At 40.3% G+C, this 100,812-nt stretch carries 109 protein-coding genes and 4 riboswitches (1 of these 113 running past the window's edge); of the genes, 29 read left to right on the plus strand and 80 right to left on the minus strand.

Translation table 11 applies throughout. From position 1 onward, the window contains the following. The 10 genes from radA to ACQKEV_RS15830 all read right to left on the minus strand — a co-directional run. A protein-coding gene (radA, locus tag ACQKEV_RS15785; RefSeq protein ID WP_427447490.1) for a DNA repair protein RadA crosses the window boundary here: on the minus strand, positions 1–1,335 show its 5' portion. The gene continues 42 nt to the left of window position 1, outside the view; 1,335 of the gene's 1,377 nt are visible here — the first part of the coding sequence; it begins with the start codon at positions 1,333–1,335; the stop codon falls past the left edge of the window. Positions 1,336–1,394: 59 nt separating this feature from the next. After that, the gene (gene clpC, locus ACQKEV_RS15790) at positions 1,395–3,833 is read right to left on the minus strand and encodes an ATP-dependent protease ATP-binding subunit ClpC (RefSeq protein ID WP_427447492.1); all 2,439 of its coding nucleotides are present in this window, start codon (positions 3,831–3,833) and stop codon (positions 1,395–1,397) included. Continuing rightward, on the minus strand, positions 3,823–4,923 hold the full coding sequence (locus tag ACQKEV_RS15795) for a protein arginine kinase (RefSeq protein WP_427447493.1): 1,101 nt from the start codon (positions 4,921–4,923) through the stop codon (positions 3,823–3,825). The genes clpC and ACQKEV_RS15795 overlap by 11 nt, the downstream gene beginning before the upstream one ends. Continuing rightward, the gene (locus tag ACQKEV_RS15800) at positions 4,913–5,458 is read right to left on the minus strand and encodes a UvrB/UvrC motif-containing protein (protein WP_427447495.1); all 546 of its coding nucleotides are present in this window, start codon (positions 5,456–5,458) and stop codon (positions 4,913–4,915) included. Before ACQKEV_RS15800 ends, ACQKEV_RS15795 begins: the two co-directional genes overlap by 11 nt. A 12-nt stretch (positions 5,459–5,470) precedes the next feature. Next, positions 5,471–5,941: a CtsR family transcriptional regulator gene (locus ACQKEV_RS15805; RefSeq protein WP_269926721.1), complete on the minus strand. Its 471-nt coding sequence runs from the start codon at positions 5,939–5,941 to the stop codon at positions 5,471–5,473. Positions 5,942–6,600: 659 nt separating this feature from the next. Further along, the gene (locus ACQKEV_RS15810; protein WP_427447496.1) at positions 6,601–7,563 is read right to left on the minus strand and encodes an agmatinase family protein; all 963 of its coding nucleotides are present in this window, start codon (positions 7,561–7,563) and stop codon (positions 6,601–6,603) included. Next, positions 7,564–8,817, minus strand: coding sequence for an imidazolonepropionase (gene hutI / locus ACQKEV_RS15815; RefSeq protein WP_427447498.1), 1,254 nt, complete (start codon positions 8,815–8,817; stop codon positions 7,564–7,566). Beyond that, the gene (gene hutU / locus ACQKEV_RS15820; RefSeq protein ID WP_427447500.1) at positions 8,814–10,487 is read right to left on the minus strand and encodes a urocanate hydratase; all 1,674 of its coding nucleotides are present in this window, start codon (positions 10,485–10,487) and stop codon (positions 8,814–8,816) included. Before hutU ends, hutI begins: the two co-directional genes overlap by 4 nt. A gap of 192 nt (positions 10,488–10,679) precedes the next feature. Continuing rightward, positions 10,680–10,874: a DUF378 domain-containing protein gene (locus tag ACQKEV_RS15825; protein ID WP_427447501.1), complete on the minus strand. Its 195-nt coding sequence runs from the start codon at positions 10,872–10,874 to the stop codon at positions 10,680–10,682. 127 nt (positions 10,875–11,001) lie between these two features. Continuing rightward, positions 11,002–12,447 carry a helix-turn-helix transcriptional regulator gene (locus ACQKEV_RS15830; protein ID WP_427447503.1) on the minus strand — a complete coding sequence of 482 codons (1,446 nt, stop codon included), beginning with the start codon at positions 12,445–12,447 and terminating at the stop codon, positions 11,002–11,004. A gap of 246 nt (positions 12,448–12,693) precedes the next feature. Between ACQKEV_RS15830 and ACQKEV_RS15835 the strand changes: the two genes are divergently transcribed. Continuing rightward, a complete protein-coding gene (locus ACQKEV_RS15835) occupies positions 12,694–13,035 on the plus strand; it encodes a PadR family transcriptional regulator (RefSeq protein WP_427447505.1) in 342 nt (113 codons plus the stop codon). After that, positions 13,010–14,056, plus strand: coding sequence for a DUF4097 family beta strand repeat-containing protein (locus tag ACQKEV_RS15840; RefSeq protein WP_427447506.1), 1,047 nt, complete (start codon positions 13,010–13,012; stop codon positions 14,054–14,056). The genes ACQKEV_RS15835 and ACQKEV_RS15840 overlap by 26 nt, the downstream gene beginning before the upstream one ends. Positions 14,057–14,165: 109 nt before the next feature. Here the strand turns inward: ACQKEV_RS15840 and ACQKEV_RS15845 are convergent, their stop codons facing one another. From ACQKEV_RS15845 to ACQKEV_RS15865, 5 genes are all read right to left on the minus strand, one after another. Next, the gene (locus ACQKEV_RS15845) at positions 14,166–14,717 is read right to left on the minus strand and encodes a cupin domain-containing protein (protein WP_427447508.1); all 552 of its coding nucleotides are present in this window, start codon (positions 14,715–14,717) and stop codon (positions 14,166–14,168) included. A 137-nt stretch (positions 14,718–14,854) separates the two neighbouring features. Beyond that, entirely contained in the window at positions 14,855–15,034 is a 180-nt protein-coding gene (locus ACQKEV_RS15850) for a hypothetical protein (protein ID WP_427447509.1), read from the minus strand. A gap of 126 nt (positions 15,035–15,160) precedes the next feature. Continuing rightward, entirely contained in the window at positions 15,161–15,496 is a 336-nt protein-coding gene (locus ACQKEV_RS15855; protein ID WP_427447511.1) for a L,D-transpeptidase, read from the minus strand. A 153-nt stretch (positions 15,497–15,649) separates the two neighbouring features. Further along, positions 15,650–16,150 carry a DinB family protein gene (locus ACQKEV_RS15860; protein WP_427447513.1) on the minus strand — a complete coding sequence of 167 codons (501 nt, stop codon included), beginning with the start codon at positions 16,148–16,150 and terminating at the stop codon, positions 15,650–15,652. 66 nt (positions 16,151–16,216) lie between these two features. Beyond that, positions 16,217–17,167 carry a hypothetical protein gene (locus tag ACQKEV_RS15865; RefSeq protein ID WP_427447515.1) on the minus strand — a complete coding sequence of 317 codons (951 nt, stop codon included), beginning with the start codon at positions 17,165–17,167 and terminating at the stop codon, positions 16,217–16,219. A 153-nt stretch (positions 17,168–17,320) separates the two neighbouring features. On the opposite strand from ACQKEV_RS15865, the gene ACQKEV_RS15870 reads away from it, so the two are divergent. Beyond that, a complete protein-coding gene (locus ACQKEV_RS15870) occupies positions 17,321–17,692 on the plus strand; it encodes a hypothetical protein (RefSeq protein ID WP_427457964.1) in 372 nt (123 codons plus the stop codon). Positions 17,693–17,750: 58 nt separating this feature from the next. On the opposite strand, the gene ACQKEV_RS15875 is transcribed toward ACQKEV_RS15870, so the two are convergent. The 4 genes from ACQKEV_RS15875 to ACQKEV_RS15890 form a co-directional block, all read right to left on the minus strand. Further along, positions 17,751–20,351 carry an MMPL family transporter gene (locus ACQKEV_RS15875; protein WP_427447518.1) on the minus strand — a complete coding sequence of 867 codons (2,601 nt, stop codon included), beginning with the start codon at positions 20,349–20,351 and terminating at the stop codon, positions 17,751–17,753. A 3-nt stretch (positions 20,352–20,354) separates the two neighbouring features. Further along, positions 20,355–20,798, minus strand: coding sequence for a MarR family winged helix-turn-helix transcriptional regulator (locus ACQKEV_RS15880; protein WP_427447520.1), 444 nt, complete (start codon positions 20,796–20,798; stop codon positions 20,355–20,357). Positions 20,799–20,955: 157 nt separating this feature from the next. Next, positions 20,956–22,200, minus strand: a complete 1,245-nt coding sequence (locus ACQKEV_RS15885) for a GGDEF domain-containing protein (protein WP_427447522.1) — start codon at positions 22,198–22,200, stop codon at positions 20,956–20,958. A gap of 247 nt (positions 22,201–22,447) precedes the next feature. Continuing rightward, positions 22,448–23,158 carry a TIGR02206 family membrane protein gene (locus ACQKEV_RS15890; RefSeq protein ID WP_427447524.1) on the minus strand — a complete coding sequence of 237 codons (711 nt, stop codon included), beginning with the start codon at positions 23,156–23,158 and terminating at the stop codon, positions 22,448–22,450. Positions 23,159–23,439: 281 nt separating this feature from the next. Between ACQKEV_RS15890 and ACQKEV_RS15895 the strand changes: the two genes are divergently transcribed. The 3 genes from ACQKEV_RS15895 (at position 23,440) to ACQKEV_RS15905 (ending at position 26,237) form a co-directional block, all read left to right on the plus strand. Beyond that, positions 23,440–23,676, plus strand: a complete 237-nt coding sequence (locus ACQKEV_RS15895; RefSeq protein WP_427447525.1) for a hypothetical protein — start codon at positions 23,440–23,442, stop codon at positions 23,674–23,676. Positions 23,677–24,000: 324 nt separating this feature from the next. Then, positions 24,001–25,032: a serine hydrolase domain-containing protein gene (locus tag ACQKEV_RS15900; protein ID WP_427447526.1), complete on the plus strand. Its 1,032-nt coding sequence runs from the start codon at positions 24,001–24,003 to the stop codon at positions 25,030–25,032. 131 nt (positions 25,033–25,163) lie between these two features. Next, positions 25,164–26,237, plus strand: a complete 1,074-nt coding sequence (locus ACQKEV_RS15905; protein WP_427447527.1) for a DUF3626 domain-containing protein — start codon at positions 25,164–25,166, stop codon at positions 26,235–26,237. A 117-nt stretch (positions 26,238–26,354) separates the two neighbouring features. Here ACQKEV_RS15905 and ACQKEV_RS15910 read toward each other — a convergent pair whose 3' ends face one another. From ACQKEV_RS15910 to ACQKEV_RS15965, 12 genes are all read right to left on the minus strand, one after another. After that, positions 26,355–26,918, minus strand: a complete 564-nt coding sequence (locus ACQKEV_RS15910) for a hypothetical protein (protein WP_427447529.1) — start codon at positions 26,916–26,918, stop codon at positions 26,355–26,357. A gap of 17 nt (positions 26,919–26,935) precedes the next feature. After that, complete coding sequence (locus tag ACQKEV_RS15915) at positions 26,936–27,838, minus strand: DUF4349 domain-containing protein (RefSeq protein WP_427447530.1); 903 nt, start codon at positions 27,836–27,838, stop codon at positions 26,936–26,938. A 210-nt stretch (positions 27,839–28,048) separates the two neighbouring features. Next, complete coding sequence (locus ACQKEV_RS15920) at positions 28,049–28,318, minus strand: hypothetical protein (RefSeq protein WP_427447532.1); 270 nt, start codon at positions 28,316–28,318, stop codon at positions 28,049–28,051. 12 nt (positions 28,319–28,330) lie between these two features. Continuing rightward, complete coding sequence (locus tag ACQKEV_RS15925) at positions 28,331–28,735, minus strand: GNAT family N-acetyltransferase (protein WP_427447533.1); 405 nt, start codon at positions 28,733–28,735, stop codon at positions 28,331–28,333. Between the two features lie 235 nt (positions 28,736–28,970). Next, complete coding sequence (locus ACQKEV_RS15930) at positions 28,971–31,286, minus strand: DUF2357 domain-containing protein (protein ID WP_427447535.1); 2,316 nt, start codon at positions 31,284–31,286, stop codon at positions 28,971–28,973. A 58-nt stretch (positions 31,287–31,344) separates the two neighbouring features. Continuing rightward, positions 31,345–32,856: an McrB family protein gene (locus ACQKEV_RS15935; protein WP_427447537.1), complete on the minus strand. Its 1,512-nt coding sequence runs from the start codon at positions 32,854–32,856 to the stop codon at positions 31,345–31,347. Between the two features lie 169 nt (positions 32,857–33,025). After that, positions 33,026–34,843: an AIPR family protein gene (locus ACQKEV_RS15940; protein WP_427447538.1), complete on the minus strand. Its 1,818-nt coding sequence runs from the start codon at positions 34,841–34,843 to the stop codon at positions 33,026–33,028. A gap of 16 nt (positions 34,844–34,859) precedes the next feature. Next, the gene (locus ACQKEV_RS15945; RefSeq protein WP_427447539.1) at positions 34,860–35,876 is read right to left on the minus strand and encodes a PD-(D/E)XK motif protein; all 1,017 of its coding nucleotides are present in this window, start codon (positions 35,874–35,876) and stop codon (positions 34,860–34,862) included. After that, positions 35,873–38,509, minus strand: a complete 2,637-nt coding sequence (locus tag ACQKEV_RS15950) for a Z1 domain-containing protein (protein WP_427447541.1) — start codon at positions 38,507–38,509, stop codon at positions 35,873–35,875. The genes ACQKEV_RS15945 and ACQKEV_RS15950 overlap by 4 nt, the downstream gene beginning before the upstream one ends. Continuing rightward, the gene (locus tag ACQKEV_RS15955; protein ID WP_427447543.1) at positions 38,499–39,977 is read right to left on the minus strand and encodes an ATP-binding protein; all 1,479 of its coding nucleotides are present in this window, start codon (positions 39,975–39,977) and stop codon (positions 38,499–38,501) included. Before ACQKEV_RS15955 ends, ACQKEV_RS15950 begins: the two co-directional genes overlap by 11 nt. Before the next feature lie 180 nt (positions 39,978–40,157). Then, positions 40,158–41,855 carry a DNA cytosine methyltransferase gene (locus ACQKEV_RS15960; RefSeq protein WP_427447544.1) on the minus strand — a complete coding sequence of 566 codons (1,698 nt, stop codon included), beginning with the start codon at positions 41,853–41,855 and terminating at the stop codon, positions 40,158–40,160. Positions 41,856–42,068: 213 nt separating this feature from the next. Then, complete coding sequence (locus ACQKEV_RS15965; RefSeq protein ID WP_427447546.1) at positions 42,069–42,293, minus strand: hypothetical protein; 225 nt, start codon at positions 42,291–42,293, stop codon at positions 42,069–42,071. A 115-nt stretch (positions 42,294–42,408) separates the two neighbouring features. Here ACQKEV_RS15965 and ACQKEV_RS15970 point away from each other — a divergent pair, with 115 nt between their 5' ends. After that, positions 42,409–42,870 carry a GNAT family N-acetyltransferase gene (locus tag ACQKEV_RS15970; RefSeq protein WP_427447548.1) on the plus strand — a complete coding sequence of 154 codons (462 nt, stop codon included), beginning with the start codon at positions 42,409–42,411 and terminating at the stop codon, positions 42,868–42,870. Between the two features lie 205 nt (positions 42,871–43,075). Next, positions 43,076–43,288: a hypothetical protein gene (locus tag ACQKEV_RS15975; RefSeq protein WP_427447550.1), complete on the plus strand. Its 213-nt coding sequence runs from the start codon at positions 43,076–43,078 to the stop codon at positions 43,286–43,288. A 43-nt stretch (positions 43,289–43,331) separates the two neighbouring features. Here the strand turns inward: ACQKEV_RS15975 and ACQKEV_RS15980 are convergent, their stop codons facing one another. The 3 genes from ACQKEV_RS15980 to ACQKEV_RS15990 form a co-directional block, all read right to left on the minus strand. Continuing rightward, on the minus strand, positions 43,332–43,688 hold the full coding sequence (locus tag ACQKEV_RS15980; protein ID WP_427447554.1) for a YolD-like family protein: 357 nt from the start codon (positions 43,686–43,688) through the stop codon (positions 43,332–43,334). Further along, entirely contained in the window at positions 43,688–43,912 is a 225-nt protein-coding gene (locus ACQKEV_RS15985; protein ID WP_427447556.1) for a transcriptional regulator, read from the minus strand. The genes ACQKEV_RS15980 and ACQKEV_RS15985 overlap by 1 nt, the downstream gene beginning before the upstream one ends. A gap of 170 nt (positions 43,913–44,082) precedes the next feature. Continuing rightward, the gene (locus ACQKEV_RS15990) at positions 44,083–44,820 is read right to left on the minus strand and encodes a metallophosphoesterase family protein (protein WP_427447558.1); all 738 of its coding nucleotides are present in this window, start codon (positions 44,818–44,820) and stop codon (positions 44,083–44,085) included. A 482-nt stretch (positions 44,821–45,302) separates the two neighbouring features. Between ACQKEV_RS15990 and ACQKEV_RS15995 the strand changes: the two genes are divergently transcribed. Continuing rightward, complete coding sequence (locus tag ACQKEV_RS15995; RefSeq protein WP_427447560.1) at positions 45,303–45,686, plus strand: Imm32 family immunity protein; 384 nt, start codon at positions 45,303–45,305, stop codon at positions 45,684–45,686. A 98-nt stretch (positions 45,687–45,784) separates the two neighbouring features. Here the strand turns inward: ACQKEV_RS15995 and ACQKEV_RS16000 are convergent, their stop codons facing one another. Together ACQKEV_RS16000 and ACQKEV_RS16005 are read right to left on the minus strand one after the other, a co-directional pair. Beyond that, positions 45,785–46,750 (minus strand): hypothetical protein, encoded by a 966-nt coding sequence (locus tag ACQKEV_RS16000; protein ID WP_427447562.1) that lies wholly within the window; start codon positions 46,748–46,750, stop codon positions 45,785–45,787. A 67-nt stretch (positions 46,751–46,817) separates the two neighbouring features. Continuing rightward, positions 46,818–47,381, minus strand: coding sequence for an excalibur calcium-binding domain-containing protein (locus ACQKEV_RS16005; RefSeq protein ID WP_427447564.1), 564 nt, complete (start codon positions 47,379–47,381; stop codon positions 46,818–46,820). A 256-nt stretch (positions 47,382–47,637) separates the two neighbouring features. Between ACQKEV_RS16005 and ACQKEV_RS16010 the strand changes: the two genes are divergently transcribed. The 6 genes from ACQKEV_RS16010 (at position 47,638) to ACQKEV_RS16035 (ending at position 51,529) form a co-directional block, all read left to right on the plus strand. Next, a complete protein-coding gene (locus ACQKEV_RS16010) occupies positions 47,638–48,612 on the plus strand; it encodes a F510_1955 family glycosylhydrolase (RefSeq protein WP_427447565.1) in 975 nt (324 codons plus the stop codon). A 115-nt stretch (positions 48,613–48,727) separates the two neighbouring features. Beyond that, positions 48,728–49,054: a four-helix bundle copper-binding protein gene (locus ACQKEV_RS16015; protein WP_427447567.1), complete on the plus strand. Its 327-nt coding sequence runs from the start codon at positions 48,728–48,730 to the stop codon at positions 49,052–49,054. A gap of 143 nt (positions 49,055–49,197) precedes the next feature. After that, on the plus strand, positions 49,198–49,497 hold the full coding sequence (locus tag ACQKEV_RS16020; protein ID WP_427447569.1) for a hypothetical protein: 300 nt from the start codon (positions 49,198–49,200) through the stop codon (positions 49,495–49,497). 198 nt (positions 49,498–49,695) lie between these two features. Beyond that, complete coding sequence (locus ACQKEV_RS16025) at positions 49,696–50,250, plus strand: TVP38/TMEM64 family protein (RefSeq protein ID WP_427447571.1); 555 nt, start codon at positions 49,696–49,698, stop codon at positions 50,248–50,250. A gap of 209 nt (positions 50,251–50,459) precedes the next feature. Continuing rightward, entirely contained in the window at positions 50,460–50,552 is a 93-nt protein-coding gene (locus ACQKEV_RS16030) for a YjcZ family sporulation protein (protein ID WP_269926683.1), read from the plus strand. Between the two features lie 197 nt (positions 50,553–50,749). Further along, positions 50,750–51,529, plus strand: coding sequence for an alpha/beta fold hydrolase (locus ACQKEV_RS16035; RefSeq protein WP_427447574.1), 780 nt, complete (start codon positions 50,750–50,752; stop codon positions 51,527–51,529). 34 nt (positions 51,530–51,563) lie between these two features. Here ACQKEV_RS16035 and ACQKEV_RS16040 read toward each other — a convergent pair whose 3' ends face one another. Further along, the gene (locus ACQKEV_RS16040; protein ID WP_427447576.1) at positions 51,564–52,232 is read right to left on the minus strand and encodes a TVP38/TMEM64 family protein; all 669 of its coding nucleotides are present in this window, start codon (positions 52,230–52,232) and stop codon (positions 51,564–51,566) included. A gap of 216 nt (positions 52,233–52,448) precedes the next feature. Here ACQKEV_RS16040 and ACQKEV_RS16045 point away from each other — a divergent pair, with 216 nt between their 5' ends. Both ACQKEV_RS16045 and ACQKEV_RS16050 read left to right on the plus strand, forming a co-directional pair. Beyond that, positions 52,449–53,090 carry a plasmid pRiA4b ORF-3 family protein gene (locus ACQKEV_RS16045; RefSeq protein ID WP_427447577.1) on the plus strand — a complete coding sequence of 214 codons (642 nt, stop codon included), beginning with the start codon at positions 52,449–52,451 and terminating at the stop codon, positions 53,088–53,090. Positions 53,091–53,208: 118 nt separating this feature from the next. Continuing rightward, a complete protein-coding gene (locus ACQKEV_RS16050; protein WP_427447578.1) occupies positions 53,209–53,307 on the plus strand; it encodes a YjcZ family sporulation protein in 99 nt (32 codons plus the stop codon). Between the two features lie 205 nt (positions 53,308–53,512). On the opposite strand, the gene ACQKEV_RS16055 is transcribed toward ACQKEV_RS16050, so the two are convergent. The 8 genes from ACQKEV_RS16055 to ACQKEV_RS16090 form a co-directional block, all read right to left on the minus strand. Further along, on the minus strand, positions 53,513–54,043 hold the full coding sequence (locus ACQKEV_RS16055) for a cupin domain-containing protein (RefSeq protein WP_427447580.1): 531 nt from the start codon (positions 54,041–54,043) through the stop codon (positions 53,513–53,515). A gap of 2 nt (positions 54,044–54,045) precedes the next feature. Further along, complete coding sequence (locus ACQKEV_RS16060; protein ID WP_427447581.1) at positions 54,046–54,675, minus strand: methylthioribulose 1-phosphate dehydratase; 630 nt, start codon at positions 54,673–54,675, stop codon at positions 54,046–54,048. After that, positions 54,672–55,331, minus strand: coding sequence for a 2-hydroxy-3-keto-5-methylthiopentenyl-1-phosphate phosphatase (locus tag ACQKEV_RS16065; RefSeq protein WP_427447583.1), 660 nt, complete (start codon positions 55,329–55,331; stop codon positions 54,672–54,674). The genes ACQKEV_RS16060 and ACQKEV_RS16065 overlap by 4 nt, the downstream gene beginning before the upstream one ends. Then, a complete protein-coding gene (locus ACQKEV_RS16070) occupies positions 55,328–56,539 on the minus strand; it encodes a 2,3-diketo-5-methylthiopentyl-1-phosphate enolase (RefSeq protein ID WP_427447585.1) in 1,212 nt (403 codons plus the stop codon). Before ACQKEV_RS16070 ends, ACQKEV_RS16065 begins: the two co-directional genes overlap by 4 nt. Before the next feature lie 72 nt (positions 56,540–56,611). Beyond that, a riboswitch (SAM riboswitch) is annotated at positions 56,612–56,716 on the minus strand. 152 nt (positions 56,717–56,868) lie between these two features. Further along, positions 56,869–57,183: a DMT family transporter gene (locus ACQKEV_RS16075; RefSeq protein WP_427447587.1), complete on the minus strand. Its 315-nt coding sequence runs from the start codon at positions 57,181–57,183 to the stop codon at positions 56,869–56,871. Further along, positions 57,183–57,518, minus strand: coding sequence for a DMT family transporter (locus ACQKEV_RS16080; protein WP_427447589.1), 336 nt, complete (start codon positions 57,516–57,518; stop codon positions 57,183–57,185). Before ACQKEV_RS16080 ends, ACQKEV_RS16075 begins: the two co-directional genes overlap by 1 nt. Positions 57,519–57,574: 56 nt before the next feature. Further along, a riboswitch (guanidine-I (ykkC/yxkD leader) is annotated at positions 57,575–57,678 on the minus strand. Between the two features lie 388 nt (positions 57,679–58,066). Then, on the minus strand, positions 58,067–58,510 hold the full coding sequence (locus ACQKEV_RS16085; protein WP_427447591.1) for an NUDIX hydrolase: 444 nt from the start codon (positions 58,508–58,510) through the stop codon (positions 58,067–58,069). Positions 58,511–58,633: 123 nt separating this feature from the next. Then, positions 58,634–58,768: a hypothetical protein gene (locus ACQKEV_RS16090; RefSeq protein ID WP_427447593.1), complete on the minus strand. Its 135-nt coding sequence runs from the start codon at positions 58,766–58,768 to the stop codon at positions 58,634–58,636. Positions 58,769–58,963: 195 nt separating this feature from the next. Between ACQKEV_RS16090 and corA the strand changes: the two genes are divergently transcribed. Further along, a complete protein-coding gene (gene corA / locus ACQKEV_RS16095) occupies positions 58,964–59,926 on the plus strand; it encodes a magnesium/cobalt transporter CorA (protein WP_427447595.1) in 963 nt (320 codons plus the stop codon). A 174-nt stretch (positions 59,927–60,100) separates the two neighbouring features. On the opposite strand, the gene ACQKEV_RS16100 is transcribed toward corA, so the two are convergent. The 4 genes from ACQKEV_RS16100 to ACQKEV_RS16115 form a co-directional block, all read right to left on the minus strand. Then, positions 60,101–60,274 carry a hypothetical protein gene (locus ACQKEV_RS16100; RefSeq protein WP_424470923.1) on the minus strand — a complete coding sequence of 58 codons (174 nt, stop codon included), beginning with the start codon at positions 60,272–60,274 and terminating at the stop codon, positions 60,101–60,103. A gap of 508 nt (positions 60,275–60,782) precedes the next feature. After that, a complete protein-coding gene (locus ACQKEV_RS16105; RefSeq protein WP_427447597.1) occupies positions 60,783–61,193 on the minus strand; it encodes a pyridoxamine 5'-phosphate oxidase family protein in 411 nt (136 codons plus the stop codon). A gap of 65 nt (positions 61,194–61,258) precedes the next feature. Beyond that, positions 61,259–62,275: a PQQ-dependent sugar dehydrogenase gene (locus ACQKEV_RS16110; protein WP_427447599.1), complete on the minus strand. Its 1,017-nt coding sequence runs from the start codon at positions 62,273–62,275 to the stop codon at positions 61,259–61,261. A gap of 57 nt (positions 62,276–62,332) precedes the next feature. Continuing rightward, positions 62,333–63,064 carry a sulfite exporter TauE/SafE family protein gene (locus ACQKEV_RS16115; RefSeq protein ID WP_427447601.1) on the minus strand — a complete coding sequence of 244 codons (732 nt, stop codon included), beginning with the start codon at positions 63,062–63,064 and terminating at the stop codon, positions 62,333–62,335. A gap of 99 nt (positions 63,065–63,163) precedes the next feature. Between ACQKEV_RS16115 and ACQKEV_RS16120 the strand changes: the two genes are divergently transcribed. After that, positions 63,164–63,358 (plus strand): CsbD family protein, encoded by a 195-nt coding sequence (locus ACQKEV_RS16120; RefSeq protein ID WP_427447603.1) that lies wholly within the window; start codon positions 63,164–63,166, stop codon positions 63,356–63,358. 62 nt (positions 63,359–63,420) lie between these two features. Here the strand turns inward: ACQKEV_RS16120 and ACQKEV_RS16125 are convergent, their stop codons facing one another. The 9 genes from ACQKEV_RS16125 to ACQKEV_RS16165 all read right to left on the minus strand — a co-directional run bounded on the left by ACQKEV_RS16125 (position 63,421) and on the right by ACQKEV_RS16165 (position 69,113). Continuing rightward, positions 63,421–64,161 carry an STAS domain-containing protein gene (locus ACQKEV_RS16125; protein ID WP_427447605.1) on the minus strand — a complete coding sequence of 247 codons (741 nt, stop codon included), beginning with the start codon at positions 64,159–64,161 and terminating at the stop codon, positions 63,421–63,423. Further along, the gene (locus tag ACQKEV_RS16130) at positions 64,148–64,798 is read right to left on the minus strand and encodes a cobalamin B12-binding domain-containing protein (protein WP_427447607.1); all 651 of its coding nucleotides are present in this window, start codon (positions 64,796–64,798) and stop codon (positions 64,148–64,150) included. The genes ACQKEV_RS16125 and ACQKEV_RS16130 overlap by 14 nt, the downstream gene beginning before the upstream one ends. A gap of 22 nt (positions 64,799–64,820) precedes the next feature. Then, the gene (locus ACQKEV_RS16135; protein ID WP_427447609.1) at positions 64,821–65,165 is read right to left on the minus strand and encodes a hypothetical protein; all 345 of its coding nucleotides are present in this window, start codon (positions 65,163–65,165) and stop codon (positions 64,821–64,823) included. Continuing rightward, on the minus strand, positions 65,162–65,467 hold the full coding sequence (locus ACQKEV_RS16140) for an antibiotic biosynthesis monooxygenase family protein (RefSeq protein ID WP_427447611.1): 306 nt from the start codon (positions 65,465–65,467) through the stop codon (positions 65,162–65,164). The genes ACQKEV_RS16135 and ACQKEV_RS16140 overlap by 4 nt, the downstream gene beginning before the upstream one ends. A gap of 81 nt (positions 65,468–65,548) precedes the next feature. Continuing rightward, positions 65,549–66,535: a GNAT family N-acetyltransferase gene (locus ACQKEV_RS16145; RefSeq protein ID WP_427447613.1), complete on the minus strand. Its 987-nt coding sequence runs from the start codon at positions 66,533–66,535 to the stop codon at positions 65,549–65,551. Between the two features lie 43 nt (positions 66,536–66,578). After that, positions 66,579–67,391, minus strand: coding sequence for a metallophosphoesterase (locus ACQKEV_RS16150; RefSeq protein WP_427447615.1), 813 nt, complete (start codon positions 67,389–67,391; stop codon positions 66,579–66,581). Positions 67,392–67,404: 13 nt separating this feature from the next. Continuing rightward, complete coding sequence (locus ACQKEV_RS16155) at positions 67,405–68,022, minus strand: NAD(P)-dependent oxidoreductase (protein ID WP_427447617.1); 618 nt, start codon at positions 68,020–68,022, stop codon at positions 67,405–67,407. Between the two features lie 225 nt (positions 68,023–68,247). Beyond that, the gene (locus ACQKEV_RS16160) at positions 68,248–68,694 is read right to left on the minus strand and encodes a DUF4385 domain-containing protein (protein WP_427447619.1); all 447 of its coding nucleotides are present in this window, start codon (positions 68,692–68,694) and stop codon (positions 68,248–68,250) included. A gap of 32 nt (positions 68,695–68,726) precedes the next feature. Then, positions 68,727–69,113, minus strand: coding sequence for a VOC family protein (locus tag ACQKEV_RS16165; RefSeq protein ID WP_427447621.1), 387 nt, complete (start codon positions 69,111–69,113; stop codon positions 68,727–68,729). A 237-nt stretch (positions 69,114–69,350) separates the two neighbouring features. Between ACQKEV_RS16165 and ACQKEV_RS16170 the strand changes: the two genes are divergently transcribed. Next, a complete protein-coding gene (locus ACQKEV_RS16170; protein ID WP_427447624.1) occupies positions 69,351–69,722 on the plus strand; it encodes a VOC family protein in 372 nt (123 codons plus the stop codon). 215 nt (positions 69,723–69,937) lie between these two features. Here ACQKEV_RS16170 and ACQKEV_RS16175 read toward each other — a convergent pair whose 3' ends face one another. Next, the gene (locus ACQKEV_RS16175; protein ID WP_427447625.1) at positions 69,938–70,654 is read right to left on the minus strand and encodes a CBS domain-containing protein; all 717 of its coding nucleotides are present in this window, start codon (positions 70,652–70,654) and stop codon (positions 69,938–69,940) included. Between the two features lie 85 nt (positions 70,655–70,739). On the opposite strand from ACQKEV_RS16175, the gene ACQKEV_RS16180 reads away from it, so the two are divergent. Both ACQKEV_RS16180 and ACQKEV_RS16185 read left to right on the plus strand, forming a co-directional pair. Beyond that, positions 70,740–71,150: an HIT family protein gene (locus ACQKEV_RS16180; RefSeq protein ID WP_427447626.1), complete on the plus strand. Its 411-nt coding sequence runs from the start codon at positions 70,740–70,742 to the stop codon at positions 71,148–71,150. Between the two features lie 144 nt (positions 71,151–71,294). Beyond that, positions 71,295–71,513 (plus strand): hypothetical protein, encoded by a 219-nt coding sequence (locus ACQKEV_RS16185; protein ID WP_427447628.1) that lies wholly within the window; start codon positions 71,295–71,297, stop codon positions 71,511–71,513. A 47-nt stretch (positions 71,514–71,560) separates the two neighbouring features. Here ACQKEV_RS16185 and ACQKEV_RS16190 read toward each other — a convergent pair whose 3' ends face one another. The 5 genes from ACQKEV_RS16190 to ACQKEV_RS16210 are packed head-to-tail and all read right to left on the minus strand — an operon-like array spanning position 71,561 to position 74,947. Beyond that, positions 71,561–72,343, minus strand: a complete 783-nt coding sequence (locus ACQKEV_RS16190; protein WP_427447629.1) for an ABC transporter permease — start codon at positions 72,341–72,343, stop codon at positions 71,561–71,563. Beyond that, positions 72,340–73,242 carry an ATP-binding cassette domain-containing protein gene (locus ACQKEV_RS16195; protein ID WP_427447630.1) on the minus strand — a complete coding sequence of 301 codons (903 nt, stop codon included), beginning with the start codon at positions 73,240–73,242 and terminating at the stop codon, positions 72,340–72,342. Before ACQKEV_RS16195 ends, ACQKEV_RS16190 begins: the two co-directional genes overlap by 4 nt. Then, entirely contained in the window at positions 73,239–73,439 is a 201-nt protein-coding gene (locus ACQKEV_RS16200; protein ID WP_427447632.1) for a PLD nuclease N-terminal domain-containing protein, read from the minus strand. The genes ACQKEV_RS16195 and ACQKEV_RS16200 overlap by 4 nt, the downstream gene beginning before the upstream one ends. Before the next feature lie 15 nt (positions 73,440–73,454). Beyond that, positions 73,455–74,561: a DUF1648 domain-containing protein gene (locus ACQKEV_RS16205; RefSeq protein WP_427447634.1), complete on the minus strand. Its 1,107-nt coding sequence runs from the start codon at positions 74,559–74,561 to the stop codon at positions 73,455–73,457. Then, positions 74,561–74,947, minus strand: coding sequence for a GntR family transcriptional regulator (locus ACQKEV_RS16210; RefSeq protein ID WP_427447635.1), 387 nt, complete (start codon positions 74,945–74,947; stop codon positions 74,561–74,563). The genes ACQKEV_RS16205 and ACQKEV_RS16210 overlap by 1 nt, the downstream gene beginning before the upstream one ends. A 158-nt stretch (positions 74,948–75,105) precedes the next feature. Then, positions 75,106–75,212, plus strand: a riboswitch (TPP riboswitch). A 114-nt stretch (positions 75,213–75,326) separates the two neighbouring features. Between ACQKEV_RS16210 and ACQKEV_RS16215 the strand changes: the two genes are divergently transcribed. From ACQKEV_RS16215 to ACQKEV_RS16230, 4 genes are read left to right on the plus strand one after another with little or no spacing between them, the layout of a single operon-like run. After that, complete coding sequence (locus ACQKEV_RS16215; protein ID WP_427447637.1) at positions 75,327–75,932, plus strand: YkoF family thiamine/hydroxymethylpyrimidine-binding protein; 606 nt, start codon at positions 75,327–75,329, stop codon at positions 75,930–75,932. Between the two features lies 1 nt (position 75,933). Continuing rightward, positions 75,934–76,533 (plus strand): ECF transporter S component, encoded by a 600-nt coding sequence (locus tag ACQKEV_RS16220; protein WP_427447638.1) that lies wholly within the window; start codon positions 75,934–75,936, stop codon positions 76,531–76,533. Then, positions 76,526–77,986, plus strand: a complete 1,461-nt coding sequence (locus ACQKEV_RS16225; protein ID WP_427447639.1) for an ABC transporter ATP-binding protein — start codon at positions 76,526–76,528, stop codon at positions 77,984–77,986. Before ACQKEV_RS16220 ends, ACQKEV_RS16225 begins: the two co-directional genes overlap by 8 nt. Then, the gene (locus ACQKEV_RS16230; RefSeq protein ID WP_427447640.1) at positions 77,979–78,740 is read left to right on the plus strand and encodes an energy-coupling factor transporter transmembrane component T family protein; all 762 of its coding nucleotides are present in this window, start codon (positions 77,979–77,981) and stop codon (positions 78,738–78,740) included. Before ACQKEV_RS16225 ends, ACQKEV_RS16230 begins: the two co-directional genes overlap by 8 nt. A gap of 47 nt (positions 78,741–78,787) precedes the next feature. Here ACQKEV_RS16230 and ACQKEV_RS16235 read toward each other — a convergent pair whose 3' ends face one another. Further along, on the minus strand, positions 78,788–79,726 hold the full coding sequence (locus ACQKEV_RS16235) for a carbohydrate kinase family protein (RefSeq protein WP_427447642.1): 939 nt from the start codon (positions 79,724–79,726) through the stop codon (positions 78,788–78,790). Between the two features lie 101 nt (positions 79,727–79,827). Between ACQKEV_RS16235 and ACQKEV_RS16240 the strand changes: the two genes are divergently transcribed. Then, positions 79,828–80,391, plus strand: coding sequence for a GNAT family N-acetyltransferase (locus tag ACQKEV_RS16240; protein ID WP_427447644.1), 564 nt, complete (start codon positions 79,828–79,830; stop codon positions 80,389–80,391). 56 nt (positions 80,392–80,447) lie between these two features. On the opposite strand, the gene ACQKEV_RS16245 is transcribed toward ACQKEV_RS16240, so the two are convergent. Further along, positions 80,448–82,058, minus strand: a complete 1,611-nt coding sequence (locus tag ACQKEV_RS16245; protein WP_427447645.1) for a diguanylate cyclase domain-containing protein — start codon at positions 82,056–82,058, stop codon at positions 80,448–80,450. Between the two features lie 221 nt (positions 82,059–82,279). On the opposite strand from ACQKEV_RS16245, the gene ACQKEV_RS16250 reads away from it, so the two are divergent. Continuing rightward, positions 82,280–83,050, plus strand: coding sequence for a FixH family protein (locus ACQKEV_RS16250; RefSeq protein WP_427447647.1), 771 nt, complete (start codon positions 82,280–82,282; stop codon positions 83,048–83,050). Positions 83,051–83,276: 226 nt separating this feature from the next. Here the strand turns inward: ACQKEV_RS16250 and ACQKEV_RS16255 are convergent, their stop codons facing one another. The 14 genes from ACQKEV_RS16255 to ACQKEV_RS16320 all read right to left on the minus strand — a co-directional run bounded on the left by ACQKEV_RS16255 (position 83,277) and on the right by ACQKEV_RS16320 (position 99,026). Next, on the minus strand, positions 83,277–85,265 hold the full coding sequence (locus ACQKEV_RS16255; RefSeq protein ID WP_427447649.1) for a catalase: 1,989 nt from the start codon (positions 85,263–85,265) through the stop codon (positions 83,277–83,279). A 98-nt stretch (positions 85,266–85,363) separates the two neighbouring features. Beyond that, positions 85,364–87,436, minus strand: coding sequence for an MMPL family transporter (locus ACQKEV_RS16260; protein WP_427447651.1), 2,073 nt, complete (start codon positions 87,434–87,436; stop codon positions 85,364–85,366). Continuing rightward, positions 87,436–87,846, minus strand: a complete 411-nt coding sequence (locus ACQKEV_RS16265; RefSeq protein WP_427447652.1) for a hypothetical protein — start codon at positions 87,844–87,846, stop codon at positions 87,436–87,438. Before ACQKEV_RS16265 ends, ACQKEV_RS16260 begins: the two co-directional genes overlap by 1 nt. Before the next feature lie 72 nt (positions 87,847–87,918). After that, positions 87,919–89,298 (minus strand): ATP-binding protein, encoded by a 1,380-nt coding sequence (locus tag ACQKEV_RS16270; protein ID WP_427447654.1) that lies wholly within the window; start codon positions 89,296–89,298, stop codon positions 87,919–87,921. Continuing rightward, positions 89,295–89,969, minus strand: coding sequence for a response regulator transcription factor (locus ACQKEV_RS16275; RefSeq protein ID WP_427447656.1), 675 nt, complete (start codon positions 89,967–89,969; stop codon positions 89,295–89,297). Before ACQKEV_RS16275 ends, ACQKEV_RS16270 begins: the two co-directional genes overlap by 4 nt. A gap of 21 nt (positions 89,970–89,990) precedes the next feature. Beyond that, positions 89,991–90,800, minus strand: coding sequence for a YihY/virulence factor BrkB family protein (locus ACQKEV_RS16280; protein ID WP_427447657.1), 810 nt, complete (start codon positions 90,798–90,800; stop codon positions 89,991–89,993). 139 nt (positions 90,801–90,939) lie between these two features. Next, positions 90,940–91,809 carry an RNA polymerase sigma-70 factor gene (locus ACQKEV_RS16285; RefSeq protein WP_427447659.1) on the minus strand — a complete coding sequence of 290 codons (870 nt, stop codon included), beginning with the start codon at positions 91,807–91,809 and terminating at the stop codon, positions 90,940–90,942. Between the two features lie 20 nt (positions 91,810–91,829). Then, on the minus strand, positions 91,830–93,104 hold the full coding sequence (locus ACQKEV_RS16290; protein ID WP_427447675.1) for a protoporphyrinogen/coproporphyrinogen oxidase: 1,275 nt from the start codon (positions 93,102–93,104) through the stop codon (positions 91,830–91,832). Between the two features lie 520 nt (positions 93,105–93,624). Then, complete coding sequence (locus tag ACQKEV_RS16295; RefSeq protein WP_427447661.1) at positions 93,625–94,020, minus strand: hypothetical protein; 396 nt, start codon at positions 94,018–94,020, stop codon at positions 93,625–93,627. 318 nt (positions 94,021–94,338) lie between these two features. Beyond that, positions 94,339–95,430: an iron-containing alcohol dehydrogenase family protein gene (locus tag ACQKEV_RS16300; RefSeq protein ID WP_427447663.1), complete on the minus strand. Its 1,092-nt coding sequence runs from the start codon at positions 95,428–95,430 to the stop codon at positions 94,339–94,341. Between the two features lie 15 nt (positions 95,431–95,445). Further along, positions 95,446–96,279 (minus strand): MetQ/NlpA family ABC transporter substrate-binding protein, encoded by an 834-nt coding sequence (locus ACQKEV_RS16305; RefSeq protein WP_427447665.1) that lies wholly within the window; start codon positions 96,277–96,279, stop codon positions 95,446–95,448. A gap of 18 nt (positions 96,280–96,297) precedes the next feature. After that, entirely contained in the window at positions 96,298–96,963 is a 666-nt protein-coding gene (locus tag ACQKEV_RS16310; RefSeq protein WP_427447677.1) for a methionine ABC transporter permease, read from the minus strand. Further along, positions 96,959–97,972, minus strand: a complete 1,014-nt coding sequence (locus tag ACQKEV_RS16315; RefSeq protein ID WP_427447666.1) for a methionine ABC transporter ATP-binding protein — start codon at positions 97,970–97,972, stop codon at positions 96,959–96,961. The genes ACQKEV_RS16310 and ACQKEV_RS16315 overlap by 5 nt, the downstream gene beginning before the upstream one ends. Positions 97,973–98,041: 69 nt before the next feature. Then, a riboswitch (SAM riboswitch) is annotated at positions 98,042–98,150 on the minus strand. A gap of 81 nt (positions 98,151–98,231) precedes the next feature. Further along, positions 98,232–99,026, minus strand: coding sequence for a carbon-nitrogen family hydrolase (locus ACQKEV_RS16320; protein ID WP_427447668.1), 795 nt, complete (start codon positions 99,024–99,026; stop codon positions 98,232–98,234). A gap of 85 nt (positions 99,027–99,111) precedes the next feature. Here ACQKEV_RS16320 and ACQKEV_RS16325 point away from each other — a divergent pair, with 85 nt between their 5' ends. Beyond that, positions 99,112–100,275 carry a pyridoxal phosphate-dependent aminotransferase gene (locus ACQKEV_RS16325; RefSeq protein WP_427447670.1) on the plus strand — a complete coding sequence of 388 codons (1,164 nt, stop codon included), beginning with the start codon at positions 99,112–99,114 and terminating at the stop codon, positions 100,273–100,275. The last annotated feature ends 537 nt before the right edge of the window (positions 100,276–100,812 follow it).

A 100,812-nucleotide genomic window follows, 5' to 3' on the forward strand; every position in this document is an offset into this window, starting at 1 on the left:
TTCAACACCGACTACTTGTATGCCTTTTGGATAATCCCAGCCACCAAGGTTTGACGCTGGAATGATTGCACGTTTGAATCCAAGCTTCGCTGCTTCCTGCACCCGTTGTTCTACACGAGACACTCGACGCACTTCACCTGTTAACCCCACTTCTCCAATAAAGCAGTCATGAGCACTCGCAGCGACATCGCGGAAACTGGACACAATGGTCGTCAGCACAGCCAAATCGATCGCAGGCTCGTCCAACTTCACACCACCTGCCACTTTAATGTAGGCATCTTGCGTTTGCAGCAACATTCCGACCCGCTTCTCTAAAACCGCCATCAAGAGAGAAATCCGGTTTTGATCAATCCCGCTTGCCATCCGTTTCGGATAGTTAAAACTCGTCGGCGTAATCAACGCCTGAATTTCAACCAAGATTGGGCGTGTACCTTCCATCGAAGCCACAACAGTTGAACCAGCCGCTCCTTGTGAACGTTCCTGCAAGAACAACTCAGATGGATTCGACACCTCTTTTAACCCACCTTGTAGCATTTCAAAAATAGCAATCTCATTAGTTGAGCCGAAACGGTTTTTTTGTGAGCGCAAAATACGATACGTATGGTGACGTTCCCCTTCGAAGTAAAGAACCGTGTCCACCATATGTTCTAGCAATCGTGGTCCTGCAATCTGACCTTCCTTCGTGACGTGCCCTACCAGGAAAATCGCAATATTTTTCGTTTTGGCAATTCGCATCAGTTCCGCTGTACACTCACGCACTTGTGAAACGCTACCTGGGGCAGACGTAACTTCCGGATGGTGAACCGTTTGAATCGAATCGATGACGACAAACTTTGGTTCGACTTGGTCAATTGCTTCATTGACCAGCTCCAAGTTGGTTTCTGAATAAATATAAAGCTCTGAGGATGCCACTCCAAGGCGCTCCGCACGAAGTTTCGTCTGTCTGATTGATTCTTCACCTGACATATACAACACGCGTTGCCCTTTGTTTGCAAGCAATGAAGAAACTTGCAGCAACAGGGTGGACTTTCCGATACCTGGGTCTCCACCAATCAAAATCAGCGAACCTGGCACAATCCCGCCCCCGAGAACACGGTTCAACTCTGAAAGATCCGTATCTACGCGTGGTTCATCAACCGTTTCAACCGCTGTGATCGGTGTCGCTTTTTGAGCAATTTTTTCAGAATGCTGGAATGTGCGGCGCGGACCTTTTACGACCACTTCCACTTCTTCCACCATCGTGTTCCATTCACCGCAACCTGGACAACGTCCCATCCATTTAGCAGATTCATAGCCACACGAGTTACACATAAATTTCGTTTTACGTTTAGCCATAGTGCCTCCTATGTAAAAAAGAGCATTCCGAACAGCCTCGCCGGAATGCTCCAATTGTTTTATTCAGTTACTGCTTCTTTTGTGCGGACGATAAATTCATCGTTTTCTACATCGAACACAATATTGTGGCCAGTCAAGACTGTACCTTTTAATAGTTCTTCAGACAAGCGATCTTCCACGTGTTTTTGAAGTGCACGACGGAGCGGACGTGCGCCGTACTCTGGGTCGTAGCCTTCTTTTGAAATTTTTTCTTGAGCCGCTTCCGTTAATTCCAACTCAATTTCTTGCTCTTTCAAGCGTTTCGTTAATTGAGCCGTCATTAAAGTAACGATTTCTTTTAAGTGTTCTTTTTCTAATGAATGGAACACAATCATTTCATCGACACGGTTTAAGAACTCCGGACGGAAGGCTTTTTTCAGCTCTTCAAGCATTTTGCCTTTCATATCCTTGTATTTCTGTTCGCCGTCTTGCAAGTTGAAGCCGACATATTTGTTTTTCTTCAACGCTTCTGCGCCGACGTTTGATGTCATGATGACTACCGTATTGCGGAAGTCGACCGTGCGTCCTTTCGAATCCGTTAAACGACCGTCTTCTAATACTTGTAGCAAGATATTGAAAACATCTGGATGTGCTTTCTCGATTTCGTCTAAAAGAATGACAGAATACGGTTTGCGACGAACTTTTTCCGTTAATTGACCACCATCTTCAAATCCTACGTAACCAGGAGGTGACCCGACAAGACGTGAAGTCGAATGTTTCTCCATGTACTCAGACATATCGACGCGAATCATGGCATCTTCGTCACCAAACATACTTTCAGCAAGTGCGCGGGCAAGTTCCGTTTTACCGACACCTGTTGGTCCCAAGAAAATGAATGAGCCAATTGGACGTTTTGGATCTTTCAATCCAGCACGCGCTCGACGTACTGCACGGGAAATCGCAGTAACAGCTTCCGCTTGACCTATGACACGTTGGTGCAATGTATCTTCTAGTTTCAGTAATTTCTCAGACTCGGTTTGAGCGAGTTTAGAAACCGGAATTCCCGTCCACATGGACACAACTGCCGCAATATCTTCAACAGTTACTTCAGATTCCGCTTTGCCTTGCTCTTCTTTCCAAGACTTCTTCGTGCTTTCGAGTTCTTCTTTCAGCTTCTGTTCCGTATCACGGAATGATGCCGCTTTTTCGAACTCCTGGCTTTGAACAGCCGCGTTTTTCTCTGAACGGATTGCCTCTAGACGAGATTCCAGTTCTTTTAAATTCGGCGGTGTTGTATATGAACGTAAACGGACCTTTGAACCCGCTTCATCAATTAAATCAATCGCTTTGTCCGGTAAGAAACGGTCCGAAATGTAACGGTCTGACATTTTAGCTGCTGCCGTAATCGCTTCATCCGTAATTTTCACACGGTGATGAGCTTCATAACGGTCACGAAGTCCTTTAATGATTAGAATGGACTCTTCAACTGAAGGTTCATCCACTTGAATCGGTTGGAAACGACGTTCCAATGCAGCATCTTTTTCAATATATTTACGGTATTCATCAAGCGTTGTTGCACCAATACATTGTAGTTCACCACGAGCAAGTGATGGTTTCAAGATATTGGATGCATCGATTGCGCCTTCAGCGCCACCAGCACCAATTAATGTGTGTAGCTCATCGATAAATAGAATGACGTTACCTGCTTGGCGAATTTCGTCCATCACTTTTTTCAGGCGATCTTCAAACTCACCACGGTATTTTGTACCCGCAACAACTGTACCCATATCCAAGGTCATGACGCGTTTGTCACGCAGAATTTCCGGCACTTCGTTTTGAACGATTTGTTGAGCCAAACCTTCAGCAATCGCTGTTTTACCAACACCTGGCTCCCCAATAAGAACTGGGTTGTTTTTCGTACGACGTGATAACACTTCGATGACACGCGTGATTTCTTTGCTACGTCCTATGACTGGATCCAAGCTTCCTTCACGGGCAATCTGTGTTAAATCACGAGCCAAACTATCAAGCGTCGGTGTGCTTGCAGCAGGGTTCGTTCCACTGTTTGCTTGAACATGATCGTTGCTTCCAAGCAATTGCAACACTTGTTGACGCGCTTTATTCAAGCTGACACCTGAATTATTAAGAACACGTGCCGCTACTCCTTCGCCTTCACGAATAAGCGCTAGCAATAAATGTTCTGTGCCGATGTAAGAATGACCCAGTTTACGCGATTCATCCACTGACAATTCAATGACTTTCTTCGCACGTGGTGTGTAATGAACGATCGGACCTACGTCACCAGTTCCCATTCCCACCAACTCTTCAATGCCTTCTTCAATCATTTGAGGGCTGACTTCGATTGCTTCCATCGCTTTCGCAGCAATGCCGCCGCCTTCACGAATTAATCCCAATAATATATGTTCAGTTCCAATTGACTCGTGCTTCATACGAATGGCTTCTTCTTGAGCTAATTGGAGTACTTTTTGAGCGCGTTGTGTAAATCGGTTAAACATCATGAGGTTCCTCTCCTTCATTGTCTAAATTATTGTCTACTTGCAACCGTTCCCTAAACAACTTTGCGCGAAACACATCGCGTTCCTCGGGTTGCAGGGACGTGCCTGCATACTTCTGTAAAAAACCTGGTTGCATGAAAACCATGCATTCATTCAAAATCGAAACATCGACACCTTTAATCAATCCGAGATCGATGCCAAGACGGACGTCTGATAGACAGCGTCCCGCTTCTTCTGTTGATAAAAGTCGGGCGTACGTTAAAACTCCAAGTGAACGGTACAGACGATCTTCCAATACATTCGGTCTCGTATGTAAGAGAGCCGCTCTTGCTTCACGTTCTTTTCGAATAATTTGTTCCGTGATGCTTTGCAAATCAGTTAAGATATCTTCTTCTGATTTCCCAAGAGTCGTTTGGTTCGATACTTGATACACATTGCCGAGTGCTTCACTGCCTTCCCCGTAGATGCCGCGAACGACCATCCCGAGACGTGTAATGGCTGTCACAATGCGATCCATTTGCTTCGTCATCGTAAGTGCCGGTAAATGCATCATCACCGATGCCCGCAGGCCAGTGCCCGTATTCGTTGGACAACTCGTTAAATAGCCAAACTGTTCATCAAATGCATAAGGCAGTTCTTTTTCAAGGACGTCATCGATATGGTTTGCCTGACGCCATGCTTCGTTCAACTGCATTCCCGGGAAAATACATTGTATGCGAATATGATCTTCTTCATTGACCATCACGCTGACCGCTTCATCATCTGATAATAAAACGGACCCAGCTACTTCCGAATGAGCCAGTTTCGGACTGATCAAATGCTTTTCAACCAAAACTTGCCGATTGAGCGCAGATAGCTCTTTTATATCTATATACGAAAAGGTCGACTCAAGTTCCGCTTCTGCGTCAAGTAATACTGCGGAAACCGCTGAATCTACTTGTAGCGCTTCATTTTCCGTAAAAGAAAGTGGAAATCTGTAGCCTGTTAAATTTCTTGCAAGCCTGATTCGTGTACTCATCACGATATCAGCATGCTGTCCTTCACCAGCCATCCAACTTGTCACGGAATTATTTAGAAAACGTTCAATGGACATCGCGGTTTTCACCTCCGCTTTGCAGCTGTTCTTCTAACAAGCGAGCTTCATCACGCAGTCTTGCCGCCTCTTCAAAATTCTCAATTTCAATCGCCGTGCGCATGGACGTGCGAATGGCTTCTATTTGTTTTTTTAATTGCAGAGTCTGACCAAACGTACCTGGCGCTTTCCCCACATGCTTAACATTTCCGTTGTGTAATTTCTTGAAAACATCAGGTAATTGTTTATGAAAACTTTCATAACAATGTGCACAGCCGAACTTCCCTTTGTTTAGAAACTGACGGAATGTCCAACCACACGAACTGCATGTTTTTGACTCCGGTTGCGGTTTTTGCTGCATTTGTTTGGTTTCTGGAACACCAAACCAGTTGGATAATAACTGATGTAGCGAAAGTGGATCTTGTTGAAAATCCAAATGAAACGGATGAAAATTTTTTGCGCAAACTTCACAATAATGACGTTGCACCTGGTCTCCATTTTGTACTTGCGTCACGGTAACTTTTGCCGGTCGCTGTTTACAATTCTCACAAATCATCTCGCACTCGCCTCACTTTAACTGTTCATACTTAAATGTCATGAGCATCGCTTGCAATATGCGCGAACGCAATTCGTCTCGATGCGGCAATGGGGTATTGAGGGTTGTGCGATCGAGTGCCGCGAGCATCATTTTTGCTTCACGCTTCGTCACGACATTCTCATCGATTAAACGAAAGATAATATCTTCAGTCATCGTTTGAGAAGCTCCACGCTCCAAACTCACTAGTATCGCTTCAATTAAATCGGCCTTCGTATGAGCGCGTACCCGGACTATCCGAATATAACCACCCCCACCCCGCTTACTTTCAACAAGGTAACCACGGTCGGCGGTGAAGCGCGTATTAATTACATAATTAATTTGTGAAGGCACACACTGAAATTGCTCAGCAATCTCACTGCGCTTTATCTCAACATGCCCTTTATCATCTAATTCGATAACTTTCTTTAAATACCCTTCAATAATATCCGATATATTCCGCATTCAATCACCTCCCGATCAATTAAATCTGAGTGCGAGTCAAGGTTAATTGTGATATTTTGTGAGCGCAATTTACTCAGACTCACCTGACTTTGACTAACTTTGACTTTATTATATAAGGGGAGGTAGGAAGTGTGCAATTCATATGCTTTCGATTGTTTTTTGGGGGCTTAGAATTCATTTTTATATTAGATGTAGCGTACTTGTTTAGTGAGACGCTTTTAGGTGACCTTAATAGATTGTGAAAAATATATCGTTCAAATTGGAGTGTTTAGAATTTATCTCTCAGATAGGACATTTATCGCTCAAATACATCGCACAACCACTTTAACTTGTAGAAACTATGTAGCACGCATCGCTTGCAGAAAAGAGCCTGGAGCGAATTAGCGGAATGGCTCCCATTCGGGTTTAGAAATTAATTGGCTCTTTTTTCGCTACGCTCCTATTTGAAAGAAGTGATATCTCATAACGAGTAGACTTGGCGAAACAGGTATTTGCTATCTTTTGAGTTTATGAAAAATTTATCGCTCATAGAGTCTCACGCCCTAGTTAACTTGTAGAACCAACCAACCTAATTGGCTCTGTTTCCGCTGCGCTACTGTTACTAAATGAAAGTACATAAAAAAATGCCATCCTTTTTCATGAAAGGATGGCACTTCTTTTTATAATATGGAATTTTTTAATAAAACTCTCCCCGTGATAAATTCCAACCACGCATACACGCCTGTTTTGACCGTTGCGCTTGTCGCTACGTCGCGTGATGGATCTAGACAGACAAAATCAATATGTCTGACCGCATCGTGTTGACCGATTCTCACTAAACTTTGGAACAACTCCTCCGCTGTCATGCCTCCTGGTGTGGAAGCGGGCACACCTGGTGCAACCGCAATATCCAAAACATCCATATCGACAGTTACATATACGCGGTCTACTCTTTTTACTAATTCCTTTAACTGTTCTTCGACGCACTGAGCCACCCCTAGCTCACGTGCTTTTCGCAAAGTAATCATACGAATGCCGTGTTTCTTCGCATACTCCACCAACGGAGCTGCATTGAAGTACCCGTGCAGGCCAATGTTGACAACATCTTCCCCGCGGACAATTTCACCGTCAATTAGTTGACGAATGGGCGTACCGTTTGCAGGTCCCAAATCAGCTGGATCGCGTACGTCCAAATGGGTATCCAGTTGTAAGATGCCGATTCGCTCGTCCGGGTAGGCTTTCTTAAGACCTCTAACCGCACATGCAGTAACGGAATGATCGCCGCCTATTAAGCACGTTGTGGACTGATTAAACACGCTGACTAATTCAGTCGTTGTTTCTTCAATGCGTTCATGCGACAACAAAATATCCGTTGTATGCATTAGGACATCTCCCGCATCACGAACGGTGTATCCTGACAAATCTAAGTCCTCGTCCAAGTTATAAGTTGAGAACCCTTTCCATAATTTACGAAATTCGAGTGGATATAAAGAAGCTCCAGAAACACTAATGGATGATCGGGAAATTGGTGCTCCATAGACCACCATGTCTGGAGACTGTTCATATAGCGGTTTTACCCACTGATGAACGAAGTCTCCAGAAGTATCGCGCCATGACCATTCAGGTGGTTGTAAGTATTTCATTTAACCCACCACCTGTATGCCTTTTTTCCACACTGAGCCAACGTGGTTCACACCGAAAAGATACTGTAACTCCTGGTAGTTGGACACATTCCACATCACGACATCTGCTTGTTTTCCTGCTTCCAATGAACCGACTTTCTCTTGCATGCCAATGGCACATGCTGCGTTCATCGTTGCCGCAACTAAAGCTTCTGCCGGTGTTAAGCGCATGGAGATGCAAGCCAAATTCATGACTAGCGGCATGGAGGTTGTAGGTGAAGACCCCGGGTTACAGTCTGTCGAGATTGCTACTGCAACACCCGCATCAATCATCGCTCGACCTTTCGCCGCTTCTTCACGTAAATACAATGCTGTCGCTGGCAACAGACAGGCAATGACCCCTGCTTCCGCCATTAAACGCACACCTTCAGTAGAGGCTTTCAATAGATGTTCCGCTGAAATTGCTCCGACTTTTGCAGCTAATTCCGCTCCACCATACGACTCAATTTCATCGGCATGAATTTTCGGAATCAAGCCGAGTTCTTTGCCCGCTTTCAAAATACGTTCAGACTGCTCAGGAGTGAATACCCCCACTTCACAAAAAACATCGTTAAAGACAGCCAGTTTTTCTTCCGCCACTTTCGGAATCATTTCATTTATCAAAACATTAATATACTCGTCTTCGCGGCCCTTATATTCCTGAGGAACCGCATGACCACCCATAAAAGTGGGAACTAAATCAATTGGATGCTGGTCGTTCAACCGTTTCATTACACGAAGTTGTTTCAATTCTGTTTCCAAGTCGAGCCCGTAGCCACTTTTGCCTTCCACAGTTGTGACGCCATGGGCTAGAAACGAGTCCAGGCGGCGCGTTGTCTGCGCCACCAGCTCCTCTTCGGAAGCGTCGCGCGTCATACGAGTCGTTGCATGAATACCACCACCAGCATTCATGATTTCCATATATGTGGCACCTTCAAGACGCATTTCGAATTCACGTTCACGACTTCCGCCATAGGCCACGTGCGTATGAGGGTCGACTAAACCAGGTGTTACCAAACGGCCGGTCGCATCGATGATATCCGCTTCATGTGCACGTGATCCATACAATGCTTCGAGCTCGGACGTCGTGCCGACCGTGACTACTTTACCGTTTTCCATCCACACACTGCCATCTTCAATTAACCCGAGGTCAGACATTCCTTCCCGAACACGGGGAGCATTTTCACCGGCTACCGTTACAAGTTGTGCCGCATTTTTTATCCAAACTGGTCTCATTTTTCAGACCCCTTTAGCATCGGAATGTTAACACCTTTTTCGCGCGCTGTTTCAATCGCCAAATCATATCCCGCATCTACATGACGGACGATGCCCATTCCAGGATCTGTCGTTAATACACGTTCCAAACGAACTTCCGCTTCTTTCGTACCGTCCGCTAAAATGACCATCCCTGCATGAATGGAGTAACCCATGCCAACGCCACCGCCATGATGAACGGATACCCATGTTGCACCACCTACTGCATTGACCATTGCGTTCAATATTGGCCAATCCGCTACAACGTCCGAACCATCTTTCATCGCTTCTGTTTCACGATTCGGTGAAGCTACTGATCCTGAGTCCAAATGGTCACGGCCGATAACGATTGGTGCACTTAATTCGCCGCTTGCCACCATATCGTTAATGATTTTCCCGAAACGCGCACGTTCGCCATAACCTAACCAACAAATACGTGAAGGAAGTCCTTGGAATTGGATTTTCTCCTGCGCCATTTTAATCCAGTTACATAAATGTTTGTTGTAGCTGAACTCGCGCAAAATAACTTCGTCTGTTTTACGAATATCTTCCGGGTCACCTGACAGTGCTACCCAACGGAATGGTCCTTTTCCTTCACAGAACTGTGGTCGAATGTATGCCGGAACGAATCCTGGGAAATCAAATGCGCGTTCAAAGCCTTCATCTTTTGCGACTTGACGGATGTTGTTGCCGTAATCGAATGTAATGGCGCCTTTATCCATCATCTCGACCATTGCAGAAACATGCTTGGCCATGGATGCTTTTGAAAGTTTGACGTACTCGGTCGGATTTTCCGAACGAAGCTTCGCTGCTTCTTCCAAAGACATTTTTGATGGAATGTAGCCGTTTAATGGGTCATGCGCAGAAGTTTGATCCGTTAACACATCTGGAATGAAGCCACGAGCGATCATTTCCGGAAGGACGTCTGCTGCATTGCCAAGCAATCCAATTGATAAAGCTTTCCCTTTCGCTTTTGCTTCTTCAGCCAAACGTATCGCTTCATCTAATGAATCTGTTTTCACATCTGTATAGCGCGTTTCAATACGTCGATCGATGCGCGTTTCGTCCACTTCAATCCCGATACATACACCACCAGCCATTGTTACCGCTAAAGGTTGAGCTCCGCCCATTCCTCCAAGCCCTGCTGTCAATGTAATAGTACCTTTCAATGATTCTCCGAAATGTTGTTTCGCCAGTTCAGCAAAAGTTTCGTACGTCCCTTGTACAATTCCTTGCGAACCAATATAAATCCAGCTACCTGCCGTCATTTGGCCGTACATCATCAAGCCTTTTTTATCGAGCTCGTGGAACGTTTCCCAGTTCGCATACGCTGGTACAATATTTGAATTGGCAATCAACACACGTGGTGCATCTGTATGTGTTTTGAAAATCGCCACCGGTTTTCCGGATTGAACAAGCAACGTTTCGTCATTTTCCAACTCTTTTAATGAACGCACAATCGCGTCGAAGCTTTCCCAGTTACGCGCAGCTTTACCGATTCCTCCGTATACCACTAAATCTTCTGGATGTTCTGCCACGTCCGGATGTAAATTATTGCTTAACATACGAAGTGCCGCTTCTTGTTGCCATCCTTTTGTGTTTAATTCTGTTCCTCTATATTGAATCACTCTATCTGATGTATTCGCTTTCATTTTCATTCGCCCCCTTATTAATATCTTTATTGTATCGTGAAAGTTCTGATAATTTATTATAATTTAGATTGATTTTTACGTTTTGTTGACTTGATTCTCTAATTTTTATAGGTTTTTATAATTTATTGACTTAAGAACAAACAAAAAAGACCGATTGAGATATCGGCCTTTTCGGATTAATTTTGGAGTTTGTTAAGAAACTTTTTTGAATAATGTTAAACAGTATAGAGCAGCAATTCCGACAAGTACATAAACAACTCGAGCGATGGCAGTATCCATACCGCCGAAGATTCCGCCGACTAGATCCCATTGGAATAAACCGAAAAGCAACCAGTTTAACCCCCCGATAATAACAAGTAAAAGTGCGATAACGTTTAAGTTTTTCACTTCTGTCCAACTCCTTTCGTTTTATAATGTACACCTTTTGTATAACCATTATATAACGAGCGTAAACATTATAGAATAAATGAATGTGCTACTAATTTTATTTATTTTAAAAATCGATTCTTCTGCCCTAATTTAATCGAAATTGGGACGGCGTTTGTCCAGTTGAAGCTCTGAATTTCGCATTGAAATAAGATTGATGTGTAAAGCCGGCCAAACGCGATACTTCCTCTAAAGAAGCGTTTGTTTCTTTTAATAAACGTTTTGCTTCTCCAATTCGAATCTCCTGCAGTGTGTCCCTGAATTTCTTGCCAGTGCTTTTGGAAAACCTTCTACTTAACGTGCTTTTATTCATTTGCAATACATCTGCACAAGCTGCCAAATTCCAATTCGAGTCCCAATAATTTGATTCCATCATGGTTCTGACTTTATCGGAAAAATTAGAAGTCCCTGATTCTCCAAGACTCGTTTCTTTCATTAAATCCGCTGTGAAGCTACCGAAGTTTTGTATGATGTGGTACATCACTGGCTCGCGGACGATGTCTTGAAACAGTTGATGGTAATTTTTTTCAAGCGGTCCATTTTGTATTGAATTGGCCGACATATATCTTCTGATTTGTGCCAGAACGCTGGTCAAACGAATTCGAACCATTTCAGGATCCGGATAAGGTGCCTCAATGGTGAGGAAGTCTTGTTCCAACCACTGTCGAATCGCCTTAATATCCTGTTTGCCTAACATTTCAATCCACATGCGCTGCTCAATCGGAGATAAAAAAGGATCCATCTCGCGCCACGTTAAATCTTCTGTCTCCATGGACAAAATATCGTATCCATCATAAAAAATCCGTTCTTGGAAGCGACGCATTTTTTGATACAGCGAACGAATATCTACGTCGCCATGTGATTCGTATAGGTAAATAGACAATAAAGTATGAGATTGGCGTTTCCATGAAGCGTAAAATGCCAGATAAGCCTCCTGCAGACTTTCTTGTTCAGTCAATCGGTGAATAACGAGAACGAAATCGGTAAATGGGAATAGTTCCACGTGCGAAGGAAATGCGAACTCTTCCAAAGCTTGAACCAATTGGGTTCCCTGCGCTCGATTCGCAGGTACAATTGCAGTCAAAAGTAAAGGTGTACTTGGGTAAGTTTCAGCCAACAATAAATCTTCATATGTAACTTGCGAATTCTGAACTGAATCCAATTGAGGTGTCTTTTTCTTTTCATTGCGCAAACGAAAACGCGCTTGCTGGATATGTTTGATTAAATGTTCAGGCTGGAAAGGACGGAATAATAAATCCTCCGCTTTATGCTGGAGTGCGCGGTATGTTGTCTGAAATGTCCGATCCGAGGATAACCCTAGCCACCTTGCGCCTGATGGCAATAGAATTTCTTCCGGTACTGACCATAAATCCATATCAATTACATAAAAATCAAATTCCTTTGAATGCATATCTTTTTGTAATTTACTAATCGAATCCCCAGACTCCACAAAAACGTCCCGAAGCTGAGATGTAATCATCCACTTCAGGCCTTGTGCTTCAAGTGAGTCCTTCGTCAGAACATATACATGCATAAGAAAACCCCTCTTTCACCAGCTCTGTAAAAGCTCAGTAAACAGTTTAGTTTTAGGTAAGAATATACGTTTATTGTCATGTCTGCGTTCATCATAAGCAAGAACTTTTAAAGATTTGGTAAGTAATCGAGCACTCATTTCAAAAATTAATGATTATTTTTTAGTACCTTGCATAGAATAATACCGTGTGATATATTGTTCCAAATAGTACTGTTTATTAATTAGTAGTGGAAGGAGGGGTTAAAGATGAATATTCAATTCAAAAAAGGAGTTCTTAATCTTTGCGTACTTGTGTTATTAGATCAAAAAGATCGATACGGATACGAACTTGTACAAAAAATCTCAGATCAAATCTCGATTTCCGAGGGATCTGTCTATCCATTATTAAGACGTTTGACTAAGGAAGGTTATTTCACGACATATTTACAAGAGTCCACGGAAGGTCCTTCGCGTAAATATTATAAGCTGACCGATTTAGGAAGGTCGTATTTACAGGAACAATTAAATGAATGGAAAAGCTTCACAAACGGAGTTAATACTTTAATTGAGGAGAGTGTGAAAGATGACGGAACAACAATTTCTAAATGAACTTGAAATGGCTTTAACTAAACTTCCTTCCGAAGAAAGAAATGATATTTTCCAGGATATTAAAGAGTATTTTAAGGATGGTCGTGAAGACGGGAAATCCGATAGCGAAATCGCCGCATCCCTTGGCTCTCCAAAACAAATTGCCGAAGAACTTCTTGCCAATTATGTTCCTGAGAAGACAGAGCCAACTACAGCTACGAAAAAGATAAAAATTACGGATACTACATTCACTAAAGTGGACATGAACATCCATTTCGGTGCGCTGAATGTGTACCCATCCGAAACAGAAGATACAATCGTTGAACTGGTCAATGGAAATGAAAAACTTGAATTAACCGCAGAAGTTAAAGGAGATACGCTGAAGATTAAATTAAGAGAAGCGAAATTCAGATTCCTAAGCTTCCTTTTCATTGGCAAAGGTGTGCAAGTAAATGTTGCGCTTCCTGCTAAAATGTATTCGAGCATTTTGATGAAAACGGATAACGGCAGCCTAGTTGCGGAAAAACTTCTTGGAAAAACGATGGCGGCAACTTCAGACAATGGAAGCATTAAACTAAAAGCATTGGCAGCAACCAACCTGGATGTAGAAACAGACAATGGCCGGATTACAATCGAAAAAGTACAAACCAATTCCCTCTCGGCCAAGACGGACAATGGGCGTATCGAATTGCGTCATATCGATGCTGATCAAGTACACACTGAAACAGACAACGGACGAATCGAGATGGATTACGTGAATGGGAAAATTACCGGTAAAACGGATAACGGTCGCATTTCACTTTTCACAACCTCTCTTGATCGTATGATTGATTTAGAAACCGACAATGGCAGTATATCGGTCGTAACCGAACATAATCCAACCGACGTAACCATTCGTGCAACGGTTGACCATGGGAAAATTGATGTATTCGGTGAAAAGAATTCCCGTACTACTTTCGGAAGCGGAACAAATACGGTTCAACTTTCAACGGATAACGGAAAAATAACTGTCTATAAGAAAGAAGTAAGCGTTCCTGTTTAAATTTTAATAAGATGACGTTTTCCTTTTAGTAGTAGTCCAAATAAAAGTAAGCAAATAACATCAAAAAACTCAGAGTTTATACGCTCTGAGTTTTTTATGTATCAGCTTCTTATTTTGTGTATTTTGGATATGTAGCTTTATAACCAATTAATTTACCTATCGGGTTTAGTGCAAAAAACATACATCTTTGTACTGGTATAGGTGGTTTTGCAAGCCATGCGTGATTCTTAAATTGTTGAGACATAACAGATAGTTGAAGAAGATTCGGTAAACCCTTTTTATCTGACTTTCCATCCCTCGCTAGACCAAACATCGTTTCAAACATTTGCTCCCACTGAAGGGCTGGACGGAATAGTAAGCGACAATGTAATTCATCCTCACCATCATTTACCCAAATATGAGGTGTTCCTGCCTTCACCGTTGTTTTAAACCCTTTTTCACCAATCGTTTTTTCACCTTTGATAAATAATGCTAGTTTACCTGATATGACCTCAAATTCTTCATCTTGTTTTGGGTGAATATGTTCTGCCGCAACGAATCCCCCTGGCTTAACAAATAAGTCAAACTCTAAAAGTTCGCCATTGGTATCTTGTGCTGTTTGGAGAAACACGATTTTTTCTCCCGTAACTGGATTTTCAATTACATCTCCCTTTATGGCCACCAAGCCTATCCCCCTTGATTATTGTAAAGGCTGACATTCTTCAACTATTTATAAACTTCTTAAATCATCCTTTATTTATTATCATATTGAACTACCCTGTACCTTCAGTACAATAACCTCACAAAAAGGGCACCATCCTAATCATCCGAGAATACCTTGAGACCAACTGCCCCCACTGTCAGGGTAACTGCAATTACGGTTATCACAAATAAAAGGTCACCCGCTGTATTTGCATTATCCTCTACAATATAAAGCCATATGATCTCAACAAATAATATTAAAAGCCAAACGAAATATAATTCTTTAACCTTTTTCATATTTCTCCCCCTTTGCGAATTACGTTGTAAATAAGCCCTTTCAAAACAACACAAAGAAGCAGTTTAAATAAGAAGCTGATCAAACTGCTTTGTTGTTTGTTATCTAATTGACTTTTTTACTTTGCATCAAGCGTGTATATAGACATTTGTTCCGATTGGCACGAATGTGGAAAGCTCCGTCACGTCTTCGTTATACATCCTAATACATCCATGCGAAACTTCTTTGCCAATAGATGAGGGATTATTTGTTCCATGTATGCCATAATGCGGTTTAGATAAACCCATCCACAACACCCCATACGGGCCACCCGGGTCGTATTCTTTGTTCACCACAATATAATTTCCTTTTGGTGTAGGTGTTAACACTTTCCCCACTGCGATCGGATATGTCTTCAATAATATACTGGCATCGTAAAGTTTTAGCTGTCGTTTACTCACACTGACATCAATCCAAACCACCATAATCCCAACTCCTAAAACTGACTTACTTTAGGTATATGGAATGGCTGGTGGATATGACCTTATTTCGGTTAGATAGTAGCTAAAATCTATGCAGCAATCGTTCATTTTCTAACAAAAAAGCAACTCCATTATCGAAGTTACTTTTTTATCTCCTTATTTTGGAACCTCAACACCATAGGACACCCACTCTTCACGCGATGGTCCATAAATCCCTTTCATCGGCAATCCAGCCAATCGCATTAACATGGTCATTTGACCGCGGTGGTGGATTTGGTGTTTTACGAGAACGTTTAATGTAGTAGCATTTGTCCATATTTCACCATACATGTCGTGTTTTTCAGAAAGATTGGCATCCGTCCATTGTGAACGAATGGCTTCCTTGAAAGCCATATTTGCCTGTCTGTACCCAGCAGCAACTTCCGCTGCGGATTCCGGCATTGGCGCATCATGATGCGGTGCTTCAAATACCAATCCAACACGTGACATCATTTCGTGTACAGAGACAATGGTATGCCAAGCCAGATAACCTAAAGACCTTTCCCCTTCTTTGACTCTAGCTCCTAGGGAATCATCGTTTAACAAGTCCATTATTTGTTGGGTAGAGTCACTTTCGTATGTCCATTCATTTAAGAATTCATCCAGTGTATGGTACATGAGTTGCCTCCTTAAGATTATTTACTCTCTTAAGTATCTTTCGTGAAAATTGGCAAAATCCCTTCCTCACGCTTCGATTAATTGCTTTCTTTTTGCTTCAATTTCGGAAAGCTCCGCATCTAATACATTCTTTTTACCTGCTAAGGAATGCATGACTTTCACGACTTCTTTTACGGTGTTTTGCAAGTTAGCCTGAGACTTGGAAATGCGTGAATGAATGGTCCACTCACTGAAAATATCATCAAAAAAGTAGTCTGCCATTTTGATAAATTCACCGCGTTCTACGATAAAAGTATTGGCTTCGAGTGCCTGCACATCTTTGACTTCCGTTCTGAATCGATGGAGCGCCATTTGTGCTTTATGAATCGTGTCTTCCGAATCGTCAATTGCACCGTGCTTCATCGCAGTCACAATCATACCGCCGCCCAAAAACGTATCCCAAGTGGAGTAATTGCGTGCGGATTGGAGCTGGCTGATTGCATAAGACAGTAAAACATTTGCTTTACTGCCTGCCTCCCGTGCTTCTTCGATTTCCCAAAGCATGGTTTGGACAACCGTTTTGCGCTCGTAAAGTTCTTCCATCAGCGCCTTGTCTTTAGGTGAATTTACTTTTAACCACAACTCTTTTTCTTTCATCAACCGTTGCCAATTCGCATGGAGGTCCCGGAAACGTATATCTGCCAGTTCTTTTCTTATCGTATCTGTTTCAACTTCCAAGTCACGAACCATTTTTACAGCTTCGTTCCATTTCAGTTCTACCGAAGCGGCTTCAGCCATTTCCTGATCACGTACATCTTCTTGTGTCCCTTTCCACTTTCTCATCATATTGGAAAATGAAAACTCATCTAATTTTGCTACGTCCCGCTGTTCTTTTGTCAGCTTTTTTTCGAACTCATTTCGTTTATGCGTATGCTCCAAAACATCTGTTTGAAGAGAAGCCAGCTTCTTTTGCAGGCGTTCTTGTTCATTCATTAATAGCTGTAATACCGATTGTCGTTGCTGTAAAGTCGACCACATTGCCATCACTCCCTTACGTTTTATACGAAATTCAAGAGATGAGGTTTCAATTCGTTTGTTTTTTGGGAATTTAGTGAAATGTTGGAACTTTTAAGTTTGTGAAAGAGTCTAATGATTAACTATGAAATTTGGAATGGATGGGGCGGGTTTGAGATGAAAAAGTGGATAATTCCAGTAGTTATTCTATGCCTTATTGCGGTGAACGCTGCATTGTCAACGAAATTTCATTACCCAGAACTTCCATTTACTAATAAAACTAAGCAAGAAGTAGCGAGACTTGCCACATCATCGGAATTACCGCTTTCCAAAGTAACTCAGCAAGACGGCTACGTTTGGTTGGTAACGGATGATTCCCTCGATGTTGCAGTTAACTCTCTTAAGCAACGAATGAAAAAGAATGGCTGGAATTTTGTTGAACAGTATGGCTCGAGCTATTTGTTTGAAAAGAACAATGAAAAAGTATTTATAGAGAGTGAACAATGGACTGGCAACTTTCTGCTCTTTCAATTGCCTCTTGGATTTTAATCTTGAACTATAGGAAAAAAAGCCCTTCGACTGGTTTTTCGAAGGGCTTTCCGTTTTGTTATTTACTCTTTTTAATCCCGAATGGCCACCACACGCCGCGATTAAACGATACGGTAATAGCCGGTATGAGTAATGGCAAGACAATTAAGCCGTAAAGCAATAATCCGATGACCACGATTGACGCGATTTGCATCAAACTTAGAACACCTGAAGGTATCATGGCACCAAATGTCCCGGCTAAGATAATAGCTGCCGTGATAATGACCGTACCCATTTTGGCCATGGAAATACGCATTGCTTCGCGAACGGACAACCCGCCTTCTGCTTCTTCACGGAATCGGTCGAGTAGGAAAATGGAATAGTCGACACCTAGAGCAACCAACATGACGAATCCGAAGAATGGCACTGCCCAGCTGATTCCGTCATATCCAAGTAGATTCTCGAAGATCAGTTCGGCAATGGCAATGGACGTAAAGTACGTTAATAACAACGAACCAATCATGAACAATGGCATAATCATGGAACGGAATAATATCGTTAAGACGACAAACAAACTGATTAACATAATCATTACCGTACTTGAAAAATCGCTGGAAGAGATATCAGCCAAATCACTATTTACGCTTGATATACCACCGAATGCAATATTTGCATCTGCAAAAGGTGTTCCTTTAACTTCAGATGCCACTGCGTTTTTCAAGCGTTGCACCGTTTCGATGGCTTGAGGAGAATATGGGTCATCGGAAAGGACAACTTCCATTTTAATCCCGCGCCCATCGGCAAATGTATAACGGTCCAATACTTGAGAAAAATCTTCATTCTCAAGTGTCCCTGCAGGAATATAAAGTCCGGTCTGACGGACACTGTCACTTTCACTCATATTCGTCATCATATCGCTGACTTCCGTAAGCCCATCGGCAATTTGTGTAAGACCTTTATTGGACGCTGCAAGTCCTTCCGTTAACTGAGATAGACCTTCACCACTGCCACCTGCTCCGGCTAGTCCTTGCTGAATCTGTCCGAGTTGGCCACTAATCGCATTTAAAGCACCGACTGTTTGTTGTACATTGCCGGTCCTTTGTAACCCTTGTGCTGTCAGTGCCAATTGATCGTTTAGCTGACCAAGACCTGACGCGATTTCTCCAAGTCCACCACTATTACCAGCACCAGCCAAGCCGTTTTGAATTTGCTCCAGACCCGCTCCTATTTCAGTAAGTCCTTCGCGCGCTTTAGTTAATCCATCAGCCATTAAGCCCAGTTGACGGTCAACATATAAGTCTTCGATCATTTCTCCTGTCGGACGGGTAACCGTACGAATCTTCTCCACGCCTTCGATTTGCTCAAAGCGTTGGCTTAATCTTTCCACATACGGGATCATTTCTTCGTTTGCCAGCTTTTCATCCGATTCAATAATTACTTGAACAGGCAATGAATCCCCTTTTCCAAAGCCATCTTCAATCGCACGTAATCCTTGAACCGATTCGTAATCACTGCCGATTTCATCCACCGTGTTAAATGACAATGAATTATCGTATGTCAGCAACAATGGAACTGTCATAATCGCGACCACCAGCATTGAAAGAACGGGGCGATTGACGGAAAGCTTGCTCATCCATACCCATAGTTTGCTATCGTGATGTGCTGCCGATTTTTTAGAAGGCCAGAACAGTTTTTCTTTTAAAACCAACATAAACACAGGCACAATCGTAAATAGCACGAGCAATAATACGGCAATTCCCACAGCTACAGCTACGGCCGATTTAAAAATCGGGAAATCGGCAAAACCGATAGCGAAGAATCCGATAAATACGGCCAGCCCACTAATTAGTAATGTACGGCCAGCCGTTTTGTAGGTATTTACAATCGCTTTTTCAACCGCATGACCTGCAGATAACTCTTCTTTGTAGCGGCTCAACAATAAAATACAGTAGTCCGTTCCAATCCCGAACAAGATCGCCACTAAGAAAATCTGGGTGTAGTTCGAAACCGGGAAGCCAAACCAATCTATGAAAAACGCCACAAGTGATTGGCTTAATAAATAAGTAATCCCCACTGCCACTAAAGGAATGAATGGTGTGACAATGGAGCGGAAAACGGCAAGTAACAATCCAAAAATCAGCACAACCGTAATAATTTCTGTACGCTTTAAGCCTTCTTGTGCACTCTTATTCACATCATTGTTGATAATGGCTTCACCTGTCACGTAAGCTGTCATGTCTGATGGAATGATGGAATCACGAATTTCTTGTGCAACTTCATTAACTTCTTCATCGGAACCATTCACCGTAATGGGAATGAGCACTGTTTTTTTATCTTCTGAAACGAGTTGACTCTCAAGCTCTTCACTTTCAACGGGATTTAATACACTGGTCACCGTTTCTGAAAGTGCTGCGATTTCCTTCCACATATTGACTAATTGCTCACGGTCTTCATCAGTCAGAGTTTTCTCTAGTTGCACAACGACGGAAATCGTTTGGTCACTTTCTCCTGCGTCCGCAAGCATTCTCGCAGCTTGTTGTGAGGAGGCATTTTCAGACAATTGGAACGAGCCCGCTTCTTCCGCTTGTTTCGTTAAATTCGGGGCAAGGATAAATAAAAGAATCGTAATGGCAAGCAAGCCAATTGTTATCGGCCATTTCCATTTCAAGATTGTTTTCATTCGTCAGACTCCATTCATTTTCAAGATTTCTCTTAACTTGCGGAACGTCACTAAAAATTGGTCAATTTCCTCATCATCCACTTGATTGGACATCAATTTCCCAATGTATTCATGTAATACTCGATCTGATTCATTGACAACATCTTCTCCTAAAGAAGTGAGCACAAGAATCTTTTCTCGTTTATCGCCTGAAGGTTTTGTGTCTATCAACTCTTTTTCCATCAATTTTTTTAAGCGATTGGAAATAGCGCTTTTGTGAACGCCTTGCAAAACTGCGAGGCGACCAGATGTAATTTCTCTTTCTTTGTAAATCAGTTTCAACACTTGAATTTGTTCGGGTGAATATTCTTTCCATATGGGATCATCCACGCTTCGTATCACACGTTCAGTGCCATATATCAGTACTTCTTCAAAGAGCGATACCGCTTCTCTTATTCTTTCATCCATAATAGTTTACCCCCTAAAACAATAATAGTAGTTTAGGGGGTAAACTATGCAATGTCAATTATAGGCTTTTGACAAACTGGTGTGGTATTTATGTCTTAAGTTTGATCTACAGATAAATAAAAAAATCTCCCCGACAACAACATCGAGGAGAAGAAAATTATGCATAAGCTGGTGATCGTTCACCGTTTTTAACAACGTGTCTATTGCGACCTTGCTCTTTTGCTTCCAGTAACAGTTGATCAGCATAAATATATGCTCGTTCCATCGGTAATTCTTCTGTCATTTTATTGAAATACAGACCAAATGACGCACTATATACGATGGATGTATCACTTCCATCAAACTCTACCTCTGCTGGATGAGTATTTACATACGTGCTTACCGACTTAAGGAAATCCAGACATTCTACATAACTCCTACCTCTCAAGAAAATCGTGAATTCTTCTCCGCCACTACGGAACACACAATCTTCTTTCTTTGTATGAGCTTTCAAAACTTCAGCAAAATGTTGAATTACGCGGTCCCCGACTGCATGGTTGTAGTTATCATTGATTTGCTTGAACTTATCAATGTCCGCTACCACAATTCCAAGTACTTCATCTGTCCCATTAATTTCGTCCATTTGCTTATCCATCATTGCCCGGTTCGATAAGCCTGTCATGAAGTCTGTGTATGCCATTTCACGGAAACGATCGCGTTCCAATTCGTTTTGAACCTTTTCCTGATTAGAAACGAAGGATTTACTCACTACGTAATTTAACAGGAATAATCCAATTAACATTTCCCACTGGTTTTCCATCACAAAATAATATAATAGCGCATTTGTAATGGACAGTTTACCGATATCAAAAAGAGTTATTTTTTTAAGGAACGTCCTCACTTCAGACCATGAAGTTATATTTCCATTTAAATAAAAAGCGAATGCCATAAGACACTGACCTTGCCAGCGATTAAGTAACGCGACTAAAAAAAACAGAAGGAAGTAACCGAATGGAATCAGTTGCGCGTATGGATAAAGCGAGAAAAAAAGGATAAATCCAACCGTATTGTACAAAACGAACGAACCGATGTTGTAAAGTGTATCGGTAAATTCATCGGCATCTGCCGTTTTTGTATATTTTCTTTGAAAATAGACGTTAAACCGATGTATGAATTCAAAAATGAACAGGCCGAATGGTCCCGCAAATAACGCAAAGGACTGACTATAGGAAATTCCGTAGTCGAAACTACCGGCGCCATTTCCTTGTTGTATTTTTATATTAGAGTAAATCGCAGAAAAGATGAGATAAATGGAAATCACAATTAAAAATTTAGTTAGATCTACCTCGAGCGGTGCAAACGATAAACCAACTATTAAACTAGCAATAAATAATGAGACGTCAAAAATTTTGTACTTCCACATTCCGTGCACCTTCTTACTTATGAATATCAAAATTATAGCACACGATTTGACAATTGAATGTAAATTCCGAATACTTTTTCTTCACTTTATTTTCTGATACCCACCAATTGCGTATTCAAGCGCTATCTTCATTGAAAAAAATTTTTTCTCTCGTGTTTCAAACTATTTTAAGTCGTGCATTCTTGCAAATATAGACGAAAGCTCACAAATAAAAAACCATAAAAAACACTGACTCCCTTTATACACTTCAGTAGGTTATTCCTGAACGCTTTTCTCTAAATACCAACCATAAACATACGAATATGAAGAAAGCTACCACTTCAAGGGATACAATGTACCATGGATATGGCCCCAGGAAATCTAGCAAGCTACCGTTAACGGGTTTCGACCGCAAGAACATATAGTTCCCATCAAATAAGAGATTTAACAAAAACACGATTGGCAGTAATACGTTTAATGCGAGCATCGTTTTGAGAATTCCGCTAAAAGTAGGACGGTACCCCTTCACCCACGTGAAATATAAAGCCACGAGAACAATCCCTAAGTGCGTGTAGAAAAAGTGGAAGTATCTGAAATGAGGAAAGCTTAAATCCAAGACTGGTGTAGCGATGGCTTGAAGTGCTCCTCCAATACCTGCATAGAAAACAAAATCATAGACATGCTTATTCCCCGTCCACAATAGAACAATGGTCAACAATAAACTGATGCTACACAATTCCAGAGGTAATGAGTTGCTCCAGCTCCACCTTTCTGATTGAAAAAGCCATATATAATACGCGGTATCCATCCCCATCAATGACACAGCAAAAAGTCGTTCGTATCGTTGCATTTTTTGAGGTTGAACCGTCCATTTATTTTTAAAAACAACTAACAACACAATTAACAGCACCATCCCCACTATAGCGACTACATGGGCGGTGGAAAACATAACGAATGTTTGTCCTTCTTGTTTCAACATCGCACTTCCCCATTTCTATCTTTCACCAATATACATACATATTCGTTTCTAACTTGTGAATTTCCTCGTTTTTGAGTTTGTTTTTCAGATAGAAAAAGGAAGAGACTGGGTAATTGGCGAATATTATATGAGTACTTTTTTCGTAGATCCTAACAAAGAATTCGGGGGATTTGAATGCAAATGATGTTTCAGGAAGAACTCGTATTTGAATACATTGAAATGGATTGCTGCTGTTTTGATGAAGAGAAAACAAGAGCAACACTAGTGGAGAGGAACATCAAATGAAAAAGCTCGCGATCATATTATTGGCTTTCGCAACAGTGGCACTGACCTTCAGCTTAATTCCATTCTTATTTGACTATCCCTATAGTAATTCCGAGAATTCAGGACCGGCAAATTATTGGGAGTTAATAATTATGATGGCTTATGAACGTAAGTTTTTACTGCCTGGAATCATAGCGTTGCTAGCAGGATTAATCGTGTTTTACAAACATCGGAAGCACGGGGAAACGCTATGAACTGGACGATGATATTAGTAATTGCGTTGGTAATTGCCTTGACTCGATGGGAGAAAAATGAATTTCATATACAGTCATTTCTAAAGGAATTGCTTGTATTTTGCATTTCCCTCTACATCATCGGCTTCATTGGAAAAGTTGTAGCAAACTACTTGGATTTTTCATTCTCCCTAAACACTATCCTCTCTGAAACAATGCAACTATGGATCGGTGGTTCTCTTTTCTTTTTATTTGCCTGCTTTCTTGCGTTTAAGGGGTGGAGGACAGGAAGTAACATGAAAAAGTTAAGTTAAAAGTTTTAGAAAAAGGAACGGAGGATTTCACATGAAAAACACGATGACGGAGCGAATTACCTCCATGCATAACGAAAATGATTTTTCTGGTTCAGTTCTGGTACTAGAAAGCGAGAAAGTTCTTATAGATTGCAGCTTTGGATATGCCAATCGGGCAGAAAAAATAAACAACCAGTCTGGAACAAGGTATGGAATTGCTTCCGGATGCAAACTTTTCACGGCAATTGCCATCTGCCAATTAGTAGAAGAAAGAAAACTTTCCTTCGAGGCAAAATTGACAGACTGCCTGGATGTAAAGTTTCCTCAGTTTGATGACAACGTCACGGTCCACCACTTGCTTACCCATACTTCAGGCGTACCTGATTATTTTGACGAAGAAGTGATGGATGATTTTGAGGAATTGTGGATTAAAACGCCAATGTACCATATCAGGAACTTGCAGGATTTCCTTCCTCTCTTCCAAAACGAACCGATGAAAAATTCACCGGGGAAGATTTTCCGTTACAACAATTCCGGCTATATTTTGCTAGGGTTGATTGTGGAACAGGCAAGTGGACTTTCCTTTACTGACTACGTGGAAGAACATATTTTCAAAAAAGTTGGGATGATTGAATCAGGCTATTTTGCTTTTGACTCCCTGCCTGAGAAAACGGCATTAGGATACATCGATCACAAGGATGGTACGTGGAAAACCAACATATACTCCCTACCGGCAAAAGGCGGCTCGGATGGCGGCGCCTATGTCACCATTACTGATATGGCTCGACTCTGGCAATCTCTTACGAACAATCAAATCCTGAGCAAGGAAATGACCGATTGCTTGCTTACGGCACATGTTCAAACAAAGGAAAACAGCTTCTATGGTTATGGGATTTGGATTAATAAAGAGGATGTAGACGTAGTCAAGTACCATGTCATGGGCTATGACCCGGGCGTAAGTTTTCACTCAGCATACTACCCCAAGGATTCCCGCATTGTTGTGGTTTGTTCTAATAAGTCTTCTGGTGCATATAAAATCATGAACGCCATTGAAGAAGAATGGATAAAAGTGCTTAATCGCTAAACAACATTTAAACATGACACCGATACAGGATGGAAATTAGTCAGAAGTTATAGCGAAATTACATTTGAACAGGTTATGGGTTGTTGTGGAGTTTTTAGGTTCAAATGGTTGAAAGGAGATATTCATTATTTATGGAATTATCAAGGCCTCAATTATTGGCTTTAGAGAATATTACAAGTTACGCAAGGAACCATAGACATGAAGCTAAAGAAACAATTAATCACATACTTAAAATGTCTAATATCTCGGTTGAATTATTTGAAAATGCTGTTGATAAATTAAAGGCTCACGCAAAGATTGGATTACATTTTCATCCCGATAGACCAAATTCAACTATGAAAATCGTTGCTGAAGCACTTTTGGAGCAGGGAATATATAAGAGCCAGTTTGAAACATTTATATCTAATGGTAGCATCTCGGCTTATCCTGGTGGAGAACGTGACCTTTGGGAGAAGAGAATTTTTGGAGGTGCATATCAACTGGATGGTACAACCAATAACCAACGTCCTAAATATGGCGCACTAGATTTGATGTTGCACCCAGATGGACCTGCTCCACGTTTTGGATCATGCTATTTTCTTCTATCCCCCAAGGTCTCAAATCGTGCCACTTATACCTACTTAGATTCGCATCAAGATCCAAAAGAAAAGGGTAGTTATAAAGAGTTTGATCTTATTTTGGCTGCACTCTTGGAAGAGACATTCTTAAGAGACTTTGCGATTGGAGAAAGAAATCTGACACCGGCAAGGTTAATCAATCATCTGCTATTTAATATTGAGAAACCTTTTACCGACCCAGCAAACAACGAGCCAAACCGCAATCTTAATCACTATATTGAAGCTCAGGTTCATGGTGATATATCACTCAAAGAAGATGTGGAAGTGCTTGTTGCAGATTATTCTTTCAAGAAAACTTATGTAGGGGAAATCTTGGAACAAATATGCCATAAGTATTCCATTGATCTGAATTGGCACAGGGGCTTTACTCTTACGGTAGACGAAGTTCCTTCTGATTTTAGAGGTCCATCAATGCCTTCTTTAGCAAAACGCATAGCACAAAATAATGTTATCGATGCAAAGATCATTGGTTCAGCTGTAATGGAATTGAACCGCACTCCCGAAACCTGGAGTGATCACGGATCTTATAAGGAGGTACTTCAAGAATTAAAACTATTGTGGCACGTTTTAGTGAGGTATGGAAAGTAAAATTCCACATTGAAATAATGGTGAATTTCGAATGAGGTCCAAACTAAAAAGGAAAAGAGTTTTTGACGGTGGTCAAAAACTCTCTTTCACATCTCGGTACCTGAGGTTCTCGTTCAACTACCGTTTTTTGTACCATCTCCACGCCAAGAAAATAACAATGACTAGTATGATATTAGCAATGACCCACATCATGAGATTCGATTTTTCAACAGTTAAGTCTACTTGTACAGTGGGTTCTTTCCCTTCACCCAGAACGGCCAAATCTTCTTGTGCAGCACCTAATGCTGTCGTACGATCACAGATGATTGTCACAAGCTCTGCTTGATTTCCATACATGTTAGACTCTGTTGCGTACACTAAATATTCCTGACCAACCTGGAATTCATACCCACAATCCCCCCCACCACTGCCGGTGGTAATAATGACTTGAGACTCAGATATACCTTTCCAGGTTTCCGCTACTTCAATCAATACTCGTTTCTTCATATATCCCGATAAGTCTTTTTGTTCGTTCACTTCAAGCACTTTTCCTGAAAAAACGGCTTGTGAACGCTCCAACTCTTCTTCGACTGATGGGGGCTCTACACAGCTACACGCATAGCTGGTTGTCGGAACGATGGACATGCTGATCAAACTAAAAAGGACACTTAACAACATCGTCAAAAGTATCTTCTTCCTCATGGGCAGTCTCCTTATCTTCATCCTTTTTTCTGTTCATTTAGTCTTCTTCTAATAAACCAATACACCGCAAATCCTATCACGCTCAAAATGAGCAGAACTGGTAAGTTTCCGATGAAGAATACGATAAATGCTGAAGCTGCCGATAATAATGAATTCGTACTTGTTGCGAATTGTTTTTTTGTTTTTTCCCATGTATTTAACTCTTTGCTATCGATCTCAGGAACTACCACACGATTTTCATACATCGAGATTTCAATCGTTGAAAACGACGTCTGGTTTTCAAGATACTTCATCTTGCCGACCATTACTTCAATCTCTTCTTGAACCTGTGCTAAATCTTTAGAGATTTTCAGCAAATCCTCGGTTTTCTGTGCTTTGCTCATGAAATCAAGCAAGCGTTCTTCAACCGCTCGTTTGGATCTAACGCGTGATTCCAAATCTACGTACTGCTCGGTAACATCCTGACCCGTTACATTGCGCTCTAATACTTTAGCTGCTTCCCCTTCAGCCTCTAAAAGGAATTTTTCAAAATTCTCTTCAGGGACCCTAACAATCATTGTGCCTCTGCTCGTTTGATCGTCTTCTTGATAGACGTTCGATTCAACGATGTACCCTCCATATTGCTCGACTTTCTTCTGAATATTACTTTGGGCTTTATCCAATTCTTTCACGTTCACACTTAAAATCGCCTTGTGAATAATCATTCGTTTCACGGAAACAGCAGGCGCAGCTTTTTGTGATTCATCTGAACCTGTTTCGTTAGCTAATTGCTCTGACTCAGTACTTACTTCATTCGAAGCTTCCGACTCCGGTGCCATTGCTTTATCCTCGGAACTCTCGGTACCCATTTCGCTTGCACTACAAGCCCCCAACAGAACCAACAAGCTGAAAAGTAGGATAAATAAAATTTGCTTTCTCATCTTCGACTGCCCCCTATCTCTATACTATTTATGACGAGACGGGCAGGAAAAATGTTACAATTTTCTGATTGTTTTTTATAACATTAAATAAACCCCCTTGCTTATTGGACTTGGGGGTTGAAATTGTTCTTTTGGTTAACTAAAGAATCGGCACACTCTTTACAAAAAGCAAGCGGCCGAAGATGCAATTTCGGCCGCTTCCTGCTTCAATTATTTTTGAGATCGCACTGTTCGTAAACGACGGAACTGAGCAATTTCTTTAAATAGAAATTGCCAAAAGGCGAAGGAGGCGATTAGCAAAAACCCAATCTTCCACCCCTGTCCCCAATCATTAAAATACACATAATAGGACATTGAAGCGAACACACCTATATAAAATATGAGTCCCCAAAGGAGTGACTCCCGCTTGACGTAAAACTTAATCGCAAACAACAAAGCGCAAATGCCTAACAACACCCACTTTAACGTATCGAACTCCATTAGTTTCTCCCCTCACAAACCAGATTGTTTGGAATAATTTCTTCGTAGCATTCCATGTGTTCGCTGCATTCCGAGCTTTTCATAGTATCCCATCAAGTCTTCGTCACACATCAAATCAATCATATAAATATCCTTTAACAAGGCGAACATCTTTTGAACAAGTTGGTGACCAATACCTTGTCCCTGATAAGCTGGCAGCACTTCTAAAAATGGAATATACGCGGACAATATACCATCACTGTTTGCTGTAATAAAGCCTATAACTTGTTGGGATCCTTCATCAATTGCCAATACCAAATGTGAGCTTCTTTTCAGTAATTTCAGATGGACTTCAGAAGAAGGCGGGTTTGGCCACCCCACAAAAAACCCGTTCAATTGTTCTTTAGTTATATCTTTAATAGATGTTGTATAGATCATATTCAGAACCCCTCAAGTTGCCAAAATTATGAACTGAGTGAATCACAACTGTATTCCGCAAAACAGCTACGCTTTCCGTGGGCGAGCGTCAAGTCTCCTCGTCGCTAGCTCCTGCGGGGTCTTGACTGTCTCGCTTTCCCACAGGAGTCTTCGCTGTTTTGCTCCATACTTTTTCATCAAATCGCAATAATTTTAAGAACCAAACCCATTCATAAAAAACTAACCGCCAAAAGATTTAGTTCAACAGTTTCTGTACCGCTCGTACAATATGGAATGGATTTTTAAGTATTTCATCTTCACTTATCAGCGTTTCTCCAACAACTAAAGTATTGTCTTGAAATGAGAAACGGTGCTCTGCAAAACAAAATGCAACTACCCTACAGTCATCCTCTAAAAAAGGTGTATTTAGTTCAACAAGAAAATCATGAGAAACACGACGTAAAGCCTTCCAAACCGTGTACTCAACTTCACTTCTTACAAATAAATCTTGTAGTCTTTTCGCTTCTAATAAACTGGGTTTCGTTGTCATAAAGTTACTAGCTACACGAATTCCATCTACAGCGATATTTGTATGAGTAATCCATGTATCTACTTCAAATACGATTGATTCTATTGTTTCTTCCTTAGTAATAATTTTTCCATGTTCAATCCGATCTTCTGTTTCAATAAACAATACAATCCAACTTGCTTGTGAAAATGACTTAGGTAAATCTTTTTTTAACACTTCTACTTCTCGGTTTCTAAAATCGTAAGTCGTGACTTTAATAAACAGAGCGATATTATCTAACATTATAGGTTTCGGCTCTAGCGCACCTATTGGTAGAATTCCTTCTTTCAGCAACTCATCACCATTTTTGTTTAATAAATTATAAATAACTTCTGAAACAAGTTCTGTAGCATTCGGCAAAAATGGTAGTCCACCAATATTTACTTTATTTATACTTTTATATAATGGATGGGTTTGGAAACCTTTCATATCCTTCCATGGGAACAGTACATATGCACCAAATGCCGTTCTTTCATACGCTCCGTCATTGGCTACAACAATTGCATCTCGATAACGATGCATTGTATTAATATCTTCCAGCTGCGGTGAAGGACCTTCTTTACTACAAAAATCAATTTTATATTTTGCGTCGAAAATATATTGAAACTCGTAATTCTTGCCTTTTTTTGCAATGCTCAACATTGAATCTGGCTTTTGTTGCACAGTAGGTATTCGGTTTCCAGTGTCATACTGATAAACTAATGAGATTGTTTCTCCAGTCACTTTATGTTCGAATGTCCGCTCAATACGTTGACCATCCGTTAATTTAATAAATAATCCATTTGAGTTAAATTCAATGACGTTTTGAGTTAATCCATGACATGTTTCTGATAAAATTTGGCCTAGTTTTAAAAAAGTCCAATACTCATACAGCTGCCAAATGGTTTTTAAGGACATTTTATACAACTCACCTTGCAGTACAATACTTTGCGCTAAAATAGCATATATTTGATGAACTTCACGGTAACCAGATGCCATTTGCAATACTAGACTATGCGCCGTTCGATCAAGCAGTCCAACGCTTCGCCAAAAAGGTGAATTTAAACGTTTTTGCAGTCCAATTTCGTCTTGTTTTAAACTCACTATTATGTCCCTAGAAATCACATTGGTTTTATCTTTTAACTTTAGCGCATTATCAATTATTTCAATTAGGGCATGCAACCTAGACATAATACGTTGCATCGTCCATTTCACATAGCGATTCTCAAGTGTATCGAAAGTTTGCTCTTTTTTTATAAGCAAACCTTTCGTTGGCATCATGTCCTTGCCAGCAATATTAATGCCTTTACCATTTGGCATCTCCACAAAATGTTGAGCATTTTTACGCAGATACCCATGACTTCGGCTATCTTGTTTACGAAGACGCTCGCCCCGTACTTCGATATAGTTTTTAGTTAATTGATGATGCGGCATACGTTCAATTTGCAAAATAGCCTGTTTATAATTTTCAATATGCGCCGAAAATAAGCGGTAAAACTCACCCAGTGTAGGATCTTTATAGTACTTTGCTTCCCCTAATACATATGTACGCTGTACAAATTGATAGGCCAAATTATAAAGTTCATCCTGCACCCCAGACAATAAATCTCTATAGTCCGTCTTGTAATCGAGCTTCGTCGGAAAAACTTCAATTAGAACATCTAGTAGCTTCTTATCGCCCTCACGTATTTCAAAAGAAGAAAAACCTACTTCGTTTTGGAAATGCAATGTTCCAGATAAAAAGTTCATTCCTTTTGTCTTCGTTATCGCTTCTTTGAAAGGAGCATATTCATGATAAAAAGACACTTCACGACCTTTTCTTTGATCAATAATAATTTGATAATAACCATTTTCAAAAAATATAGGAGGCAAATCCTGTTTCGTATAAGTTACTAGCTCACCTTTACGAGCATCCAGAATCTCAGTTCGTACAGTATCATCTAAACCAAAGGTGTCTACACGGAATTTCATCTTGTCATCTACGCTATACGGTACGAATTGGTTTTGGTAACGGTCATAATTCATATCCCCTTTTACGACTAACGTAAAAGCATCTGTCTCGATACAAAGTAGCTCAATGTTTTTATGCGATCCAGAAGGAAGTGAATCCATTTTTCCTTAACCTCCCAAGCATCTCCTCTACTTTTAAATAGCTCTTTGGATATGACTGTTCTTGACCCACTGCTGTTTGCTTGGTCCACAATTTCTCTAAGCCTATTAGAACATCCTCAACGACTTGACCTCCACTTATACGTGGCAAAATCTTTTGCATATAACAGAAATCCATAGCCTCATCTTCAGTCAGTAAACCGGTTTCTTTGTTATGGACCATATAAAAACAAATCTCATCACGAACTCGATAGCCTACTTGTGCATTAATTTTTGATAAAAACACGTTAATATTTTCAATATCTTTTGAGATTTTTTCTATCAAACTTCGATGTTTACTAAACACATCAATTAAGTGAATGTAGCTTGCCTCTAAACTGCTATTAGAAATTCGTTTTTCAGGTTCTTTTTCCGTTACCCCTGTCAGGAAATCAAAATGATTAAGTTCTATACGATTAAATTCAATCGTATTTGCACGGTCTAATACTTTTTTGCTAAACGGGTGTGTCGTTTCATCCATATTTACCGTTCCAACAATATATAAATTGTTTGTTACACGTAAAGGACCTCCGGGAGATTCGCCAAATGCCTCTTTTTGATATAGATTCGGATCAACCAGATAAGAAGAAACAATTCCTTCATCAACATCTTTTTTACGACTTTCCATTACACTCAGCACATCGCTGAAGTAATACTCCACTCTTGCCAAGTTCATCTCATCTAGCAATGCAAAATGGGGTAGGTCAGGATAATTCATTGCATGCTCAATTAACTCAGCCAGAGGACCCTTTTTGTATTCTCCTTGTAGCGTTAAGTATCCAAGTAAATCGGAACTATCACTCCAATCAGGACGCACTGGTATCATTTTAAATTGTCCATTATCCTCCGTTGCTCCAACACTATTCGCAAACAATTCTACAATCTTTGTTTTCCCAGTTCCTGAAATTCCAGAGATAATGACGAATGGTTTGCTGCGTAGTGATAAGTAAAAATTGTACAAGTCTTCTTTTGAATAATAGAATCCGCGTGATTCAATGTAAGTGTGAATATGGGCTAACAGATCAGAATTGGTTATTTCATCAAAAGCTTGTATAGGATCTTCTTCAGGAATTTCTACAGCTTCTTCATCTTGGTTAAGTAGTCTTTCTATTGATGTGTATTTTATAGGATTCCCACTTCCTTTATGTAAATCGCTCACGTCTAAACCGACTAATTTACTTCTTAACTCTCCTGAAGTTACTTCACCAGATAAAACATATCGAGATGGATTCCTCTTGGGTATTTCTTCTTCATATCCCAAGAAATCATACACTTCAATAATTTTATTCTGATAAACTGCACAATAATACTTTATATCCCTTGTTGCAGTTTTGCCAAAGCTTGCTACCCAGCTAAAACTTGTGGCCTGATACAGATCTTCCGCCGTCATATTCTCTTTATAGGATCTATTAATTTTTATTAAAACCACATCTTCAATATTAGCCATAGTTACGCCACCTCATCTTGTTTTACTTCCTATACCGATAGAATTCCTTACTACTATTAGAATTAAATTTCTTGTCACTTTAACTTTGAAAACACTTTTAAAAAAGAAAAAATGGCAAAGCGACTTTGTCACTTCGCCATTCTATTACTCTTAAAGAAAGCTATATATATCAATAAATAAAGCTCAAAAATTTCTGACATTCTTCTTTATACTGTTTCCAACATTGTTCCTTTTTTGCCCACTGAGTTACATTTTGTTCACCTGCAGAATCTCTTAAGAATTCAAGTGTTCGTTGTGCTATTTCTTTAATAACATTATCCCATTTGTCTGAAAGGGACTGTTTTTCCCATACTTCCTGCAAATTGATTTCTTTTCCATACAAAAGGTTTAGCATCGCAGTTGTATAATAAATAACATTTGCCTTATAACCTTTCAATCCCATTGTTTCTACCATGATTTGCACTTTTCTGTTTACAATCACGCGTGCAATTAACTCTTTATATACAGTTGCGGTCATTTCTTCTAGTTCTTCTATTTGATTATCGTCACCTTTTTCGTACTTCCAATAAATTTTATTTTGGTCCATGAATTTTTTAAATGCTTCTTCTCCACCCTTACTTGAAACATGTGGAAAGCCTTCCCACGACATAAAGTTTTTCGCTAAATCTACTTTATTTAAAAGTAATTCTTTAGGATATTCTTTTTTAAAATCTGTTTGTTCTTTACCTTTTTTCCTACGGTTAGCATCAACCATATATTGACCACGAGCTCTTTCGAAAAACCACTTATTTTCAGCTTTTCTTTTATCTTGAGAAGGTATCCAGACGTTTCTTGAGAAGCGTTCTAAAGAAGACATGAAGCGAGTATTGGCTAACAAGTCTGATTGATTAATTTTATTTTGAGTATTTGCATACTTGGATATTTTTGAAACCATATCTTCTTCTGCACTTTTAGAGTTCGCTTGACTCTCATCCAGTTGTAATATTGTCAACTTCGTTTGTATATATACATCTCTTAAATCAACCCCGGATTGATAAGCTTGATGTATCGATGCTGTCGTTTGACCTCCATTTACAATTTGCCAGCCCTCTAGTGTTCTTATCCTATATATATTCAGTCCTTCAGCAACTTGTTCGATTTCTCCAGCTCTTGCAACACTAGAGATACCATTGTTATAAACTACAAACATTTGCTTCTCTTCAGGACTACGTAATGTTTCACGAATACCCTTATTTGTATTTCCTTTTGCTTGTAAAAAAGATCTTACATTTCTCTCAACTAATTTCGGCCCCCATTTGTCGTAAGCTTTTGCTAACAAATCAGCAGAAATGAATCCTATATAACAATCAAAACTATCTTTTACTCCCTCTTGTTTAGGGTCAGGAACAAACATTAAATCAAAAGTTTCGCCAAAATCTTTTTCGAAATCAATTTCTATATTCCCCGATTCTTGATCAGCAGAAATAAGTTGATATACGCGGTCGATATCCCAAATTTCAACTGTAGTATCTAAACCTTTGACGCTTTGAATATCAATATTTTTATTAGAACGATAGTACTGATTTGTAAAAACTAAAATATTTAATTTTTCTATTTTAATATCTTTATCATTTAGTAGACGTATCAAATCCATAACTGGATGAGAAGGATCTACTGGTAGAGTAGAATAATTAGTAATGAATCTTTTTGCTTTATTAGCTAGTTCTTTTAAATTTGTCATTGAGATTTCTTCAGGAGAATCTAGTCCTTCATGATAATCTAATATATATAAGTCTAATGTCTTGTCATCATCATCATACGCGTAGGCATCAATTTGAACATTTAACATAGGCCGATAATATTCGACATGAATAGGTGCATTCGCAGTTTCCATATATCGTAAATATTCATTTAAAAATTCTTCAAATGGAGAAGTCCTAAATGACTCTTGTTCAATTGAATTCATCATTTCACTATAAAATACTTGTAGTTCATGTTTTACGCTCAAGATCTCACACCCTGTCTTAAATTAATGTAAATATTTTTTCCGTTTCTATTTTATAGTCAGTACAATGGGAAAGATCTATAGAGTAAGAAACGTGAGATATACCAATTGGTAACATAGCTTTTGATAGTGTAGGAAATGATCCCTTAACTTCATAGGCTTCTTCTCTAACAATATTAAACATTGTTTCTGTATACTCATTATCTTGATAACCACTTTGAACAAGGGAATCATTAAATTTTAATAATAGCTGCGGCGAAAAACTACTAAAACCTTTTCGGAGTTCCTCTACCATTTCTTGCAGAGTTGTACCGAATGTATGACTAATCTCTAAGAAACATACATATAAACAAATATTTGGAATGGCATCACTTATTTTTAATTGATCTTCATTCGAAATGCGGATTTTACGATCTAGACGATCAACAGATGTTTTTATTTCTATTCCCCATCCATTTGCTTTAAAGTCTATGCGATCACTTAACGGACCTCCCCATCCTTTTAATAAGAGTGGGGGATGGTCAGGATTTGATTTCATATATCTACTCATAAACCATAGTTCACCAAATAAACCTCTCTGTTGTTCATCGGATAATTTCTTGTAGCCTCCGCGCTTAAAGAAACTCCTCCACTTTTCTAAAACTTTATATATGACAGTAAAAAGAGGTTCATCCTCTGTTTTCAACAAGATATGGTCGAAAATATTTTGCATAATCGTTTCAAACAAATCGCCTGTTTCAGAATCTGCTTGCATAAACTCTAGAAAATAGCGCTCTTTTAGAGGGCCAAATGTATTGTGGTATTCCATTTTAATTATTAATCCATTCCATTTTGGTAATGCTCTCATTAGATCTTCATCCCATGGACCATCTTCAATTTCAATAAAAAAATAACGACGCCTAGTTGTTTTTTCCACTCCTGCAAAGGTGACAATATCATTTAGAAATAAAGGTAACATTGGCATAAGATCACTTGGATTATCATTATCAGCTTTTTCAATAACTTGTTTGAATATATCCATTACATTAGTATTCATCTTATGCCTCTCGTTTCGTTGATAGATTTATTTTTCATATAGATATTGTTATTGATCTCTGTACTCTCATTGGGAAAAGCAATTGCAATTCCTATTGGAACAAGTTTTTCACTAAATCCAACGTCTTGCACTGATTCAAAAACAGGAGTATTCGGATTTAAAGGGTAAATAAATAGTTTAGGAATTGAAACGTTTTTAGATCCCTTAGTTTCATCAAATAAAGTTTGACCTGCAGCAACAATCGCTTTTACATCTACTCTATCGTTAGGACTTTTCCCATCTGACTTTTGCCCACGAACTACCGCATAATTGAGAGATAGTGCTCCTAACTGCACTTTTTGAGCTTGAACACCATCATTAGGTATACCTTCTACAATAATGACTTTCCACTTTGAAAGTCTATCATGCTCTTTATTAAGTAAATTTATATATTCAATCATACTTTGTGGTGAGGATTTTGTTGCTTTTTCATAAGGATAGTAGTCCTTTAGAAACGTAAGAATTGCCTCAACTGGAACATCCTCAGCCACGTGATATTTTGTCTTCCCTTTTTCTTTTTTATCTTTTCTTTCAACTTCGAGAATATTGGATTGAATATCATTAATCAAATTTGATGCAACCTTCATATTGGTTTGATACGCTATTTTTTCTTTAGAGAAAAGTCTAGTCTGATGCATTTTTCCGCTATAATTTTGATATGAAGCTATTGCGTTACGCATTTTCAGTGCACTAGTCAGCATCATTTTGGGATGAGCCATCATTCTAATAGCATAGTCACTGGGAGTTAAAATTTCTTCAGATAAGTTATCAAATTCGCCTCGAAGTTCTTTCATTGCAACTGCTAGATGTTCGAAGTGAGATTGTATTTCATTGGAAGTATATATTCTGCAAAGATCTATATATGCTTTTCGGTAACCAAACCATCTCCCCATTTGCATAAGAGTGTCGTACATTAATGTATTTCGATAATAATAGCTAATTGTAAGTCCCTCTAAAGTTAATCCACGTGATAATTTATCTCCACCAATAGCAATTACATTTAACCCTTTTTCTTTGTAATTATGGTATTCGAGAGCGTCGTTACTTTCTCCATTAATCTCCATAACCTTAATTGTTCGGGAACTTTTCTTCATTTGTTGGAAAACAGATTCCCATTCAAATATCTTATATTCAGAACCCACTGCGGAGTTCCATTGATTAGTTTTTTTAACAAACTCTGACTCGTATAATTTTTGAATTTCTTTAATGTATTTGCTACTTGGATCGTACCTTACAGCATTTACTATATTACTAAACTCTGCTTCAACCACGTCTTTTAGAGTGTTCTGTACTGAAGTAAATCTAGATGTATGGATAAGCATTGAATTATGTGTGTTTATTTGACCTCGTAAGGTTCTGATTGCAACAGTAATAAGAAATGCAAAAAGAGCTTCTCGCATTTTTGGAGGAACTACTGCCACCTTGTCGAATTGGTCTTTCTTTTTTATGTCATCGAACAGCTTTTGTTCTTCACCAATATCTATTATTAATGATGGACGATCATCGTCAGAGTCTTCATTTGTATTGAAAAATTCATCAGGTCCACAATAATCTTCAGGTTTTGGCAATCCAATTAGAAAATCTTTAGGGTATAGATCTATTCCAGCATCCGAGTCCTCTTGGTCTATACCAATCAGAAGGTTCGCAAATGGTGTGGCAGTGTACCCTACATACACTTTTTGATCAAATAGTGTAACAATTTCTCTGATTAGACGATTAATTGTTTTTGGGTCTTCCCCTTTCTTTTTATCACTTGTATCAATAGATGCTTGGTCTGCTTCATCGTCAATAATTAATGTAGGAATGTTTTGTCCATTAGCTTGTCCTATTAAATTACTTAATAAGAGTTTCAAATGTTCTAATACATCTTTATTTTTTTTCACAACTAATAAATTTCTTGTTCCACTTAAGCTATATGAAATATTTGATTTAATACCTGTAATATCTGCTTCAACAGTTGTTAAAGAATGTATAAATTTTGTAGCACTATTTTCAAGAATTGTACCTACACCTAAATTATTTTTCCCTAAAACTTCTTCCTCTAATCGCAATTGGGTTTGTGCACGTAAGTCATTATGTATCCCTGATAGTACTATAACTAGCTTATATCCTTCATCGTATGCTTTATTAATTAATCCTGTGAAGTTTGCAGTTTTCCCCGATTGAACATATCCTAAAACAAGTCCTCTAAAATCAAATGGTTCATTAGATTTTGGATCTCCTATTGACCGTAAGATTTCATCGGTCGTCTCATCAATCGCTGAAACGGTAGATTGATCCCATCCTTTTAACTTTGTTAAATACTGCTGATATCTAACCCAATAAAATCGACTTTTTTTTGAAGATACATCATACCACCGTTGCTTTTCGCCAACTCTTAGAACAACAGATGTATGGCGGTACACTACACCAACGTACTTCATTTGAAGTTCGAGCTTCCAGTTCTCAACTTTTTTTGTTTCAATATTTTCTGTAAAGTATTTATCCATATAATCGCAAGTAATTTCAAATAATTCACTATCTGATTTTGAAATTGCAAAGGACTTAAAAATATTGAATTGTATATGAAACATATTAAAATAATTATCTTTCATCGTTTAATCCTCCAAATTTTTCTTCTATTACACGAGTAATCGTAAAACGATTAAACTTTTCCATAGAAGGTGTCACTAAAATAATATTTACGATTTCTTCTGTAGTTGGATTATCCATTAAATCACTATACATATCCGACAATTGTAATACTAAGGCTCGCTCAATATCTTTTAGTGGTTGAATTTTATCTTCATCAACATGTGGAATTGCAATAATATTTGCGGGAGATCCTAGTTCAATTAACTTTAAGTACATTTGCAAATTTTTTAGCGTTTGATCATTAACTTGTTTTATTATTCTATCTAATAATGGATGTGTCCGATTGAGTTTGAAGGTTGTAGAATTGTCATTAGTCTCTTGTCTCCACGTATTTACATTGCTCTTTAAATTAGTATCAGTAGAACTGCTTTGAGTTCGAAAATAAAAGACTTGTTTAGATAATTCACGTGTTTCTTTTGCCATGATTTTTAGTTGAGATTTTATTGAATCCGGAGGGTTAATAGTCGATTTTTTAATATCTACTTGCCAAATCTCATCTGATTTATTTGATATATCAATTCTTATTCGACCTAATTGCGAAGCTTGATCTTTTGGAAAAATATCTAGCCAGTCTCCGAAAGTCAAAAGTCTGTTCTCTCTATATATATAAAATCCTTGCTGATCATTCCATCCTTTTGAGCCTCCAGCTCTTTTATACTCAACTTGATTAAAATATGAAGCATGAGGTAGGATGAAACAACTAACTTTCACTTTTCCTGCACCGTCGTGAAGCACTCGAGGCCTTAAAGGGTTGGTATAATCATGATGACTTAGAAAGGGATCCCACGGTTCCACAATGTTATCATTTATTAAAATAGAGACACCCTGATTTATTAAACTATGAAAAACAAATGAAATATGTTGCTCTATTTGATCTACTTTTTTATAAAAACTATTATCTAAAATAGGATTATCACCAGCTCGCATAAATCTATCAAGTTTATCTATAAAAATAATTGTTCCCGATTGCCCTACTAATTCCACCATTCTCTCTTTTACTTCGATAGGTATTTGCTTGTATAACTCCCATTTGTTTGTTTTAGAAACATAGTCTAAATCCCAACATCTCTCTACAATTTTATTGTCTTGTTTACTTAAAACACTCAAGCGTTTTCCAAGTGAGAATGACGCAGTTTTCAATCCCATTCCAAAGCGTCCCAGCTCCTGATCTTCTCTACTCATTTGCGGGTCTTTGGATCCAATTGACATGGCAACTTGAATTTCCAAGTCATTCATTCCTATTCCATCGTCAATGATCTGTATATATCCATCTCCATTGTTATATGAAAAAAGCAAATTAACATTCGAAGCTTTGGCATCAATCGAGTTATCTATTAAGTCTGCTATAGCAGTTTTTGCATTATACCCAAGTGAACGTAATGCATTTATTACTGGTCGAGCAGCTGGTTGCGTTAAAATCATTTCCATATTTTATACCCCTTAGCATTGTTTATTCCTTTTAACGGTGTAGTTTACAATTTTATGTATCTAGTTTCTCATGGACTGAGAGATATATCCACCCATCAGATTTTAGTAAATAGTTATTTAATTAAATTTTGTAATTATAATAAATTAAAAAGACAGTCGCAATTATTAGCGACTGTCTTTTTATACTTGCATTTTATCTAAGTAGTTTAATAGATGTTCAGCAACTGCTTTAGCTAATAAAGGTGGGACAGCATTACCAACTTGCTGGTATTGTTCATCTTTTCTACCCATAAATTCAAAGTTATCTGGGAACGATTGCAATCTTGCCGCTTCTCTTATACTCAAAGCTCGCGCTTTGCTTGGATGTTGCCACATTGATTTCCGAACATTTATTACTGTAGGTGAAGGTTCATCGTAATTCAATCTTAAATAAACCGTATTTTGAGTTCGAGAAGCGTCTTGATAACTCTCTTTTAATTTTTCCGGAAGACTGTGAAAGTTTTTCCCGCCTTTTTTCAATATATGCTTGAAACGCGCTTTTACTAATTCAGTACTCTTAGTATTCACATGGTTAAAGAGTAATGTATCATCAATATTTTTACGATAATATTTAATTAAGTCACTTTGAATTTGATGATTTTCATAATTACTTGAACTATAACTCTCTAGTTCATGTTGCGGTTTAATTTCTTCTAAATCTTTTATGGCATCTTTTACAGTAAAGATTTTATCTGTTAATTTTTGAGGTAGTTCTATTGGTTGACTTGTTCCTCTTACTCCTAGCATCATAAATCTTTTTCTTCGTTGTGGAACACCGAATTCAGATGCATCAAGGACTTTACTGCTTACTTCATATCCATAATGTCTAAAGACTCTCTTTAAGTAATTAACTACGTTATAAGATTTCACCTGAATCTTAACAGTAAACTTATCTTCTTCATTTTCGATTTTAAATAAATTACAATCAATATTCTCATCCCTAAGTTCCTGACAACGAGTTAATAAGCGATTATATTCAATGAAGTCCATTAAATTACTTCTGAACGCTTTAGAATTACTTGGATTATTAAGTATTGATTCAAGAGATTCTATCCCTTTATCAAGAATCGAATTGACATCTGAGTTTCCACCATCTTTTGCGTGTCTCAATAATTCAATTATTTCGCTTGTTTCTTGTTTTTCTTTATTTGTTTTTAATAGAATTGCTCCGGTTTTATTAAATCTACTCTCTATCGTTCTAAGCCTAGTAATTAAAACTGATTTTGACACGATAGGTTTGGGGACATCTTCAAGTCCTTTTAATCCAGAAATATATTTTTTTAAGTGAGGGCTCTCTGTTTCTAATAAAGCAATATAATCATCTTCATATAATGATTGCTCCGATTGACCAGAAATTTGATCAAGATGGACTTTTGAACTAAAATCATTAAGATTTTTTTCATCATATTTCGTTACAAAAAATTTATGGACTGAGGATTCGATGGATTTTACATTCTCCATTAAAAATGATACTGGTTTTATATCCCTAATAGCACGAACATATTCCTTTACTAGTTGATTGTTACCTGAAATAAGATAATTTTTTTGACGGTTTGCATTAGAAAATCCTTGGCATGGTGGGCCGCCTACTACAACAGTATTATTTGATTTATAATTAAGCTTTTTAAAGTCAATTTGAGTTATATCACTTATTTTTGAATCCTCAACTGACAATATAATGTCGGTTTTATTTTCATGGTTTTTAATGAATGTTTTTTGGGCAGCTTTATTAATTTCAACGGCTCCAATAACCTTAAATCTTCCGGTTTGGGTAAAGCCATTACTTAATCCTCCCGCTCCTGCGAATAGATCGACTAAGTCGTATATTTTTTCACTCATTTGTGCAATATCCTTTCCAATATAAGAACGTGTATTCTCTTAATTATTATATGCAGCATAACTCAAATAAGAGAAATAAGCAACCAGGTTAACGGATATTTCACTGTTTATATATATTCAGTCATATTAAATTGGTTCTCTTATATTAGGTATTCGCACTTCTTAATAAAAAAACAATCACGATTAAATCAGCGTGATTGCTTTTAAAGTAGATTAAGCTTTATGTCTACTTAATATTTCATTGAGTTCTTTAATTACTTCTTTGCTCAGTTGAACAGACTGACTTACTTTACCTTTAATAGCTCTATCATCAGAACCAAAAGTATTGATTTGAATAAAAGTTTCTCCATTTTGAGTCACTATATTGTATGTGGCTTCAACTTCATTGTGAAGTTTTGCATTTCTTGTTTCTTTGGTAATCTTGTTTATTAGAGCCATTTAAAATTTCCCCCTCTCTTTTTTGGGTATTTCTAGTATAACGGAACCTGATCTAGAGATCTCCATTTGATGGAAAATTCTCATAAAACGATAAAATGAAAGCAGTTGAATAACTATGATCAAGAAAATCCTCCATATAGACTTAACACTTGCACAAACAATCCTTGCCATCCAACGTCCCTCTTATCAAATCGAAGCAGACCTCATTGGATTCCAAGGCATCCCTGCTCTTTTGGAAACAGTCGATGACATCGTGGACAGTAAAGAAACTTTCATAGGTTATTACGAAGGTGATCAACTTCTTGGGGTTCTCTCTTATGAAGAAAATGAAAACGTCGTGGATATTTGCCGGTTGGTTGTGTCTCCCGCTTCTTTTCGTAAAGGGATTGGACGTCAGTTGGTGAGTTACGTAGTGGAAGAAATACGGGGTTCGCGAGAGATGATTGTTTCTACGGGTTTAAAGAATATACCTGCAGTTACGCTTTATGAAAAGTTGGGGTTCAAGCAAGAGCGGACGATGGAAATTGCACCTGGCGTTCAAATTGTAAATATGCGTTTTCAAAGTGCTAATTTTTAATATGTCCAACGTGTTCAACAAGGTACTCCACTGGTAGCAATCTCTAAAATATAGTAGAAAACACTTGAAAGAACGTGACAAGCGGCCGAAATTGCATCTTCGGCCGCCCCTAACTATGCAAATGGTGGACAATTCTTTCGTAAACCAAATCCAATATATGAGGTTAATATCGGTATCCATGGCGCGTGGGAGGCACAACCGCCGTATGATTGCCGATAGTCAAAAGCAAAGCGAAGTGACATCGTCACTTCGCTTTGCTTTTTCATTTTTTCGGTTATGGTACAGCACTGTGCATCCCGGTAGTGCGCCTTGGGTACCGATTCTACTTTCGTTGGAAATGTGTAAGTTGGAAGAATTATTAGTAGAAGAAGTGTACGAAGATTCTTTAGATGAATTGCTGTTATTTCGCGGTAAATGACCTCTTTAGTTGAATGGCTAAAGAGGTTTTTGCTCTTTCAGAATCAGGCCAGAACAAAGACGCCGACGAGTTCGTCGAGTGGCAGTTGGTGGATGCCGTAAGGGTCTTCGTATCGCAGGTACTGGTTGTTGGCTTCTTTGATGATGCCGCGGTGGTAGTGGATTTTGCCGCTCTTCCATGAAGTGAGGCGTGTTTCCATTCGGCTGATGAGTGCGCGTTCGATTTCTTCTTGCATCGTGTCGTAATCGAATGCGTCGAGTTCCGGTTTTTTAACCAGGTCGTGTTCTTCTTGCCATTCGCGGAGTTGCGCGACGTGTTCCGGCAGCATCATGGCCGTCCACTTGATTTTGCCGCGATCTTTGAGGTCGCCTTGCATTTTTAATCCGCGGTTGATTTTCATCAGATAACATCCTCCCTTTCTTTTCGAATCACGGGGACGACTGCTAAGACATTATCATAGTAAAACGTGCGCTTCGCTTGCTTCGTAAAACAGTACGCCTGAAACGTGTCATGGTAGGCTTTGATGACTTTCACACGACGTTTGGTGATGTTTCCATCCTTCGCTAAATAGACCATTTCCAAAATATCGTGCCGCTTCATAAATTTCACGATGTTGTCTTTCATTCAAGCCGCCTCCTTTTTTATTATTATATGCGAACATTTGTTCTTTAATCAACAAAATTCAGATGGTAATTAGAGGATTTTTTACATAAAACAGTCCAATCGTCTTAAAAAGTATGTGCCAAGGCAATAAAAATAACCCTTCAATTAGGTCGAAGGGTCATCGTCATTTTTTATTCTCCTACATAAAACAGCTTGAACAGTATTTCTCGTTGCGGCACTTGGAGACGTTCGAATTTATCCAAAAATGCTTCTTTATCATAGAAAGTTTGATGAATGCTGACGCTCGCATCCGAAGTTGTGAAGTCGATGACGGCGTAAGGAGCTGTGTTCCCTTTTGATACACCCAGTGCTCCTGGATTCACATAGGTTTTACCATTGGCCTGGAAGAGATGCTCCGGATGGTTATGACCAAAGCAAATGATGTCTGCCGGGTAATCACCGAACATCATTTCCATGTTTTCAAGCGACGGTTCGAGAATCGGATAAAAGGGCTCGTCCTGAATGTGAGCTTGTCTTTTGTCTTCGGCGATATGGTAGTGGATGCCAAGGATTCGAGTGCCGTTTAATTCTTTTTCAAGGACACGCGGTAATTGAGTGAGTCTGGCTACATGCTCAGGAAGTAAACGATTCGCAATCCATTCGTGGTGTTCGCGTGTGTGTTTATAGCTTTCCGGGTGCCCTTCCCCTGCAATGAGGGATAGAATGGCTTCGTCATGATTGCCAGTGATCATGTGAACATCTTGTCGTGCAAATAAAATCTCCAGCACTTCGTTCGAGTCAGGTCCCATGGCAATCATGTCGCCAAGACACCAGATTTGCTCAATATCTCCGCGTGTATCCAATTCCTCAAGTACAGCACGCAATGCGGGTTCGTTTCCGTGAATGTCTGTAATAATGGCTAGTTTCATGTGTATCAATCCTTTATATGTTCATCTATACCTTTTATTTTACCTCTTTTTCAACTGCGTCGTGGTTCCTGTGTTTATACTCACAGGTGAAATACATTTTTCGTGTACACTGGAGGCAGTTAGGCGATGATGATATAGAAGCTGATTTGCCATTTTAGCCAGCACAAAACGTGTAATCTGCAAAAGAGATGCATTATCAAACACTAAAGTCTAATACTACGTCGGTGGCGATTGCCCATTCTTTGGGATATAAGGAACTTGCTCATACCATAGCAATTAGGCTTTAGGATTAATTCGGCTAACAAGAGCTTTGTTAAAAATTGTCGATGTTACTAACATAGATTATTTTTTTACTAACCGGTGCGTTGATCCAAGAAGAATTAATGCTTATTTTGTTGAACTTATTTAACTAAACGCGGCAGGTTAGTTGAACGAGAAATTAAGGAAAATTAAAAATTTATTAGAACGGATGTGGGTTAATTATGTCTGAATACATTATCGATTTAGATAACGATTTTGATAAAGAAGAAGCTTTTGAAATATCAGGAGACAACATAGCATTAGTAACCGTTATGGATAGTAGCGGAAATGATATTACGACGAATTGTAGAGTTCAAATTACTCTAAGTAAAAATGCATTACTCGGATTAGGTACTGAGTTAATTCGTTTAGCACACGATTATGGTAATGGAAAGCACTTCCATATAGAACCGATAACCAAAGAATATGTAGTCCAGTCTAAAGGGATTATGCTTCATCCAGAGAGTTGTGAACTTATATTAGGTTGTGGAGATTTCGATTCATTTACTGAATATCTTAATAATAAAAATGAAGACCTAATAAGCAAGAAACCCTCTTATTTTTGACTTCAAAATAAGAGGGTTTTTTAAATTTAATAATTGAAGATTCTCGCTAAATTTTGAACATTTTTTCAAAGGAATGGTTTTCGAAACTTGTTATCAATTTAAAATGGACTTGAATAAAACGTCGCAGGTACTTCACTGAATTTCTTACCTCGAAATGGCTGAAACACTTTGATGATTTCATCCGAAGCAATCGAAACCCGTGCTCCATTTACAGGAGATCGGAAACCTTTCGTTTGTAACCCAATCAGATACCCACGTGCATTCATGACAGCACCTCCAGGCATCGTAATACTTGCTTCGTCATGTGTCGAATTGTACAACAAATCTTCAAAATAAAAAGAAGAGTCAAATGTGCCTTCTGTCACATATAATCCGCTTTTACCTTCTTCCATTTCCACTGTTACAATCCGCTCATTCTTTACAAGTGTCTTAACTGAGGGTTGAAGGGGAATCCCACTAATCCCCATTGGTATTTTCGTTTTCATGATTGCAAGAGAAACATTTGCGAATGCAGCTCCTTGAAGTTCAAATGATCGATTATCAGACGTAATAACTCTTCCCGAAGTGACTCCATCAATTGCATACGTGTTGACTAGAATATACCCATCTCCAATCACAATTCCCGTTGCAACCCATTCATTATTAGCGGTTTTTAAATGCATAGTTACAATTTTTGACTCTGTTTTTTTCGCAATTTCTGGAGTTGTCAGCACCTTAGAATTAAGCAGTGCTAACTTACTTTTAGAAGGTGTTTCATATTTTATATTGCTTTTCTTCTGAACGAAACTGCCTCCACCTACACCATATAAGCCACCGTAATTGCTCTTATAGCTGTAAACTCGATATTCTTCTCCTTTTTTAAGAGAACGAACTGTAGACAAAGAACCGTTGCTTTGTAATTTGACTAGGTTTGTATCTGAAAGAATGGTTACTTTACCGATTTGGCCTACTTTTAGTTCTGTTTTACCCCACATGATTTTAGTGGAAGCACTGGCTTGATCCGTGAAGATCGAAAAGGAAAGCAACAAAATTATGACTGATAGGAGTTTCATAAACTTCTTCATCTTTTACCTCTTTCTAATATGAAATCGATTTAATAAAATGTTTTATTTGGAAAACCATTTCCCTTGATTAATTGCTTTCACATGCCCATCCGTCTTTATCACGATCATGAGATGATGCATAAGCAGGATGACCTTTTTTCACTCCATTTGGGTAAAAAACTTTTAAATTCGTACAATTTGAGAAAGTGGTAGGAGCTCCAGGAATCACTTCCAAACCATTTTCAACAACTGGTGTTGTGGGAGTCGTTGGTTTAGGGTTGACTACTTGGTTAGCCATTTCTTTGAGTAAAGCTAATTTCGCTTTTGAAGGTGTTTCATATTTTACTTTCACAACGTCTTTTTTAACAAAACTCCCCCCACCTACTCCATAAAGTCCATTGTGTTGACTTTTATAGCTATATACACGATATTCTTCGCCTTTTTTCATAGGGCGAACCTCTGATAGAGAACCATTACTTTCTATTTTAACTAGGGTGGTATTTGATAAAATTGTCACTTTACCGATTTGACCTAATTTTAGTTCTGTTTTCCCCCACATTACCTTTGTCGCTGCATTTGCATTTATTGAGAACATGAAATTCATCGAAAATAGTAAAATCATTACACTAAATACTTTTATAAGTTTTTCCACCAATATCCTCCTCAGGATTAATTTTCTTCTTCCTAACTATGCGAATTTAACGTGACATTTGCAATATACCTTTTGGCATAATTCTTCCTTCCTAACCAATATAAAAGCATCTCAATAAGATGCTTAGATGAACCATAATGTTCTGACCCGGCTATCATAGCACAGGTGAAATTCATTTTTCGTGTACAATGGAGGCAGTTAGGCGATGATGATATAGAAGCTGATTTGCCATTCAAAGAAAGTGAGTGTGGAATATATGAAGAAACGAATTCTAATGGTGGGACTTGTGAGTGTCATGCTAGCAGCCTGTTCATCAAATGAAAAGAGCGAACACAATGAACACAAAGCAGATAAAGCAACTCAGGAAAGTCCTTCCTCTTCATCTAAAGATTTTTATAAGGAAACAACAGACGTTCAAGTCTCTCATATACATGGACTTGGCTACCCGGGTTCCGGTGATGCATTAATGCTCGCTACTCACCACGGACCTGTTTTATATGAAGAAGGAATTTGGAAAGAAACCACTGGTGAAAAGCATGATTATATGGGCTTCCAAGCTGTGGCGGATGGCTTTGTTTCCAGTGGTCACCCAGAGCCTGGTTCGGATTATAAAAACCCGCTCGGCTTACTAAAAAGTACAAATGCAGGCGAAACGTTTGAGCAATATGCTTTTGAAGGTGAAATCGACTTTCACTATTTAGCTGCTGGTTACAATACGGATCAGATTTACGTTTTTAATGAAATGCCAACTAAAAAATTAGGTAACGGCTTTTATTATTCGGATGATTTAGGTCAGGCCTGGACTGCTATGGAGATGGGTGGATTTGAAGCGGATATGATGTCCAATATCGCCGCGCATCCAGATGAACCTGAAACAATTGCGATTGGGACGGACCGAGGGCTTTACATATCAAAAGATGCTGGTCAAACGTTTTCCCTTGCCACTAAAGGTAAGATGATTACCTATGCCTTGTTAGGAAAAGAACATGCGTATGTAGCAGAATTAGTTGATGATCAAGTGCAATTAAATCAAATCAATCTATCTTCAAAAGAAGAAAAAACGATGGCCACGCCAGAGTTGCAGAAAGATAATGCGATTATTTATATCGCTGTTCATCCTACTGATGACAAAGAAATATCCATCGCTACTTTACAAAATGATGTGTACCAATCAATGGATGGCGGAACTACATGGACACAGATTTTAACTAAAGGGGCAGTTTCTAAATAATAGCGTTTCGCCGTAAAAACTCTTTCACTTACCACTAATTGACTGAAATACGTTTAGTGTGATGCCTTTTGGGAACGATAGGTGTAACTACTGGATGAAAGTGAGGAGAAAAAACGTGAACTCTACTTATGAAGAATGTCTGCAAGCGTGCAAAGAGTGCTTGGAAGCATGTAATGTATGTTTTGATTCCTGTCTGAAAGAAGACGACGTGAAAATGATGGTAGACTGCATTCGTCTCGACCGGGAATGTGCCGATGCTTGTGGTTATGCGATTCAAGCCATGACACGAAACAGTCCGTTTGTGAAAGAGATTTGCGAGATTTGTGCGACGATTTGTGAACGTTGTGCAGATGAGTGTGGCAAACACGACCATGATTATTGCAAGCGATGCGCAGAAGCATGTCGCAAATGTGCAGAAGCATGCCGTAGTATGGTTGCCTAAAAATGTGAGAATGCCAAGCCGGACGAACTTCGACCTGCTTGGCTTTTTTACTGGCCATTTTTTCAGTTGATGTCTAACATTCAGAAAGACTTTCATGCTACGATTGCAACAGTTATATCTATATAGAAATAAGGAGAATCGATATGGGGCGTGCAAAAGGTGTCAGAATGAAAATAGGTAGGACGAGGAAGTACGGAGATCCTAACGATATTCAAAGTTTTAGTATCGACTTTACACCGCCTAAAAGTGTATTTAGAAAGCCTAGAAAAAGACCACGAGTTAGTGATACTGAAGAAGCTATAGTTGGCTGGCTTGGCGGAATCTTTATACTGCTACCTATTTTACTTTTTCTTATATATTTACTGCCTGAATTTTTTGGGGTTGTCTTTTTAGTGGTGTTTGGAATTTGGCTTCTAAACTGGCTTGCAAAGAAGCTGGATTAAATGATCTTATCAACGGATGGTTCGTTTATCCCTTGTTTACAGATTGAATCACAAGATTTAATGCAACCGCAAGTTCCGGCAATATGGCGCCGGAGCAATCAATTGGTCAGATAAGAAGGTTGCTGACGTTACCAATCAGTTTGTCATCGAATTATGGCTAAACAATCATTCAAGACTACCTTACAAGGAGCACAATCTATGGAGTCTCTATCAACTTATTTACATATGCTCCCCCTTCCCGTGGCTATCTTATTAAGTATATTCCTCAATGTATTGATTGCCATTTCTGGTATACTCCCCAGTGCATTCCTAACCGCAGCGAACGTTGCGATTTTCGGGTTTTGGGGCGGTTTTTCAGTCTCATTGATTGGGGAAATCGTGGGTAGTTTAGTTGCTTTCGGATTGTATCGGAAAGGTTTTAGACACGTGATCAGCGATAAGACCAAACATGCCCCTCGCTTGCAAAAGTTGCTTCATGCATCACCTAGAGAGGCCTTTTTGTTTGTCATCGGTCTGCGGATGATGCCATTTGTACCTTCTGGTTTAGTTACTCTTTACGCAGCGGTGGGTACCATGAGTTTTGGGTCCTTTGCCCTCGCCAGCAGTTTAGGGAAGTTGCCCGCACTCCTATTGGAAACTTCCGCTACATACGCATTGGTAGAGTGGACGCAAGCTGGACAGTACCTTGTCTTCCTGGTAGCGATTGGTTTGGTTTGGCGTGTATGGAAAAAATTTAAAAATCCTCAGAGATAATTGTAAAAATTGCATATACTGACCGTAAATTATTTAAACTATTAAGGATCATGCTGGAAACAACGACATTAGAGTTTCCCCTGGGCTTGGTCTCTTGCTGTAAACATAGACTTATTATCTTAACGATAGAACCCATGACATTACCCCATATGCAGGACGTTGCATTGCGTATAATACAACAATCCTCATTATGAAAGGTGGTGTTAGCTATGGGTTATGGAAACAACAACGGATCTTCTTTCGCTTTGCTTGTGGTTCTTTTCATTTTGTTGATTATTGTCGGAGCGGCTTTTCTCTACTAATTAAAATAATCACCAGGAAAAGAAAACCACTCCCGCAAGCACTCCGAGAGCGCTTTGAAGGCGCTCTTTAATCCTATAAGAAACACCTTTCAACTTTTTTGGACAAGCCCCTGATTTGAAGAAGATCCGTTTACGTAACCCGTAGCTATGGGTTTCATTAAAATGCACAAGGGAACATGATGAATAGAGGTGATCTGATGGGGAATTTTAAGAGTAATGGCACGATGTTAACTTATGATGAATACGGTACCGGTGAACCCCTTTTGTTACTGCATGGATTGACCGGCAATCGTCATATGTTTGATGCGGAAATAAAAGTATTCAAGAAATATTTTCGGACAATCGTCCTGGATGCGCGGGGACACGGGGAATCAGACAAACCGGCTTCGTATACGTTAGATGATCATGTCGGCGACGTCCTTCGCTTGCTTGAACATTTAGGGATTGAAGAAACGTATTTGCTTGGCGTCTCCATGGGCAGTTACATTGCGCAAGGCGTAGCAATTGCTTTTCCTGAACGTGTGAAGAAACTGATTTTAGTGGCAACGAAGTCTCAAGGAAAAACATCTTCAATGGAAGCGTTATTTGCAAAACATGCCGACGAACTGGAAGGAATGGACTTTTCGGAGAAAGTAATTAAAGTCTCCCCTTACATTTTTCACGACTTAAAGGCTGTCGGTAAGTGGAGTCATGATGCGGCCGAAAAAGGGTCACCTCTGACCGTTAACGAGATTGAAGCAGCGAATGATGCATTGGAAGGCTTTGATTTCCGTGAAGATTTGTACCGCATCACAGCTAAAACATTGGTCATCAGTGGCGATCACGATGGATTGAATCCATCAGAAGCAGGACGAGAAACCGCGAGATTAATTCCGAATGCCACGTTTGTAGAGTTCAATAAATCTGGACATGCCCCGAATGTGGAACAACCGTTACTATTCTTGGATTTCGTTTTAGAGTTTTTAGACCAAAAATAAAACCCGGCTCGCTTTCTGCGAACTGGGTTTGTCTTTAGTTAGATAGCTTACGTTTTTTCCGAACAAGTTTGAACAAGTAGTATAACAAGATCGCGCTCACTAAAATGACCCAAATCAAGGTTTCATTTATCTCCTCAGAGACCATACCTGCTGGGATGAGAGACAGTATGAAAAAATAAATGAAATTCCCGATAGTTGTAGCAAGGATAAATGGCCAGAACCGAACCGTGCTCAAACCTGCCAATATATTGACCAAACTGGTTGGTACTAACGGGAATATCCGCGCTTGAAATACATAGGCAAATCCATTCGCTTTGATTTGCTCAAGCAATTCGGGTTTGAATTTTTCAATCAGCCTTTCTTGAAACAAGTAGCGGACGGCATAAAAGACGAAAATTGCAGCAATCACACTTGAAATCCAGCTCCATAAAAACCCATCAACAAACCCAAATAGCGTGATATTAATGGTAATTACCAATAGTAAAGGAAACACCGTAAATGAATTTTGAAGAATCATGATGACCAGCATAAACATGTAGGCATACAGCAAATTATCATCTAAAAAATCTTGAATAGCTTCAACGTCGCGATTTACGAGAAGCGTAATGATTTGACGGTTTAACACTAAAAAAATGAGCAGCAACAACAAGCCACCCCAAACCAACCAATTCTTATGCGTGAGTTTATTGATGGCTTCTTTCATTCGTCACCCGCTCGTATCTTCCAATGGAATTTTGTGTGCACTAAATTTTCTTCTATCATATCATGTTTCTTAAAACGAATAGGAATAATAAGTGTCCAATTCCAATCGATTCCATGAAATAATATTCTTTTATCAAGTCTCAGCAGCTATCTACAAAACGAAAAACAAATGCATCCTGTGTTATGATAAAAAAAATTCTTCAGTAGAGGTGATATTTTGAAAGCATATCAATTTCTCGTTACGCTTAATCATGTAAAACCGCAAGTGTGGCGCCGCATTGTCGTACCGGCATCTCTCGATTTTTATGATTTGCATTCAATCATTCAAACATCTATAGGATGGACAAACAGTCACTTGTTTAATTTTTCGATTGACGATTCAAAAAACAATAAAAAGATTGAAATGGTCGGCGATGAAGAATCTGTTTCAGAGAACTTTGGCATGGCCCAACACTATATGAAAAACCCGCCACAAAAAGGGTCATATGAAGACATGATGTATCAACGGTTCATCCGTACCCAACTATCACTCGCACGAGATGTAGATTTGAGTCAATACGTCACCGACTACCCTAAATTCCGCTACATTTATGACTTTGGAGATGGCTGGGATCACGAAGTAGTACTGGAACAAGTAGTGGATGATTATGCGCACGATTATCCGCAATTACTTGAAGGCAAAGGAACTTGCCCACCAGAAGATGTGGGAGGTCCCCCTGGTTATGACGAATTCAAACGCGTCATGAAGAATACAGACGACCCTGAACATGATGAGATGAAAGCATGGGCAAAAGGGCAAGGGTATCAAAAATTCAACTTAAAGAAAGTAAATGCATTCCTAAAAGACGAATGGGTTTAGCCAAAAAAAATATAGTGACGGAATGACGAATTCTGTGAAAGAACAATGCCTTTTTCCCGTGTCAGCTCCAAAGGTGAGCATATGCTAAAGCATCCTTTCTAAAAAGGCGGTGTTAAGCATGGGATACGAATGCTGCAATAATAGCGGTTCTACGTTCACGTTGATCGTTGTTCTCTTCATCTTATTAATTATTGTCGGTGCAAGTTTTCTATACTAATTTATAGAAATTAGCCCTCAAATCCGACTATGACGTGCGCCCCTTTCTTCCCCCACGGCGTGCGGTATAAGTACAAAAAACCTGACTCCTTACTGGATGTCAGGTTTTCTTGATGTGTCTCTGTTTTTGGAGAAGATGATTTGTCCGTGTCCAGGCGAATGGACAGAACGTGATGGTGACTGGACAGAAAGAAATCAACTAACGATTAAGCGACTGTTTCTTTCTCGTAAATCGGTACCCAGCCTTCTGTTGTAACAAAGATGCGAACCGCTACAACTTTGCGGTCTTCCATCAGCGTAAAGTAGTGACGGACGTTTTCAGGAACAGAGATTAAGTCACCCGGGTGCAACTCGACATCAAAGAATTCCCCGTCTGCCGATTGAATGACGAAAATGCCATGACCGCTGACAATGAAACGTACTTCATCGTCTTCGTGATGATGTTCTTGTTGAAAGTTTTTCAACAGTTGTTCCAGGTTCGGCGTTGATTCAGAAAGTGAAATCACATCTGCTTGCTGATAGTTGCGTCGCTCGGAAATGTCGGCAATTTCGATGCCGAATGCGGATAAAATCTGTTGTTTTTCTTCATCTGTTAAATTGAATTTTTCTCGAAGCTCAGTAGGAAGCTTCTCGATATCCCATTTTTCATAAATGACTTCATTGCTATTTAAAAAATCAATGACTGCTTGCTCTTCTTCAATGCGTTCATTACTTGCGTGTTTGCGAATGTATGCCATCTTCAAAAACTCCCCACTACATGTTTTATCGTTGCTAATTTCACTTGATACGAGAATAAAAATTCCCATGCTTCCAAATATTTTTTTGCTTCAAAAGCGTCTTTGCCCCATACGGTGATGCCGTGATTTTGAATCAGGATGGCTCCTGTGTCCCCAGTTACATAACGATCAAATTGTTCAGCAAGTGTTGGGATATGTGCGACATTCGGAATGATTGGAATACTGATCTTCGCATCTTGTTCCCAAGAACCGAGTGCTTTAATAATTTCATTTCCGGTGAAATCAATATGTGTATCATGTTTGTACAGTTCCGTGATGACATTATTGTCAATCGTGTGCACATGTAGGACACAACCCGCATTGGTTTTGTTATAAATTTTTGCGTGGAGCAACGTTTCAGCGGATGGTTTTGACGACGTCTCCTCCAACTTTTCACCAACTGCATCCACCAGTAAAAAGTCATGGTCCGTGAATTTTCGTTTGTCTTTACCAGATGCAGTAACGAGGAATGTAACTGGTTCATTCGTAACCTTAATCGATAAATTGCCGCTTGTGCCGTAGAACCAGTCGCGGTCTGCGAGTTCTTTTTTTATGGCCGCAAGCTCGTTCCAACGGGAAAAGTAGTTGCTCATGTGTGTACCTCCAATTGCTTTAAAATGTGAATCACGTCTGAAAATGTTTCAAATGGCTCAAAAGGAAGGTTGAGTTCCTCACACTTTTCGCTGAGGAAGTCCCGCGCGATCACTTTGTCTGCTAGTTTTGCCGCTTGCAAATCGGTGATTGAATCACCGATGACGATTTTGTAAGTGTTGTCGTCACTCAGTTTGCGAATAATGGAAGGTTTACAGCAACCGCAGCCATTCGAGCAATGTTCATCGCAAGTATGTGGCCAATTAATCGTAATGGTTTCCCCAGAAAAATCTGCCTCGTTACAGTAAATACGCTCGTCTTCTATTTGGTCCTTCACGAGTGGTTTAACAAAGAAGTCAATGCCTCCAGATACGATGAACAGTGGAATATGTTGCGCTTTCGTATAAGCGACAAAGTCTTCAAATCCTTCTCGAATTTGTGCTTGATTCAGTACGAACTGTGTAATTTCATCTTTTTGGTCGGTTGATAACAAATTGAAAAGTTGGGTTACGCCTTGTTGAATGGATATTTCCTGGCCAAGAATCTGGTCTTTTATCGGTTCCCATTCAGGTGGTGCGAATTTTTTCATGATGGCCATGATGTTGTCTTTCGTAGTAATGGTGCCATCAAAATCACAAAATATGACGGGTTGTGTCATCGTACTTTGTCACCCCACAATTCCAGGGCTTGTTGCAGTTCAGTATTCGCTTGCGCTGCTTCTGATAAGGACTTCCCTGAAAGCGTTGCATCCACAGCTTGCCTGAATGCTTTGCCTCCAGCGGCAGAACCTGCTGGATGACCATGCACCCCGCCGCCTGCATTGATAACGGAATTAATCCCGAAGTCTTCGATTAGTTGTGGCACCATGCCTGGATGAATGCCGGCAGATGGTACTGGTAATGTTGTCTTCAATAAACCAGGCGCTTGAAGTGCATCGGCAATTTGAAGTGTCTCCCCTTTTTCCAAGGCTACGCTTCCATATGGCGAAGGGAACAACGAGAAATCTGCCCCCGCAAGTCGCAATAATTTACCTAATGCGAGCTGGTTGGATAAGCCATACTTTCTGGATGGCGTGAATGCTCCTGAAACAGCGGGATGAGCCATGATAGGAATTGCGATTTCCGGATCTTCAGCTAAACTTTGCAGCGTGTCCAGCCCGTATGCGTACACATTAAACAGCAACATATCAGCACCTAGCTCCGTCGCGCGTTTTGCTTTGTCTCTTAAGTCAAATGTTCGTCCAGTCAAATTCACCGCGTAACGTGTTCGATGACCTGTCTCTGAGAAAACATGCTCGAGCACTTCACGCCCTCTCACAATTCGCTGCTCAAAAGGCGTCAACTCGTTCTCGAACAAAATCTCATCATCTTTCACAAAATCCACACCACCACGTGCTTGGTGTTCGAGCTGTGTCAGTAAAAAGTCCAAATCTTTGCCGAGAATGCCTTTAAAAATACTCATGACAAATGGTCGTCCTTGCACACCTGTCAGTTGGCGAATCCCTTCTGTTCCGAACTTCGGTCCTGAAAAGTGTGCCGTTAATTCCGGACTAAACTCCAAATCGAGTAACTTAATTTCTCCGTCCAATGATAACTTGCCAAAAGTTGTTATTAATATAGCTGGCAGGTCTGGGCTGTAATTGGCTACCGGGTAAGCTATACGGATGATTCCTTTCGTTCGGTTATCTGAACTACCGACATTTTCGACAGATACAACGCGCCCTTTATGTTTCTTCAGTTGTTTTTGCTCCAGTTGTGGCAAATCAGTCCAGGATCCCACAGTCAAGCCAAGCGCGATGCCTTCTGCTTTTTTTTCAAAATTATCATCTATGCTATGTACTAAATAAGTCGCGATTACTTCAGTCAATGTTTTCACCTCTTCAGAAAAAATAAAAAACCTCTTCACAAAAAAGAAGAGGTTAGTAGTTGAACTAACATCCTCTTATCTGTCAGCTACTGCTGCAAGAATTAGCACCGTGCTTACTCGTGTAAGTCGGTTGCCGGGTTTCATAGGGCTAGTCCCTCCACCTGCTCTTGATAAGAAAAATGTAGATATGATATTTTTTAAAATCTAAATTGGATTATGACAGGGTGTAAAATACTTGTCAACACAATTTTCTAATAAATTGAAATATACAGCTTATTTCAATTGTACAAAGCTATGCTATGTTTGTTTTTTGAAAGACATGACAAGTTTTAAGAAATAAATTTCAATCCAACAGCCGCTCCCAACACGATTGCAATAAACAGCATGCGCAACCATGTTTTCGGTTCCCCGTACAACATCATACCTAGAATTGCGCCTCCAGAAGCACCAATGCCTGTCCACACTGCGTATGCCGTTCCCATTGGAAGAGTCTCCATAGCAAGTGCTAGGAACAAGAAGCTCGCCATAAAGCTTGCGAACAATCCGGTTATGGACTTCCAAGAGCGATTTTTATGAACTTGGTTGATCATCGCGACTCCTGTCATTTCAAATAAACCGGCAATGATTAAGAATAGCCATGCCATTATGACGACACCTCTTCCTGTTCTTTTGTGACCAACTTAAGCCCGACAACCCCTATTAACAGAAGCGCAATCAAACCCAGTTTCGGGATATTAAATGATTCTCCGAAAAAGAGAATGTCTGCAATGACTGTACCTGCTGTACCTAGACCAACAAACACTGCGTACACAGTTCCTACGGGTAATGTTTTCCCTGCCATGATCATCAAATAAAAACTGATTGCAATCGCAATTAAAGTGCCAATCCAAGCCCACACATCATCCGCATGCTTCAGTCCAATCACCCAAAACACTTCAAACACAGCAGCTATCAACACTTTCATCCATTCTTTATTCATGAATCCCAACTCCTTTTCCAATAAAAATAAGCCCGAGAGATGAACGTATAAACGTTATCTCCCAGGCTTTTATCCTTCCGTGTGGCTTTGCAAATTGGCAAAGTGTTTTCTCTCGGACCAGGCCAAACCGGTTGTTTGCGGAACCCTAGAAAACTTGTTCGCCATCTTGAGAATGGCGCTTTATGAAATTATTTTGTGCAAGGTTAGAATAAACCATGCGGAACAATGAGTCAAACGACGAGCTCATAGTAAATATTCGGTTGTATATATTGGAAAAAAATGTAACACTTAAATTAATTCTTTTTCGTATAAAGAAAGGAGAATCACTTTGAAGTCCTTCACTAACAAAATTATTATTTTGGTCATGTCCATCGTTATCTTTATCATCTACTGTCAATTGCTTGATTTTTTTACAAGGAACCTTCTTCCGATCTCACCACTTGGAACGATGATTGGCTTGATCACTCTTTTTCTTCTTATCCCCATTTCGTATCTATCAGCTCACGGAGTGGTGAAAGTCATTAAGGACATGTAAAAAACACTCCTGATTAAGATGGAGTGTTGAAAACTTTTGTAATTAAAATGTCTCGAAAAGCAGGAAGTAAAGAGTCAAAGCGGGTGTCATTGACTTCTTCTTTTGAGATCCAGACATATTCCGAATGCTCATCATTCAACTGAAAATGGGCAAGTTGCGCTTCTGTTACGTCAGCAACATATGTATAAATAAGGCGGTAAATAGGTTCACTGGCTGTGTGTCCCTCGAAAGTCCGGACATGGATTTCTGTGAGACTAGGTACTGCCATATTCGTTTCTGCCTGCACTTCACGGTGTGCAGCTTCTAGAGGAATTTCATGAAATTTCACCTTGCCCGCTGGAACATTCCAGACTCCAGGCGCCACGGTTGCCAGTTCTGAACGCTTTGTAAGAAGGATTTTATGATGATGTTTCAAGATGATCTCAATTGAGACACGGTAATTTGGATGATTAGTCATGGCCACTTTCTCCGATTCTATAGATTGCCAATCTCAGCAAATTGATTTCCTGTAAAAAATTTACTATTAAATCGCTCGATTGGCAAGAACCGGAGTGAAACCAGACAAGTCAGTTTGCAACAATTACCTAGCCTTTATAGGAATTCCTTGACGTTTCGGAGTTGGATACGCAGCGATTGCTCCTGCGACTCCACTGAAAGCTAGAAGTGAAAGAACGGCAATCGGAAATGCTTTCTTCTTCAAATTGGTTTGCGTCATAGGGTACCTCCTTGGTTATGAACATTCACATTTAGTGTAATTGATGTATATGTTGAAAATATGAATATCATGTTAAGAGATTCTTAGGAAAGCTCTTTTCATATATCCACTTAACCGTCAGCCTTTCATGTTAGCTTTACGTCAATTCGTGGTAAACTACTACTAGCATTTACCGTGTGAAACGAGGTTTTACTTATGATTCGAACATTTGGCGTAACGGCTGATAGCCAATTGGAAATGGACTTTCCACTAGAAGATTTACATAAAAAATCATTTGATTGGTATTGGATTGATTTTGATAAACCTTCTGCCACTGAAAGCGCGTTGCTTGATTCGTTCTTTCATTTCCATCCACTGGCGATTGAAGATTGCCTGCATCGGTTGCAACGACCGAAAGTCGACTATTACGATGGCTATCATTTCTTCGTCGTCCATACAATGAACGAAGAGACACTTGAAGCAGAAGAATTGGATATATTTGTTGGGAAAAATTTTGTTGTGACATTCCATCATACTGCAGTTCAGGAATTGGACTTGGTTCGCGAAAAACTGCAACGAGATGCATCATTTTGGGACCGAGGAGCAATTTATGCGACGTATCAAATTCTCGACAAAGTGGTCGATTCCTATTTCCCGCTCGTTTACAAAATTGAGGATCATCTGAACGAAATAGAAGATCAGATGACGTTTGATATGAAGCATTTTTCGATGGACACCGTCTTTGAAATGCGCAGTGACTTACTATGGTTGCGTCGAACAATATTGCCGATGCGCGATTTAATGTACCGTGTATTAAACTCCAGTCGTTTTAATCTTCAACAGCATGAACATTCCTACTTTGCGGATATTTCTGATCACCTCGTCAAACTGACAGAAATTGTGGAGTCAAACCGAGAACTTACAGCTGATATTCGAGATAGCTATATGGCAATGAACTCCAACCGAATGAACCGAATCATGATGATCTTAACGATTGTATCTTCCATTTTCATTCCACTTACATTTGTAGCGGGGGTATATGGGATGAACTTTGAAAACATGCCGGAACTCGAGACGAAATACGGCTACTTTTTCGCATTAGGCGGAATGGCACTTATCGGATTGTTAATGTTCGCTTGGTTTAAATACAAAGGTTGGTTGAATCTATTTAAATCATAAAAAAAACCATCTCCTGTGAAAATAGGGAGATGGTTTTTTGCATTTATGGACTTAAAAAGGTGGTATCGAGAAAATTTGGAGAAGCAGGAACTTCATGTTTACCTGTACATATGTGGAGCTGTCTTTAGATTTTTACAACAAAAAAGGAGCTTTAGGCTCCTTATGTTTGCTTGATTATTCTTCGCCCTCTTCTTCAGGGTTTTTGTTTTCATCATCTACATCGTCCATCTCTTCGCCATCGTCAACACCGTTATCTTGGTCTACTCCGTCACCACAACCTGCTAAACCACCAAGAACGATTCCGCCTACTAAACCACTTGCTAATAATGTCTTTTTCCAATCTGCCATGTCTGTTTCCTCCTCAAGTTTTGTTAAATTATGATTGCTAATGTTCTAATTCAAATTTACCCCACTAAAAAAGAAATAAACCTCTCATGAAAATATTAATCTGTATATTTAATTTTCAAGGATTTGAAAAAAAGTGTTTAAGTGAATACTGGCAGGTCATTGAACAACAAAATAGCTCAGTAGAATCTACTGAGCTCCTCTTTATCCCTTACCATATGTCAGGAAGGGTTCATACATCGTGATTGCATGGTTTTCGGTAATGAACTCATCATCGATAAAAACTATGTACGTTGAGATGAAACGTTAATCTCAGCAAGTTAACTTGCCTCTGAGACCTATTTGAGCGATAAAAGTGTCTGTTTGAGCGATAAATTAGATATCTGAGCGACAAATGGTCCAATATGAGCGATAAACATGGAGTTTTGAGCGTTAAATTTTTCACAAACTCTCACCCCCTTCTAATCAACAAAAAAAGCTCACTCTCAAGTTAAGAGCGAGCTTCCATTCATTACAATTCAATTGTTTCAGGTGGTTTTCCGCTTTTGTTCATTAAACGGATGGATTCAGGTTTCACAACTAATATCAATAAGTTTGGATCTTCTGGACCTTCGAACCAATTTTTCATATGGTCATTCCAAATTTTTTCTTTCAGGCTTTCGTCTGTGCTTTCACTTACTTTGCCTTCAATCTCCAAGTAAGCATCCCCAAAGCCTTCTCCATCGTAGCCAATCAAAATATGTGTATACGGATTTGCTTCAATATCTTCGACCTTATGTGTATTTTTATTCGTCGGGGTATATAGTGTAAATTCTTCATTGTAGAAAGTCATATACCTTGAGTGTGGTTTATTGTTTTTCACCGTCGCCATTGTGCCGGTGCGACTTTCTTTTAAAATGTCTAATGCTTGTTGTTTACTCACTCTTAATCAGCTCCTTTCTGAAAGTATTCCTTCCAGTTCCGCCAATTAAACATGACAATGTGCTATTACTCAGCTAAATATTGGTATAGCTTATCATCATTAGCACTTGCAGTTCCTCTGCCATCCCGATTGTTCGTGACGAAGTACAAATCTTCACCATTGGAAAACACATCTCTTATTCGACCAAAGCCCGTAATCGTGTCTTCTAAATCACCCGAGTCGGGATTGATGACAAGAATGCCTTCCCCACGCAAAGCTGCTACATACAATTTTCCTTTATGAAACGTCATGCCTGAAGGTGCCCACGTTGTATTGGCTCCAGAATGAAGCAAAGGCGTCACATATCCTACTCGTTCTTTACTACCTTCAATTAATGGCCATCCGTAATTGCTGCCTGGTTCAATTTTATTTATTTCATCTTTGGCAGATTGTCCATGTTCAGAAGCGAATAATACACCATCTTCAGACCATGCGAGTCCTTGTGGATTACGATGTCCGAGACTCACTGTTTCCCATTGATTGTTTGCATTCAAACGGAGGATTTTTCCGTTTTTCGAATTCGGATCTTGTGCTAATTGTGGATTGGCCGCATCTCCAATCGTTGCGTACAACAACTGATCGGGACCGATTTCAAGTCGTCCTCCATGATGGACATTGCCAGTTGAAATTTCGTCTAAATGGATGGCGACTTCTTTCCAGACGTTTCCTTCCAATTTCAATGTCACGATTCGGTTGAATGGACCATTACCCGCATCGTAATTGTAGTAGGCAAATGCTGTTTTCGTCTCTTTGAATGTCGGTTTTAGAACAAACCCTAGCAAACCCGCTTCTGAAACAGTCGCTAAAGGCGTTGAAAACTCCACTTTTTGATGTTCGACTGTGCCGCCAGCTCCTATATAAGCAATCTTCCCAACCCGTTCTGATATGTAAAATTCGTCCCCTACTTGATTAATTGCCCAGGGAACTTCAAGATTTGTAGCTACTTCTTTGACTGACTCAGGTTTCGCAGATTTACTCTGCTCAAGAAATCCACACCCACTTAACAGAAGAAGGCATGAGGTGAAGATTATCCATCTTTTCATGACTAATCACCTCTTCTATTCTTTCTTTCTATAATACAGAATATTTAGTCTACTTATCTATATATTCGTCACCACTATTTGAATAATCAAAGCTATCGTGACCATACGCAATAAAGGTTTCACATATTCTTTTTTCAATTTACGGGCTAGATGCACGCCGATTTGCGCTCCACTTACTGAACCTAACAATAACGCAATGGTTACTGCCCACATAATTTTTCCGGTTGCAATGTAAGTTAAAGCTGCGCCGAAACAACTCGAAAAAATCGCTATGCGGGCAAGTCCAACGGCCCGAATATAAGAAATGCCAAGAGATGAGAGGATGTACATCATCAATGTGCCGGACCCCGGTCCAAACACTCCGTCATATAATCCAATGCCAAATAGACCAACTCCGCTTTTCTTGTTCACGACAAGCGGACGATTTCCTTCAAAATCACTCGACCCCATAAATGAAGTGATTAATGCAAAACTCAGCAACACGATAGCAATGATTGTCAACGTGCTTTCGGTTAAAAAGGACGCGATTAAACCACCCGCAATTCCACCACCCAGACAAAGTGGAACGATGATGAGAGCTTCTCTTACGGTAACTTCTTTGTATTTATAAATGACGATGAAACTGGACAAAGAACTGACTGTATTGGATACCTTATTTGCCCCAATGGCGGAGTGAACCGGTATTCCCATTAACAGCATCGCCGGTAAACTGATTAAGCCACCACCTCCAGCCAGTGTGCCCAGCACATTCGCGATCAATCCTATTAAAAATAACCAAATATAATCCATGAGCTACCCCTTTTTCAAGTTAGTATGTTTATGTGAGCGGGACGAGGGTATTTATATAGTATCGAACAAGCAGTAAATAACCTATTAGGAGGAAAGCACATGACAAAAGATAATGGATTTTCTGACAAACTTAAAGGTGGAGTAAACAAAGCCAAAGGTGAATTTAAAGATCAAGTCGGAAACGCGACAGACAATACGTCACTTCAAGCTGAAGGCAAGTTCGACAAAGCGAAAGGTGCCGTGCAAGAAAAAATTGGTGAAGCAAAAGACCGTAGCACGGACGATAAATACTAATCCTATAAAATTTCATGTAGTATAACAAAACAGTTGCTCTCATTATTTGAGGGCAACTGTTTTTATGTCAATAATGAAATGGCTTCTTTAAGTGTAGTTAAATAAGTAGCAGTTTTACTATGGTTATTTTTCATAAAACTTGTATGGTGAGGTTTTAACCCTACAATGTACGTTTCAATCCCCATAATTTGAAGAGTCTCCACAAACGCTTGGAATGAATTAATGCCATATTCACTGATTTGGTCAATTCCATTAAAATCAAACACAACTTTTGTGATATCGTTTTCATACAATTCGATCGCCAAGCGATCTTCGCTATTGGAAATCAAATCTTGATCAAACTGCCCAAATAACGGGACCAGCCCCACATGGTTTGATACAGGTATAAGAGGTGCTGATAATTGCTTGATTTGATTTAACTGACTTTCAGCTAGTTCTTTTTGAGAGAGCAATTCAAAATCCACATGTGCAAGACGGTTTTCATGTTTTTGAACAATTTCCATGATTTTATCAAGCTTACTGCCGATTTCAAAACACTGCAAGATTCCTTTTTCATGCTCCCACGTAATGGAAACCGCAAAAAGCTCTTGTAAGTCTCTTTTCGTTTTTAATGTTATTTCGATAGGCTTGTCCAAGCTTTGTGCCAACAATCTGTCGCGTTTGCTTTGACTGCCGGTATTCATGAGATCCACAAAATAGTTCACATCTCCAAATACTTGGCGAGCAGTTTGAGACATATCGAGTATTTCAAATGATCGGTCCACCAAAAATGCAGGAAAAGGCAGCGACTTAATGATGTTCATGTATTTTCACCTCATCAAGTTCAACCATCCATTTTTGCAGTACTTCATAATCACTGATCATCCGAGTTCTTGGAGAAGCGTATTTCGCTAAATCGTAAGAAGATAGAAGTCTGCTACCCACCAGTAGATGCGGCTTGCTACTAATTTCATCAAGTTCAGTAATGTATTGTTTTAATTGTTCCAAGTGATGAATGATGGTGAGAGAGACGCCGATGACTTGAGGTGCAAAGCGTTCTGCAGCCTCTTTTGCATAAGACAAAGGCAAATTAGCCCCCATTAATCTCACGTTCCATCCAGATTGTTCGAATAAGTAAGCAGCCATTTTCATTCCAAGCGAATGTTGTTCTTTTTCTACGCAAAAAAACATCGCTTTTTTCGAATGAGCTGTAAGCTTCGGTTTTGGAATGACACTATGAAACCTTGCTAATATGTAATCACAAGTTGCTGTCGCCAAATGCTCGTCTGCTACTGTAATTTCATCCTCTTCCCACATCAACCCGATTAAACGCATGGCTTCCGTGATGTAATCCTGATAAATGGTCGCTATCGGCATTCCTTTTTGGTACAGTGAGTGAATTTGTTCAAATGCGTTATCTGAATCTCCTTCAAGCAATGCAATCGCTAATTGTTTAGTCATCTCTCTCACCTCCTTCTATTTATTATTTGATCGCGTCTATTCCTGCTTGCAATAGCTTTTGATACTCTTCGGAATCCGGTGTTGCCGTTTTTCCTAAAACATCATGGATTCGCTGGAAATTATCGATGACATGATGTTTACTCATGCCTCGCTGTGTTAGTAAATTGGTCAGCCAAACTGCGTAATTGGTGAAAACTTGAGGATCGTCCAGTTTCGCAGCTGTTTCTAAATGATCGAAATGATGATGATTATCTTCAAGACAACGCATTTTCCCTGCTTCTCCAAAACGTTCAAGAATTTCAGGATACGCTTCGTAAATTTCGGCTACTACTTCGTCGATTACTTGTGTACGTGTATGTGAATTCATCGAGCCACCACTGCGTATTTTGTCACTTTCGGAACAATGGCCGCCAGTTCTTGATCGGGATAGTTTTTTTCAAGTTCATGTACTTTTTTAAATGCGTCGCTGGTTACCCAGTTCATATAAGACGCTTTATCCACCCATTCCATATGGACGGTCAGTTCTTCCGGTCTTTTCTCATTTTGCCAAAGATGGAATGCTTGAAAACCTTCAAATGTATCAACCAAACGAGATCGATTTTGATAGATGGCAATCACTTCGTCTGCTTTTCCTTTTGGAACTTGCACAGTAGAATGTACGACATACATCAGCGTTGCCTCCTTTTGACCTATTATGAATTCAGTTGTACTAGCGTACCATACTGACACCGAAAAATCTAAAATCTTCAATTAACTTAACGCTCTTTTTAATCTTAAAGACGTGTGATGACCTGCCAATTTAGAGTCATTTGCTGGCTCCTCTTTTACGACAACGAACCCTTTCGCTTTATAAAATGGAATGCCTTTTTCATTTTCCTTTTCCACTGAAACCCACTGTTCTTTGGCATCATACATTTCTTGTTGTAGACGAGAATAGGCTTCCAGTAATTGTGTGCCAATTTTCTTATTCCGTTTTTCTGGATGCAAATAAAGGACATAAATTTCTGCTTTTTTGGAGTTAATCATACCTCCACCGATTGCCCCTACGATTACCCCTTCAACCTCAGCCACAAAGTAACCATTCCATTTAGTAGACAAATCCGTAATTTCCTTCAAGATTCGTTTAGGCGTATAGTATCTTTCAACAATATGTTCAATCTCTTGCTTCGTGTAAATGCCACCATATGTAAACCACTGGCCTTCCGTACACACCTTGGCAACGCCATCTTCATCTCCTGGTTGTGCTTGGCGTATGATGGTCTTCGGTACATAAAGATGCAACGCATACTGCTGACCTTTTTGCCCCATGTAGCGACGTCCTTCATCTTTAAACCCGGCCTTCAAATAAACATGCCTAGCCGCTTCGTTATTTTCATTGACCCCAAGTACCACTTCATCGAATTGTGGAAATTGACGATGGATGAAGGTGGGAAGAGCTTGTATCGCTTTCACTGCTATTCCTTGCCCCTGAGAATCCGGATGAATGGAAAATCCCCGTAGTAAGATCGAATTTGGGTTGTCAGTATAGAAGAAGCGGTCATTTCCAGTATCCAGGACGAAGAAACCAACGATGTGATTTCCTTTTAAAATCGTGACAGGTGTTCTGGAAAAATCATCGTTCTTCAACAACTCTAATGGATGTCCCGTAAACTCGAGCTGGTCGGGAGGTAACGGGTAAAATTGAAATGCTTGCTGGTGATCTGGATTGTAAGGTACCAATGTAATGCTTTGTGGCATGACGAGAATCTCTCCTTCTTAAGTTGTCGATCGATTTTTTTATTTAACTCGATTTCAACGTAACCACGACAATTTCAGGCAAGTTAAACAGACGGATTGGAATGATGCTATTCCCAAGGCCTCGGCTGACGATTAACGTTGACTGATCCTCTTCATGAATGCCGGCAGTGTACTCTGGAAAATAGCCTTGACCTGGAGCAACAAGTCCCCCGACGAACGGAAGTCTGAACTGACCTCCGTGCGCATGTCCGGAAAATGTTGCATCGATTCCCGCATCCTTATACGTTGGAAAATCTTCTGGACGATGGGCAAGGAGAATTGAGAATGTATCAATCGGCACATTCGAAGCGCTAATCATTTGAGCAGCGGTCGCCCCCTTTAACGGATCGTCAATACCTGTTAAAGAAATCGACATTCCGTCACGTGTTATGTTCAACGTTTCATTGGATAGCACGCGTACACCACGAGTTGTAAGTTCCTCTTTTATATGTTCCACATCATTCGTCGCTACTTCATGATTTCCTATTACGTAATATACGTCCGTTAATTTCACAATTTCATCGATGAGCGCGAGACTGTTGGGTAAATCATAACGATTGCTATCGATCAAATCCCCAGTAATGACAATCATATGAGGCTTTTCCTTCTTAATTTTGTTCACTAAACGCTGCTGATTATCACCAAACGTCGCATCATGAAGATCTGAAATTTGCACAATCCGGTATCCATCAAAAGTAGAAGGAATTTCAGAAGACACCAACGTGTGATGAGAAACGGTGAGCCAATGATTATTGACATATAAAAAGCCAATCAAACAAGCAACAGTAAAGATGACTTTCAGTAGTTTTCGAAACATGTAAAACTCCTTTTTAATAAGCAAGACCCACTCGAACCTTTTTAAACTGTGGATCTAGCAATTCTTTGTAAGCGAACGCGGCTGTATCACCTACAGATATTTCAACGCCATTTTCCGGTAAAAAGTTCATTTCAGTTCGCCACTGACCTGTTGCCACTCCATCGGGCAAATAGGTTGGACAGACAACGGTCCAATTCAAATTGGTTGCATCAAGTTTTTCGAATACCTTTGCATGCTCTTCTGCCGCAAATGTTAAGCGACGTTTCGATTCAGTTGACTGAAAGCGGTACAACTCAGGATTGGTACGGCTTTGCAAAATCCCTGCTGTTCCAATTGTGATGATGCGTTTTATCTCTTCTTTTTGCATCGCTTCAATAATAAGTGGAATCGCATCTGTCAGCGTGGTTGTCTTATCTGTACCAATTGCACTGACTACAGCATCCGCTCCGTGAATCGCCTCATTCACCAAAAGTTGTTCTCTAATATCGCCTTCTATAATCGTTAAGTTTTCATGAGGAGTTAATTTGGATGACGAGCGAACAAGAGCCGTCACGAGATGACCATCTTCCAGCGCACGACTTAAAATTTCATTTCCTACACGTCCTGTTGCACCAAATATTGTAATGTTCATGGCGGTTCCCCCAAATCTAGTTTCTTTTAGAATAAAGGAATGGGGTCAGTCTGGCTAATGATTCAAACACGAAAGCCACTACCACTGTATACGGAATTTCTTCTTTTTATCACTCGGAAAGACGATGGAGAGAGTGAGAGGAAAAAAAAACAATCCTTCGCCATAATAAGCGATTGGATTGTAGACGTAATAAGTATATGTAGATCAATGATGGGCTCGAAGAAATTAGCCAAAATCTTTCTGGTGTTTCTTTTTGCGTTTCAAATAGTCTTCATCTTCACGAATTTGATCCCATTTCTTTTTGAAAATGGCAGCCGATTCAGCTTTCACAGGATCAATGTCACGTTCTTTGACAGACCCATCCTCATTGTATTTGCGACCACCTTTGTAGTTCGTATAACGGCGTGCGCGCGTATAGCCCATTTGAATGAACTTTCTAGCCATATCCATCCCGACAAAATCGTCTTTTTTCCGATAGTCCTCAAACAGTTCCATTATTTTTTCCGAGGATTCCTTGGCAATATCCGGTGTTTTAAAACGCCAGTGTGGCAGGATTTCACTCTTATAAGGTTCAACCAGCAAGACGCCTTGCTCCCCGCGTCCAACCCGGTACAGCTCAGGCTTTTTCCGAAGGTCCAGGTTTTCATAATCCAAGTCATAATCAAACGCCATGGCAGAATCACTCCTTTTCCTCCTTATACCCGTTATTCTGGCGCGACAATCTCCAATTTGAGACGGTCCGGATCTTCAAAAAATACAGCGTAAGTTTGATTGCCTCCTGCATAGGGATGGCGATCTTTATATAGAATGTTTACGCCACGATTGATCAATTCTTCCGTCAGTTCATCCACTTGAAAGCGAGACTCCCCGTGAAAAGCCAGATGGTTCAACCCGGTACGACCACGATGAAATGCTGGGTCCGCATGTCTTTCTTCCGTTTGCACAAAAACTAGATATGTATGATTGATCTTATAACTGAATCCCTTATCCCACTGTTGATAAAGTTCATAACCAAGCTTCGGCAATAGAAAATCGTAAAAGGAGCGGGTTTCCTGTAAATTGGAGACGTTTATTTCTACGTGATGTAACATGCTTAACCTCTTTTCGATTGATTTATATACTGAGCGATGGCTCAGTTGTAATTATTGACCTTCACGTAGGGAAAAATGAAGGTGACGTAGGAATTTTCGGGGTTCACGTAGGAAAAATCGCCATCCACGTAGGAATTACATTATAAATCACTTTTCATGCTTGTTATAGAAGAATACCACAGCAGGAGTTTCCGTCGATTCGTCGAAATTTATATGTGAGAGATTGGAGGAATACATATGAAGAATTTATCGATTGAGTCCATCGGCCAAATAGCCGTCAATGTAAAGGACTTGCAACGAGCTGTGGCTTTTTACAGAGATGTAATTGGCTTGCCATTGTTATTCGAAACAAATGGCCTGGCGTTTTTCCAGTGTGGGGAAACACGCTTATTATTGAGTTTGCCGGAAAAGAAAAAGTTTGATCACCCAAGCTCCGTGATTTACTTTAAAGTGAAAGACTTAAATTCAACTGTAACTACTATGAAAGAAGCGGGTGCTGATTTCATTGACGAACCCCATATGGTTGGGAAAATGGGCGATGTTGAAATTTGGATGGCTTTCTTCAAAGATGGAGAAGGCAATACTCATGCAGTAATGAGTGAAGTTTAAACAGTGAACCCTTCTAAAGCTTTTAACATGGAGGGTTTTTTCTTTTCAAGAGAAGGCGTAGTCCTTCTCCCATTTAAGGTCTTGTCCATTCAGCTCGCAGCAAAATAAAAAATCGAGTGATTTTCACCAGTCAAATGAACCTGTCACAATCCAAAAAGAAGATACAGAAAAAAGACATCCCATTATAAGATGTCTTTTCAATAATTTAAAGCTCATCACGATTCAATCTTCATCAAATCCAACGGTGTGACAATACCAACCAATCCATCTTTGTCCGTAATCAGTAAGGCTTCGAGTCTCTTGCCTTTTGCCATGGCGTCTTTAAAAAGTTCTTCCGCTTCAAAAATCGACATTTCACGTGGGACGAATAGATGATTTTCTTTCTTTTTCTCATGTTGGAGAGTGGATTCGACGGTCATTTCCCAGGAAATATCCTCGTTTTCGACATGGTTTGCAAGCCAAAAGGTAATTCCCACCGCCGTTAATAGACCTACAAAAACATTATCGTTATAGACCGGAATTTGGGTAAATTGTTTATCACGTATCATAATAAGGGCGTCACGTAACGTGTCTTTTGCTTGGAGCGTGCTCACTTTTCTTTCGAACATTTCACCGACTGTTACTGGTTTTGCCAGTGCTTCATCAATCGTTTCGAGAGCCTGTACAATTTCATCATGAGGTTCTGCAATTGCATATTCAGTTGATGTTTGATGATGGACAATTGCATTTCGCAGCGTTGCGTATTCTTTTAAGTCCTCTTCATATCTTCGCACAATGGCATTCTTCCGTTTAGAAAGCTCAACCAATTTGTAAAATGACAGATGATCATTGGTGCCAATGATCTCTTTCATAGATTGTTCGATACGATGAAAAGCTGTCAGGAAGCGATCGGAATTTCGAATCGTTTGCTCTGCCTGCTGTTGAGTATCCATTTTGCATACCTCCCGTTGGCAACTCTTTTCTACATAGGTTGCTTATTTTCCTGTCTTTTTATTACAATTACTTTAAGAAGAGGTGATGAAATTGGAAACTCCGTTAAATTGTCCTTTTTGCAATCCGCAAAAGGATTCTGAACAACGTATTGTTTTTGAAAACGACTATTGTCAGTACTTACAGCACCCCAGTCATCAAACTATTTTAGAAGGTAGTGGTCTCATCGTTCCGAAAGTCCATCGCCAAACCGTTTTTGATTTAACACAGGAAGAATGGAACGCTACATACGAGTTGATGCAGCAAGTGAAAACGTATGCTGATGAGAAGTACTCGCCAGATGGATATACACTTGGTTGGAATGTTGGAGACGCTTCAAACCAATCCATTCCACACGCACATTTTCATATCCTGCCTCGTTTTGCCGACGAACCTTATGCCGGAAAAGGCATTCGTGCATGGTTCAAGTCCGAAGAAAATCGCAGACCTGGAAGATAAATTTTTTTGCCGAAATCTTTCCGACTGGACGAAAAGTGACTCTGACTGGACAAAATCCATTTTTAAAAATACATATTTCACTCCTGCCTGAGCAACCTAAGCTGAAATGAAATTCAGTTTTCAACAGGAGGTTCAATTCTATTTATGAAATCTTTATTATTAGTCTGTTTGGCCATGTTTATGCTTGCCGGATGCGGAACGGATGAAGGTACATCTATTGGCACTCAACAGGAACCAAGTAAGCAAGATGAAAAATTCGTGCCAGGAGAAACTTCTCCAAATTCTGGTGAAGACGGAATGGGCGAAGATAATCAGTCCACAATGCCTGCCCCCGATGGTGCTGGAGACGCTGACGGCAAGTAAGCGTACAAAAAAATCCCTCTCCATTTCAAATAGGAGAGGGATTTCTTTCACACTTTCGTTTTTGATGCGTTGCGTTTTGACATCCAAACACCAAATACCATCAATGCGATAATGGCCAGTATTGTGATCGTCATACTCCACCAGAAATCGCCTAAGTCTGGTGAGCCTGTCAACCACTGTGTTGCATAAGTTGGGAGTTTCCAAGGTGATATCGTCCAATAAGCTCCTAGTAATGAGTCCACAATCTGGACAATCAAAATGAGTAGCAAAGATAGCCCCGCTGCGCCACCTGTAGGTAACCACGCACTCATTGCCAGAACGATTGTCACTACAAATAAAATCCATACACTATAAGTCCCTGCAAACGCGAAGAAATCAGTAGCCTCGACTTTCCCAAACAAAAGCCCCGTGTAATACCAGCTCGTCAGCAATCCAAGCCATACACTCATTAGCGCGATCATGCCAACGACTTTCCATTTGCTCAAAAAGTAATTCAAATAAGAAATTGGTCGTACATAAATAAGTGTCCCCGTTCCGTTTTTCCGTTCACGGGAAATGGTGCCCATGAATGCTAGGACTAATACGAGCATACCGATGAATTGGTATTGTCCCATCGTCGCCATAATGACTTGAGCTGGTGTGAACTCTGGCATTGGGAAGGTGGTTCCTTCTGGCATATTCCCGACCGCGTCAAGGATTTGTGGCAAATAGTAACTTGTCAGCGGCTCAGACAATCCGAAGAAAATAAAGACAAGAGGGACCCATAAAATTTTAAAATTACGTGTATTCTCCCGCCACTCTTTTTGAAAAAGTACGATTAATTCCCTCATGCCTGCCCCGCCACCTTCATAAAGATTTCTTCCAAGTTCGCTGTTTGTCGCTCCGCTTTCCGGACATCCAGTCCACTTTCTGCCAATGACTTCAATACGTCTGACATTGTCGGCAATTCTTGTGTCAGGTGAATGGTTCCGCAAGCCCCTTCCACTTGTACGTTCCATGGAGCGCGTTCCGAATAAATGATGGCATCTTCTGCACGACCAAATTCAACGCGGTATCTTGGTTGATCATATTTTGCACGTACATCACCAATGGAGCCTTGTTCGACTAATTGTCCTTTTCGTAAAAACAATAATTGATCCGTCATCTCTTCCGCATCATTCAAAATATGTGTCGAGTACAAGATTGTCATGTCTTGTTGTAAGCTTTTTAATAGATTCATGATTTCGCGTCTACCAACTGGATCCAGTGCGGACACGGGTTCATCCAGTAATAAGAGCTTTGGTTTATGAACAATGGCCTGCGCTAAGCCAAGACGTTGCTTCATGCCGCCTGAGAATGTGCCAGTCTTTTTCCGTAGTGCATCTCCAAGTCCAACGAACTCCAATGTTTTTTGTGCTTCCAGCTTCGCAGACCGTGCGTCCATACCACTTAATTTTGCGGCCATTTCGGTAAATTCAAGCGCTGTCAGCCACGAAAAGAACTGTGGATACTGAGGCAGAAAACCAATATACTTTCTGACGTCAGCGTGCTTTTCTCCATTCAGTGAAATGGTTCCAGTTGTTGGTTCCAATAATCCGCCAAGCATGGATAAAGTCGTCGTTTTACCTGCGCCGTTTGGTCCGATTAAAGCTGTCGATGTGCCTTCTCCAAGTGCAAAAGTTACTTCATTCACCGCTCGCTCGGAGCCGTATATTTTCGTTAAATGTTCCGCTTCCAAGATAGTTGTCATGCTTGTTTTCTCCCGGCAATAAAGTACGCAATTGGTCCTACAATATTAATGAAAATAATGACCAGTGCCCACACCCATTTTGGTCCGTTTGTTTGGTGTATTTTAGTTAAATCGATAAGTGCAATTATTAATAATATGAATTGAATGATAAATAAAGGTGCGATAATCCCCCAAGACAGTCCTTGTAAAGCTTCCATTTGTCCCAATCCCCTTTATTGTAATGTTGTTACTAACACAATACTTCCAACAATTAATAATAAGAAAATCCAACTTGTTTTATGCCCCATATTGATGGTCCACCCTATCCCAAAACGTTTTTCCACCAGAATGCTCGGGTCGTTCTTGTTCACATAAAACAGTCCGAATTTCCAATGTTGATCATCGTCTGGATCAATGACGCCGTCCAGGCTTTCATCAAAATGAGAAACAGCCAACCTTGTGCCGCTTTGACCTACTTTAATGGCGTAGAATAAAACCGATCCTAAAATGGTGACCAAGAAAGCGATTGTGGCAGTCATCGTTACCGAAGTTGACATGGTTTCCGGAAAAATAATAGACAGTTGTAAGTACCCCATGAGCAATGTGACCGTGATTGTTACGATAAACAACAGCCAACTTGAATATTTCCGGAAAGCGAGTTGTTGTTCACGAGAACGTTTTTTATGTCTGACTTGAATCTTCGCTCCCGATTGCTTCATCGCTCTATTGAAAAACCACAGCATCCCTTGCAGCACAAGTGTCATGAATGGCAACGAACTGACGGAAAGCCAACTCTTTTCAGTGAAAGCATCCGCTTCCCCATTCGCTCCCCAGTGCGTGGGAATTTGGTCAGGTAACGAATCATATTGGCTTAACCCATAAATACCTAAGCTGACGGTTAAAAGCATCGGCAAAACAAAATACATGCTGGGTAACAGTTTCAGCTGCTCACGAAATTGTAGGTCTACCACTTTTCGCTCAACCTGACCTGATGTCCATTTCTCCTCTTTCTTCCAAGTAGCTATTGCAATATGATTTTTTGCATAAAGCCCCATTGAAAGAACCACTGTGCCTATTTGTGCTGCCAACCCCCAAAATACGATTTGTTGCTCAGGAGGATTACTGATTAACACAAATCCACTGAACAGAGTCAGAACAACTACACCAATTAATGAAATCACTTTGGTATAGCGCTTTTTCATCTTGATAATCCGCTGGTCTTTTACATGTGTAGCCGGAATATAGACTCCAAAGACTTCACTTTCCTTCAGAAATTTCGGTAAAAAAGCTTGAATGGCAATGTTGAAAATTAAAATGACGATAAAAATGATGGCTGCCATTACTTTACCTCCTTCAAATCCAAAATAATTTCATTCACCAGTAACTCAATTTCCTCTTGAGACAATTGAAGACAAAGTGCTTCTGCAAGAATCGGACGCATTTCTTTCGTCAGACGTTGACGGTCGGTTGCTGTTGCTTTACGTACGCCTTTTTCGTGTATGACTACACCTTTCTTCTGCACAATTTGGATAAATTCCTTCTCTTCCAAAAAGTGATACGCTTTATTTACCGTATGCATATTCATGCCAAGATCAGCAGCAAAGGAACGTACAGATGGCAAGGAATCTCCGGGCTTTAAAGTTCCTTTCGCAACTCCCTCAATTATCTGCTGGGCCAATTGTAAGTAAATCGGTACGGCCGAATCTGGTTCAATCTCAATAAACATATGCGACCTCCCTTTGTTCTATTCTTAGTAGAACAGTTTTGTTATATACAATATAGAACAGAATGAAGATTTTGGCAAGTATTGTTATTTACATTGTTTACATTCTTTTTTTCATGCGTTACAATGAAGCCGTTCTTGAACATATAAAACCGCATACGATTTTGCACTAGGGGTGCTATAGTTTGGCTGAGATGAGAGCGTTGGCTCCGATCCCTTAACACTCGATCCAGGTAATACTGGCGTGAGGAAGTGCGGTGACCTTTGCCCATCTTTTTTCTTTTTGCGCAAAACAGCTGCATTCCACGTCGAATGCGGCTTTTTTTATATTCAAAAAACATGTTTGGGTGCCTATACCCACCAAGAAAAAGGAGGAAAAGAAATGTCACAGGAGTTTAGTTGTGGAACAAGCCCAATCGTTGGGTTACGGTTTTCAATTCACCCAATGGCGGATAACTTTATTCAAATTATTAAGGGAGCTTTGCGTGAGGCGGATACTTCAAATGTTTGGATGCACACCGACGATGTCAGTACGGTAATGCGGGGAAAACAAGTGCATGTATTCGATACAGCTAGAGCCATCGTATTGTATGCAGCAAAAACGAGAGCTCATGTAGCATTTAACGGGACCTTTTCGATTGGTTGCCCTGGGGATTCTGCCGGAGATGTGTTTTTGGAAAAAGACGATATCCTGTTAAACTATCCTCAAATTCGGGAGATCAAGCAATATGTTTCCTCCCAGTTTGCCTTGTACCCAATGAATAACCCAGATTATATGTCGGTCATTTACAGGGAAGTGGAGAAGGCGAAAGAATTTGGAGTGTTCAATGACTCGATGCATTATGCTAGTGGACTTCATGGGGATATACACGAGGTGTTTGCATTCCTTGAAGATTCATTCACACACGCTCGATCAGAACAACATAAACATTTGGTTATGACTGTCAACATGAGCATCAACAGTCCTTCCCACAAAGGAGAGGCGTAATATGTTGAAATCATGGAAGCTGAAAGAAGTTGTCTTAATGTCAGTATTTGCTGTTGTTTTTGCCGTTGTGTATTTACTGTTTGTGCAGGTCGGAAACATTTGGGCAGGAGTAATTGGACCGATTGCCTATGAGTGGATTTTTGGGATTTGGTTTATTGTTTCGATCATTTGCGCATACATCATTCGTAAACCTGGTGCCGCTCTTTTGTCGGAAACGATGGCTGCGATCATTGAAGTCATGATTGGCAATGCGGTGGGACCTCGATTGATCGTATCAGGAATTATTCAAGGGCTTGGAGCAGAAGCTGCTTTCGCAGCGACCGGTTACAAACGCTATGACTGGTGGGTACTATGTTTAGCAGGAATCGGCTCTGCTGTCTTCAGTTTTGCCTATGGTTTCTTTGTATCTGGTTACGCGGCACTCGACCCTTCCCTGCTCGTCCTTATGTTTACACTTCGAGTGATGAGTGGCGCCATCATTGCCGGATTAGGTGGGAAGTATGTGTCGGATGGTTTACTGGCAACCGGTGCGCTCCGTGGTTATGCCATTTCTCGCGATATGTCCAAGAATCATCAGTTGAAGGGTGAGGCTATTGGATAATGCCTACCCCTCTCCTTATTCAAACGTAAGTGTCACCTCACCTGTACTTGATTTCAGAGAGGTCACGTTTCAGTTTCCTGAAGATAACTCGCCAGTTTTTAAGAACATTTCTTTCTCCATACATGCCGGCGAACGTGTTGTCTTATATGGTCCAAGTGGGTGCGGAAAAAGCACTTTACTGTTTTTAATGAACCGTTTGTATCCTCCCAATTGTGACGGCGAGCTTAGTGGATCAGTCGTCCTCTTTCATAAAGACGCCAGTGATTATTCCGCTGGAGAAATTAATCGGCGAATCGCTACCGTCTTTCAAGATCCAGATACACAGTTCTGTATGCCAACAGTTGAACAGGAAATGGCTTTTACGCTAGAGAACCTGCACGTCAATCGTGAGGAAATGGAACAGCGAATTACGACGATACTTGCACTGACAGGCCTTTCCGATTTTCGGCACTCGGTGATTCAAACGCTTTCTGGCGGAATGAAACAACGACTTGCAACTGCTTGCGCCTTGTTAATTAAGCCAGAAGTGCTGCTGCTCGACGAACCGCTTGCCCATTTAGACCCTTTGACTTCACAACAATATGTGGAGTGGCTCAATGCGTTGCAATTATCCACTGGATTCACGGTAGTTGTGGTTGAACACCGCCTTGATCTATGGGGTTCATTTTTCAACCGTGCCCTTCACGTAAAGAATTCAGGGGTATTTTCAGTAGAAGCAAATCCAACGAGATCACCAATCCAGTTCCCTTTACGTTCTTCAACCGTTCAAGAATTTGTAGCGTTGGAAGCGCAAAATATCAGTGTGAACATTGATGAAAAACGTTTATTATCGGACGTTTCCTTGAGCTTAAAGAAAGGTGAAATCGCTGTACTTGCAGGTCCGAACGGCAGTGGTAAATCTACCTTCCTGAAGACCATCTGTGGTATTTTGAAGAAAACGGATGGGCAGTTCAAAAGCGGACGTACTGTTCCGGGGTACGTCCCTCAATCACCGGAACACTTATTTGTCACTAATCACGTTGGACAGGAAATTGCTTTTTCAAATCACGCAAACGTCGATAAACTATCGGATATTATGCATCGTTTACGATTAATCGAAATTCAGGATGCACACCCTTTTGCCATCAGTCATGGCCAAAAACGACGCGTCGCAATTGGGGCAATGATTGCCGATCAACGACCCGTCCTATTACTCGATGAACCTACATCCGGGCAAGATTCAGCGGTCCTTATCGAACTTTTTCACTTACTCGATACTATAGCCAAAGAAGGCTTTACCCTGTTGATTGTGACACATGATATGGCGTTTGCTGCAGCCATTGCAGATACCGTTTTCTTAATAAATAACGGTGAATTAACGGGGCGTTATGAAATTGACCAATTATGGCAGCAAACTGAGCTATTAATGACTCACCACCTGTTGCCACCGATTGGAGCGGGTTCCTATGTCTAGCCGAAATTGGTTACATGACATGAATCCTGCTTTGAAGTTTATTTTAGTTATTATTTCGATGCTGACTTTAGCGTGGTTTTTCAATCCATGGACACCTTTCCTGGTATTTATCGGTGTCATTCTTCTTCAACTATCGTTCAGTCGAATAAATTGGAAACTCTGGTCTTTGTTCATGATTCCAATTGGCTTTAGTGCCTTGGGTTATTTATGGACGACAGTGCTTTTTGCAGCGGATACAAGCGGAAACGTCATTTGGTCTTGGAATGGAATTGAAGTGACGGATCAACAGTGGCATACGGCATTATCATTGGCGTTCCGTGTTTTCGCTTTTTCTTCACTGTCATTGTTGTTTGCCTTAACAACAAATCCCGTTAAATTTGTGATGAGTTTAATGCAACAACTACGACTTTCTCCGAAACTTGCATACGGTGTCATGGTGGGGTATCAGTTTTTGCCTGTCGTGAAAGAAGAGTTCATTCAAATTCGCCATGCACATCGATTACGGGGAATTGGTCAGGAAAAATATGTGTGGCAAAGGCTTATAAGTATGAGAAGACTGTTGATTCCACTGCTTGCCAGCGCTGTTCGGCGAGCGGAACGTTCTGCCTTTGCTATGGAAGCAAGAGGCTTTACAGGTGAGCGGCGTACCTTATATTACGACCCCCTCCATATCGCCGGACGTGATTGGTTTCTAGCCTCCATTATGATTGGTGTATTAATTGCCAGTAGTGTCGCAGGATTACTATTGAGCTAAACCAAAAAATCGCCTTTTGACAAACGTTGTCATAAGGCGATTTTCTATTAGATATTCAATTCGCTTAGTCGTGGCATGGCTGTCAACGCACCAGCTTTCGTAGCAGCAAGTGCGCCTAGATGGTTGGCAAAAGCCGTACATTCCACGAGGGATTCCATCGTTTTCGGTAAACCATTGAGATGTACATAGCGCAAAATTCCGGCCATAAAGGCATCTCCCGCTCCAGTCGTATCAACAGGTACTACCCGTTCTACCGGTACATGCTGGAGTTCTCCATTCAAAACCGCATACGTTCCTTCCGCTCCAGCTGTAATTAAAATAATCGGCACTTTCAACTCAGCAATTGCTTCTAGTCCTTCTTGCATGGATGTTGTCTCCGTTAAAAACGTCAACTCTTCTTCCGTGAACTTCAACAAATCTGCATCTTTGAAAAATGATTTAATTGTTTCGCGACACTCATATTCACTATTCCAGCGTAGCGGTCTGATATTGGCATCAAACGATAACAAAGCGCCATGCTTTTTCGCGTATTCCACTGCTTTGCGGGATGTTTCCAGTGCCTTTGGTTCAAATAAAGTTCCAGAGCACAAATTTAATACGGAGGCTTCTTCAAATGCTTCTTCTTTCAAATCTTCAGCGCCAACTTGAATATGTGGTGCATCGTCAATATATTGATGAAAAATCCGGTCATGGTCTTCTGTTAAGTTTACATACACACCACTTACTCGTTTTTCAGGTTCGAGTACGGCATATTCCATAATGACTTCTTCCGCTTCAAGTTCACCTCGTACAAATTCAGAAGTTGCGTCGTCCCCTGTAATGGTAATAAATGCGGAAGGTACCCCCAGTCTGGCAACACCTACTGCAACATTTACCGTTGCCCCTCCCAAAAACATTGAAAAAGATGTATTTGTCGTATCGGTTGCAATATAGTCTACAAAAGCATCCCCGTAAGTGAGGACGTGCGATTTATATGATTGAGTCATCATCCATCCTCCTTCTAATTAGTAGTACTAGATTACCATAAACAGTGTTGTAGAGGGAACGTGAAACATTTTGGTATAGTTGAAGGAAGGAGTTGATCGACATGACAGTTCGTATACGAAAAGCAAGACCTGAAGATGCAGAAATAGCCGTTCCACTTATCATTGATGCAATTGGTGAGATTGCCGAGCAAATGACTGGTGAAAAGGACGCCGAGACAGTGACAGAACAGTTGATTCACTTGTTTCAGCGAGAAGACAATCGTCATTCTTATTTGAATACGGTGATTGCAGAACAAGAAGATGGCATCACTGGTGTAATGGTTCTTTATTCAGGCACGGATGCCATTGAACTGGATGCAAATTTAGTATCGTGGTTACGTAAGAAAACCGGAGAACCGATCGTCATTCCCCCAGAGGCACGGAGAGACGAATTTTATATAGACACCGTTTGTGTAAACCCGGATTTCCGTGGTCACGGCATTGGCAGCACCTTGCTAAAACACGCAGAAAAAGTCGCACGACAAGAAGGTTTTTCTAAAGCCGCTCTTAATGTAGAGCTGGAAAAAGAAGCAGCCATTCGGCTATACGAAAGAATCGGCTATCACATCGCTGAACCTTGGGAAATTTATGGCGGCGCTTTTCATCACATGGTCAAACAGCTGTAGGAGTGATACTTTTCTAAGTGAAAAACGTCCAGCCTTTTGTAAGGCTGGACGCATTGTTATTTTTTATAGAAGGTTCCAATGCCTTTACCTTTTTCTTTAGAAGCATATAAGGCTTCATCGGCTAAATGCATGGCTTCTATCGGATGGTCGCTATCGGTTGGGTAGACGGCCGCTCCGATACTGCAACCTACTGTTACCGTCTGGTCTTTTAAGGAGATCGGTTTTTGAATGAGCGCGATGATTTCATCCATGCACGCTTGGCCCTTCGCATGAATATGTTCAGATTCCGCTTCCATTAAGAAGACAAATTCGTCTCCTCCAAGACGGGAAACAAATTGATTTTCTTTTGCAAAATGCTTCAGACGGTTGGCGACAGTAATTAGCACTTGATCGCCCGCTTTGTGACCATATACGTCATTAATCGCTTTGAAGCCATCTAGATCCATAAACAAGATTATCCAAGATTCTTTAGAACCCGCAATGGTCTCTTCCATCTTTTCGTACAATGCGATGCGATTAGGTAAGCTAGTCAAAGTATCATGATGAGCCAGAGATTCCATTTGTATGAGTAGCGATTGAGTAGTGGTTATGGTTTGTACCATGTTTCGTATCGACAAGGATAAGTCTTCCACATCCCGGATGCCTTGGACGACTGGCATTTCTCTTTGCGAGCCTTGCCCAATTTCCTTTGCAGCTATTGTAATCGTTCGGAGCGGTTTGGCGATTTGATCGGCAATAGCCCAACCAATCAATGCAAATCCTAAGATCGAGATAACACTGATAATCCACATGAAACGTTCCAGATCATTTACTCCGTTATAGGCAATTTCTTCAGGCTGACGCACGATAACATGCCATCCGAGACCTTCATAATCTCCATAACCATCTTCCATCGCATAACCGGTAACATACCTTTTATCATTCCATTCCACCACTTCATTCGGTTCAGAGGAAGAGGCTAGTTGATCCAACAAATCTTTTTCCATTTGCTGACCCACCAAACCATCCGGACCTAACAAGACCGTCCGATCGCGATTACTTACAATGAGCACTTCCGTCTCATCTTTACTATTTGTAGCTTTCAGCAAATTTTGTTCCATTTCTTTTGCCCACTCCCAACTCAAATGGGTAGCAAAGACACCAATAAATTTACCGGTTTCATCCTTTATCGGAATACTGATATCCACAAACTGTAAAGGTTCACCTGACGGATTAGGAAGTAATTTAGACAAAAGAATGGCGTCGTGAACATCCCCAATAAATGGTTCTTTTGTTGCTTTCAAAAATACAGGACGTTCTGCAATGGACTCACCTAGCAAAATATCGTCACTAGCTGCAATAACGGTACCTTCAGTATCTGTTATGCCAATCCAAGAAAAGGACGGGAATTTGGTTTTCAATTCATCAATCAGTTGTTTTTCTCTTAAAATATTCTGCTCCTTGAAGGATCGTAATCCACTGACTAACTGGACTTCCTGATAACGATTGGACATAAATAAACTAAGTTTATCTTCCATTTGGACGGCATGCCCTGTCAAAGATTCTCCTACTTCAGTACGCACTTCCTCGCCAGCCTGTTTCGTAAAGATGGTTCCTAACAATATCGTAAGGATGGTCAGCATGATGGCAAACAATCCCGTTACAATCGTTCTTAAATGAAGCGACATGGGCAATTCCTCCCCAAAAATACATTAATGACTTTATAGTAACATGTAAAAAAAGTAGAAACTCTGTTTTTTAGAATATTTTCCCTTTGAATAGCAACTACACACTTAAGCGAATACTGAAACAATACTGGCGAACCAAATTTATTCCGAGTTCTGTCACAGATGATTGAGATTATTTTTGCTACAATAACAGCATCGAAACGAAATGAGGCGCATGATAAATGAAACGATTTTTAGCAATTGGATCAATCCTTGCTGCTCTTACTCTTAGTGCTTGTGGAACAAATGATGAACATGAAGGACATAACGCAGCGACCTCTGATGAAGTACCTGAAATGGTAGAAGTCGATTTAACCGTACCTGAAACCGTTACTGCCGGTGAGAAAGTAGCGATTACTGCTGCAGTTACACAAGGTGGAGAAGTTGTGGAAGATGCGGATGAAGTAAAGATTGAGGTCTTGAATATAACTTCCGGCGAAAAAGAAATAATTGATGCAACATTAAATGAAAACAAACAGTATGCCATTGACTATACATTTGAAACAAATGGTACTTATGATATCACATCGCATGTAACAGCTCGTGACATGCACACAATGCCAACCAAACAATTAACAGTAACAGGTGGCAAAGAAGCAACAAGTAAAGTGACCGACGCTTCGACTGAAGGACAAGCTCATGGAGCGGACAGCCATCATGGACACGGTGCGACGATTGATTTTGCTGACGGTTCTGCAACTGTAGGAGAAGCCGTTATGCTAGTGGCAAATGTTTCACTTGCGGATGCTCCACTTGAAGGCGCACGCGTGCAATACGAAATTTCACGCAGTGATGATGACCACCACACTTGGCTGGAAGTACCTGCAAAAGAAGCGGGCGTTTATCAGACAGAGTACACTTTTACCGAGACTGGCACTTACGAAATTGAAGTACATGTAACAAAAGGCGACGACATTCACGATCATTTGGTAAAAACGTATACGGTGAAATAATTTTTTTGCGAAAATTGGCAGTGACCGCCACTTCGCTTTCCGTGGGCTTGGCTTCAGCCACCTACGGGGGTCTTCAGCTCAAGCTATTCCCCCAGGAGTCTTCGTGGCGATCCCTGCCTTTCATTTCTAAAGATTAAAGTGGTACTAAAAAAACCATCAACGTTGGGTTCATGGCGCTATTAAATTATATACAAAGGAGGCGCTCACTTGAGCGCCTCCTTTTTTTTTATATGTCCCGATTCCAGTGACGGTGTGCTGTCACGGCACCTACAAACTGTTCGGCATTATCATTCGTGACTACTCCTGGTCCTTCTTTACCATCTAGAATAGTGGCAAACTTGGAAGCCGCACCGATTGCTTTAAAGTGATTAAATGCTTCCGTTACGTAACGGCCGGTTTCTTTTTTGAATTTCTTCTCGTCGTTCATGCTTGCCACATAAATGGCATCGAACAATACCGGATCAGCTGTTAGGAATGTATGGTCAATCGGTAAATTCCCGATATTCCCCAGTTTATCACTCACAACTTCCGCTTTTAATCCCGCATCTTTAAATCCTTCCACGGTCTTTTCAAGCTGATTAGCATCACCATCTCTGCTTGCAATGACCGCAACTTTACGCGTGTTCGGTTTCTTCACCATGTTTTCCTGGCTGAGAGCAGGCGATGCCTTAGTCACGTCCGAACCACTACCAGTTGGCGGGTTAGCACCGACTGCATCCGCTACCTTAGTCGCTAAATCCACGTTCACATTTGCAAACATGTCGATCACTTGTTGCTGGACGTCCTTGTTTTTCACTTTCCCAACTTCAAAGCTAAAAGCATCAATAATATGTTCTTTTTCAATATCGCTCATACTGTTCCAGAATAACGTGGCCTGTGAGAAGTGATCTCTAAAGCTATCGCTTCGATTACGTACTTTTCGGCCTTCCACTTTTTCCTGGTAATGCTCGAAGCCACCCTCTTCAGGACTTGATGTCGCCGGTGTATTATTGGCCAATGAATTTTTGTGATAGCTCACTGGACCTTTATTGATTGTCATTCGATGATATCCATCTCGTTGATTGTTATGGAACGGACAAACCGGTCGATTAATCGGCAGTTCATGGAAATTTGGTCCACCTAAACGAATCAATTGTGTGTCGGTATAGGAGAACAATCGACCTTGCAGAAGTGGATCGTTCGTAAAATCGATTCCTGGAACCACGTTCCCAACATGGAAGGCTACTTGCTCTGTTTCCGCAAAGACATTGTCCACATTGCGGTTCAACGTCATTTTCCCGATTAGTTTAACGGGCACATCTTCTTCCGGCCAAATTTTTGTCGGATCGAGAACGTCGAAATCGAACTTGAACTCGTCTTCTTCCGCCAATATCTGTACACCAAATTCATATTCAGGAAAATCACCATTCTCAATCGATTCATATAAATCACGACGATGGAAATCAGGGTCTTTCCCACTTATTTTCTGTGCTTCATCCCATACCAAGGAATGCGCACCTAATAGTGGCTTCCAATGGAACTTGACGAAATGCGCTACTCCTTGGGCATTCACGAAGCGGAACGTATGTACACCGAACCCTTCCATCATGCGGAAACTTCTCGGAATAGCACGGTCGGACATTGCCCACATGACCATATGTGCGGATTCTTGGTTATTGGCTACAAAATCCCAAAACGTATCATGTGCACTCGCAGCTTGCGGCATTTCATTATGTGGTTCTGGTTTTACTGCATGCACGAAATCCGGGAATTTAATGGCATCCTGAATGAAAAATACCGGCATATTGTTTCCTACTAAGTCGTAGTTACCTTCGTCTGTATAAAATTTCGTCGCAAAGCCACGAACATCACGTACCGTTTCTGCAGACCCTCTGGATCCCACAACTGTTGAAAAACGAACGAATACCGGTGTTTTTTTAGATGTATCGGTCAGAAAGTTTGCTTTCGTATACTGTTCCATCGATTCGTACAACTCGAATTCACCATGAGCTGCAAATCCTCTAGCGTGAACGACGCGTTCTGGAATGCGCTCATGGTCAAAGTGCGTCATTTTTTCACGAAAATGAAAGTCTTCCATTAGTGTAGGTCCCCTGACACCAGCCTTCAGTGAAAACTCGTCCTCAGTCACTTTCAGTCCTTGATTGGTCGTCAGTTTTTGGTCTCGATCATCCACACGAAATTGCTCGAGCTGTTCATCTTTGCGGTTTTTCTCCATTCTGAAGCCTCCCATAGTGAATTAAGTTATCTACCTCCATCTTTACCACTAAGGGCTGAACGGAAACATTAATTCAAAAAATTCACTAAAAAGGACGTTCATCTTTTTTGAATGGTTAATAATGCCGGCAACAACATCGGACGTACGATAAACGTATCGATTAACACACCAAATGCCACGGTAAAACCAAACAATTGTAACTCAAGAACCGGTTGGGTAATTAACACAGCAAAAGTTGCAGCTAACAATAATCCTGCAGATGAAATGACTCCACCAGTTGCGATTAACCCACTTTTAATGGCATGTATAGGTTCCAAAGTTTTTGCTTCTTGCTGTATTCGCGACATCAACATGATGGAATAATCTACACCGAGGGCCACTAAAAAGACAAATGTATATAAAGGAATTCGGTAACTCACTGTATCTACATGGAACATCAAATCAAATAACCATACTGAAAATCCTAGCGATGCACCGTACGACAGTACGATGGTTCCGATCATTAGCATCCCAGTTAACCACGATTTCGTCTGCCACCACAACATTATCAAGATGGCACCAACGATTAATAACATGACGCGCACTGTATCGCTTGTATTCAACTCTTGAATATTGGCATGTTTGGCAGTCTCTCCAGAAAGTTGGATAGAGCCTTCTTCAATACCCGCTTGTTGAAGTAACTCTTTTTCTTCTTGTTCCAGGTTTTTTAGCGCATGAAACGTCGTTGTATCATAGGGATTACTTTCCCAAATTAGCGTTACTTTTGCTTGCGTGAGTGAATCGTCTGCAAATGGACGCCCTTCTACCCTTACTTCCTTTACCTCACGTTGCTTTTCAAGTATTTTTACGAACTCACTAAATTGAGATTCAGTGATGTTTGTTTCGCTTTTAAGTAGTAAAGTCGTTGGTGCTAATTCGCCTTCCGAAAACGCTTCTGCAAGCTGCTCGTATCCTTTTTTTGAAGACATGTTATCTGGAAATGATTCAAGCAAGTTAAAAGATAAATTAGTTGTGAATGCTTGAACACTGCCAATTCCTAAAATGATCGTGATTGTAAAAACATAACGCCAGGGCTTAGACGTGACACTTGCAGCTACTTTTGACCACCAATTTGTCCGAGTAGGTTGGTCAATGGCGAGTGGCCAGAAAGCTTTTCTGCCGACCAAACCAAATAATGCGGGCAATAACGTCAATCCTGCAATAAGCAAGACAACAATTGCAGTGGCAAAGACCGGAGCAAAGTTTCGGTATGGTTCATAAACGGCTGTAAACAGTAACAACACGGCGACCAATACCGTCCCACCGCTAAACAGTATAGGTTCTCGAACATGCGCAACACTTAATTTCATGGCATGTTCAATCGTCAATCCGTTACGAAGCTCTTCCCGATATCTGCTGAAAATTAGCAATGCATAATCCGTTATGACTGCGAATAACAAGATCGTCATAATTGATAATGCTTGATTTTCAATCGTTACCCACTCCGATAAACCCAGTAATCCTAAAAGCCGATCGACAATGCCATACACAATTCCCGCTCCGATTAAAGGAAGCACTGCAAATACCGGTGACTTATAAATGAGGAGTAACAATACAAATACGATGCCAATCGTGGCTAGAAGCAATACAACATCAGCCTGAGAAAATAAAGAAATCGTATCGGATACAATTCCTGCGGGTCCCGTCCATTCTACAGAGACATCCTTATCGACGTAATTCTCCACGCTTTCCTTCATTGTCACGACTTCTTCATGAATTTCTTTCGATTCTAATGATTCATTGAACAAAATGGGCATAAAAAAAGTCGACCCATCATCTGACAAAAATGACTGCCTTGTTTGTGGCGACATTTGCGTTAGAGGAATCGACGTTGCTAGTTGGACTTTTGCTTGTTTTTCCACTGCAGAAGCTAAATGATTGATGTCATCATGTAAAAATGGGGCATCTTGTTTGAATACAACGAACAACGGAATGCCTTTTTGAGATGGAAAGGCACCTTCCAGGGCCTTTTTCGCTATGACTGAGCTCGCCGTTGCAGGGAGACCTCCATTTTCTGAAGGAGAGGTTACTTCTTTTGCAGATGGAGCCAATATCGTTAACATAGTCATGATAACTAACCAAACGCCAAGGACAATAGCAGCTGATTTTTTATCTTTCCAAATGGCTTTCATCAGCTGTTCTCTACAACTTTCTTCGCTGGTTGAATGGAGAAAGTAACCGCTACAAACAAAGCAAAGCTAATTAGTAATGTGGTTCCACCAACAATATAAAAAACGAGTGAAAATGCTTCAGGTAATCCTAATGGTTGCATCGTTTGAAGCCACATTCCTACTGTTAAGCCAATGGCTCCTAACATCGCTGACCATCCATGAACATGCACCAACTTCGGATATTTCACCTTAAACAATTTGTAGAATACACCCCAACTAAAAACAGATAACCAACCTACTACTAAAATGTGTGCATGAATCGGCCTGAATGCGTACGATCCTGTCCCCGCCATATGTGAACCTAAATATGCTCCAATAAGACCAAAAACCGCGGCAATTCGAATTAGACGAATACTCCATTTTTCTTGCATGTATATCCACCTTTCCTTCTTCAAGATGGCTTCATCTTACCGCGCGAAGATGAACCCAATATGAACAAGGTATTACAGTTTCGGGAGCGTGACATGAATGAGCGTTCCTACACCAAGCTCACTTTCAATTTTCACGAAACCATGGTGACGCTTCACAATTTCACTGACAATCGCAAGTCCAAGCCCCGTTCCTTCTTTTTCACGAGTACGTGACAAATCAGCTCGGTAAAAACGGTCAAAGGCTTTTTCAGATTGCTCGACTGTCATCCCGATTCCAGAATCTTTTATGGTTACATGCAGTTCGTTGTCCAGTTCATAACCAGTGATCTGAATATATCCTCTTAGTTGATTATATTTCACCGCATTGGTTATGAGGTTCTCCCATACTTGCATCAACATATCTGCATTACCTTGCGTTAAAAGATTAGGCATGTCCATTCGAACATCGAGTTGAAGATCTTCGAACCGCCATTCATTCTGTCGCATCGTACGTTCAATTTGCTCTTTAATTGAGACTCTTTCAATTGCGGGTTGATACGACTCGTTATCTAGTGACGTTAAATACAGCAGTTGCTTCGTTAAAGCAGATAATCTCTTACTCTCCAGCTCCACAATCTCGGCATAGTACATTCGATCAGTTGGAGTGACTGCCTCATCAGCCAGTAGTTGCGCATAGCCTTGTATGTTTTGTAAGGGTGACTGGAAATCATGCGATACATGACTCATAAAGTCTTTTCTGACTTGATCATTCTCTTTTAAGCGATCCGCCATAAGTTGAAAACTTTTTGCGAGTTGTCCAATTTCATCTTTACTCGAAATAGCGATGGATCCATCAAAACGTTCGTTTGCCATTTTTCTTGTTGCTTCCGTTAATACGGTAATCGGTTGAATCATTTTTCTTGCGACGATTAACATAGCCATCAAACTAAAAATGAGCATAGCTGCAGCCAATCCGCCTAATAATACATGCACTTCTGTAAATAACATCTTAATGTTTGGGCGAATAAATAAAGCGTACCTTTCATTGTTGTACGTAAAAGGGACACCCACTGTATTCTTCAATTCATTTGAGAAAAAGCCAGTCACGAATGTTTCTTTTGGATAATCTCGCATGCCGTGATAGATTTCTCCATCAAGCACTTCTTTTTTTATACTGATCGGTAATGCAGATTCTCGAAATGGACCTCCATAAAAATTGCTATCTCCTTTATCATTGGTCAAAAACAATTGATAGCCCGAACTCCCAAATACTTCGAGTGATTCGGCCAAAGGAACGTCTGAGTTTTTCTCTATGAAAGCAACCATTCCTTGTGCAATCCCTACATTTTTAATGTCATTTTGTTCCTTTAATTGTTGGTGGTAATATGTATTAACTAATAAAAATCCGAGAGTAGCACTACCTACCATAATAGCTAACGTCACAACGACAAACTTACTGTATAAGGACTTCATGACTGAGCCTCCAGCTTATATCCTACTCCGCGAATCGTTATAATTTGCACGTCTGAAACAAATCCTTCTAAGCGTTCTCGAAGGCGTTTAATGTGAACACTCAATGTCTGTTCATCACCCTCGTAATCGTACCCCCACACCTGTTCCATCAATGCACGACGTTGAAATACAGTACCTGGGCTTGAGGCAAGTAGCGCGAGCAATTCAAACTCTTTTAACGGTAACCACTTTGTTTCGGCTCCATTTGAAATATCGAACTTCTTGCGGTTAATGACGAGGGAACCCACTTGCTTACGCATTTCATTAGGTTGTGCACTTCGTCTGAGCACAGCGCCAATTCGAAATAGCAGTTCCTGCGGTTCAAAAGGCTTCACGACGTAGTCATCAGAACCTGCAAGAAACCCTTTTTCTTTATCTTCCAACTGACTTTTAGCCGTGACCATAATCACAGGTAAGTCAAAGTCGTCTCGAATCGTTTTGGTCAAGGAGAAACCGTCCATCCCTGGCATCATCACGTCCACAACGACAACATGTGGCCACACACAAGGAATCATTTTAAGCGCACTTTCAGCATCTGGTGCTTTTTCCACACGGTAACCCGCTTTGGTTAAATGAATACTCATAAGTGTTAATATATTCGGATCATCGTCTACTAGTAAAATTGTGCGCATGTAATCAGCCCCTTTTTTGGCTCAAGGCATCCGAAGCTTCCGAACTTCTGCAATCAGTAGCCCTGACAATAAAATCACGACCGTGGTCAAGTAGAACCAAAGGACGAGTACGATAATTCCTGAGAGCTGGCCATATAGCCGTTTGTAATTGACATTGGATACGTAGTCGGCAAAAAGAAGAGAAACCACTTGCCAACCGACTGCAGACAATAAAGCGCCTGGCCATACATCACGGAAAGTCTGTTTTTCATTTGGTACGATCTTATAAAAGAGCAGGAAAAACAAGAATAAAAACACAGATCCAAGTCCCCATTTAACTGCTGGCCAAATGTAAATCCAGCCTTGCCAATCATCGAGGGTTCCTGCGTTTGATACTACCCAGTGCAATCCACTTTCAATGAAAGGCAAAAACAAGGATAACGGGACAAGGGTCATAAACAAAAGGGTCACGCCAAGATCTCGAAGTAAGCCTTTCCAATACGGAAGTGTACTTTTAATTCCATTCGCTTCATTTAATGCGCGGGCAAGCGCCTGTACAGCCATGGATGAAATCCAAAAAGCAGCCAGTAAACTGAGAGACAAGACGCGTCCTTTGTCGGCAGCCAGGATATTAGCCACATTGTCTTCGATTAAATTGAACGATTCACCAGGAGCAAACGGTCTTAAGAAATTTATAATCTGTTGTGCATCTACCGGAAAGAAGCTGATTAATGACAGAATAAAAAGTAGAAAAGGAAATACGGATAATAGCAGGTAATAAGCGGTTTGCGCCGCTTCATCAAAGAAACGCTCTGCAAAAAATCGCACAAAAATACGTGTAACGAGCTTCATATGTTGTTCCTCCAAGCTTGTTCTAATGTCATTGTGACCGAAACATATGGGATTGAGCAAGAAAAAACCCCATACATAGTGTAAGGGGAGAAAATGTTCGTTTTGGCTGCCCTTCTTTTGACTTAATAATCTCGATTTTCTATGCTTTGATTTGCAAATGTGTGAGTTTCTCTGGATTCGCAACCATATATATACGAGCAATTTGGTCGCCCTCGAATTCAAAAGAAAGCACATACGAAACGGAGTTATTAATCGATATGATACCTCCGGGACTTCCATTTACAACTCTGAATTCAACTGTAGCATTAGCAGGAAACTTCTTGAAAATACCGATGAATAAAAGTGCAATACGATTTGATGTGTAAATTGGTTTTAATGCACTTGTTACCTTACCTCCGCCATCGGCGATATAGATAGCATCTGCTCGTAATAATTCCAACATCTTGTCAATATTTCCTTTTTGAAGGGCCATAGTAAACTGCTCGATACTGTTCTTCATTGATTGGAAATCGACCGTGGGACCGTTTGGAAGATTGGTAATACTTTTTTTGGACCTATGATAAATTTGCCTACAGTTTGATGAGGATTTCTCAACAATTTCTCCAATTTCATCATAACTGTACCCAAATGCTTCACGCAGAATGAAGACAGCACGTTCGACTTCAGATAACTGTTGTAAAAGCAGGAGATAAGCGATTGAAATAGATTCTTTCATTAAATAAATTTGAGAAGGTTCATGACCGCTTTCCACAATTGGTTCTGGTAGCCATTCTCCAATATAAACTTCTCTCTTACTAGCTGCAGAACCCAATTTGTCTAAAGTGCAATTCATCACTATCTTGCATAAATAAGCTTTCTCATTTTCAATCACTTTGACGTTACTTACATTGCTATATGCAATAAATGCCTCCTGAACAATATCTTCTGCATCCATAACACTCCCTGTCATTCGGTAAGCGATAGAAAACAACAAAGGTTTGTAAGTTTCATATAAATGGGCAGTATCCAAAAAAGGGCACCCTCTTTCACTTAGGTTCGTTTGGCTAAAATCTGAAGCGCTGCACACTTTCCACTTTCAACAGCGGCGTCTGCTAATATTTCATCATGTCCACACCAATCTCCTGCAATATATATACCTTTCATTTGAGGAATCTCTGGTCCAGGGTTATCTTTTCTTTTCACATGAGGAAAATCGTGTACTACTGTCATTTCCGGTAGAAATTGTTTTGCCACTACTTCATTTCTCCAATTCGAATGTAGTAAGTCCATACCCGTCTCTAATTGAACCTTAGCTTCTTGCGGACTTATTGATTGTTGCATGGGGTTATGGTATTTTACCAGGCTCACAACTAATGTATTATCTTCACTCAATTTTGCTGATCTAGACTGATTCGTAAAATAGTATGTCTGATCCAAACCAATAGCAAATTGATTTTCAGGATTAGGCAACTTTTTCAATCCTAAATCCAAGCAACTTGCTGTAACAGGAATTGTTTGATTCACCCATGTACTCAACAATGTGTTTTCTGAGCCAGTAACCATTTTTAACGTTTCCTTTGGAGGAGCGGCTATAACACAGGTTGGGACATGATATAACTCTCCATCTGAACAACGTATGCTTTGATACTGTTCGCGATGTTCGATTTCTATGACCTTTTTGCTATAGAAAATATCAACTCCGCTCTCTATTGCTTGCTTCTTGAGCTCTTGTATAATCGTTTCCCACCCACCATCTACATACATGACTCCTGTGGTCAGTCCGAGTTTTACTCGCATTAAAACGGGTTTTGCAAGCTGAAGCATGGGAGCACTGATATAAGTAGTCACTCTACACAATGAATAAAAAATGTGCCTTACCATTGGGTCACTTATTTCTCTTTCTGCCCAGTCACTCAAGCTTATCTCTGGGATAGAATCAAAATTACCCTTCGTTAACTTCAGCATTAATTTCAAGTACACTATTTTACCTTTCCATGTTAAAAGTTTAGATGATAAAACGGATGTAAAATTAGTCGGTATGGGATACACCTTATTTCTCCATATCCCTTGAGTTTTTACGGACGCATTTTCACCTGGAATAGATATTCCGAGTTCGGTTAGGACCTTCATCGCCTTCCCATCAATCAACAAAGCATGAACTCCTAAGTTCATAAGAACTCCATTTTTATTGTTTGTTATGGCTCTCCCACCCACTCGGTTAGATTTTTCCAAAACCAAGACCTTTTTTCCTTCCTTGACCAAAAAATTGGCAGCTGTCAATCCCGCAAGCCCTCCACCGATTATCGCAACATCATATTTATACATACAAATTCCCTCCTGATTTTTAATTCTGTAATCAAAACGAATGGAGAGGAGGTTTTGTGACAACTTGGAAAGATAAATAGTAAAGAAATTTTTCACCGAAGTAGGTTGGGTAAATGGAAGTGTTGCATTATCAAATGCAGCAATCGCCTTTATGTCTAAATAATCTTCTACAAAACAAAAAAGATCGATTGCTTAATGTAAGCCGTTCAGTTTTGAATCACTAATCTCAAATTTAAACTCGAAATAGACCTCCAATTATGATATCAATTGGAGGTCTATTTTTTATTGTTGTATCAAGGTTTTGTTGCTATTTTAACGTCATTTTCGACCCCTAAATCGAACCTCATTTCGACGAACTACAATTATAATTGTAGTGGCTCTAAATAGTCCTCTAAAAGTATGGATATTTACACTCCAAATTGGTGCCTATTTAAGTAAATAAAAAACGCCAAACAACTCGTGTTCGGCGTAAGGTATTAATGTTCTTATTTTACTATAGCCCCCGTTAATAATGTTAGTACTAATTAAATTCGAAGGTTTCCTTCATTTCATATAACTTAAAATAATCTTCTTTAACAATTATTGAGATTACTGTATCTCCTTTTCTAAAAAAATGAGCGTGCCCCGCTCGCTCATTTTCAACCTCTTCCCAACCCCATTTTTTCATTTCTTCAAAATAGTTAAGAGGTGGATAAAGGCCTTGTTCCCCTCCAATATTTTCAAGATTATACTTAATTCCATTATTGATATTAGGATTGTTAAAATTTAGTTCACTTGCTACAGCATTAGCTGGGACAGGAATTTCCTCATTTATTTCTGACTTTTTATAACCGTCAACGTTAGAATTTTTCTGACCTTGTTCATTACAAGCACACAAAAGGAAAGAAAACAAAAGAATCACTATCATTTTCTTCAAAACTTTTCACCTCCATAGGTCTCCGATTCTTCAACTATCCTGCCCTTTAGTTGAAGAAACACATTCCTATTTTACCACCATTATCCATCTATCAGTATGAAAAGAATGAATATTTTATCAATTAGTAATGTAAATAGCCCTGCTAAAAGCAGGGCTATTTGAGTAATTATTTGATTGCTTAAAAGGACTTAAAAACCTAAACAGGTTTGACTACTTATTCTTAAAAAAGTGATTCAAAACTGAACGGCTTATGCTTAATGCCGGTCTTTTTGTTAATTATGGATGAGTGTAATTTTCACGGGTTCGTCTTTACTTCAATCATAATCGGAATTTCACGGGTTGGAATGACTCTAAGTCACGCATGACTTGTGCTACTTCAGAAGCTGTTATTTTTTCACTACGCATATTATGGATCGACTCTTCTTCACGTGTGGCATGGACCGCAATTTCATCTATCCATGTCTCAGAAATATTTAATTCCCTCAGCGAAGTAGGTAAGCCCAATTTATAATAGAACGGCAGCAATCGCTCCACTTCACTTTCTTTTTGTTCAAGAAGCAATTGAACCAATATCCCGTAAGCTACTTTATTTCCATGAAGCGCTTCGTGCGACTCGGGTGCAATGGTCATTCCATTATGAATGGAGTGGGCACCTGCTATGCGACCAAAGTTATCGCCAAATCCACCCACCATGCCGCCAAGCATGATAATGGATTCCACTACTTTTATAAATGACGCTGACACTCGGGCTTCTTTCGCGTCTACGATGGCACGTTCGGCATGATCAAACATTTCTTCAGCACACAGCCGTGCGGTATGATGAGCGACTTTCAGCGCAACCGGGGGATGGGTTAATCGCCGAATTTGTACGTCTGCCTCATACCACTTGGCTAGCGTGTCGCCGATGCCTGCAATTAAAAGTGGAGCGGGGGCTTCCACTAAAATGCGCGGCTCGACGAGAAGAAGGTCAACACTCATGGGGTACACATCGTAATGTGTCATGACCCCATCATCCGAATAAATAACGCTTAGTGGTGTCCACGGTGCGCAGTTTGAAGCGAGTGTTGGTATTAATACCGACTTCGTTCTACTTGCGCTAGCAGCCGCTTTCACCACGTCCAATACTTTTCCTCCACCTACTCCGATGATGGCCTCGACACCATGGGATTGTGCCAAAACAGACACTCGGTTAATCTCAGTGAGGGAACACTCTCCTTCATAGAAGGTGTGGAAAACTTGGGTGTTTTTTAGATTTGGAAAATAATAGCGCGCTGCATTCCATGATTTCACACCCGAAACAATTAGAACTTGGTGAATACCTCTTAGCAGTAACTTGTTTTCTAATTCATCCAGAACACCACTTTTACAAACATATTCGGCTGGTGCGCCCCGAACGATGATGTCTTCCACAAAAACCCTTCTTTCTTAACGGTTTTCCATCCACTCTGGTTTGCCGAAACCTTCGAATTCCGCATCGATGATTCCCTCGAATTCTGGTGCTTCTACGACTTCAATTAAATCTTTCGCTAACTGTGAGTCTTTGTTCGCAGTCGTTACAGTAACCAGGTTGCGGTATCGGTCTGGCATGTTCTCAAGCAAGATTGCATCCAGGAGGCTCATTTCCGCTGCCAAAGCAAAGTTACCAGGTACGGTAGCTAAGTCCGCACTGTCCACTGCACGTGGAAGTTGACCCGCTTCGATCGGTTGGAACACCAAGTTCTTCGCATTTGTCTTAATGTCTTTTTCAGACACTTTCAATGGTTCTGCATTCGGATCCAATTCTATTAATCCATGATCTTGCAAGATTAAGAATGTGCGAGCTGCATTCACAGGGTCATTCGGGATGGCAATGGTTGCTCCATCCTTGATTTCATCAACAGATTTGAACTTGTTAGAGTAAATCCCCATTGGAGCTGTCGGCACTGAAATCAAGCCAGTCAATTCCATATCATTTTCTTTCGCGAAGTTTTCTAAGTAAATCGAGTGCTGGAAAAGGTTTGCGTCAATATCTCCATTGTCCAAGGCAATATTCGGTTGTATATAGTCACTGAATTCAACGATTTTCACTTTGTACCCTTTTTCTTCAAGAGCGGGTTTGATTGCCTTATTGAGCATGTCGCTATAAGGACCTGCAGATCCGCCTAATGTTACGGCCTTGTCGTTGTCGGCATCGCCTTTTGACTCTTTGTCACTTCCTCCACATGCAGCAAGTGCCGCTGTCAGTAAGACTAGAATCAACGAAAATAGAATTTTTTTCATCTCTGTTTCTCTCCCTTTTTATCGTTTATCTATTGCTTTTGACGTCCAGTCACCCAACTGCTGAATGATTTGAACGAGAACAATTAAAATCACAACAGTCACGATCATGATTGTATTGTCGTAACGGTAATATCCGAAGCGAATCGCTAAGTCTCCAATACCGCCACCTCCTACAACTCCCGCCATTGCGGAGTAAGCAACTAAGCTGATGATGGTTAATGTTATGCCTTGTACAAGGCTTGATTTCGCTTCAGGCAATAACACATCTTTAATGATCATCCATGGTGTTGCGCCAACTGCAATGGCTGCTTCGATCACTCCTTTATCAATCTCGCGAAGTGACGTTTCAACAATCCGGGCGAAGAAAGGAATGGCGGCAACCGATAATGATACACTTGCAGCTGCTGGACCAATCGTTGAATCGACGAGTAACTTGGTTAAGGGAATAAGGGCTACCAACAAAATGATGAATGGAATCGAACGTACCATATTGACGATAAAACCGAGTATTCCTTTGATTACTCGATTTTCTAAAAATAAACCCCGATCAGTAACGAATAGGATGATGCCTAGTGGTAATCCGATAACAATGGCAACTGCTAATGAAATTCCGATCATATACATCGTTTGCCCGAATGCCTTCAGGATTTCTGGCCATAATTCAATTACATTCTGGATATCAATGCCCACTTCTTACCACCTCCACTTGCGCCCCGCGTCCTTCCATATACGTGATGGCTCTTGTTACATTTTCTGGTTGTCCTTGAATTTCCATCAAAAACAAGCCAAGTGGTACTTCCTGTATGTATTCAATCGAGCCATGCAAGAAATTACCGCGCACATCAAAATTCTGAACCATATCCGATATGACCCCTTCTCCCGCCACATTTCCTTTAAACAACACTTTCACAATGCGTCCAGTGACTTGATCCAAAATCGATTGAGGTACTTCAAACGACACCACACTGCTGATGAATTCTTTCGTTAAATCTGCTTGAGGATTAGAGAAAATATCGTATACCATTCCTTCTTCAACAACGCGCCCATCCTGCATAACGGCCATACGATCACATATTTCTTTTACCACATTCATTTCGTGCGTGATTAATACAATTGTGATGTTCAATTCACGGTTGATTTTTTTAAGTAATCGAAGAATGGATAAGGTCGTATTCGGATCCAGCGCTGATGTTGCTTCATCACAAAGCAAAACAGATGGGTTGTTTGCCAGTGCACGCGCTATCCCTACACGTTGCTTTTGTCCACCACTCAACTGTGCCGGATACACATCCTTCTTATCGGTCAGCCCGACCATCTCAAGCAATTCCAAAACACGCGTGGCCATTTTTTCTTTTGGCGTATCCGCAGCTTTTAATGCAAATGCAATATTTTCTGCAACTGTTTTTTGGCTGATTAAGTAAAAGTGTTGAAAGATCATGCCAATCTTCAAACGGGCTTTACGCAATTGTTCTCCTTTTAACTTTGTCAGGTCGCGACCATCTACTTCGATTTGGCCACTCGTTGGTCGTTCAAGTAAATTGATGCACCGTAACAGTGAACTCTTTCCTGCACCGGAGTATCCAACAATCCCGAACACTTCCCCTTCATTGATCGTAAGATTCACTCGGTCTACACCGATAACCGACCCTTTTTTCGTTACGTACTCTTTAGATAAATCAATAATGTGTATCATCACATGCTCCTTTTCACCAAATAAAAAATGCCTCTTTCATCATGAAAGAGGCACCGAAAAATGGATTTTGGGTTATCTTTCAGAATGAACTCATTCTGTAGGAATTGGCACCTTCCCAGCTTGTGCTGGGGGTTGCCGGACGTCATAGGGCCTATCCCTCGGTCTCTCTTGATAATGTTCCATATGTAGTTGTTTTGTTGCTCGAAATAAATCTTACGATGTTTTTACACAGGTGTCAAATACTTTTTGAAAATAATTTTCATTTTTCAAATAAAGGTTTATAGAGTGAGGGTCTGCGATCTTCAAATACTGGTATGCGAGTTCGCACTTCTTCCACTTCTGAAAAATCAACATCAACGACAGCATATTCTTCATGTTCTGCGCCTGTCCACAACACTTTTCCCCAAGGTGCAATAATCATCGATTGACCATTGAACTGATTGTTCGGATCGTACCCAGTTCGGTTAACCGCAATTACGAAACATTGGTTTTCAATGGCACGGGCTTGAAGCAAGATTTTCCAATGGTCAATACGCGTCTCAGGCCATTGTGCTGGTAAAAATAGCACTTTCGCTCCTGCCAATGCATGCGCCCGTAGCCATTCAGGAAACCTTAGATCATAGCATATGACCCCGCCAGCTTGAATAGAACCTAATGAAAAAACATTTGCATGATTTCCTGCTTGTAAATAAAGATGTTCATCCATGAGACGGAACAAATGCGCTTTATCGTATTCGGCAACAAGCTCTCCCTCATTCGAAAAGACATACATCGTGTTGTAGAAGTGGTCTCCTTTTTTCGTCGAAACCGAACCTCCGACGATATGAACATGATATGTACGCGCTAACTCAGAAAGAACCTCTTTTGTCCGTTTCCCTTCTGGATCTGCCAGTTGATCTAATTGCGTTAATGCATAGGCCGTATTCCACATTTCAGGTAAGACAACGAGCTCTGCACCCTCACTTGCGACCTTTTTTATGTACTTTTGAACGTTGGAAAAATTTTTTTCAGGCTCGGCAAACGCTACGTCGAGTTGAATGCATGCGATTTTCATGGGTACACCCCCTGTAGACAAGATACACAAAAGATTATAAGATTTGGCTGATGATTGCAACTATTTCAGAAAATGAGGAAACGCCATGGAACTTTCTAAGAAGCTTCAACAATTACCACCACAATTCTTTGCTTCACTTGTTCAAAAAGTAGGAGCTGCAGTAGCAGAAGGGCGCGATGTAATCAATTTAGGTCAAGGAAACCCTGACCAACCAACACCGCCACACATCGTAATAGCCTTACAAGAAGCTGCAGAAAATCCGATTACACATAAATACTCACCCTTCCGAGGAATTAGCGAATTAAAAGAGGCTGCAGCCGATTTTTATAAACGCGAATACAACGTTGACATCGACCCTACAACTGAAGTAGCGGTGTTATTTGGAACGAAAATCGGACTGGTTGAGTTGCCGATGGCTGTACTGAATCCGGGAGATTTAATGTTACTGCCTGACCCAGGCTATCCGGATTATTTATCAGGTGTCGTTATGGCAGACGTGCAATATGAAACGTTACCACTTATTGCTGCAAATCAATTTTTACCAGATTACTCTATGCTTTCTGAAGCAACAAAAGAACGTGCAAAACTTATGTATCTGAACTACCCAAATAATCCTACTGGAGCTACTGCAGACCTTGAATTCTTCAACCAAACAGTAGCGTTCGCAAAAGAGAACAGCATTGCTGTATCACACGATTTTGCCTATGGTGCCATTGGATTTGATGGCGTAAAACCGGTAAGTTTCCTTCAAGCAGAAGGAGCCAAAGAGATAGGAATTGAAATGTATACGCTATCGAAAACGTACAACATGGCAGGTTGGCGTGTTGGTTTTGCTGTGGGCAATAAAGACATGATTGAAGCCCTTAACTTGATTCAAGACCACTTATTCGTTAGCCTTTTTCCTGCCGTACAGCATGCTGCAATCGCTGCATTAGGTGAAAACCAATTGTGTGTAACCGCATTGGTCGATCGTTACGAAAACCGTCGCAATGCCTTTATTGACGCTTGCAAAACGATCGGCTGGCAAGTTGAAGCCCCTACAGGCTCATTCTTTGCTTGGCTACCCGTGCCAAAAGGATACACAAGCCAGGAATTTGCAGATAAACTCTTAAACGAAGCAGACGTAGCCGTAGCCCCAGGAAATGGCTTTGGTGAATTTGGAGAAGGCTATATACGCGTAGGGCTATTAGTGGATGAACATCGTTTGGAAGAAGCCGTTAAGCGAATTGGAGAGTTGAATATTTTTTGAGTATAAAAATGAGTAGTCGTATTAGAGTTTAACCTCTTTACTCCGGAGTTCATTCTATAGCGAGTGCTTTTCCAACAGAAAGAGCCATTCAACGTCAGTGGTATGGCTCCCATTTAGGGGGCTTATCATATTGTGGTGTCTCATAAGGCAAGTTAGGTTGGCGAATGAAACTAGATTTTGTTCGTGAAAGTGGCTTTTTTGTTTTTATCGCTCATATGACGGTGTTTATCGCTCAAACTGGGGATTGCTGAGCCAAACAACGTATTTTAAATGGACTTGCTCTAAAGAATCCCTCTCCAACAGAAAAGAGCCATTCAACGTCAGTGGAATGGCTCCCATTTAGGGGTTCAAGTTCAAAATATGAATAGCTTTATACCCCTTAATGGTCTTGTTTCCGCTTCGCTCCTGTTCAAACCCTTAAAAAAGATCACAAAAAAACCGATACCTCGGAAGGTACCGGTTTTTTACTTTGCCTAGCGACGTCCTACTCTCACAGGGGGAAACCCCCAACTACCATCGGCGCTAAAGAGCTTAACT

Source organism: Paenisporosarcina sp. NPDC076907 (genome assembly GCF_050269735.1).
Classification (GTDB): Bacteria; Bacillota; Bacilli; order Bacillales_A; family Planococcaceae; genus Paenisporosarcina.

Excerpts from the sequence above, each read along its gene's own strand:
- ACQKEV_RS15920 (WP_427447532.1), bottom strand. The coding sequence starts at position 28,318 with ATGGAGTTCGATACGTTAAAGTGGGTGTTGTTAGGCATTTGCGCTTTG.
- ACQKEV_RS16190 (WP_427447629.1), bottom strand. The coding sequence starts at position 72,343 with ATGAGGGAATTAATCGTACTTTTTCAAAAAGAGTGGCGGGAGAATACA.
- ACQKEV_RS16075 (WP_427447587.1), bottom strand. The coding sequence starts at position 57,183 with ATGGCATGGCTATTCTTAATCATTGCCGGTTTATTTGAAATGACAGGA.
- ACQKEV_RS16065 (WP_427447583.1), bottom strand. The coding sequence starts at position 55,331 with ATGACACAACCCGTCATATTTTGTGATTTTGATGGCACCATTACTACG.
- ACQKEV_RS16320 (WP_427447668.1), bottom strand. The coding sequence starts at position 99,026 with ATGAAAATCGCATGCATTCAACTCGACGTAGCGTTTGCCGAGCCTGAA.
- ACQKEV_RS15930 (WP_427447535.1), bottom strand. The coding sequence starts at position 31,286 with ATGAATTATGACCGTTACCAAAACCAATTCGTACCGTATAGCGTAGAT.
- hutI (WP_427447498.1), bottom strand. The coding sequence starts at position 8,817 with ATGAGACCAGTTTGGATAAAAAATGCGGCACAACTTGTAACGGTAGCC.
- ACQKEV_RS15935 (WP_427447537.1), bottom strand. The coding sequence starts at position 32,856 with ATGGCTAATATTGAAGATGTGGTTTTAATAAAAATTAATAGATCCTAT.
- ACQKEV_RS16175 (WP_427447625.1), bottom strand. The coding sequence starts at position 70,654 with ATGGATACTCAACAGCAGGCAGAGCAAACGATTCGAAATTCCGATCGC.
- ACQKEV_RS16120 (WP_427447603.1), top strand. The coding sequence starts at position 63,164 with ATGACAAAAGATAATGGATTTTCTGACAAACTTAAAGGTGGAGTAAAC.
- ACQKEV_RS16265 (WP_427447652.1), bottom strand. The coding sequence starts at position 87,846 with ATGCAAGAAAAATGGAGTATTCGTCTAATTCGAATTGCCGCGGTTTTT.
- ACQKEV_RS16160 (WP_427447619.1), bottom strand. The coding sequence starts at position 68,694 with ATGGCGTTTGATTATGACTTGGATTATGAAAACCTGGACCTTCGGAAA.
- ACQKEV_RS16025 (WP_427447571.1), top strand. The coding sequence starts at position 49,696 with ATGGAGTCTCTATCAACTTATTTACATATGCTCCCCCTTCCCGTGGCT.
- ACQKEV_RS16035 (WP_427447574.1), top strand. The coding sequence starts at position 50,750 with ATGGGGAATTTTAAGAGTAATGGCACGATGTTAACTTATGATGAATAC.
- ACQKEV_RS15950 (WP_427447541.1), bottom strand. The coding sequence starts at position 38,509 with ATGAAAGATAATTATTTTAATATGTTTCATATACAATTCAATATTTTT.
- ACQKEV_RS16085 (WP_427447591.1), bottom strand. The coding sequence starts at position 58,510 with ATGACTAATCATCCAAATTACCGTGTCTCAATTGAGATCATCTTGAAA.
- ACQKEV_RS16245 (WP_427447645.1), bottom strand. The coding sequence starts at position 82,058 with ATGTCGCTTCATTTAAGAACGATTGTAACGGGATTGTTTGCCATCATG.
- ACQKEV_RS15875 (WP_427447518.1), bottom strand. The coding sequence starts at position 20,351 with ATGAAAACAATCTTGAAATGGAAATGGCCGATAACAATTGGCTTGCTT.
- ACQKEV_RS15840 (WP_427447506.1), top strand. The coding sequence starts at position 13,010 with ATGACGGAACAACAATTTCTAAATGAACTTGAAATGGCTTTAACTAAA.
- ACQKEV_RS16125 (WP_427447605.1), bottom strand. The coding sequence starts at position 64,161 with ATGAACATCATTAAGTCGCTGCCTTTTCCTGCATTTTTGGTGGACCGA.
- ACQKEV_RS15945 (WP_427447539.1), bottom strand. The coding sequence starts at position 35,876 with ATGAATACTAATGTAATGGATATATTCAAACAAGTTATTGAAAAAGCT.
- ACQKEV_RS16155 (WP_427447617.1), bottom strand. The coding sequence starts at position 68,022 with ATGAACATTACAATATTTGGTGCAACAGGACGTGTAGGAAATGAAATT.
- ACQKEV_RS16215 (WP_427447637.1), top strand. The coding sequence starts at position 75,327 with ATGTCACAGGAGTTTAGTTGTGGAACAAGCCCAATCGTTGGGTTACGG.
- ACQKEV_RS16170 (WP_427447624.1), top strand. The coding sequence starts at position 69,351 with ATGAAGAATTTATCGATTGAGTCCATCGGCCAAATAGCCGTCAATGTA.
- ACQKEV_RS16060 (WP_427447581.1), bottom strand. The coding sequence starts at position 54,675 with ATGAGCAACTACTTTTCCCGTTGGAACGAGCTTGCGGCCATAAAAAAA.
- ACQKEV_RS16000 (WP_427447562.1), bottom strand. The coding sequence starts at position 46,750 with ATGAAGAAGTTTATGAAACTCCTATCAGTCATAATTTTGTTGCTTTCC.
- ACQKEV_RS15970 (WP_427447548.1), top strand. The coding sequence starts at position 42,409 with ATGATCAAGAAAATCCTCCATATAGACTTAACACTTGCACAAACAATC.
- ACQKEV_RS15890 (WP_427447524.1), bottom strand. The coding sequence starts at position 23,158 with ATGTTGAAACAAGAAGGACAAACATTCGTTATGTTTTCCACCGCCCAT.
- ACQKEV_RS15925 (WP_427447533.1), bottom strand. The coding sequence starts at position 28,735 with ATGATCTATACAACATCTATTAAAGATATAACTAAAGAACAATTGAAC.
- ACQKEV_RS16130 (WP_427447607.1), bottom strand. The coding sequence starts at position 64,798 with ATGACTAAACAATTAGCGATTGCATTGCTTGAAGGAGATTCAGATAAC.
- ACQKEV_RS15905 (WP_427447527.1), top strand. The coding sequence starts at position 25,164 with ATGGAATTATCAAGGCCTCAATTATTGGCTTTAGAGAATATTACAAGT.
- ACQKEV_RS15985 (WP_427447556.1), bottom strand. The coding sequence starts at position 43,912 with ATGAAAGACAACATCGTGAAATTTATGAAGCGGCACGATATTTTGGAA.
- ACQKEV_RS16315 (WP_427447666.1), bottom strand. The coding sequence starts at position 97,972 with ATGATACACATTATTGATTTATCTAAAGAGTACGTAACGAAAAAAGGG.
- ACQKEV_RS16145 (WP_427447613.1), bottom strand. The coding sequence starts at position 66,535 with ATGCCACAAAGCATTACATTGGTACCTTACAATCCAGATCACCAGCAA.
- ACQKEV_RS15910 (WP_427447529.1), bottom strand. The coding sequence starts at position 26,918 with ATGAGGAAGAAGATACTTTTGACGATGTTGTTAAGTGTCCTTTTTAGT.
- ACQKEV_RS16290 (WP_427447675.1), bottom strand. The coding sequence starts at position 93,104 with ATGTATAAATATGATGTTGCGATAATCGGTGGAGGGCTTGCGGGATTG.
- ACQKEV_RS16220 (WP_427447638.1), top strand. The coding sequence starts at position 75,934 with ATGTTGAAATCATGGAAGCTGAAAGAAGTTGTCTTAATGTCAGTATTT.
- ACQKEV_RS15855 (WP_427447511.1), bottom strand. The coding sequence starts at position 15,496 with ATGGTGGTTTGGATTGATGTCAGTGTGAGTAAACGACAGCTAAAACTT.
- ACQKEV_RS16040 (WP_427447576.1), bottom strand. The coding sequence starts at position 52,232 with ATGAAAGAAGCCATCAATAAACTCACGCATAAGAATTGGTTGGTTTGG.
- ACQKEV_RS16110 (WP_427447599.1), bottom strand. The coding sequence starts at position 62,275 with ATGAAAAGATGGATAATCTTCACCTCATGCCTTCTTCTGTTAAGTGGG.
- ACQKEV_RS15850 (WP_427447509.1), bottom strand. The coding sequence starts at position 15,034 with ATGAAAAAGGTTAAAGAATTATATTTCGTTTGGCTTTTAATATTATTT.
- ACQKEV_RS16280 (WP_427447657.1), bottom strand. The coding sequence starts at position 90,800 with ATGAAGCTCGTTACACGTATTTTTGTGCGATTTTTTGCAGAGCGTTTC.
- ACQKEV_RS16080 (WP_427447589.1), bottom strand. The coding sequence starts at position 57,518 with ATGAATAAAGAATGGATGAAAGTGTTGATAGCTGCTGTGTTTGAAGTG.
- ACQKEV_RS15885 (WP_427447522.1), bottom strand. The coding sequence starts at position 22,200 with ATGTGGAAGTACAAAATTTTTGACGTCTCATTATTTATTGCTAGTTTA.
- corA (WP_427447595.1), top strand. The coding sequence starts at position 58,964 with ATGATTCGAACATTTGGCGTAACGGCTGATAGCCAATTGGAAATGGAC.
- ACQKEV_RS16235 (WP_427447642.1), bottom strand. The coding sequence starts at position 79,726 with ATGACTCAATCATATAAATCGCACGTCCTCACTTACGGGGATGCTTTT.
- ACQKEV_RS15995 (WP_427447560.1), top strand. The coding sequence starts at position 45,303 with ATGTCTGAATACATTATCGATTTAGATAACGATTTTGATAAAGAAGAA.
- ACQKEV_RS15975 (WP_427447550.1), top strand. The coding sequence starts at position 43,076 with ATGATTGCCGATAGTCAAAAGCAAAGCGAAGTGACATCGTCACTTCGC.
- ACQKEV_RS16030 (WP_269926683.1), top strand. The coding sequence starts at position 50,460 with ATGGGTTATGGAAACAACAACGGATCTTCTTTCGCTTTGCTTGTGGTT.
- ACQKEV_RS15980 (WP_427447554.1), bottom strand. The coding sequence starts at position 43,688 with ATGAAAATCAACCGCGGATTAAAAATGCAAGGCGACCTCAAAGATCGC.
- ACQKEV_RS16210 (WP_427447635.1), bottom strand. The coding sequence starts at position 74,947 with ATGTTTATTGAGATTGAACCAGATTCGGCCGTACCGATTTACTTACAA.
- ACQKEV_RS15965 (WP_427447546.1), bottom strand. The coding sequence starts at position 42,293 with ATGGCTCTAATAAACAAGATTACCAAAGAAACAAGAAATGCAAAACTT.
- ACQKEV_RS15865 (WP_427447515.1), bottom strand. The coding sequence starts at position 17,167 with ATGTGGTCGACTTTACAGCAACGACAATCGGTATTACAGCTATTAATG.
- ACQKEV_RS16055 (WP_427447580.1), bottom strand. The coding sequence starts at position 54,043 with ATGGCATACATTCGCAAACACGCAAGTAATGAACGCATTGAAGAAGAG.
- ACQKEV_RS16020 (WP_427447569.1), top strand. The coding sequence starts at position 49,198 with ATGGGGCGTGCAAAAGGTGTCAGAATGAAAATAGGTAGGACGAGGAAG.
- ACQKEV_RS16185 (WP_427447628.1), top strand. The coding sequence starts at position 71,295 with ATGAAATCTTTATTATTAGTCTGTTTGGCCATGTTTATGCTTGCCGGA.
- ACQKEV_RS16050 (WP_427447578.1), top strand. The coding sequence starts at position 53,209 with ATGGGATACGAATGCTGCAATAATAGCGGTTCTACGTTCACGTTGATC.
- ACQKEV_RS16230 (WP_427447640.1), top strand. The coding sequence starts at position 77,979 with ATGTCTAGCCGAAATTGGTTACATGACATGAATCCTGCTTTGAAGTTT.
- hutU (WP_427447500.1), bottom strand. The coding sequence starts at position 10,487 with ATGAAAGCGAATACATCAGATAGAGTGATTCAATATAGAGGAACAGAA.
- clpC (WP_427447492.1), bottom strand. The coding sequence starts at position 3,833 with ATGATGTTTAACCGATTTACACAACGCGCTCAAAAAGTACTCCAATTA.
- ACQKEV_RS15805 (WP_269926721.1), bottom strand. The coding sequence starts at position 5,941 with ATGCGGAATATATCGGATATTATTGAAGGGTATTTAAAGAAAGTTATC.
- ACQKEV_RS16255 (WP_427447649.1), bottom strand. The coding sequence starts at position 85,265 with ATGGAGAAAAACCGCAAAGATGAACAGCTCGAGCAATTTCGTGTGGAT.
- ACQKEV_RS16165 (WP_427447621.1), bottom strand. The coding sequence starts at position 69,113 with ATGTTACATCACGTAGAAATAAACGTCTCCAATTTACAGGAAACCCGC.
- ACQKEV_RS16275 (WP_427447656.1), bottom strand. The coding sequence starts at position 89,969 with ATGCGCACAATTTTACTAGTAGACGATGATCCGAATATATTAACACTT.
- ACQKEV_RS15990 (WP_427447558.1), bottom strand. The coding sequence starts at position 44,820 with ATGAAACTAGCCATTATTACAGACATTCACGGAAACGAACCCGCATTG.
- ACQKEV_RS16100 (WP_424470923.1), bottom strand. The coding sequence starts at position 60,274 with ATGGCAGATTGGAAAAAGACATTATTAGCAAGTGGTTTAGTAGGCGGA.
- ACQKEV_RS15915 (WP_427447530.1), bottom strand. The coding sequence starts at position 27,838 with ATGAGAAAGCAAATTTTATTTATCCTACTTTTCAGCTTGTTGGTTCTG.
- ACQKEV_RS16195 (WP_427447630.1), bottom strand. The coding sequence starts at position 73,242 with ATGACAACTATCTTGGAAGCGGAACATTTAACGAAAATATACGGCTCC.
- ACQKEV_RS16200 (WP_427447632.1), bottom strand. The coding sequence starts at position 73,439 with ATGGAAGCTTTACAAGGACTGTCTTGGGGGATTATCGCACCTTTATTT.
- ACQKEV_RS15880 (WP_427447520.1), bottom strand. The coding sequence starts at position 20,798 with ATGGATGAAAGAATAAGAGAAGCGGTATCGCTCTTTGAAGAAGTACTG.
- ACQKEV_RS16135 (WP_427447609.1), bottom strand. The coding sequence starts at position 65,165 with ATGAATTCACATACACGTACACAAGTAATCGACGAAGTAGTAGCCGAA.
- ACQKEV_RS15795 (WP_427447493.1), bottom strand. The coding sequence starts at position 4,923 with ATGTCCATTGAACGTTTTCTAAATAATTCCGTGACAAGTTGGATGGCT.
- ACQKEV_RS16115 (WP_427447601.1), bottom strand. The coding sequence starts at position 63,064 with ATGGATTATATTTGGTTATTTTTAATAGGATTGATCGCGAATGTGCTG.
- ACQKEV_RS15900 (WP_427447526.1), top strand. The coding sequence starts at position 24,001 with ATGAAAAACACGATGACGGAGCGAATTACCTCCATGCATAACGAAAAT.
- ACQKEV_RS15870 (WP_427457964.1), top strand. The coding sequence starts at position 17,321 with ATGAAAAAGTGGATAATTCCAGTAGTTATTCTATGCCTTATTGCGGTG.
- ACQKEV_RS15955 (WP_427447543.1), bottom strand. The coding sequence starts at position 39,977 with ATGGAAATGATTTTAACGCAACCAGCTGCTCGACCAGTAATAAATGCA.
- ACQKEV_RS15830 (WP_427447503.1), bottom strand. The coding sequence starts at position 12,447 with ATGCATGTATATGTTCTGACGAAGGACTCACTTGAAGCACAAGGCCTG.
- ACQKEV_RS15835 (WP_427447505.1), top strand. The coding sequence starts at position 12,694 with ATGAATATTCAATTCAAAAAAGGAGTTCTTAATCTTTGCGTACTTGTG.
- ACQKEV_RS16240 (WP_427447644.1), top strand. The coding sequence starts at position 79,828 with ATGACAGTTCGTATACGAAAAGCAAGACCTGAAGATGCAGAAATAGCC.
- ACQKEV_RS15800 (WP_427447495.1), bottom strand. The coding sequence starts at position 5,458 with ATGATTTGTGAGAATTGTAAACAGCGACCGGCAAAAGTTACCGTGACG.
- ACQKEV_RS16180 (WP_427447626.1), top strand. The coding sequence starts at position 70,740 with ATGAAATTGGAAACTCCGTTAAATTGTCCTTTTTGCAATCCGCAAAAG.
- ACQKEV_RS16205 (WP_427447634.1), bottom strand. The coding sequence starts at position 74,561 with ATGGCAGCCATCATTTTTATCGTCATTTTAATTTTCAACATTGCCATT.
- ACQKEV_RS16010 (WP_427447565.1), top strand. The coding sequence starts at position 47,638 with ATGAAGAAACGAATTCTAATGGTGGGACTTGTGAGTGTCATGCTAGCA.
- ACQKEV_RS15895 (WP_427447525.1), top strand. The coding sequence starts at position 23,440 with ATGAAAAAGCTCGCGATCATATTATTGGCTTTCGCAACAGTGGCACTG.
- ACQKEV_RS15960 (WP_427447544.1), bottom strand. The coding sequence starts at position 41,855 with ATGAGTGAAAAAATATACGACTTAGTCGATCTATTCGCAGGAGCGGGA.
- ACQKEV_RS16150 (WP_427447615.1), bottom strand. The coding sequence starts at position 67,391 with ATGTTTCGAAAACTACTGAAAGTCATCTTTACTGTTGCTTGTTTGATT.
- ACQKEV_RS16325 (WP_427447670.1), top strand. The coding sequence starts at position 99,112 with ATGGAACTTTCTAAGAAGCTTCAACAATTACCACCACAATTCTTTGCT.
- ACQKEV_RS16260 (WP_427447651.1), bottom strand. The coding sequence starts at position 87,436 with ATGAAAGCCATTTGGAAAGATAAAAAATCAGCTGCTATTGTCCTTGGC.
- ACQKEV_RS16090 (WP_427447593.1), bottom strand. The coding sequence starts at position 58,768 with ATGACGCAAACCAATTTGAAGAAGAAAGCATTTCCGATTGCCGTTCTT.
- ACQKEV_RS16270 (WP_427447654.1), bottom strand. The coding sequence starts at position 89,298 with ATGAAGTCCTTATACAGTAAGTTTGTCGTTGTGACGTTAGCTATTATG.
- ACQKEV_RS15860 (WP_427447513.1), bottom strand. The coding sequence starts at position 16,150 with ATGTACCATACACTGGATGAATTCTTAAATGAATGGACATACGAAAGT.
- ACQKEV_RS15810 (WP_427447496.1), bottom strand. The coding sequence starts at position 7,563 with ATGAAATACTTACAACCACCTGAATGGTCATGGCGCGATACTTCTGGA.
- ACQKEV_RS16140 (WP_427447611.1), bottom strand. The coding sequence starts at position 65,467 with ATGTATGTCGTACATTCTACTGTGCAAGTTCCAAAAGGAAAAGCAGAC.
- ACQKEV_RS16250 (WP_427447647.1), top strand. The coding sequence starts at position 82,280 with ATGAAACGATTTTTAGCAATTGGATCAATCCTTGCTGCTCTTACTCTT.
- ACQKEV_RS16305 (WP_427447665.1), bottom strand. The coding sequence starts at position 96,279 with ATGAAAAAAATTCTATTTTCGTTGATTCTAGTCTTACTGACAGCGGCA.